110 protein-coding genes and 2 tRNA genes (1 of these 112 running past the window's edge) are annotated in these 115343 nt (G+C 51.9%); 60 read left to right on the top strand and 52 right to left on the bottom strand.

What is annotated here, in order from left to right; translation table 11 throughout:
- Positions 1-571, bottom strand: partial view of a LysR substrate-binding domain-containing protein gene (locus AC2FNV_RS05050; protein ID WP_170606675.1) — the 5' portion only. It extends 332 nt beyond the left edge of the window; 571 of the gene's 903 nt are visible here — the first part of the coding sequence; it begins with the start codon at positions 569-571; its stop codon lies beyond the left edge, outside the window.
- A gap of 164 nt (positions 572-735) precedes the next feature.
- On the opposite strand from AC2FNV_RS05050, the gene cuyA reads away from it, so the two are divergent.
- From cuyA to AC2FNV_RS05010, 8 genes are all read left to right on the top strand, one after another.
- Positions 736-1779 (top strand): D-cysteate sulfo-lyase, encoded by a 1044-nt coding sequence (gene cuyA, locus AC2FNV_RS05045; RefSeq protein WP_170607003.1) that lies wholly within the window; start codon positions 736-738, stop codon positions 1777-1779.
- A 43-nt stretch (positions 1780-1822) separates the two neighbouring features.
- Complete coding sequence (locus tag AC2FNV_RS05040) at positions 1823-2782, top strand: ABC transporter substrate-binding protein (RefSeq protein ID WP_170480190.1); 960 nt, start codon at positions 1823-1825, stop codon at positions 2780-2782.
- Positions 2783-2897: 115 nt separating this feature from the next.
- Positions 2898-3953 carry a quaternary amine ABC transporter ATP-binding protein gene (locus AC2FNV_RS05035; RefSeq protein WP_170606677.1) on the top strand — a complete coding sequence of 352 codons (1056 nt, stop codon included), beginning with the start codon at positions 2898-2900 and terminating at the stop codon, positions 3951-3953.
- Positions 3950-5491 carry an ABC transporter permease gene (locus tag AC2FNV_RS05030; RefSeq protein WP_170480194.1) on the top strand — a complete coding sequence of 514 codons (1542 nt, stop codon included), beginning with the start codon at positions 3950-3952 and terminating at the stop codon, positions 5489-5491. The genes AC2FNV_RS05035 and AC2FNV_RS05030 overlap by 4 nt, the downstream gene beginning before the upstream one ends.
- Positions 5488-6210 carry an alpha/beta fold hydrolase gene (locus AC2FNV_RS05025; protein WP_170606679.1) on the top strand — a complete coding sequence of 241 codons (723 nt, stop codon included), beginning with the start codon at positions 5488-5490 and terminating at the stop codon, positions 6208-6210. The genes AC2FNV_RS05030 and AC2FNV_RS05025 overlap by 4 nt, the downstream gene beginning before the upstream one ends.
- Positions 6211-6532: 322 nt before the next feature.
- Entirely contained in the window at positions 6533-7870 is a 1338-nt protein-coding gene (locus tag AC2FNV_RS05020; RefSeq protein WP_496772588.1) for an MATE family efflux transporter, read from the top strand.
- 91 nt (positions 7871-7961) lie between these two features.
- On the top strand, positions 7962-8327 hold the full coding sequence (locus AC2FNV_RS05015) for a hypothetical protein (protein ID WP_170610811.1): 366 nt from the start codon (positions 7962-7964) through the stop codon (positions 8325-8327).
- 69 nt (positions 8328-8396) lie between these two features.
- The gene (locus AC2FNV_RS05010; protein WP_170610814.1) at positions 8397-9782 is read left to right on the top strand and encodes a PepSY-associated TM helix domain-containing protein; all 1386 of its coding nucleotides are present in this window, start codon (positions 8397-8399) and stop codon (positions 9780-9782) included.
- Between the two features lie 35 nt (positions 9783-9817).
- Here AC2FNV_RS05010 and AC2FNV_RS05005 read toward each other — a convergent pair whose 3' ends face one another.
- Positions 9818-11521, bottom strand: a complete 1704-nt coding sequence (locus AC2FNV_RS05005) for a SulP family inorganic anion transporter (protein WP_496772586.1) — start codon at positions 11519-11521, stop codon at positions 9818-9820.
- Between the two features lie 148 nt (positions 11522-11669).
- Positions 11670-12869 (bottom strand): cytochrome-c peroxidase, encoded by a 1200-nt coding sequence (locus AC2FNV_RS05000; RefSeq protein WP_170606690.1) that lies wholly within the window; start codon positions 12867-12869, stop codon positions 11670-11672.
- Positions 12870-12956: 87 nt separating this feature from the next.
- Between AC2FNV_RS05000 and AC2FNV_RS04995 the strand changes: the two genes are divergently transcribed.
- Positions 12957-13427 (top strand): tetratricopeptide repeat protein, encoded by a 471-nt coding sequence (locus tag AC2FNV_RS04995; RefSeq protein WP_170480204.1) that lies wholly within the window; start codon positions 12957-12959, stop codon positions 13425-13427.
- A 34-nt stretch (positions 13428-13461) separates the two neighbouring features.
- On the opposite strand, the gene AC2FNV_RS04990 is transcribed toward AC2FNV_RS04995, so the two are convergent.
- From AC2FNV_RS04990 to AC2FNV_RS04965, 6 genes are read right to left on the bottom strand one after another with little or no spacing between them, the layout of a single operon-like run.
- On the bottom strand, positions 13462-14523 hold the full coding sequence (locus AC2FNV_RS04990) for a TRAP transporter substrate-binding protein (RefSeq protein WP_170480206.1): 1062 nt from the start codon (positions 14521-14523) through the stop codon (positions 13462-13464).
- Positions 14524-14547: 24 nt separating this feature from the next.
- Positions 14548-15837 carry a TRAP transporter large permease gene (locus AC2FNV_RS04985; protein ID WP_170606692.1) on the bottom strand — a complete coding sequence of 430 codons (1290 nt, stop codon included), beginning with the start codon at positions 15835-15837 and terminating at the stop codon, positions 14548-14550.
- On the bottom strand, positions 15838-16425 hold the full coding sequence (locus AC2FNV_RS04980) for a TRAP transporter small permease (protein WP_170606694.1): 588 nt from the start codon (positions 16423-16425) through the stop codon (positions 15838-15840).
- A 52-nt stretch (positions 16426-16477) separates the two neighbouring features.
- Positions 16478-16993, bottom strand: coding sequence for a flavin reductase family protein (locus tag AC2FNV_RS04975; protein WP_437436821.1), 516 nt, complete (start codon positions 16991-16993; stop codon positions 16478-16480).
- Positions 16993-17883, bottom strand: a complete 891-nt coding sequence (locus AC2FNV_RS04970; protein WP_170606698.1) for an aldo/keto reductase — start codon at positions 17881-17883, stop codon at positions 16993-16995. The genes AC2FNV_RS04975 and AC2FNV_RS04970 overlap by 1 nt, the downstream gene beginning before the upstream one ends.
- Positions 17883-19037 carry an LLM class flavin-dependent oxidoreductase gene (locus tag AC2FNV_RS04965; protein ID WP_170606700.1) on the bottom strand — a complete coding sequence of 385 codons (1155 nt, stop codon included), beginning with the start codon at positions 19035-19037 and terminating at the stop codon, positions 17883-17885. The genes AC2FNV_RS04970 and AC2FNV_RS04965 overlap by 1 nt, the downstream gene beginning before the upstream one ends.
- Positions 19038-19143: 106 nt before the next feature.
- Here AC2FNV_RS04965 and AC2FNV_RS04960 point away from each other — a divergent pair, with 106 nt between their 5' ends.
- The 4 genes from AC2FNV_RS04960 (at position 19144) to AC2FNV_RS04945 (ending at position 22570) form a co-directional block, all read left to right on the top strand.
- Complete coding sequence (locus tag AC2FNV_RS04960; protein WP_170606702.1) at positions 19144-19854, top strand: GntR family transcriptional regulator; 711 nt, start codon at positions 19144-19146, stop codon at positions 19852-19854.
- 19 nt (positions 19855-19873) lie between these two features.
- Entirely contained in the window at positions 19874-20974 is a 1101-nt protein-coding gene (locus AC2FNV_RS04955) for a Gfo/Idh/MocA family protein (protein ID WP_170480218.1), read from the top strand.
- Positions 20975-21146: 172 nt separating this feature from the next.
- Positions 21147-21515, top strand: coding sequence for a group I truncated hemoglobin (locus AC2FNV_RS04950; protein WP_170480220.1), 369 nt, complete (start codon positions 21147-21149; stop codon positions 21513-21515).
- Positions 21512-22570, top strand: coding sequence for an adenylate/guanylate cyclase domain-containing protein (locus AC2FNV_RS04945; RefSeq protein ID WP_170480222.1), 1059 nt, complete (start codon positions 21512-21514; stop codon positions 22568-22570). The genes AC2FNV_RS04950 and AC2FNV_RS04945 overlap by 4 nt, the downstream gene beginning before the upstream one ends.
- 5 nt (positions 22571-22575) lie before the next feature.
- On the opposite strand, the gene AC2FNV_RS04940 is transcribed toward AC2FNV_RS04945, so the two are convergent.
- The 9 genes from AC2FNV_RS04940 to guaA form a co-directional block, all read right to left on the bottom strand.
- Complete coding sequence (locus AC2FNV_RS04940; RefSeq protein WP_170606703.1) at positions 22576-23190, bottom strand: TetR/AcrR family transcriptional regulator; 615 nt, start codon at positions 23188-23190, stop codon at positions 22576-22578.
- A gap of 696 nt (positions 23191-23886) precedes the next feature.
- A complete protein-coding gene (gene ppk2, locus AC2FNV_RS04935) occupies positions 23887-24756 on the bottom strand; it encodes a polyphosphate kinase 2 (RefSeq protein WP_170480226.1) in 870 nt (289 codons plus the stop codon).
- A 49-nt stretch (positions 24757-24805) separates the two neighbouring features.
- On the bottom strand, positions 24806-25759 hold the full coding sequence (locus tag AC2FNV_RS04930; protein ID WP_496772578.1) for an alpha/beta fold hydrolase: 954 nt from the start codon (positions 25757-25759) through the stop codon (positions 24806-24808).
- Positions 25749-26666 (bottom strand): homoserine O-acetyltransferase MetA, encoded by a 918-nt coding sequence (metA, locus tag AC2FNV_RS04925; protein WP_170606705.1) that lies wholly within the window; start codon positions 26664-26666, stop codon positions 25749-25751. Before metA ends, AC2FNV_RS04930 begins: the two co-directional genes overlap by 11 nt.
- Positions 26667-26710: 44 nt before the next feature.
- A complete protein-coding gene (locus AC2FNV_RS04920; protein ID WP_496772576.1) occupies positions 26711-27577 on the bottom strand; it encodes an ATPase in 867 nt (288 codons plus the stop codon).
- A gap of 49 nt (positions 27578-27626) precedes the next feature.
- The gene (locus AC2FNV_RS04915; RefSeq protein ID WP_367648160.1) at positions 27627-28511 is read right to left on the bottom strand and encodes a DMT family transporter; all 885 of its coding nucleotides are present in this window, start codon (positions 28509-28511) and stop codon (positions 27627-27629) included.
- A gap of 115 nt (positions 28512-28626) precedes the next feature.
- Positions 28627-29844, bottom strand: coding sequence for an OmpP1/FadL family transporter (locus AC2FNV_RS04910; RefSeq protein WP_170606709.1), 1218 nt, complete (start codon positions 29842-29844; stop codon positions 28627-28629).
- A gap of 119 nt (positions 29845-29963) precedes the next feature.
- Positions 29964-30866, bottom strand: coding sequence for a DMT family transporter (locus AC2FNV_RS04905; RefSeq protein ID WP_170606711.1), 903 nt, complete (start codon positions 30864-30866; stop codon positions 29964-29966).
- A 94-nt stretch (positions 30867-30960) separates the two neighbouring features.
- The gene (guaA, locus tag AC2FNV_RS04900; RefSeq protein WP_170606712.1) at positions 30961-32520 is read right to left on the bottom strand and encodes a glutamine-hydrolyzing GMP synthase; all 1560 of its coding nucleotides are present in this window, start codon (positions 32518-32520) and stop codon (positions 30961-30963) included.
- A 93-nt stretch (positions 32521-32613) separates the two neighbouring features.
- Here guaA and AC2FNV_RS04895 point away from each other — a divergent pair, with 93 nt between their 5' ends.
- Together AC2FNV_RS04895 and AC2FNV_RS04890 are read left to right on the top strand one after the other, a co-directional pair.
- Complete coding sequence (locus AC2FNV_RS04895) at positions 32614-33072, top strand: GNAT family N-acetyltransferase (RefSeq protein WP_170606714.1); 459 nt, start codon at positions 32614-32616, stop codon at positions 33070-33072.
- A gap of 116 nt (positions 33073-33188) precedes the next feature.
- Positions 33189-34733 (top strand): trimethylamine methyltransferase family protein, encoded by a 1545-nt coding sequence (locus AC2FNV_RS04890; protein ID WP_170606716.1) that lies wholly within the window; start codon positions 33189-33191, stop codon positions 34731-34733.
- Here AC2FNV_RS04890 and AC2FNV_RS04885 read toward each other — a convergent pair whose 3' ends face one another.
- Positions 34734-35126, bottom strand: a complete 393-nt coding sequence (locus tag AC2FNV_RS04885; RefSeq protein WP_496772572.1) for a DUF6477 family protein — start codon at positions 35124-35126, stop codon at positions 34734-34736.
- Between the two features lie 145 nt (positions 35127-35271).
- On the opposite strand from AC2FNV_RS04885, the gene AC2FNV_RS04880 reads away from it, so the two are divergent.
- The 4 genes from AC2FNV_RS04880 to AC2FNV_RS04865 all read left to right on the top strand — a co-directional run bounded on the left by AC2FNV_RS04880 (position 35272) and on the right by AC2FNV_RS04865 (position 39917).
- Positions 35272-36378, top strand: coding sequence for a DUF6456 domain-containing protein (locus AC2FNV_RS04880; protein ID WP_170606718.1), 1107 nt, complete (start codon positions 35272-35274; stop codon positions 36376-36378).
- Positions 36379-36438: 60 nt separating this feature from the next.
- Complete coding sequence (locus AC2FNV_RS04875; protein WP_496772569.1) at positions 36439-37362, top strand: hydrogen peroxide-inducible genes activator; 924 nt, start codon at positions 36439-36441, stop codon at positions 37360-37362.
- 456 nt (positions 37363-37818) lie between these two features.
- Positions 37819-38769 (top strand): lipoyl synthase, encoded by a 951-nt coding sequence (gene lipA / locus AC2FNV_RS04870; RefSeq protein ID WP_170606720.1) that lies wholly within the window; start codon positions 37819-37821, stop codon positions 38767-38769.
- Entirely contained in the window at positions 38766-39917 is a 1152-nt protein-coding gene (locus tag AC2FNV_RS04865) for an amidohydrolase (protein WP_496772567.1), read from the top strand. The genes lipA and AC2FNV_RS04865 overlap by 4 nt, the downstream gene beginning before the upstream one ends.
- Positions 39918-39989: 72 nt before the next feature.
- On the opposite strand, the gene hpt is transcribed toward AC2FNV_RS04865, so the two are convergent.
- Entirely contained in the window at positions 39990-40532 is a 543-nt protein-coding gene (gene hpt / locus AC2FNV_RS04860; RefSeq protein ID WP_170606724.1) for a hypoxanthine phosphoribosyltransferase, read from the bottom strand.
- Between the two features lie 72 nt (positions 40533-40604).
- Here hpt and AC2FNV_RS04855 point away from each other — a divergent pair, with 72 nt between their 5' ends.
- Together AC2FNV_RS04855 and AC2FNV_RS04850 are read left to right on the top strand one after the other, a co-directional pair.
- Positions 40605-41051 carry a type II toxin-antitoxin system RatA family toxin gene (locus tag AC2FNV_RS04855; RefSeq protein WP_170607011.1) on the top strand — a complete coding sequence of 149 codons (447 nt, stop codon included), beginning with the start codon at positions 40605-40607 and terminating at the stop codon, positions 41049-41051.
- A 38-nt stretch (positions 41052-41089) separates the two neighbouring features.
- Positions 41090-42385, top strand: a complete 1296-nt coding sequence (locus tag AC2FNV_RS04850) for an MmgE/PrpD family protein (RefSeq protein ID WP_496772564.1) — start codon at positions 41090-41092, stop codon at positions 42383-42385.
- Here AC2FNV_RS04850 and pyrC read toward each other — a convergent pair.
- Complete coding sequence (gene pyrC / locus AC2FNV_RS04845; RefSeq protein ID WP_170606729.1) at positions 42382-43419, bottom strand: dihydroorotase; 1038 nt, start codon at positions 43417-43419, stop codon at positions 42382-42384. The genes AC2FNV_RS04850 and pyrC overlap by 4 nt on opposite strands.
- Before the next feature lie 167 nt (positions 43420-43586).
- Between pyrC and AC2FNV_RS04840 the strand changes: the two genes are divergently transcribed.
- Together AC2FNV_RS04840 and AC2FNV_RS04835 are read left to right on the top strand one after the other, a co-directional pair.
- On the top strand, positions 43587-44495 hold the full coding sequence (locus tag AC2FNV_RS04840) for an AAA family ATPase (protein WP_170606731.1): 909 nt from the start codon (positions 43587-43589) through the stop codon (positions 44493-44495).
- A 5-nt stretch (positions 44496-44500) separates the two neighbouring features.
- Positions 44501-45760, top strand: a complete 1260-nt coding sequence (locus tag AC2FNV_RS04835) for a vWA domain-containing protein (RefSeq protein WP_170606733.1) — start codon at positions 44501-44503, stop codon at positions 45758-45760.
- Between the two features lie 3 nt (positions 45761-45763).
- Here the strand turns inward: AC2FNV_RS04835 and AC2FNV_RS04830 are convergent, their stop codons facing one another.
- Positions 45764-46264: a hypothetical protein gene (locus AC2FNV_RS04830; protein WP_170480262.1), complete on the bottom strand. Its 501-nt coding sequence runs from the start codon at positions 46262-46264 to the stop codon at positions 45764-45766.
- A 326-nt stretch (positions 46265-46590) separates the two neighbouring features.
- Between AC2FNV_RS04830 and AC2FNV_RS04825 the strand changes: the two genes are divergently transcribed.
- The 5 genes from AC2FNV_RS04825 (at position 46591) to AC2FNV_RS04805 (ending at position 52498) form a co-directional block, all read left to right on the top strand.
- The gene (locus tag AC2FNV_RS04825; RefSeq protein ID WP_496772560.1) at positions 46591-47559 is read left to right on the top strand and encodes an XdhC family protein; all 969 of its coding nucleotides are present in this window, start codon (positions 46591-46593) and stop codon (positions 47557-47559) included.
- Positions 47556-48557 carry a molybdopterin-binding protein gene (locus tag AC2FNV_RS04820; RefSeq protein ID WP_170606737.1) on the top strand — a complete coding sequence of 334 codons (1002 nt, stop codon included), beginning with the start codon at positions 47556-47558 and terminating at the stop codon, positions 48555-48557. Before AC2FNV_RS04825 ends, AC2FNV_RS04820 begins: the two co-directional genes overlap by 4 nt.
- A gap of 152 nt (positions 48558-48709) precedes the next feature.
- Positions 48710-49195: a (2Fe-2S)-binding protein gene (locus AC2FNV_RS04815; RefSeq protein WP_170480267.1), complete on the top strand. Its 486-nt coding sequence runs from the start codon at positions 48710-48712 to the stop codon at positions 49193-49195.
- Positions 49196-49250: 55 nt separating this feature from the next.
- Positions 49251-51611 (top strand): xanthine dehydrogenase family protein molybdopterin-binding subunit, encoded by a 2361-nt coding sequence (locus AC2FNV_RS04810; protein WP_170606739.1) that lies wholly within the window; start codon positions 49251-49253, stop codon positions 51609-51611.
- A gap of 95 nt (positions 51612-51706) precedes the next feature.
- Positions 51707-52498, top strand: coding sequence for an FAD binding domain-containing protein (locus AC2FNV_RS04805; protein WP_170606741.1), 792 nt, complete (start codon positions 51707-51709; stop codon positions 52496-52498).
- Positions 52499-52527: 29 nt separating this feature from the next.
- Here the strand turns inward: AC2FNV_RS04805 and AC2FNV_RS04800 are convergent, their stop codons facing one another.
- The gene (locus AC2FNV_RS04800) at positions 52528-53409 is read right to left on the bottom strand and encodes a MurR/RpiR family transcriptional regulator (protein WP_496772558.1); all 882 of its coding nucleotides are present in this window, start codon (positions 53407-53409) and stop codon (positions 52528-52530) included.
- 150 nt (positions 53410-53559) lie between these two features.
- Here AC2FNV_RS04800 and AC2FNV_RS04795 point away from each other — a divergent pair, with 150 nt between their 5' ends.
- Both AC2FNV_RS04795 and AC2FNV_RS04790 read left to right on the top strand, forming a co-directional pair.
- Positions 53560-54324: a beta-keto acid cleavage family enzyme gene (locus tag AC2FNV_RS04795; RefSeq protein ID WP_367648163.1), complete on the top strand. Its 765-nt coding sequence runs from the start codon at positions 53560-53562 to the stop codon at positions 54322-54324.
- Positions 54321-55637 carry an aspartate aminotransferase family protein gene (locus AC2FNV_RS04790; protein ID WP_170606747.1) on the top strand — a complete coding sequence of 439 codons (1317 nt, stop codon included), beginning with the start codon at positions 54321-54323 and terminating at the stop codon, positions 55635-55637. Before AC2FNV_RS04795 ends, AC2FNV_RS04790 begins: the two co-directional genes overlap by 4 nt.
- Before the next feature lie 52 nt (positions 55638-55689).
- On the opposite strand, the gene infC is transcribed toward AC2FNV_RS04790, so the two are convergent.
- The 7 genes from infC to cobA form a co-directional block, all read right to left on the bottom strand.
- The gene (gene infC, locus AC2FNV_RS04785) at positions 55690-56151 is read right to left on the bottom strand and encodes a translation initiation factor IF-3 (protein ID WP_496772607.1); all 462 of its coding nucleotides are present in this window, start codon (positions 56149-56151) and stop codon (positions 55690-55692) included.
- Positions 56152-56397: 246 nt separating this feature from the next.
- Positions 56398-57231 (bottom strand): ferredoxin--NADP reductase, encoded by an 834-nt coding sequence (locus tag AC2FNV_RS04780; RefSeq protein ID WP_170480278.1) that lies wholly within the window; start codon positions 57229-57231, stop codon positions 56398-56400.
- A gap of 108 nt (positions 57232-57339) precedes the next feature.
- Positions 57340-57747, bottom strand: a complete 408-nt coding sequence (locus tag AC2FNV_RS04775) for a DUF934 domain-containing protein (RefSeq protein WP_170606749.1) — start codon at positions 57745-57747, stop codon at positions 57340-57342.
- Entirely contained in the window at positions 57744-58505 is a 762-nt protein-coding gene (locus AC2FNV_RS04770) for a phosphoadenylyl-sulfate reductase (protein WP_170606751.1), read from the bottom strand. Before AC2FNV_RS04770 ends, AC2FNV_RS04775 begins: the two co-directional genes overlap by 4 nt.
- Positions 58495-60159, bottom strand: coding sequence for a nitrite/sulfite reductase (locus tag AC2FNV_RS04765; RefSeq protein WP_170606753.1), 1665 nt, complete (start codon positions 60157-60159; stop codon positions 58495-58497). Before AC2FNV_RS04765 ends, AC2FNV_RS04770 begins: the two co-directional genes overlap by 11 nt.
- Positions 60160-60223: 64 nt before the next feature.
- Positions 60224-60538, bottom strand: a complete 315-nt coding sequence (locus AC2FNV_RS04760; protein ID WP_170480285.1) for a DUF2849 domain-containing protein — start codon at positions 60536-60538, stop codon at positions 60224-60226.
- Positions 60538-61314 (bottom strand): uroporphyrinogen-III C-methyltransferase, encoded by a 777-nt coding sequence (cobA, locus tag AC2FNV_RS04755; RefSeq protein ID WP_170606755.1) that lies wholly within the window; start codon positions 61312-61314, stop codon positions 60538-60540. Before cobA ends, AC2FNV_RS04760 begins: the two co-directional genes overlap by 1 nt.
- 143 nt (positions 61315-61457) lie before the next feature.
- Here cobA and AC2FNV_RS04750 point away from each other — a divergent pair, with 143 nt between their 5' ends.
- Positions 61458-61937: an Lrp/AsnC family transcriptional regulator gene (locus tag AC2FNV_RS04750; protein WP_170480289.1), complete on the top strand. Its 480-nt coding sequence runs from the start codon at positions 61458-61460 to the stop codon at positions 61935-61937.
- A gap of 10 nt (positions 61938-61947) precedes the next feature.
- On the opposite strand, the gene AC2FNV_RS04745 is transcribed toward AC2FNV_RS04750, so the two are convergent.
- Positions 61948-63129, bottom strand: coding sequence for a cytochrome P450 (locus AC2FNV_RS04745; RefSeq protein WP_496772551.1), 1182 nt, complete (start codon positions 63127-63129; stop codon positions 61948-61950).
- A 47-nt stretch (positions 63130-63176) separates the two neighbouring features.
- Between AC2FNV_RS04745 and AC2FNV_RS04740 the strand changes: the two genes are divergently transcribed.
- The 5 genes from AC2FNV_RS04740 (at position 63177) to AC2FNV_RS04720 (ending at position 69596) form a co-directional block, all read left to right on the top strand.
- Complete coding sequence (locus AC2FNV_RS04740) at positions 63177-64910, top strand: sensor histidine kinase (RefSeq protein ID WP_170480294.1); 1734 nt, start codon at positions 63177-63179, stop codon at positions 64908-64910.
- A complete protein-coding gene (locus AC2FNV_RS04735) occupies positions 64907-66136 on the top strand; it encodes a sigma-54-dependent transcriptional regulator (RefSeq protein WP_170607013.1) in 1230 nt (409 codons plus the stop codon). Before AC2FNV_RS04740 ends, AC2FNV_RS04735 begins: the two co-directional genes overlap by 4 nt.
- Positions 66137-66425: 289 nt before the next feature.
- On the top strand, positions 66426-67427 hold the full coding sequence (locus tag AC2FNV_RS04730; RefSeq protein WP_170480296.1) for a DctP family TRAP transporter solute-binding subunit: 1002 nt from the start codon (positions 66426-66428) through the stop codon (positions 67425-67427).
- Between the two features lie 115 nt (positions 67428-67542).
- Positions 67543-68220, top strand: a complete 678-nt coding sequence (locus tag AC2FNV_RS04725) for a TRAP transporter small permease (RefSeq protein ID WP_170606759.1) — start codon at positions 67543-67545, stop codon at positions 68218-68220.
- Positions 68220-69596, top strand: a complete 1377-nt coding sequence (locus tag AC2FNV_RS04720; RefSeq protein WP_170606761.1) for a TRAP transporter large permease — start codon at positions 68220-68222, stop codon at positions 69594-69596. Before AC2FNV_RS04725 ends, AC2FNV_RS04720 begins: the two co-directional genes overlap by 1 nt.
- Positions 69597-69667: 71 nt before the next feature.
- Here AC2FNV_RS04720 and tpiA read toward each other — a convergent pair whose 3' ends face one another.
- Complete coding sequence (tpiA, locus tag AC2FNV_RS04715) at positions 69668-70417, bottom strand: triose-phosphate isomerase (RefSeq protein WP_170606762.1); 750 nt, start codon at positions 70415-70417, stop codon at positions 69668-69670.
- A 125-nt stretch (positions 70418-70542) separates the two neighbouring features.
- On the opposite strand from tpiA, the gene AC2FNV_RS04710 reads away from it, so the two are divergent.
- A complete protein-coding gene (locus AC2FNV_RS04710) occupies positions 70543-71457 on the top strand; it encodes an isopenicillin N synthase family dioxygenase (protein ID WP_170606765.1) in 915 nt (304 codons plus the stop codon).
- Here AC2FNV_RS04710 and AC2FNV_RS04705 read toward each other — a convergent pair.
- Complete coding sequence (locus tag AC2FNV_RS04705; RefSeq protein WP_170480306.1) at positions 71454-71819, bottom strand: HesB/IscA family protein; 366 nt, start codon at positions 71817-71819, stop codon at positions 71454-71456. The genes AC2FNV_RS04710 and AC2FNV_RS04705 overlap by 4 nt on opposite strands.
- A gap of 188 nt (positions 71820-72007) precedes the next feature.
- Between AC2FNV_RS04705 and AC2FNV_RS04700 the strand changes: the two genes are divergently transcribed.
- Positions 72008-72343, top strand: a complete 336-nt coding sequence (locus AC2FNV_RS04700) for a hypothetical protein (protein ID WP_170606767.1) — start codon at positions 72008-72010, stop codon at positions 72341-72343.
- A 244-nt stretch (positions 72344-72587) separates the two neighbouring features.
- Here the strand turns inward: AC2FNV_RS04700 and AC2FNV_RS04695 are convergent, their stop codons facing one another.
- From AC2FNV_RS04695 to AC2FNV_RS04685, 3 genes are all read right to left on the bottom strand, one after another.
- Positions 72588-72950, bottom strand: coding sequence for an SUF system Fe-S cluster assembly protein (locus AC2FNV_RS04695; RefSeq protein WP_170480310.1), 363 nt, complete (start codon positions 72948-72950; stop codon positions 72588-72590).
- 97 nt (positions 72951-73047) lie between these two features.
- Positions 73048-73326, bottom strand: a complete 279-nt coding sequence (locus AC2FNV_RS04690; protein WP_170480312.1) for an NfeD family protein — start codon at positions 73324-73326, stop codon at positions 73048-73050.
- On the bottom strand, positions 73326-74216 hold the full coding sequence (locus AC2FNV_RS04685) for an SPFH domain-containing protein (RefSeq protein ID WP_170480314.1): 891 nt from the start codon (positions 74214-74216) through the stop codon (positions 73326-73328). Before AC2FNV_RS04685 ends, AC2FNV_RS04690 begins: the two co-directional genes overlap by 1 nt.
- Before the next feature lie 174 nt (positions 74217-74390).
- Between AC2FNV_RS04685 and AC2FNV_RS04680 the strand changes: the two genes are divergently transcribed.
- From AC2FNV_RS04680 to uvrA, 6 genes are all read left to right on the top strand, one after another.
- The gene (locus AC2FNV_RS04680; RefSeq protein ID WP_170606768.1) at positions 74391-75302 is read left to right on the top strand and encodes a nucleoside hydrolase; all 912 of its coding nucleotides are present in this window, start codon (positions 74391-74393) and stop codon (positions 75300-75302) included.
- Positions 75303-75363: 61 nt separating this feature from the next.
- Positions 75364-76494 (top strand): tRNA guanosine(34) transglycosylase Tgt, encoded by a 1131-nt coding sequence (tgt, locus tag AC2FNV_RS04675; RefSeq protein ID WP_170606770.1) that lies wholly within the window; start codon positions 75364-75366, stop codon positions 76492-76494.
- 203 nt (positions 76495-76697) lie between these two features.
- Positions 76698-79106 carry an endopeptidase La gene (lon, locus tag AC2FNV_RS04670; protein ID WP_170606772.1) on the top strand — a complete coding sequence of 803 codons (2409 nt, stop codon included), beginning with the start codon at positions 76698-76700 and terminating at the stop codon, positions 79104-79106.
- Positions 79107-79525: 419 nt separating this feature from the next.
- A tRNA-Asp gene (locus AC2FNV_RS04665) sits at positions 79526-79602 on the top strand.
- A 52-nt stretch (positions 79603-79654) separates the two neighbouring features.
- Positions 79655-79731, top strand: a tRNA-Asp gene (locus tag AC2FNV_RS04660).
- A 171-nt stretch (positions 79732-79902) separates the two neighbouring features.
- Positions 79903-82761 carry an excinuclease ABC subunit UvrA gene (gene uvrA, locus AC2FNV_RS04655; RefSeq protein WP_170606774.1) on the top strand — a complete coding sequence of 953 codons (2859 nt, stop codon included), beginning with the start codon at positions 79903-79905 and terminating at the stop codon, positions 82759-82761.
- Positions 82762-82767: 6 nt separating this feature from the next.
- Here uvrA and AC2FNV_RS04650 read toward each other — a convergent pair whose 3' ends face one another.
- The 4 genes from AC2FNV_RS04650 to AC2FNV_RS04635 form a co-directional block, all read right to left on the bottom strand.
- The gene (locus tag AC2FNV_RS04650; RefSeq protein ID WP_170606776.1) at positions 82768-83154 is read right to left on the bottom strand and encodes a hypothetical protein; all 387 of its coding nucleotides are present in this window, start codon (positions 83152-83154) and stop codon (positions 82768-82770) included.
- A gap of 99 nt (positions 83155-83253) precedes the next feature.
- Positions 83254-84126, bottom strand: a complete 873-nt coding sequence (mmsB, locus tag AC2FNV_RS04645) for a 3-hydroxyisobutyrate dehydrogenase (protein ID WP_170606778.1) — start codon at positions 84124-84126, stop codon at positions 83254-83256.
- A 3-nt stretch (positions 84127-84129) separates the two neighbouring features.
- Positions 84130-85170 carry an enoyl-CoA hydratase/isomerase family protein gene (locus AC2FNV_RS04640; protein ID WP_170606780.1) on the bottom strand — a complete coding sequence of 347 codons (1041 nt, stop codon included), beginning with the start codon at positions 85168-85170 and terminating at the stop codon, positions 84130-84132.
- A gap of 7 nt (positions 85171-85177) precedes the next feature.
- Entirely contained in the window at positions 85178-86320 is a 1143-nt protein-coding gene (locus AC2FNV_RS04635) for an acyl-CoA dehydrogenase family protein (protein WP_496772538.1), read from the bottom strand.
- A gap of 159 nt (positions 86321-86479) precedes the next feature.
- On the opposite strand from AC2FNV_RS04635, the gene AC2FNV_RS04630 reads away from it, so the two are divergent.
- Positions 86480-86848, top strand: a complete 369-nt coding sequence (locus AC2FNV_RS04630) for a hypothetical protein (RefSeq protein ID WP_496772537.1) — start codon at positions 86480-86482, stop codon at positions 86846-86848.
- Between the two features lie 54 nt (positions 86849-86902).
- Entirely contained in the window at positions 86903-87340 is a 438-nt protein-coding gene (locus AC2FNV_RS04625; RefSeq protein WP_496772536.1) for a hypothetical protein, read from the top strand.
- Between the two features lie 2 nt (positions 87341-87342).
- Here AC2FNV_RS04625 and AC2FNV_RS04620 read toward each other — a convergent pair whose 3' ends face one another.
- Positions 87343-88458: a carboxylate-amine ligase gene (locus AC2FNV_RS04620; protein ID WP_170480333.1), complete on the bottom strand. Its 1116-nt coding sequence runs from the start codon at positions 88456-88458 to the stop codon at positions 87343-87345.
- A gap of 139 nt (positions 88459-88597) precedes the next feature.
- On the opposite strand from AC2FNV_RS04620, the gene AC2FNV_RS04615 reads away from it, so the two are divergent.
- Both AC2FNV_RS04615 and AC2FNV_RS04610 read left to right on the top strand, forming a co-directional pair.
- Positions 88598-89449 (top strand): class I SAM-dependent methyltransferase, encoded by an 852-nt coding sequence (locus AC2FNV_RS04615; protein ID WP_170606785.1) that lies wholly within the window; start codon positions 88598-88600, stop codon positions 89447-89449.
- Positions 89450-89520: 71 nt separating this feature from the next.
- Positions 89521-89997, top strand: a complete 477-nt coding sequence (locus AC2FNV_RS04610; protein ID WP_170606787.1) for a fasciclin domain-containing protein — start codon at positions 89521-89523, stop codon at positions 89995-89997.
- Positions 89998-90072: 75 nt separating this feature from the next.
- On the opposite strand, the gene AC2FNV_RS04605 is transcribed toward AC2FNV_RS04610, so the two are convergent.
- Together AC2FNV_RS04605 and AC2FNV_RS04600 are read right to left on the bottom strand one after the other, a co-directional pair.
- Positions 90073-90672, bottom strand: a complete 600-nt coding sequence (locus AC2FNV_RS04605; protein ID WP_170480339.1) for a L,D-transpeptidase — start codon at positions 90670-90672, stop codon at positions 90073-90075.
- A 208-nt stretch (positions 90673-90880) separates the two neighbouring features.
- Complete coding sequence (locus AC2FNV_RS04600; RefSeq protein ID WP_170606789.1) at positions 90881-92380, bottom strand: CoA-acylating methylmalonate-semialdehyde dehydrogenase; 1500 nt, start codon at positions 92378-92380, stop codon at positions 90881-90883.
- Between the two features lie 104 nt (positions 92381-92484).
- Between AC2FNV_RS04600 and AC2FNV_RS04595 the strand changes: the two genes are divergently transcribed.
- From AC2FNV_RS04595 to coaD, 3 genes are all read left to right on the top strand, one after another.
- Positions 92485-93387, top strand: coding sequence for a LysR family transcriptional regulator (locus AC2FNV_RS04595; protein WP_170480343.1), 903 nt, complete (start codon positions 92485-92487; stop codon positions 93385-93387).
- Between the two features lie 60 nt (positions 93388-93447).
- Positions 93448-93885 carry a CBS domain-containing protein gene (locus tag AC2FNV_RS04590; RefSeq protein WP_170480345.1) on the top strand — a complete coding sequence of 146 codons (438 nt, stop codon included), beginning with the start codon at positions 93448-93450 and terminating at the stop codon, positions 93883-93885.
- An 85-nt stretch (positions 93886-93970) separates the two neighbouring features.
- Positions 93971-94462, top strand: coding sequence for a pantetheine-phosphate adenylyltransferase (coaD, locus tag AC2FNV_RS04585; protein ID WP_170480347.1), 492 nt, complete (start codon positions 93971-93973; stop codon positions 94460-94462).
- A gap of 49 nt (positions 94463-94511) precedes the next feature.
- Here coaD and AC2FNV_RS04580 read toward each other — a convergent pair whose 3' ends face one another.
- Positions 94512-94655, bottom strand: a complete 144-nt coding sequence (locus AC2FNV_RS04580; RefSeq protein WP_170480349.1) for a hypothetical protein — start codon at positions 94653-94655, stop codon at positions 94512-94514.
- Positions 94656-94726: 71 nt separating this feature from the next.
- Positions 94727-95728 carry a type I glyceraldehyde-3-phosphate dehydrogenase gene (gene gap, locus AC2FNV_RS04575; protein WP_170606791.1) on the bottom strand — a complete coding sequence of 334 codons (1002 nt, stop codon included), beginning with the start codon at positions 95726-95728 and terminating at the stop codon, positions 94727-94729.
- Between the two features lie 181 nt (positions 95729-95909).
- Between gap and AC2FNV_RS04570 the strand changes: the two genes are divergently transcribed.
- Complete coding sequence (locus AC2FNV_RS04570) at positions 95910-96872, top strand: DUF808 domain-containing protein (RefSeq protein WP_170606793.1); 963 nt, start codon at positions 95910-95912, stop codon at positions 96870-96872.
- 50 nt (positions 96873-96922) lie between these two features.
- Here the strand turns inward: AC2FNV_RS04570 and tkt are convergent, their stop codons facing one another.
- On the bottom strand, positions 96923-98947 hold the full coding sequence (gene tkt / locus AC2FNV_RS04565) for a transketolase (protein ID WP_170606795.1): 2025 nt from the start codon (positions 98945-98947) through the stop codon (positions 96923-96925).
- A gap of 235 nt (positions 98948-99182) precedes the next feature.
- On the opposite strand from tkt, the gene AC2FNV_RS04560 reads away from it, so the two are divergent.
- Genes AC2FNV_RS04560 through AC2FNV_RS04550 form a run of 3 tightly spaced genes read left to right on the top strand, consistent with a single transcriptional unit; the run spans position 99183 to position 100782 of the window.
- Entirely contained in the window at positions 99183-100040 is an 858-nt protein-coding gene (locus AC2FNV_RS04560) for a hypothetical protein (protein ID WP_496772528.1), read from the top strand.
- Positions 100040-100435, top strand: a complete 396-nt coding sequence (locus tag AC2FNV_RS04555; protein WP_170606799.1) for a cell division protein ZapA — start codon at positions 100040-100042, stop codon at positions 100433-100435. Before AC2FNV_RS04560 ends, AC2FNV_RS04555 begins: the two co-directional genes overlap by 1 nt.
- The gene (locus AC2FNV_RS04550) at positions 100432-100782 is read left to right on the top strand and encodes an MliC family protein (RefSeq protein WP_170606801.1); all 351 of its coding nucleotides are present in this window, start codon (positions 100432-100434) and stop codon (positions 100780-100782) included. Before AC2FNV_RS04555 ends, AC2FNV_RS04550 begins: the two co-directional genes overlap by 4 nt.
- Before the next feature lie 7 nt (positions 100783-100789).
- Here AC2FNV_RS04550 and grxD read toward each other — a convergent pair whose 3' ends face one another.
- The 6 genes from grxD to AC2FNV_RS04520 form a co-directional block, all read right to left on the bottom strand.
- Positions 100790-101152: a Grx4 family monothiol glutaredoxin gene (grxD, locus tag AC2FNV_RS04545; protein ID WP_170606803.1), complete on the bottom strand. Its 363-nt coding sequence runs from the start codon at positions 101150-101152 to the stop codon at positions 100790-100792.
- A gap of 161 nt (positions 101153-101313) precedes the next feature.
- A complete protein-coding gene (locus AC2FNV_RS04540) occupies positions 101314-101550 on the bottom strand; it encodes a BolA/IbaG family iron-sulfur metabolism protein (RefSeq protein WP_152457878.1) in 237 nt (78 codons plus the stop codon).
- Positions 101551-101695: 145 nt separating this feature from the next.
- Positions 101696-103855 carry a phosphoribosylformylglycinamidine synthase subunit PurL gene (purL, locus tag AC2FNV_RS04535; RefSeq protein ID WP_170480364.1) on the bottom strand — a complete coding sequence of 720 codons (2160 nt, stop codon included), beginning with the start codon at positions 103853-103855 and terminating at the stop codon, positions 101696-101698.
- 87 nt (positions 103856-103942) lie between these two features.
- Positions 103943-105055, bottom strand: a complete 1113-nt coding sequence (locus AC2FNV_RS04530) for a BamA/TamA family outer membrane protein (protein WP_170610817.1) — start codon at positions 105053-105055, stop codon at positions 103943-103945.
- A gap of 57 nt (positions 105056-105112) precedes the next feature.
- Entirely contained in the window at positions 105113-107356 is a 2244-nt protein-coding gene (locus AC2FNV_RS04525; RefSeq protein WP_170606806.1) for a mechanosensitive ion channel family protein, read from the bottom strand.
- A gap of 266 nt (positions 107357-107622) precedes the next feature.
- The gene (locus AC2FNV_RS04520) at positions 107623-108531 is read right to left on the bottom strand and encodes a LysR family transcriptional regulator (protein ID WP_170480372.1); all 909 of its coding nucleotides are present in this window, start codon (positions 108529-108531) and stop codon (positions 107623-107625) included.
- A 168-nt stretch (positions 108532-108699) separates the two neighbouring features.
- On the opposite strand from AC2FNV_RS04520, the gene AC2FNV_RS04515 reads away from it, so the two are divergent.
- The 5 genes from AC2FNV_RS04515 to AC2FNV_RS04495 all read left to right on the top strand — a co-directional run.
- Positions 108700-112119, top strand: coding sequence for an indolepyruvate ferredoxin oxidoreductase family protein (locus AC2FNV_RS04515; RefSeq protein ID WP_170606808.1), 3420 nt, complete (start codon positions 108700-108702; stop codon positions 112117-112119).
- A 78-nt stretch (positions 112120-112197) separates the two neighbouring features.
- Positions 112198-113076 carry a lysophospholipid acyltransferase family protein gene (locus AC2FNV_RS04510; RefSeq protein ID WP_170606810.1) on the top strand — a complete coding sequence of 293 codons (879 nt, stop codon included), beginning with the start codon at positions 112198-112200 and terminating at the stop codon, positions 113074-113076.
- 8 nt (positions 113077-113084) lie between these two features.
- Complete coding sequence (locus tag AC2FNV_RS04505; RefSeq protein ID WP_170606812.1) at positions 113085-113894, top strand: glutamate racemase; 810 nt, start codon at positions 113085-113087, stop codon at positions 113892-113894.
- A 93-nt stretch (positions 113895-113987) separates the two neighbouring features.
- Positions 113988-115016 (top strand): N-acetyl-gamma-glutamyl-phosphate reductase, encoded by a 1029-nt coding sequence (gene argC / locus AC2FNV_RS04500; RefSeq protein ID WP_496772521.1) that lies wholly within the window; start codon positions 113988-113990, stop codon positions 115014-115016.
- A gap of 7 nt (positions 115017-115023) precedes the next feature.
- The coding region (locus AC2FNV_RS04495; RefSeq protein WP_496772519.1) for a cytochrome c maturation protein CcmE at positions 115024-115343 on the top strand (320 nt) is incomplete at its 3' end.

Here is a 115343-nt window from a genome sequence, read left to right as displayed (position 1 = left end):
CCAGTGGGACGTCATGATTATCCCTCACGGCATAACGCAATACGCCTCCAACAACCGGGATGAGGTAATCATGCCCCCAAAGCTCACGGCGCACTCCGGACCCAAATTGCATCGAGCCTACACTGCTCGCCTCGTAGCATAACAAGATGTCTGTATCGCCGCGCAAAAAGAGTGACACACAATCGCTCAGGTTCGCCGCCCGAACGCGAAACCGGATTCCTTTAAAGGTTGAGCGTGCACGCAAAGCCATGTCCGGGAATGTCGAATAAATTGAAGCGTGCGGCGCAGCTATTCCAACCACAGATTCGGCGGGATCATGTTGCGAAATTTTTGTTCGTAACTCATTTAGGTGCGCGATCAGAGAACGAATTTCTTCTTCGTTGGTGGAGAGGGCGGGGCTGATCTCGATCCGATTGGCCTTTCGGTCCAAGACTTCGACGCCCAACCATTCCTCAAAACTGCGAATTCGCCTTGAAAAGGCAGGTTGTGTAATGTTCCGCCGGTCCGCAGCGCGGGTCATATTCCGCTCTTCTAAAAGTGTTAGTACGTCTTCAAACCACGACATATCCATTTTCTGACTCCCTTGGCTCAAACAAATAGTATGGGCAGGCCAAGAAATTAACACTGTTTTTCCACGATATACTTTGAAAAGGTTTGGCTGCACATTAAGAGGGGGGCTGCTCTGTGGCAGACATTGAACAAACCATCGATCGCGAAACGGCGGTCGGGACTGGAATGGCCTTGAGCCTGTGCAAAGAGTTATCTGTCACGTTAGCAAAATTCCCGCGAATTTCGCTGGGGCATCTTCCTACTCCTCTGGAACCTATGGACCGGCTCAGTGAGGTACTCGGTGGCCCGCGTCTATGGGTCAAGCGCGACGATTGTACTGGCCTTTCCTCAGGCGGAAACAAGACTCGCAAGCTGGAGTTTTTAATGGCAGATGCTGTCCAAAAAGGGGCAGACACCATCATCACTCAGGGCGCCACACAATCCAATCACGCCCGCCAGACCGCTGCGGCGGCTGCGAAATTGGGTATGGAATGCCATATTCTGTTGGAGGATCGCACAGGCTCCAATGACCGGAATTACATTCTGAACGGTAACGTGTTGTTGGATCGCCTGCACGGTGGCACGGTGTCTAAGCGCGTTGGTGGCGCCGATATGAATTCCGAAATGGAGAGCCTTGCCGCGCAGCTGCGAGATATTGGAAGGTCGCCTTATGTAATCCCAGGAGGGGGGTCGAACCCGATTGGAGCACTGGGGTACGCGAATTGCGCGCGTGAATTAACTGAACAAGCTGTCACAGCAGGATTGAAAGTCGATGCGCTTGTTCATGCGACAGGAAGCTCCGGCACCCAAGCGGGGCTTGTCGCTGGCCTTGCTGCGCTTCGTAGTGATATTCACCTGCTAGGAATAGGCGTGCGAGCGCCAAAAGAAAAACAGGAAGCCATGGTTTACGATCTGGCAGTTCGAACGGCAAAATTGATGGGTGCGGGTGATCAGATCGATCGCGAAGCTGTTCGGGCCAACTGTGAATATGTCGGTGCCGGCTATGGTCTTCCCACACCTGGTATGATTGAGGCACTAAAACTATTAGCGCGTACAGAGGGGTTGTTGTTTGACCCGGTGTATTCAGGAAAAGGTTTGGATGGCCTGATCGACCAGATCCGAAAGGGCTATTTCGATGGAATGGAAAATGTCGTCTTTCTTCATACCGGCGGTAGTGCGGCGTTGTTCGGCTATCCGGACACATTTGATCTAGCCGGATACACGACCTGAAATTTAACAAAGACAAAAAGCTACACAACAAGGAGACCTGCCCATGTCAATAAAAAACACACTAATTAGCGCTGCGGTACTCGGCCTTATCAGTGCACCCGCTTTCGCAGAAGACGTAAAAATTGGCGTGCCATCTTGGACCGGCGCGCAAGCTATTGCCCATGTCCTGGGCGAAATCGTTTCTTCGCGCATTGGGGGAACGGTCGAGTACGTGCCAGGTAACAACGCCACGATCTTCCAAGCCATGGACCAAGGCAAAGGTGATATAGACGTGCACCCAGATGTCTGGCTGCCCAATCAGGAAAGCTTTACCAAGAAATACGTTGATGAGGCCGGTACAGTCACCTTGTCCTCCAACCCCTACGAAGGAAACCAAGGCTTTTGCGTTTCCAAAGACTTCGGCGAGAAGATGAATATTACCGATATCGCTGATCTGGGCCGTCCGGATGTGGCAGCGGCCATGGACAGCGATAGCAACGGTAAGGGTGAGATGTGGATTGGCGCACCAGGTTGGGCGTCCGCCAATGTTAATGAAGTCAAGGTGCGCGACTATGGCCTACTGGACTTCATTGAACCCATCCGCGCAGAAGAGGCCGTGAAAACCGCGCGCATCAAAGACAGCATCGCAAAGGGCGAAGGATATGCCTTCTATTGTTACAAGCCCCATGCAGTATGGTTCATGTTCGATGTCGAGATGCTGACCGAGCCGACATTTGATCCGGCAAAATACGTTATGGTGCAGCCCTCTGACGATCCTGATTGGTACAACAAATCAATGGTGGCGACCAAGGACGCTTTGAAACAAGTTCAGATCGCGTGGTCTAACTCACTGGTAGATCGCTCGCCGGCTATTGCCGAGTTTTTTGACAACTTTGCTTTGACGGCAGACGACGTCAGCTCGCTGGCATTCGAGATCAGTGCAAACGGTAAAGATCCTGCCGATGTCGCCAAGTCGTGGGTGGAGGCGAATTCCGACCGCGTAGACAAGATGCTTGGCCTGTAAAGTACCACAGCGAGATACTCGCCCCCGACCTTGTCGGGGAATAAATTAACAGGACGTCGAGATCCGAGGTCAATCTTGGGTCTCGAAACTATAAGTTGCGAGTCGGGACGACGCCATGAACGCCGAAACAGTTATTGAAATCTCGAACGTTTGGAAGATTTTCGGCGGCAAGCCCGAGGCAGCCTTACAAGCGATCCGCGATCGAGGACTTACGAAGGCGGAAGTCCTGAGCGAGTTCAATGCCGTTGTGGGTGTCGCCGATGTATCTCTCTCTGTTAAGCGGGGTGAGATTTTCTGCGTTATGGGCCTTTCGGGTTCAGGAAAATCCACGCTTGTACGTCACTTCAATCGTTTGTTGGAGCCCACTGCGGGTAAGATCGAGATTGAAGGCATCGATGTAATGGCGCTTGGGCAAAAGGAGCTGCAACAGTTCCGCAATCAGAAGATTGGCATGGTCTTCCAGAATTTCGCGCTCATGCCGCATCGATCAGTGCTCGACAATGTAGCGATGCCACTGGAAATCCGGCGCGTGGCAAAGAACGAACGTATGCGTCAGGCGGCGGCTATTCTTGACATCGTCGAGCTTGGGGCGTGGGGTTCGAAATTCGCGCACGAACTATCGGGCGGTATGCAACAGCGGGTTGGATTGGCGCGGGCCTTGGCAGCGAATCCTGATGTGCTTTTAATGGATGAGCCATTCTCAGCACTCGATCCCCTTATCCGCCGCCAATTGCAAGATGAATTTATTCGTTTATCGAAGATCCTTAAGAAAACCACCGTTTTCATTACGCACGACCTTGATGAGGCCGTTCGGATCGGAGATCGAATAGCGATCATGCGCGACGGCAAGGTGGTTCAAGTGGGAACCGCTGAAGATATCGTGATGCATCCTGCCGATGACTACGTTGCGGACTTTGTTGCGGGGATTTCGCGGCTCAAAGTTGTTCATGCTCATGCAGTGATGCAGCCTTTAGAGGCTCATGTCGCTGCCCACGGGCCAATCCCGGCAGACCTTCCGCGTGTCAACGAAAGCGAAACGCTTAGCAATCTGATCAATCTCGCAATTGAAGGCGATAGTGCCATTCTTGTTGAGGACGGCGGTACTGATGTGGGCGTGATCACTCGGGCTGATCTGCTCCGCACCGTGATAGAAGGAACCGAAGTCTCATGAAGGAAGACACCACAAACCCACTAGAGGATACGACCTCGGCAGCTGCAAAGGCTTATGCCGAAGAGCGGCGGGAAAATATCCGCACCTTCGTAAGGACTTCACCAGAATATTACATCCGGAATTTTGATAAGATTGGCACCTCGGCCCGCTTTACACCCACCTTCAATGTGTTTGCTGGCCTATTTGGACCCATCTGGTTCGGAGCACGCGGCCTTTGGTCCTGGGCGTTACCGTTTTTAATCCTTGAAGCGCTGGCCTTTGTGCAAATAGCGCGAGGTCTGTTCGGTGATCTAGGGGCAGATGCCATGGCACGCATCACCTCCATCGAAGGTACGCTTGAATTGCGGCGCCAACAACTCGCTGCGGCTATTGAAAACAATTCCGATCGGGTGGATGCGTTTCGCCGTACTGTCGAGTCGCTTGAGGCCAATATCGAAGGGTTCAGGGCCGAGGCCGAAGCCGCTGCGGCCCAAGGGCCAACAATTGCGCTGACTGGTCTTGTGATTTTGCTTGTCGTTAAGCTGGTGCAAGCTGTGACGGCCAATACAGCGCTTGAAGCACGTTTTTCGGACTGGCTCAGCGACCGAACAATCCGCTCGGGAATGCCCGTTCAGCAGATAGTTTTTTCAGCCGTCTTCATGGGGTTAATCGTTGCCGCTGCCGTTGTGCACTACAGCTTTCCGGATCGATTTACGCTGCTGACTAATTTTCCGACCGACCCGGATATACGCCTTGTATCGATCGACGGCGTAGAAGCATTTTTTAACTGGGCCGTTCTAAACGGTGAGGCGTTGTTTGATGGAATTACTTATGTAATCCGACTTGTGCTTGACGCTTTGGAAACCATTTTCGTCAGTACACCCTGGATCGTAATTGCAGCGCTGATCATCTTGCTCACATGGCTGACAGCTGGCGTTCGGATGGCGATCTACTCCGGTGCTTTTCTCGCTTACATGGGCTTGCTGGGCTTCTGGGAGAAAGCCATGACAACACTGGCGCTGCTTGGAACTGCGGCTTGCCTTTCTATTGTTATCGGCATTCCGCTTGGTATGTTCGCCGCCCGCCGTCCACGATTTTACGCGTTTATTCAGCCCATCATGGACTTCATGCAGACAATGCCGGCCTTCGTGTTCATGATTCCTGTTATCGCGTTCTTTGGCACAGGAAAACCGGCCGCGGTCGTCACGACGATGATCTTTGGAGGAACGCCGGTTGTTCGTCTCACCGTCCTGGGGCTGCGCGGAGTACCCGAAAGTGTGCGCGAGGCGGCAATTAGCTTTGGAGCTAACAAATGGTATCTGCTAACCAAGGTTGATTTGCCTCTTGCAAGCCCCTCCATCCGGGCAGGTATAAATCAAACCATCATGCTTTCGCTTGCTATGGTCGTGGTTGCTTCGCTCATTGGAGCCAAGGGGCTTGGCGAAGATGTGTTGGAAGCGTTGCAATACGCCAATGTGGGACAAGGTATTCTGGCGGGTTTCTCTATCTTGTTCTGCGCTATGATCCTTGACCGGATCGTACAGGGTCAGCGTAAGTGAACGCGCTTGTCCTTATTCATGGGTTCATGGGCGGTGGCGCGCAATGGGAAGGGTATATAGATGGCTTGGCCGGGCAGTTCGATCTTATTACGACAGATCTGCCGGGTTTCGGCGCAAGGTCTCATCTATCGCCGATCGACAGCATCGATGGATATGCAGATTGGGTTATCGATAATCTAAGAAAAGCGGGTGTCGTTAGGTATCACCTCCTTGGTCATTCCATGGGCGGTATGATTGCCCAGGAAGTTGCCCTTAAAGACAATGATCGAATTGATCGCCTTGTGCTTTACGCTACTGGTGCAATCGGCGTTTTGCCTGGGCGGTTTGAGACAATAGAAGAAAGTAAAAGGCGGGCGCAAGAAGAGGGTTCTGCTGCTACCGCACGACGTATCGCGGCGACCTGGTTTGTTAAAAGAGAAGCGGCAGAAGGTTTCGAGCGTTGCGCGACGATTGCAGCGCAATCAAAATTGCCTGCAATAAATGCTGGGCTTGACGCTATGCAGTCTTGGTCGGGCAAACAAAACTTAAGCCAGATTGAAAAAGAAACTCTGGTCCTATGGGGTGATCGAGATCGAACTTACCCATGGACGCAAATCCAAAAGCTTTGGACAGATATCCCAAATTCTTCACTTGCCGTCGTGCCGGATTGCGCTCATGCCGTCCACGCTGAGAAGCCTGAATTATTCGGGCGTCTGATTGCTGATTTCTTGGCTCGTTGATACTTCAAACCCAACGACCGGTTCATGAATCCGGGTCCGGTAAGTTTGTTGCAAAGGCAAGGGAAGAAGTTGCGACATTGTGAGAACGGTTAGACTCGGCATATCCACCAGAATTTGGAAAAGGACATAGGCCGGGCGTCTCTCGAACAGAGAATGAACGAAGCAGTATTTTGATCCTTCGGCAAAAAATTCTTGCCGCGCAATTGGGAACACAGGCAGGGTGGTTCAGCGACTTTTGGTGAGGCTTTTTTAACGGATGGCAGCACAATCCGAAAACCAAGCAGTCTTCCTTTCTGGGGGACTGATGAGGCACGTAGTAAGAATGTCTCTGACCACCAGCATTGGGTTAATGGCAATCTTTGCCGTTGATTTCGTCGATATGGTCTTCATTTCGATGCTGGGTAACGACGCGCTGGCCGCGGCGGTTGGCTATGCTGGCACTTTGTTGTTTTTCACCAATGCTGTGAATATCGGTCTTTCTATTTCCGCCGGGGCTTTGGTTGCTCGGGAACTTGGGGCAGGTCGCCCGGATGATGCCCGAAAGTTTGGATCAAGCGTTGGTGTTTTGGGTGTATTAATTGGGGTTCTTGTATCCCTGATTGTTCTGATTAACGTTGAATTCTTGCTGTCTTTACTCGGCGCAAAGGGCGAGGTGCTGAGATTAGCGTCTAGATACGTGTCAATAATCCTTCCCACAATGTGGGTCATGTCGGCGGCAATGACTGCCATGGCAGTTTTGCGCGCGCATGGGGATGCACGAAGATCGATGATGGCGACTATTTACGGGGGTGTTGTAAATGCCGTGCTGGACCCAGTTCTAATTTTCGCTGTGGGTTTGGGATTGGACGGGGCCGCGATCGCCTCTGTTTTGGCGCGGATCACAATGTTGGTTGCGGCATTGCTGCCTGCGCTGCGCGTTCATAATGGGTTTGCGAGGCCTTCGATCCGGCAAGTCACGCGGGACTTTAGTGCTGTTCGAATGATTGCAGTACCAGCAATCCTCACAAATATTGCTACTCCGATTGGAAATGCGATCGTGGTGCGTGAGATCGCTGAATACGGTACCGACGCGGTCGCAGGAATGGCGGTCATAGGACGTTTGATGCCCGTTGCGTTTTCGGTAATTTTCGCGCTGTCCGGTGCGATAGGGCCAATCATCGGTCAGAACTTTGGTGCAGGACAGTACGATAGAGTCAGATCGGCTTTCATTGCTGGTGTAAAGTTTACCGCGACGTACGTGTTGATTATGGCGGCTGTTTTGTTCGTATTGCGTTCACCAATTGCTGATTTGTTTGATGCCCAGGGCGAAACACGTGCGCTAATCTATCTTTTTTGTGGGCCGCTGGCGCTGGCGGCGTTCTTCAATGGCGTAATCTTTGTTACAAATGCCAGCTTTAATAACTTGGGCTATCCGATCTACTCAACTTGGATAAACTGGGGACGGCACACTGTCGGAACGTGGGTCTTCGTAATTATTGGTTCGAAAATAGCCGGTGCGCCGGGCGTGTTGCTTGGGCAGGCTTTTGGTGGTGTTTTATTCGCCGTGATCGGTTGGGTGATGGTCAATCGAGTTATTTCGCACTTGTCGAGGCCCGGCCCAACTGACCCGTTCGCCGATCAAAGGCGCATACATTCACTATTTGGGCGCCGAGGGTGGTAGTTAACGCAACGGCTTAATCTGTCGGAGTCGGCTCAAATCGAGACAGGAATTCCTCTGGCGTTGGTGTTAGACTTTGGTTAAGTCAAGGAAAATGCTACACCAATTGAACATATGCATTCGATTTTTTGCCACAGCCACGGTGATCCTTTCATTGGTTTCGCTGGGGGTAGCTCATAAATCTGCTAACGAAGAATCTTCTCCCGACTTGGCAGCTTTCATGGCAGCAGGCGGATCGCTGTCAGACCTCTGTGGATTGCCAATCGGCGACGGTCCTTTAACTTTGGTAGACTGCGACGCCTGCCGAATAGCCGACAGCTGTGTGGTCCTTCGTGGCAGCAGCAACGCAGCAATAGCCACCCTTGAATATACCCGAACTTTTACTTTTGTCGCAAAACGGATTGCCCGAACTGCGCCACTCGACGCCACTCGGCTGACCCGAGCACCTCCAAGCGTCTGAATTCATCCATTCAGACAATTACCCCGCCGCCGCCGTGGTGTCGGGCCAAAAGGCTTGGAGGAGCCATCAATGCAGACTGAACCTAATTCTGCGCAGCCCAATGGCGGCGCCAATAAACTCTATTTCGCGGCTTGGCGTTGGCATTTTTTTGCTGGCTTGTTCGTGATCCCATTTTTGATGACCCATGCGATCACTGGCATGATGATGCTGTGGATATCTTGGATCGATGGTCGCGATGGAGAACGTACGCAAGTTGCTCCACAAATCACACCAGCGGCCATTTCAGCACTAGCTGAGGCGGCAACCGCCGCCGTGCCGGAAGGTGTTCTTAAGCAGTATGTGGCCCCGCGTCGTGAAGACCTGGCAGCCCTGTTTCGCGTTGACTCAAATGGCGATGCAACCATGGTCGCGGTTGATCCTTATACAGCAAAGGTAATTGAGACTTTTCCTCGTCGAAGTGGTTGGTACGATTTTTTCGACAATATCCATAGTGATCTAAAATTGGGTACAGTCGGAGATCGCATTCTCGAAACCGCGGCCTCGATTTCACTCGTGTTAATAGCGACTGGAATATTTATGTGGTGGCCCCGCGGAACCAGCTTGCGAAGTGTTCTGGTCCCAAGTCTCACACGCGGTCGTGCATTGTGGAAATCTTTGCATGGCGCAGTGGGAATTTGGATTTCGCTTGTGCTGTTTTTCTTCCTTGTTTCGGGACTATCTTGGGCGGGTATCTGGGGTGGCAAAATAGTTCAGGCCTGGAGCCAATTTCCTGCAGAGAAATGGGAAAACATTCCCTTATCGGATGAAACCCATGCCAGCATGAACCATGAGCGACGCGAAGTACCTTGGGCCTTGGAGAAAACACCTATGCCAGCATCAGGGGGTAGTTCCGGCCTCGTGGGAATTTTGGGACCTGTCACAATGGACTCTGTAGACCGGTTCGCGCGCGAAATCGGGTTTGATGCGCGGTATCAGTTGAACTTGCCGCAGGGTGAAAACGGGGTTTGGACACTAAGCCGCGACTCTATGAGTACTGATAGTAATTCCCCAACTACAGATAGAACCGTGCACATTGATCAGTACACAGGCAAAATTCTGGTCGATGTGCGATACGAAGATTATTCCTTGGCGGGTAAGGCCATGGCTGTTGGTATCGCACTGCACATGGGCACACTAGGTTTATGGAGCGTTTTGGCGAACACGATTTTCTGCCTGTGTGTTTTGTTCATGTGCGTCACTTCCATCGTGTTGTGGGTAAAGCGTCGTCCGGTAAACGCAAGACGACTTGCTGCGCCCCCAATGCCCAGCGAATTGCATGTTTGGCAAGGTGCAGTAACGGTGGGCCTGGCACTTTCCTTGGCTTTTCCGATGGCGGGTGTCGCCATTTTGACGGTACTTTTGTTTGATGCCTTTGTGTTGACCTATTTGCCAAGAGTACGTCGCTGTTTAACTTAAAGTTATAGGCGCAGCGTTTTCGCGTGCTGCGCCTTTCAACTGCCAGTGGCCTTGTTTTGATAGGCGGATATCAAACTTTCACCAGTATCGAAGAACGACTCGGCACCTATCAAATCGCTGACACCAAATTTGTCGAGCTGGGCTTTGACATCAGGTTCCAGCATCAGGAAAACAAGCTGTATTTTGTTCCTTTTCAAGAACTTGAAAATTGATTTCAATGTATAGCCAGCAGTGAAGTCAACTGTATCTATTGCAGACGCGTCTATGCAGAACCAATTAATCTTGTTCGAAGTTGATTGCACGATGCTTGTAACTTCTTCCGTCAGGCGCTGAGTGTTGGCATAGTACATCCCGTGAGAAAATCGGTAGATAACAAGACCCGGTAAAATCTGATTGGGCTCAGCCAGAGATTTGGTGTGCCACCCTATTTTCTTTCCCTGCACAATCACTGAATTCTTGGGCCGATAACCATGTCTTGTATGATCAATTAGGGACAGTACCATCGCGAAAATGATGCCTTGCTCGACGCCGACGATCACCACCACGCCGGTTGTCGATACGGCAATCCAAAACTCGGATCGCGCCTGTTTATAGATTTTCACCAATCCACGAAGGTCGATCAGGTTAACGCCAATTAAAAATACAATAGCAGACAGGGCGGCGTTTGGCAGGTAAGCAAGTGGCGCAGTCAGAAATAGGATGACGACCAGAACAATAAGTACCGTCGTTAACTGTGCGATCTGGCTTTTTCCCCCAACACTAGCGACCATTTCAGTCTTTGTTGGACTGCCGTTGACAACGAATGTACCGGAAAAAGCCGCCCCAAGGTTAGCTGCGCTCAATCCGATTAGATCGTTGTTTTCGCTGAACTTGTCATCGTAACGCGCGGCGTAGGCACGCGATGTAGCTGCACTTTGCGCAAGAATGACCACGAAAATTGCCAAAGCTGTCGGCAATAACTGCTTAATCAGCGCCCAGCTCCAATTCACCTCTGGGATCGCAAGGGCAGGCAGACCACTGGGAACGGGACCAAGTACAGCAATTCCCGAAGCATCGAAATCCAAGAACCAGCTTAAACAGATAACCCCGACTACGGCTATCAAAGGGCCAGGTACTTTACGGGATAGTTGCCTTCCAACTAACACGACCAAAAGCACCGCAATAGAAATCGCCACTGTTGGCCAGTGAAATTGATCAAAGTTCTGAACGAAACTCCACAGTTTGTGCAGTGTTCCATGCTCTGATGCTTCAATCCCCATCATTGGTGGGATTTCGGTCGATGCCACTTGGATTCCTACTCCTGTCAAAAATCCGACCAGCACTGTTCGGGAAAGAAAGTCGGCCAAAAACCCAAGGCCAATAATTCGAGCTGTGATCAAAAGAACACCTGCCAATAGTGCCAGCAGCGATGCCAGCGCCAGATATTCGGACGAGCCAGCAACAGCCATTCCCGCCAGTGCGGAAGCCGTAATCGCCGCAGTTGCGGAATCCGCACCGACAACCAAATGCCTCGACGACCCAAAGATCGAAAACAACGCCATCGGTATCAGGATTGTATAGAGGCCGGTAATTACCGCTGTCCCAACTATCTTCGTGTAGCCCATGACTTCGGGGATCGCGAGGCTCGCAAATGTGATTCCAGCAAGAATTTCAGTCGGCAGAGCAGGGCGATCAAATGGTAGAACACCTTGCAGAACGGGCAGCCGAAATCGATTTAGATCAGATCCCCGTTTTCTCATGTGTTCACCCTTACTGCTTGATATCCAGATTAGCCGATTCAGATGATAGAAAAATCTTTGGCAATGAGCGAATTGAGTTTCCCATTCGATACTGAGTCAATGGTGAGCCCATTTAACAGTGTGCGAGCAACGGGTCTTTTAACTTAAGCTACGGCTGAAACCCGTCCGGAACTCCAAATGGCGGTTCTTCGACACTGGTACCAGTCAATGCGTACAAAAAGGCCACTAAATTGCCGATTTCTTCGTCTGACAAGGTTACTGGACGAATGTCGACTGTCGATCGAACACGCTGCATTTCTAACTTGTCCTGCCAAATTATGAAATCTGCGCCTTGCAACCAAGGCACGGGCGGCAGGTTAGCGTCGTATTCAGCCCAATTTTCAAAGCTGACTGCTGGATCGAGATGGTGCCTGACGACGCTCTCCAAGTCGGGGAAGGCACCGTTGTGACCGTAAGGTGCGGTTAAAGCTACATTGCGAAGCATCGGTGTGCGAAAGCGATAGGCATCTTCCAACCTGTTGCTTTCCCCCATGCGACCAACATCGCGGGCGTATGGATCCCATTGCCGCGTCCTACCCGGACCGAAAGGTGGAATGCTTAACGCATGAAACTTTTGGTCCGACATTAAGGGGCCGGAGTGGCAGGTTGCGCACTTGGCTTTACTATAAAACAGGTCCATCCCTTTTTTTTGCTTTGGCGACAAAGCTGTGGTGTCACCGGAAAGGTACTGATCCAAGGGGCTGTCGGTGCTGCGCCATTCGAGCGCCATAAAAGCAGCAAGTGCGTTCACAACCTGAACAATCGTTATTTCATTGGGTGTGTCTACATCATCAAACGCTTCAACGATGGCTTTCCCGTAAAGCGGATCCGTTCGAACGCGTTTTGCAATGATAGGCCAGCCTTTGTCGATTCTGTCATGAACAGCACCTGTAACTTCGTTTTCAGCAACATTTCCGGCCATTTCAAACTGTGCAGTCAGAGGAAACAAAGCCTGTGCTGCGAGCAGCGAATTCAGTCCTTCCGGCAGCCATTCTTGCGCAGGTGAGTTGAAGCCGTTTCCGTAAACATCAGAATGGCTGAGGCGTCCGTCATGAAACAGAGTATGAATTTCCTTTGCGCCAAGGTTCCATAAACCAGGCGAGTTTCGCGGTATGCGTTTGCGAATTTTATGCCGGCCTTTTCCAGGTGTGCGTTCCGGTCCAAGTCCTTCGCCGCCCTCTCCGATGCCAAGAGATAACCCGTCGGAAGTGCCAAAGTCGGGGTGATGGCAATGGGCGCAGGAGATATTTTGATTTCCAGATAAAACCGGATCGTAAAAAAGCTGATGACCGACGGCAGCCTGTTTCATATCAAAGGGGATGAAATCTTCATCTGTCAGCGGCCGAGGTAGCTCTTGTGACGTTGCTGGTACAGCGAACAGGAAAGCAAAACACAAATGCGTCAGTACATTTTTGCCTTTTGTCTTATTGCAACGCCGACGCTGGCTGAACTTGAGGGCGCGCGTGACTTGATGGAAGCCGGAGAGTTTGAAGCCGCCCGAGACGAACTGATGCCAGCTGCGCGCTCGGGTAATGCCGAAGCGGAAGAATTGATTGGCGTGATGTATGGTTTGGGGCTTGGAGTGGAACAGGACTATGAACGAGCTTTTGAATGGTATTTGCGGGCTTCTATGAAAGGACATCCGGGTGCGCAATCGGGCATCGGCTGGTATTACGAGTTGGGGCTCGGTATGCCCGCGCCAGATCTTGTACGCGCCTACATGTGGTACACGCTCAGCGCTATCGGTGGCGATCCCGACGCAGCGATCAGCCTTGAAGAAATAGTCAAGAAAATGACGCCAGAGCAGATCGAACGAGCTCATATTCTAGTAAACGACTACAAAGGGTGGATGTACCCGTTTCGATAGCGGGGCCGGACTGTAACAGCCCGACCCCGGTAGGTCAGTTCAGGTCTGCATCGCGCGATGCGTTGACCTCCGCCTCGGCTGCAGCCACAGCCTCGGTCAGAGCTGAAAACACCTCATCTCCGCGGCCCACGTTAGACTGGAACCATTCGTAGACGGGCGTAGCCGCCTCTTTGAAGGCTGCTTTCTGCTCAGGGGTCGGAACGTACAGATCACCTCCGCCAGCTACGAAATCCTCGTATGCTTGAATGGATTTACGTTTTGGCGATGCAAAAGTAGCCTGCTGCAACGCATAAAATCCATCAACTACGACGCGTCGCATGTCTTCTGGAAGTTCCTGGAACTTCGCGTTGTTCATCCACCAGAGAGCGCCCATATAGGCATGACCATCAAGCGTGACGTATTGAAGCCCTGCATCAGGGAACTTCATTCCCATGATGTCAGTAATACCGTTCTTGGAACCTTCGACGACACCTGTTTGAAAGCTGGTGAACAGCTCTGGCCACGGGATAGGTGTTGGTGAAGCGCCCAAAGCCTTTACCAGCTCCTGCGGAAGGTCCGCTACCACGGTGCGGATCTTCAGACCTTCCATATCTGCTGGCTCTGCGATCCGGCGCTGAGTGTTGGCAAAGTTGCGCCAGCCGCCAGTATTTCCGATTGTCATCAAGCGGATCGCGCCGCCGGAGTCTTCCAATGCCATATCGCGCATTTTGCGGGTGAAATCACCAGATAGAACGTGTTCGGCAATCCGGTCATCGGCCATCAGATAGGGCAAGTCCAGAACCTGAACGTACGGGAAAATACCGGATGCACCACCAGACGTCGAAATGTATATATCGATTGTTCCGTCAGCGACACCTTGCAGACATTCCGCGCCATTCGAACAAAGCTGAGTACCAATGAAGAGTTCGACTTCGATCGCACCGTTCGAGGCGGCCTCAACATAGTTTTTGAAAACGATCAATCCGTCATAGTCTTCATCGTTTTCATTTGAATTCGCCGTCGCGCGCAGTGTGTAATCTGCAGCCGCAGCTGCAATGGCGGATGCTGCAACCAGCGAAGTGGCCACCGCGGCCGATTTAATGAATCTTCTGAGCATGCGTTTCCTCCCTGTGATACTCAGTTAGTTAGCAAATCCCGTTATTCTCGGGATCGTCATTGAGATTGCCGGAACATAAGTAATCAAAAAGATCACTATGATTTCAACAGCCAGAAACGGCAGAATGGCCTTTGCGATGGTTTCGACTTTTTCGCGCGAAACAGCGGCAGCGACGAAAAGGACTAAACCCATGGGTGGCGTAGCCAGACCGACGGTCAAGTTAACGCTCATGATAATGGCAAAGTGGATAGGGTCTACACCGAGACTGGTAAAAATTGGTGCCAAGATCGGGCCGAGAATAATAATCGCTGGACCAGCGTCCAAAAACATACCCACGATGAACAACAATAGGTTGATCAGGAACAGCAGAATAAGCGGGTTTTCCGACAGGCTGAGGATAAGCTGGGCCAATTGTTCTGGTGCATGGCTTAGGCTCACTACGGTTTTGAAAGCCATCGCCGCACCAACAAGCAACAATACAACAGCGGAAGTCAGACCCGCATTGCTAAGGATTTCGGGGACTTCTTTGAGCGTAAGGGTGCGTAAAACGAAAAAACCGATCAAAAATGCATAACCAACGGCAACAGCGGCGGCCTCCGTCGGGGTAAATATGCCGCCCAAGATACCGCCAAGAATGATTACTGGAGTCAACAAAGGGAAAAACGCTTTAAGGCTTGCCTGACGACGCTCGCCCCATGTGTATTTGCGGCTTGCAACTGGGAAGTCATAACGGTCGGCCATTACCTTGATCATCAGCATCAAACCGACACCCACCATTACGCCAGGTACGATTCCTGCTAAGAAAAGGGCGGCAACACTTTCGCCCATGACATACGCGTAGATGATCATGATGCCCGAAGGCGGAATAATCGGTCCGATTACTGAGCTGGCCGCTGTAATTGCAGCAGCAAAACGGCGGGTATACCCCTGTTTTTCCATAGCGGGAATCAGCATTGATCCCAGCGCCGAGGTATCTGCGACGGCCGACCCAGAAAGACCTGCAAAAAGAATGGAACTGAGAACGTTTACATGCGCCAGTCCACCACGTAGATGCCCCATCAGTGCTTGACTGAATTCAACGAGGCGTATGGTGATCCCACCTCGATTCATAAGCTCTCCGGCGAGCATAAAGAAAGGGATCGCCATAAGGGGAAAGCTGTCCATACCGTTGTAAACATTTCGATACAGCAGCGTGATGTCGTTGGTTTGGCCGTTTAACCACAACAAAATTCCCGGCGCAGCCAGAAGGGCAAAAAAGACCGGCAGACCGATCATCAAAAAGACCAAGAATGTCGGAAGGAACCAGATAAGCATTTATTCAGCTCCTACTGGGGCGTCGGCGATTTCAGGCAACATGTCACCGCCACCCAACAGTGTGATTACCGCCCGCAGGATAAGTTCAATGTTGACTGCGATCAGAAGGATAACACCAACCAACAGTGAGGCCATCATCCAGCTGCGTGGAATTCGGTACCATTCGTCAAATCCAATTGACGTCGGAAGATACAGTGCTGCGGTCGCGAATTTGCCACCAAAACCGGTGACTTCGGACCATCCTATATTTACGGCAACCAGCAAGACTACCAGGGAAACGACAAGCAAGAAGATGTTCAGCAATTGTCCGAAAACTCGAGGCAGCATTTGCGGAACCATGTCGATCGCTACAAATCCGCCACGACGGAACGCAGTTGGCGCCATCAGACCTGTCATCCACAGCATGCAAAATCGCGCAGCTTCATCCGGCCAGGGCAGGGCGTTACCTAGAACGTATCGAAAAAACACCTGAATCAGAATTGCTATGACCATAACGGCCATCGCAACGACCCCAACCGCACGGCCCAATCGCAGCGCGGTTTCATTTACATACGCGATCGGTGCAAGGACCGATGTTAATCCGCTCATGCGGATCCTCCCTTATTTGGTCACAGGTTAAACCCCGCAACACTTACCGCGCTTATTGGTGCGCGAATTGGCCGAGTTTCCCGGCGTAGAAGGTCAGGGCGTCTCCGTCCGCCATGCTGGCCCTAAGAACCTTCCCTATTACAATAACGTGGTCACCCGCGTCGTGATACGCATGCCGTTCGCATTCGAATCTTGCCAGACAACCTGTCAGTAAAGGTGTGCCATTTTCACAGCGATTGTGTTCAATCGCTTTCAATGCAAACGCATCTTTAGAGCAGCCATAGCACAGCTCTGCCTGTTTCGACGATAAAACGTGAACGCTGAAGTGTTGCGCTTTACGAAAATACCGAAACCTTCGTGAGTTTCTGTCTCCCGCCCACATGATTAAAGCCGGGTCCAATGATAGTGAGGAAAAGCTATTGGCCGTGATGCAAATCGGCCCGTCATCGCTGTCGCAGGTGACAACGGTTACTCCGGTTGCAAATCGACCAAATGCGTCCCGTAGGGTTCGGGTATCATCCTTCCGGGGAACAAAAGTGTGCGCCATGTTCGGGGTGATTGCGTTCATCATGGTACCTCATGGCCCAGCGCCGCCTCATACAGGCGGAACCAGGTTTCCCGATCCAGATCGACCTTAAGCGCGTCAGATATGCGCTTTATCCGATCCAGATTGTTGGTGCCGAGAACCGGCAGTATCTTTGCAGGATGGGCAAGCAAAAACGCAACCGCTACAGCAGCGCGGTCTACGTCGAACTCTTTCGCAATCTCGTCGGCAACGACCCCGACCGGCGGGTTGCCGGACATTAGCATGCCTCCACCCAGCGGCGACCAAGCCATGACAGGATGGCTATTTTGTTGATGAAATGCCAAATCCCCATTGGTGAACGGAGCGATTTCGCCCAAAGAAATCTCGATCTGGTTTGTGACCAGTTGCGATTTCATTGCGGATTGCAATAGGTTCCAATCCCAAGGCCGAAAATTCGACACACCAACTGCGCCGACCTTGCCACTGTTCACAACTTCGTCCAAAGCCGCCCCGGTTTCGTTGTGGTCCATAAAGGGGTCGGGGCGATGAATCAAAAGAAGATCGATATGGTCGGTGGCCATTTCCGAAAGAGAATTATCCACCGACTTCAGAATATGCTGCCTTGACGTGTCATAGTATTTGACTTTGACATCTGAATACCGCCCGCACGGAGCAACGATATCGCACTTGGTCACAATCTCCATTTGCTGACGTAGGCGAGGGTTGGCGCGTAAAGCGTTCCCCAAAACGGCCTCGGCACCATAATCGCCATAAATATCCGCTTGGTCGAAAGTCGTGATGCCTTGATCCAGACAGGACTGAATCTTGGCTTCGACGTGAGAGGCAGAGGTGTCATTATCATCACCCAGCCGCCACATGCCGTAGACAAGACGGCTCATCTCAAGCGTTTCGGATAATTTAACGCGTTGCATTAGCGACGGACTCCATTGCCTAACGGGGTAGCAGGGGTTTCAGTAGGAACTCTTCCATAAGCTTCTGGAAGAGAGCAGGTTTTGAGGTTTGGCATAACGCGGGTGCCAAAATGCCGCGCCTCATCCAAATGAGGATACCCCGAAAAGATAAAGGCGCGGATCCCCATCTTTTGGTATTCCTCGATCTTTGTCATCACCTGATCGGTGGATCCTACCAGAGCAGCACCGCAGCCTGAGCGTGCCCGGCCAACGCCGGTCCACAGGCCAGGTTCAATATAGCCATATTGGTCCGCCAGATCACGGTTTTTGGATTGATGTGAGACGCCCAGCGAAGTCGCATCCAATGCCCGCTCACGAATGGCACGGCCATATTCGTCGTCAAGTTTCGACACGATAAATTCGGCGTATTCCTGAGCCTCTGCTTCTGAATCGCGAACAATCATGTGAACACGCAGGCCGTAATCCAGTGTGCGACCGCACTCATCGGCCACGGCATGAACCGCTTTCATCCGCTCAGCCAATTGATCTTTGGTCTCTGGCCACATCAGGTACACATCGCAATGTTCACCGCACAACTGCAAAGCAGGAGGCGAATAGCCGCCAAAGTACAGCAGTGGCCCATCGATTTGGTAGGGGCGTGCTGGATCAGTGGTCAGTCCGGAAAAATTATAAACCTCGCCCTGATGATTGATCTCGTCTCGCGTCCAGGCCTGCTTAAGTATTTCGACTACCTCGCGTGACCGCTGATAGCGATAGGCGCTTTCAGCTTTTTCGCCCGGAAAGTCAGAGGAGATAATGTTGACGGTCAATCGTCCTTTGAGCATGTGATCAAGTGTTGCAACCGTTCGCGCAAGCATTATCGGCTGCATCTCACCACAACGTACAGCCGCTAAAAGGTTGATCCGATCAGTTATGGGCGCGCAGCCCGCAACAAAACTCAACGTGTCTTGGCCGACTTGATAGGATGACGGGCACAGAATATTTCGGAAGCCTTGAGCTTCTGCCTCTTTCACAATGCTCGAGCAATGTTCCCAACTTGACCGCAAATTACCGTCGGGTACGCCGAGAAATTGATAGTCATCTGAACATAGCGCAGCAAACCATGATACCTCAGCCGCATCCAGATCAGGGGATGTGATTGGGACGATTGTCATTTGGTTGGGCTCCGAGATGTTTTTTGCATTTACTCTTGCGTAGCAATCACTTTGATGTAGATCAATAGTGTATCAATTTTTCCTGCGACCGAGTGAAGCGCCCCTCGTGACACAAGCTGACAGAAATCCGAATGCCCTTCCGATTTATATCCAGATCGCAGAACTGCTGATCAGGGATATAACTGCTGGGCGTTTGATAAAAGGAGAGCGTCTACCGCCGGAACGCGATATGGCTGCGGATATGAATGTATCGGTAGGTACATTGCGAAAATCGCTGGCCGAGCTTGAAAAAAAAGGCATGTTGGAGCGTATTCAGGGCTCCGGAAACTATGTATGCGAGACCGGAACACATAACAGCGTCTACGCGATGTTCCGCTTGGAGCTGCCCGAGGGCGGAGGGTTGCCAAGTGCCGATATTCTTTCCGTCGATCATCTTGTAAAGCCTGCCGATCTAGGAGATTTCGGGGAATCGGACCGTGGCTCACGAGTACGCAGGATTCGCTATCTCAATGACACAATTATTGCTCTCGAGGAGATCTGGCTGGACGAATCAGTTGGACTCATTGATGAGCAGCTGCTGTCAGACTCGCTCTACCGTTACTATCAACACCAACTTGGGTTCTGGATTGCCCGGGCTGAGGATCGAGTGACGATTGGATCGCTGCCTGATTGGACGCCAGCCGAATTCACAAAGCCTGCTGGACACATTGTGGGTTACATCGAACGGTTCAGTTGGTCTGAAAAGGCCGAACCTGTCGAGTTCTCAAAAACTTGGTTTGACCCAGATCGAGCAGCATACGTGCAACGTCTTAAGTAAATAGAATGAGGGATATCGCATGACCCGGACCATAAATTACGGGCTGATCGGATGCGGAATGATGGGGCAAGAGCACCTACACAATATAGCATTGCTTGAGGGTACGCGCGTGTCGGCCATATATGAGCCTGACACTGACATGGCTGATATTGCGCGGCGGATTTCGCCGGGCTCAAGGTTGGTGGCATCGATAACCGATTTGTTGTCAGTAGAGGATTTGGATTGCCTTGTGATAGCAAGCCCAAACCACTTGCACGTTCACCAGATTGTTGAAATCGCCAAAGTCCGCCCTTTACCGTTGCTGGTTGAGAAACCTTTGTTCACAAACCCTGCGGACGCTGATCGATTGCTGGAGATCGAAAAAACATATCCGCATCCGATTTGGGTAGCGATGGAGTATCGGTACATGCCGCCCATTTCAGCCCTAATCGCCGAAGCCAAGGATGCTTTGGGCGGGATCAAAATGCTATCGATCCGAGAACACCGCTTTCCGTTTTTGGACAAAATCGCCAACTGGAACCGATTCAACCGCAATACGGGGGGTACATTTGTCGAAAAATGTTGCCATTTCTTCGACCTCATGCGGCTAATTCTAAATTCTGACCCCGTTCGAATTTATGCCAGCGGAGGGCAGGCAGTTAATCATTTAGATGAAGAGTATGACGGTGAAACGCCCGATATTTTAGACCACGGTTACGTAATCGTCGATTTTTCCTCGGGTGCCCGCGCTATGCTTGAATTATGCATGTTCGCGGAAGGATCTGAATACCAAGAGGAAATCGCCGCTGTAAGCGCCCAAGGAAAGATTGAGGCGTTGGTTCCCGGTCCGGCTAGATTTTGGCCCGATCATCTTGGTGTGCCGCCAGTTCCAAAACTTGTCGTCAGCCCGCGAAAGCCAAAGGGACCAATTTCCAAGGATATACCTGTGGATCCGCGCCTCTTGGCTGCGGGGGATCACAATGGCTCAACTTATTTTCAGCATCAGGGCTTTCTTGAGTTGGTGCGCGGGCACCGGACCGTTCCGGATGTTACTTTGAACGATGGTATCTGGGCAGTTCAAATGGGAATTGCCGCGCAAGAAGCACTTCAAGAAGGCAAAGCCATACATTTCAATCGTTAAGAGCTACTGACGTGTTTTAGAACGGTCGACAACGGTAAATTCGTTCAGTGTTTCGACGCTTGTCTGCGGTCGCCTGCAACAGCAAAGGCCTAGTGTTCGTAAAACCGTTAACAAAACTGTCAAGTTGATATAACCTCAAGTTGTTGTTGAAACTTGTGAACCGGTTAGCGTTGTGAGTCAGTCGATCTATGAAAAATACGGCGGGTTCAAAGCCATAAGCCGTATAGTGATAACTTTCTACGAAATGGCCCTGGACTCCGAAGAGATTGGGTTTCATTTCGAAAATATTGATTTGCCAAGACTAATCGACCACCAAACGAAGTTTGTATCTTCGCTGGTAGGAGGACCAGCGTCGTTCAGCGATGACCGGATCGAGGCGGTACACCGACATCTCAATATCTCGCACGCGCATTTCGACGAAATGTCTGCGTTGTTCAGAGAAGCCCTAGAAATGCATGGTATGGCCGAAGAGGATGTTAATCTTGCCATAGACGCAATTGAGGAAAAGCGCTCCATCATCGTTACGCGGAACGCCGCATGAGTATACTAGCCATAAATGAGCAGTTGCTGCGAGCTATTGGAGTGGGCGTCGCTGTTGTTCGCGCCTCGGACCTAAGTTTTGTTTTTCACAATGGCCCCTTTGCAGAGTGGTTTGGCTCGCCGGAACCAGGCCAGTCTCTGCTGGACGTGCTACCGGGTCTTGACCCCAAGGAATTGGACGATGTCAAACAATCCGGGCTTCGTTACTCTGTCGAGTTGCAGATCAAACCGCGACGCCGAACGTTGATTTTTGCAACCGCGGTCTCATTGGCAAACGGTCTGGAAGAACAAGTGCTTGTCGTAGAATGTCAAAATATCACGAGGATACGTGAGTTGGAGAGCATGATTGACAGCTATTCAACTATGGTCGAGCGCAATACTCGTGAACTGGAGCGTGAAAAGGAAAGGGTTGAGCGCCTTCTACTGAATTTGATGCCCCGCGCCGTTTACGAAGAGTTCAAGACATTTGGCGTAGTTACGCCACAGTTGTTCGATCAGGTTTCGGTCGTAATGCTGGACTTCGTTGGGTTCACGGATTTTGCTGCCAAAACCGATCCCACTGTCACGCTAAGCGAATTGAACGATATATTCACTGCATTCGACCGTATCGTTGAGCAGTTCGGCTGCGAAAGGATAAAGACCATCGGCGACGCCTATCTGGCAGTGTCGGGAATGCCTGATGAAACACCAGATCACGCCACGGCAGTCGCCCACTGTGCGGTCAGATTTCTGCGGTACTTAGAACGGCGAAATGAAAGCCATCCGCACAAGTGGCAGGCCCGTATCGGGTTGGGTATGGGCGCCGCCGTAGGCTCGGTCGTAGGAATTCAGAAATACGTTTATGACGTTTTTGGCCCTGCAGTGAACATAGCTTCCAGATTGCAAGTATTCGCAAACCCGATGAACATCGTTGCGCCCGCAGAAATGAAATACGCATTGATTGATGAGTTTCAAATAACAGATTTGGGCCCTGTAAATATAAAAGGTATGGGGCAGATGGATTTGATTAATGTCACGTCTCGTCTATCAACACCAAAACCCAGCCGGGCATTCTGAGATTTTTAGTCATCAGGGGCGACCAGACCCAATCCCCGAAGATAAATACCAATTCCAGATTCCAGCAAATCTTCTGGGGGAAAGGGCGATGTTGCTCCTGTGTTTCGGGCGTAAAGTTCAACCACTCCGTGGCTCATCGCCCAAATGTGTGCGCTAAACATAGAGGCGGGGGGGCGCTTTTCCGGCGGGATATGCTGCGATAGATCCTCGGCGGCTTTTTCTAATACGCTCTTTGCTCGGTTGGCGGCCAAAGCCAATTCCGGCGTACGGTTCAGTGATATGCCGCTTTCGAACATCGCGATATAGTGTCCTGGATGCTTTCGAGCGAACGCCAGATAGGCGCGTCCGGTTGCCTCAAAAGCTGCTAAAGCCGATGGCTGACCCTTGTCATAAGCAAACTGCATAAGGTCCGCGAACATCTCGAAGCCTTGTCGTGCAGCCTCGGCAATCAAATCTTCTCGCCCGTGGAAATGCCGATAAACCGCAGCAGGGGTCACGCCGGCAGTCTTCGCAGCCTCAGATAAGGTGAACCCGGTCGGTCCTTTTTCCTCAATCAGAGAGAGAGCAGCCTCGATCAAAGCCTGTTTGAGGTTTCCGTGGTGATAGCCGCGTTTCGTCATCCCTGCCTCAGGCGAGTTTTCATTTATTATAATCAGAGGAAAACGAATAGAGTATCAAGACCGCTTCGTCCAACCGAGAGTGGGCAGTCGACGCGCCGCTGTTAAAGGCACTAAGACTTCAGCTGAATAATGAACTTTGTGAAATCCCCAAAGAAATTGAATTTTATGAAAGATTTAGTGGCCAATCTACAACGCAACGCCAAAAGCCAGTATGATCAACGATTATGTAAACGGCAATAATCGCTGACTAAGAGCGTTCAGGACCAACCTGGCGGCTATGCGAAGGTTTTTCGCTGTGTGATACCAGAACGGCACTTGGATTAGGGGCAAAGTGCAAATCGCAATGATCAAAGATTTATTTATGAAAACAAAACGTAATCGGATTTAGCTAATCAGCGAGCAATCATATTGGCAGGCAGAATTCAATCAATTATTCCCTTGAATCGATGCTACTTGGAACGTTCGCAACTGAGTATGGAAATGCAAATCGCTGTAATCAAAGCGGCAATCTGAATAAACAATGACAACCGCTTACTAGGTCAAAAAAAGATCGATTAGGCTCCGAAAAGCTTCAATGACTTGTTCAAGTGTCTGTCGAATTCGCGAAAGTTCAAAAAGCCACTTTTTAGAAACAATAGGCAATCTGCGGGCAGGTTGGGGCAAGGATTGGAAGTTTATCTGCGCACATTAGGTGTTTCATGCTTCCCAAATCTCCGGTCCACCACAGATTTTGGGGTCCGGAGAGCCAACGACGGCAGGATCTTTTTCATCGTAGTCCAGCGCCTGCAAAACCGTGCGGATAGCTGCAAGTCTGGCACGCTTTTTGTCGTCGGAACGTACAATGGTCCACGGGCAGAATTTACTGTGACTTCGAGTCAGGGTTTCCGATATCGATTCGGTATATTCCTCCCACTTGCTTAAACCTTCAATGTCAATTGGGCTCAGTTTCCATTGCTTTAAAGGGTCGGTTTCGCGCGCTAAAAAACGGTTTAACTGCTCGGCCCGGCCGACGTTTAGCCAAAACTTAAATAGAACAATACCGTCTGTTATTAACCCAGTTTCCAAAGGCAAAACCTGCCGAAAAAACCGTTCTCGTTGCTGTGAAGTACAGAAGCCGAAGACGTTTTCTACAACCCCGCGATTGTACCAGCTGCGATCAAAAAACACGATTTCCCCGCCTGAGGGCAGATGGGGAATATACCGTTGAAAGTACCATTGAGTACGTTCGGCATCCGAAGGTTTTCCGAGCGCCACGTTTCGCGCCCCTCGTGGGTTGAGATTTTCCCGGAACCTTTTGATTGTTCCGCCTTTCCCTGCTGCATCGCGACCTTCAAATATTATTGCGACACGTTGTTCGGTTTCTTTGACCCACGACTGCATTTTGACCAACTCGATCTGCAGTGCCTCCATCTGCTGATCGTAATCCTTGGTCTTCATTTTGTCTTCGTAGGGGTAGGTGGGGTTAACGATTTCGCCTTTCTTCGACGCTTCAATGGCTTTCCGAATGTCTTTTGGGGCGTCGTCGCGAAAGTACTTTTCGATAGCGCCTTTTTTGGCACGGGTCATGGGCCACCTCGCAATAATATCCATACTCCACTATGGATTAGGGAGCGTTCTAACGCAAACCTGCCCGGTCTGCCGCTCTATCTATAGCCGCTGCAACTTCAGGGGCTGCAACGACTTGAGGCATGTGACCAATTCCCTCTAATTCAATTAACTCTGCCCCGGGTATCTGTTCGATCAGGCGGTCGGAATGCCAGCCTAGCCCAACAGTAGCGTCCGCAGTGCCGTGGACAATTTCAGTTGGCACATTGATCTCTTTGTAGCGGGGTTGAAGTTCTGTCACCTCAGCCAGCAAGTTTGCGCGTTGTTTGGCATTTGCGTGCATAGACGCACGTCGCGAAGTTAGACCCGGGCCGAAATGATCTGCATAACCATCTGGTGCAATTTGAGGGGCAAAAACCTTGTCCAATGCCTGAGCCACATACCAATCAGGCACGAAAGCTGTAATCAGCGGGAGGACTAATGTGCGACCTGCAGCCGTCGCTCCGATAGTGTTGAAAGCATCCAGCGGCGTCTCCCACGGAATGGCCGCTGGCGCTATCAATACAAGCCCGGAGAGATTGTTGGGACGTGTGACCGCCCACGCCAAGGCCACTGATCCACCATAACTTTGCCCCGCGACTATTGGCTTCTCTGCCCCAAGTAATTCCGCAGCCTTTTGAAGGATTTTCGCTTGTTCAACAATGGTTTCCCCGTCGGGATTAAAGCTTTCAGAGTACCCCAATCCGGGACGATCAAAAACAATTACTCGATAAGAACCGGCCAGTATCGGCGCAAGCGCAAACGTCATGTCACGGGTGTTTCCACTGGAACCGTGGATCAACACGACATCAGGACCTTTACCTGAGACGACGGCGTGGATCGCATTTCCATCAACGTCCAGAATTTGCCCTTCCGGTGGATAGGTTGCTTCGGCAATCGCTTCGCGTGAGGCAGATCGCCAAACAACAGCCCCAGCCACTAACGAAAGGGCAAGGCACAAGGTTATCAGAAACTTAGCGACCAATCTTTTCCAAATCAAAAGGTGTGGACTGGTATATTTCGTTGATCCAATTACCGTACAACAAGTGTGCGTGACTTCGCCACCGATTTTGTGGAGTCTGGTGCGTGTCGTCATTCGGATAATAGTTAATCGGAACGTTTATTGGCGTACCGTTGGCGATGTCCCGGTCATATTCTTGCTTGAGCGTATCGCTGTCATATTCAAAATGGTTGAAAATATAGAGCGCGCGATGCGCTGTATCCTCAACCAAGCAAGGACCCACCTCGTCGCTTCCCAGTAGGGTTCTTAGACCTTTGGCAGCGTCGATTTCGTCTTGCTTCATTTCCGTCCAACGGCTCACTGGAATCACACAATCATCAGAAAAGCCTCGTAAAAACGGCGAAGCAGGGTCCAGGTTGCGGTGCCGAAAGCAGCCAAAGGCTTTGTCGTTCAGCAAATGTTTTTTGACATCGTGAAAATGATTAATCATCGCCATGCCGCCCCAACACACGCCAAAGGTCGAGTGAACATTTGACTGCGTCCATTCGAATACTTCACCCAGTTCATTCCAATACGTCACATCTTGAAATTCAAGGTGTTCTATGGGGGCGCCAGTGATGATCAGGCCGTCAAACTTTTGGCTCTTTACGTCCTGAAAAGGTTGATAGAACTCCGCCATGTGTTCGGCTGCAGTGGTCTTTGTTTGGTGTTCAGTCATCCGGATCAAAGACAATTCGATCTGCAAGGGTGTGGCTCCAATTAGACGAGCGAATTGGTTCTCGGTTTGAATTTTTTTGGGCATAAGGTTCAGTAACCCAATGCGAAGTGGGCGAATATCCTGTCGCGCTGCGAGATCCTCGGACATGACCATTACGCCCTCTTTGGTGAGGACATCGAAAGCGGGCAAGTCTGATGGTATCTTTATAGGCATGAGATAACGCTATTTGTGCTCAATACGAAATCTGAAACTTAGGCTCAGGAGTTGATGTTCTCAAGGGTGCGTTCAATCAACTCGTCGAAGTCGCTCCCATCGCGAATTTTGTTCACGTCGTCTGCAGTAACCGTGATGCCCCAGTTTGCAGCCATAGCCTCGTATCTAGGCTGCCGATGAGCCAAAGCTTGTGCATAGGTCCAGCGAATAAACTCATTTGGGTTCACGTTATTATCTCTGAGATCGTATTGCTGAAGGTATTCCGCCCAAACCCGGGCTAGGAACTCGGCTTGATAAGACATTGGTTTTGGCGCCTTGTCGAACCGTTTGATTAACTCAGCGGTGTGTGCCTCGTCGCCCTGAATCCAAATCATCAATGTGTGTCGCGAAAGTTCGGATAAAATTTGGTCATTCGGGTCGTTTGGGTCCACCCATTCGCAAATCGAACCACCGGTATCGCAAATGAAATTTGGGTATTGATACAGTCGCTTCGCGCGATCGATGAAGTATTCAGTATCCAGCAAAGCGTGTATTTCAGCCAGACGGAATTGTTCTTGCCGCCGACGATACTCGTCGATTCCGAGGCCACCAAGATCGGGATTGCCAGGTTTTCCCAGATATGTCGACACCGGGGTCAGATTGTTGAATGAAATGTTGGATCCAATAAAAATGGAGTCTGATAAAAGCAGTTCCCGTAGAAACGGGACCTTCATCGCCTCGGCCTTGGCGTTGTCAGTTATATATTCTCCCATGTAGCGGGTTCCGATACGGTAGTCGATCGAGTAGTGAAACCAATCACCTTCATCCCTTAGGATGTTCGAAACATGGGTTTTTCCCAATCCGGACATGCCGAAAAACAGCACTTTCTTTCGCGCTGCATTACGCCATTCCCTCGCTGAGTTGTAAATCATGTGTCGTCATCCGTTGTTTAGACCTAGCTAAATCGGGCAGGGGATGGCGTCAATCTCGTCTGCCGGATCGGTTCAAAATTAACAAGCCAACGGCCAGTACCGCGAAACCAATATAGGCGCTTGTCGGCGTGCGTTCATCGCGAACAATGGCGCCAAGTATTATTGCTATTGGCGGGATGATAAGCGTCACAAGCATCAGGTTTCCGCTGCCTGCCATCGCAAGGACGCGATAATATAAAAGATACGCACCAGCCGTCGCCACTATAGAATAGTAGGCAATTGCTGCCAATGTTTGCCACGGCAAAATCATCGAGGGCATTCCATCCACGGCCAATGTAATCGGAAACATGATCAGAGCAGAGGCTGTCAACATCCCCGCCGCCGCAACTTGCGGTTCCAGATGGCCAAGGTTTAGGCGTGCCCAGACGGAGGCCAATGCATAACAGAGTGTTCCGGCGAGAATAGCGAACTGCCCTAGGTTGTTGGCACTCAGTGAATCAAAGTTTCGCAAGCCTACAGCGATCGAGACACCAAAAAAGCCAATACTTATTCCGATAATACGGGATTTACTTAAACGCTCGTCAGAAAAGAACAAAGCAGCCAGCAACACGCCAAAGATCGCAGTGGCAGCGTTCAGGATCGAGGTCAAACCGGTTTCGACGTACAGCTGTCCCCACGACATAAGCGAAAATGGCAAGACATTGTTTAAAAGTCCCATGACGAAAAATGCCCCCCACAAGCGCGGGTCGCGAGGGACGGGCAGGCGCTTGAACACAATATACGCCCATAAAACCAAGGTTGCCCAAAATACCCGATGAAACACTGAAGTCATCACTGGGATCGTGTCCAACGCAATACGAATTGCTAGAAACGAAGCACCCCAAATCAAACCTAGGAGAGCTAGTTCTGACCACGCGCGTGGCGAAAGGGACATTTGATTGGTCATAACCTTGTTTGACACGCTAGAACCGATCAAGCGATCCGTTTCTTGCGGCAAAATTCAAGCCCCGCCGATCCGGCGAGGCTTACAAACTTTTCAGGGCTTCAGATTAATTCAAGGCATAGGTTACTTGCAGTCCGACACTCCACGCGCTGTTGCCTTCGAAAGTAGCCCGGTTGCCGGGGCCTGTGCCGTTTGCAGTTGCATCTCCAATATCTGTGTAGCGAACGCCACCCGAGATTTTTGCATTTTCGATGGAGTATGTGCCACCCAAACCGATGCTCCAGAACCCATCAGTCGGACCGAGGTTCGAAACCGAGTTCCCCTGAGACGACTCGTATCCAAGAGTTACCGCACCCGAGAATTCATTGGTAAACTGATAACCCAGTCCCAGAGAGTAGGTCCAAGTAGCATCTTCGTAATCTACCAAATTAATTCCGGTCAGACTTGTGTAAACTGGCGGCGCATAGACAGTCTGCGGCCAGTCAACCCACCGAATAGAGCCGAAAAGCAGAGTCTTTGGAGCAACGCCAGTCTGGAAGTCCAAATTTACCGACTGCGGTGTCACGACCTCTGAAGAAGTGTCCGCACTGATCCTGCTGGCTGCAGGACCAAGCGGAGTAAGGCCAATTACGTCTCGCGCTTCAGTTTGAGACAGATCATGGGTAATCTTCGAGTTATACGTCAAGGCGACCCGCGCCGCGATTTCAGGTTTCTCCCAAGCAACTCCAAGAACGTAGCCGAAATCAATTTCCGCGTCGGTTTCAGTTCGATATCCGCCTTGGGGGGGCGTAACACCTGCGCCGGCAATGGGTACAGAAACACTTGCCTTCAAGCGCTGTGCTCGGACACCACCGATAACGCTGAAGCCACCGTCAAATTTGTATCTTAACAAAGCTGTTATTGCGTCGGTATCAGCTTCTGCCCGTAGGACATCGGTTGTCGCTCCTGGAATTCCAACCAAACCCAAAACATTCTGAGATAAGGGGTAGTCTGACGAATAGTCGATATCCGCGCCAAATGGCTGGTCGTAGATCAGAGCAAAATCCAGTTCTTCGGTCAGGGCAGTTTTATACGCCAAATGCGGCGACCAAAAACTATTGGACACGTTGCCAGAGTCGATCGTTTGACCAAATGTTGGGCTGGCTGGGATCAGATCTTGCATCGATCCAGATACGTCTGGTTTGGTGTAGCCTAGACGAAGCTGCACAGCTGACCCTTCCTCAAAAAGGATGTTCACACCCTGACCGCTTCGATCAAGACCGCCGGCCTGTACAGTGGTCGCGCCAACACATACCGCGCACGCTTGAAACAGCGTCTTCTTCATTATTCTCTCCCTTGCACTGTCTGCTCGCCTACGATGTGCACCTTTTTGCGCACACCCGGCTTTGTTACCGGGATGTTACTTTCTTAAACCTTAATTAGTCGTCAACTGATGACCGAACGTTACTTTGTTGGAGTACCACTCCGAACTGTTGCCGTTTGGCTACGATTTTCGGAGTGAACATTCAAAAAGATGCCTGCGAATATGACCATGGCCCCTAAAAGCGTCCAATAGTCCAAAGGTTCCCTATACAGAATCATCCCTACGATCGCGATCGTAGGCAGGCGAGCAAAATCAAACGGCACAACGACCGTCGCAGGGGCAATCGCGAGAGCATTTGTGATACAATAATGTGCAAGCAAACCGGCCAGGCCAACTAAAAGCAAAAATGGCGCAGTACCAGCGTTGGGCATGGTGATCTGACCATCAATTCCAGCTGCCAATAACCCCAGTCCGGCTTGCATCACCGTCAGCCAGAACATGATGCACCCTATACTTGCGAAACGGGTTAAATACTTCGTGGAAATAGTTGTAAGAGCAAAGAAAATAGCAGACATCGCTGCAGCGATCATACCAACATTTATGGGTACAGCACCGGGGCGCGTAACAATCAGAATCCCGGTAAACCCGATGAGTGCGGAGATCACTCGCAATGTTGTCAGCCTCTCTTTCAACAGAAGCGGAGAAAGAAGAATGACCCAAATCGGTTGCGTGAACTCCAGCGCAAATACCTGCGCCAATGGGACTACGCTCACTGCGTAAAACCAAAGGTTCTGACCGGTGAAGTGCACTACGTTTCGAATGCCATGCAGCCCAATTCGATGGGTCGAAACCTGGTGCCATTTACGGGTCAATGTCAGGATTGCCGCCACCACGCAGATGCCAACAAGGCTGCGGTAGAACATTATTTCAAACGTATCATGCGTAGTGCTCAACTCGCGACCTGCAACGGCCATCGACGAGAAGGAAGCGATGGCGCCCGTCATCCATAGGGCAGCCTTACCGACCTGCACCTTTTCGTTCATAAAGCTTCTCGCGAACTTAGTTCTTTAACAATCGGAAACTATTAAGGTTTCTCCGGAGCGTCAAATAACAAGCGAAGGTAAATTTCCAAATACTTCACTCCCACTCAATTGTGCCGGGAGGTTTAGAAGTAATGTCATACGTGCAACGATTGATGCCCTTAACTTCATTGATGATGCGAGTTGCAGTCTCGCCAAGAAATTCATGGCTAAAAGGATAATAATCGGCGGTCATCCCATCAACTGACGTCACGGCACGAAGCGCGCACGCGTAATCGTATGTCCGTCCATCACCCATTACCCCAACGGTTCGCACAGGCAGAATCGCCACAAAAGCTTGCCAGATATCGTCATATAGCCCGTGTTTGCGAATCTGCTCGATAAAAACAGCGTCCGCTTCACGAAGGATATCCAATTTTTCGCGCGTAATCTCACCGGGGCAACGGATCGCAAGGCCCGGACCCGGAAAAGGGTGACGACCGATAAAGCTGGGCGGCAATCCCAACTCACGCCCCAAAGCCCTCACTTCGTCCTTGAATAGTTCGCGAAGAGGTTCGACCAACTTCAGACCCATTTTTTCTGGAAGGCCCCCGACATTGTGGTGCGACTTTATAGTAACCGAGGGCCCGCCAGAGAAGGATACAGATTCGATCACATCAGGATAAAGCGTGCCTTGGGCAAGGAACTCAGCACCTTCTATGGTATCTGCATGTTTCTGAAATACGTCGATAAATAGCTTGCCGATGATTTTACGTTTGGTTTCTGGGTCGCTTTGGCCGTCCAGCTCACCAAGGAAAAGCTCACTTTCATCGGCGTGGATCAGTTGAATGTTATAATTGTCCCGAAACATTCCGACGACCTCGGTAGCTTCGTTTTTCCGCAGCAAACCGTGATCAACGAAAACACAGGTCAACTGATCCCCGATAGCTTCGTGAATCAATATGGCTGCGACGGAACTGTCGACGCCGCCGGACAGGCCGCAAATGACCTTTTTATCTCCGACCTGCTGGCGGATCTTGTCGATCATCTGTTCACGATACGCGCCCATCGTCCAGTCGCCAGTAAACCCCGCCAGCTTTACAAAGTTCTCGTAAAGCTTTGCGCCTTTTGGTGTGTGGTGAACTTCGGGGTGGAACTGCACCGCGTAAAAATGCCTGTCGGTGTCGGCAGTTATCGCGAAGGGAGCATTCGGTGACGTGCCAAAAACTTGGAACCCCGGCGCGATTTCGCTGACATGATCGCCGTGACTCATCCAGACCTGTTCATCACCGCCCGCAAACCAGCCGGTTAGAATATCCAGCTTACCTTTTGGGGTGACAAAAGCCCGACCGAATTCGGCGGTTCCATGGCCACTTTCGACGCTGCCGCCCAATTGGTGCATCATCACTTGTTGGCCGTAGCAAATTCCCAAAATTGGAACGCCAAAGTCAAAAATTTCTTCTGGAACTCTTGGAGAACCCGCCCGGGTGACGCTGTCGGGCCCTCCCGAAAAGATAATCGCACGAGGCGCCATTTCACGTACGAATTCCATCGTGACGTTTTGGTAAGGGTGAATCTCGCAATAAACGTTCAGTTCGCGCAGACGACGAGCGATCAACTGCGTTACCTGGCTGCCGAAGTCGATGATCAGAAGGCGGTCATGAGTGTCTTGGGTCATGCTTGGCTATTAGGTCGCATACCTTGCTTGTGCAAGCGCAATGACGTCAAATGCCTTGCACCCTTGGTTTGGCAACGACAGGAGAACGAAAAAATGGCCGCTATCGAGTACCGGGCAGCTGTTCCTTCCGATTCTGGCGCTATACGTCTTTGCGTTGCCCGTGCCTACGCATCAGCGCTTGGCGCCATAGCCGATTTGCCGGACGTGACCAGCGGAATCGAGCAAGATATCAACAAGCACAACGTGACTGTCGCGGAAGTGGACGAACAAATCCTTGGGGTAATTATCTTCGATGAAGTTTCTGACGCCATAATGATATTCAACCTTGCCGTTGCTCCCGAGGGGCAGGGCCGTGGTATAGCGCGTCGCCTATTGGAAGTTGCTGAAACTACAGCACGCGATTGTAGTTTTTCATTGCTGAGACTTCGTACGCACAAGCTTATGCGAGACACGAGATCGATATACCGTCACCTTGGCTGGTTCGAAGTCGCCCAAACAGAGAATTCGGTACTACTGGAAAAACCAGTTGCAACGTTAGTTGCTGAGCAGTGATTTGCTGGGTCCTTACATGTCGCTTTTTCCCCGATTACGCCGTTATGAACCTTCGGCGTCGTGCAGTGATCTTGTAACAAACCAGGCAACAGTTACCAAATAGACGGGATAATCTCATGGCAGAGGCAAACACCCGCCGCAGGGCGAGAGGGGGCGGAGGCGCGGCCCGTCGAGCTGAACGGACCGCGGTTGTCATCGAAACCGCTAAGTACATTGAGCGCAACATACCCAATTTTGAAGTCCTAAACGATGAAGCGCTGGAAATAATCGAAAACAACGCGGAAACCGTACTAGAGGAAATCGGGGTAAATTTCGTTGACAACCCCGCTGCGTTGGATCGTTGGAGCGAGGCGGGTGCGGACATTGACGGCGAACGTGTCCGTATTCCGCGCGGGTTGGCGCGTCAGTTGATAAAGACAGCGCCCTCGCAATTCACTCAGCATGCCCGAAATCCAGAAAAATCTGTGGTGATCGGTGGGCGAAATTTGGTTCTTGCCCCGGTTTATGGGCCTCCGTTTGTGCGGGATGCGCAAGGTGGGCGGCGTTACGCGACCATGGACGATTTCAACAAGTTCGTGAAACTGGCCTACATGTCGAAATGGCTGCACCACTCCGGGGGGACAGTATGTGAGCCGACGGATGTGCCCGTGAACAAGCGCCATTTGGATATGCTGATGGCTCATATGACTTTGTCAGACAAACCCTTCATGGGATCAGTTACAGAGCCGAGCCGCGCGCAAGATTCGGTGGACATGTGCGAAATTCTGTTTGGAAAGGATTTTGTGCAGGAAAACACCGTGATGACGTCTCTTATTAACATCAATTCGCCAATGACTTTTGACGATGTGATGATGGGCGCGCTGGAGGTTTATGCCAAAAACAATCAGGCGTGCATCGTCTCTCCGTTTATTGTCGGAGGTGCAATGGCACCGGTTTCTGTGGCGGGAACCCTGACACAAGTTCTGGCCGAAGTTTTGGCAGGCGTTGCGTATAGTCAGCTTATCCGACCCGGAGCCCCGGTAATTTTTGGCGCTTTCGTTTCTTCAATCGACATGAACTCCGGTGCTCCGACATTCGGCACTCCGGAAGCGTCACTTGTGACATATGGGGCCGGCCAATTGGCAAGGCGGTTGGGCTTGCCGTATCGCTCTGCGGGTTCGTTCTGTGGGTCGAAATTGCCTGACGCGCAGGCTGCATATGAGACAGCTAACTCGTTGAACATGGGGCTGATGGCGGGCGTGAATTTTATGTTGCATTCCTGCGGTTGGCTGGAAGGCGGTTTGGTAGCTGACTTTGAAAAATTCGTGATGGACGCGGATCAACTGGGTGTGTTGCACGGTTTGGCTAAAGGCGTTGCCTATGACGATAACGCACTGGGTCTGGATGCCATACGCGAGGTAGGCCCGGGTGGTCACTATCTCGGCTGCGCCCACACGCAAGCCAACTTCCGCGATGCTTTCTGGAAATCCGAACTGCTGGACTACAAGCCGTTTGAAACCTGGGAAGAAGAAGGCAGCCGCGACACCCGCGTTTTGGCCTCGGCGCGTGTCGAGCATTTGTTAGCGAACTACAAACAACCGCAGCTTGATCCGGACATCAATTCCGCTTTGCAAGACTATGTGGGCGAAAAAAAGGCATCAATGCCGGATGCCTTTACCTAACTACTGAAGGCGATAGGCGCGGCTTGCTTGAAATAGTCGCGCCTCTCCAACTATTGCGATCATCAGATCTAAATGACGAACCAGTGAATAAGCTGAGTCATCCTTAAGGCGTTGTGCATTAACGTCACGCTCCAATTCCATAAGACGCATCAAAGCTGCCCCTGATCCAGGTAAGCTGCCGTAACCAAGAATGCGCTGCAGGTGCCGCTCACGCACGTATTCCTGAGCGCCCTCTTTTGCCGCTCGGGCCAGCAGGCGAGGGCGGTGGAGTGTCGAGATCGTTGTCATCAAGTCCTGCACTGTGTGTTCCTTTGCATTTGAGGTTGCACGGTGTTTGTACACAACCTGAGCAAGTGTTGCCTTGGACCCCGTCACGCCGGACGATGGTTTCACGAGTGTTTATCTTTTTAATTGAATTCTATCGTTCCCCGTCTGCGGTTAACGAACAAGTAACAAAAACGTACATATTTATAATTGGTTAACCATGAATCCAGCGGCGAGCAGTGGCAGTTTGTTAAATCGACAAAGGCTTAAATCTATGGAAAACACTCTGGCTTTCACCGTTCCAGCGTGGGTCCCTGAAGGGGCTCAACGTTATCTCGATCACACTGAGTCCGGCCGATCCATTCGTGATATTGCGCGGTCGGCAGGGTGCCATGCCTCGACCATTCTCAGGCAAATTCGTCGTATAGAAATGCGCCGGGATGATCCGTTGGTTGATGCGGCATTGCAATCGTTGGCTCGGACGCACTTTCCGCACGTTGATGGGGGTGACCAAATGGCCGGAAACGCTACGCGTCAAGCGGACTTTGAAGCTCCAGGAGATGATGAGTTTGAGCGAGAAGTGCTGCGAGTGCTGCGCAGGTTATGCGAGACAGGAGCGGTGCTTGCCGTGGCAGAGGACATGGAAAAGGCGGTCGTCGTGCGCGATGGAGGCTTCAGAAGTGCGACTAAAACCACGGTTGTCGACTGCAAAATCGCCCAAGCAATGGCCCTTAAAGATTGGATTTCATGCGATAAACCGGGGCGAATTTCGCGCTACAGAATCTCCACGTCAGGCCGTGCGGCGCTTAGCCACCTTATTGCCAAAACTGAAAACACAGCCCGAACCCGAAATGAATACGGAATGGGCGAGGCTCAATCTGCTTTCCAGCCATGTGCAGTGGATGAAAAAGATCGGATTAGTGAACGGACGCGACGAATACGCTACAACGCCGCCGAAAGTCCGTTGGTGGCATTGTCACGCAGACGCGATCGGAATGGCAAACCATTTCTTGATGAAACGTTAGTTGCTGCCGGAGAACGTCTGCGCGAGGATTTCGAGCTTTCGCAGATCGGTCCGCAGGTGGCCCAAAATTGGGACCGATATTTAACTGGAGGCGGGCGAGGCGGCTTCCAGCCTGACACTTTTTCCGGGCAAGGCGCATCTGCCGCGCGAGACCGGGTGGGTCGGGCCCTGTCGGATCTTGGGCCTGGCCTAAGTGACGTGGCTTTGCGCTGTTGCTGCTATTTGGAAGGGTTGGAACTTGCCGAAAAGCGAATGGGTTGGTCAGCACGGTCTGGCAAAATTGTCCTACGTATCGCACTGCAGCGACTTAAGCGACACTACGATGATCAAGCCGAACGGGACCGTCTAATCGGATAAAATCCCGCCATAAAAATAAGGCCTTCTTGCGAAAATGCCGAAAATTGATAGTCAGAGGTTATGAATTTTACTCTTAGGCAGTTGCTATATTTCCAAGCCGTCGCTGAACAGCGAAACTTTGGCAGAGCGGCGCAAGTCTGTAATGTTTCGCAACCGGCTTTATCCGTTCAGATCAAAGCACTGGAGGAGGCAATGGGCGGATCTCTGTTGGAGCGGCAGGCCCGCGACATCCTGCTTACCCCTCTAGGCCGAGATGTCCTTGAACGGGTACGTTCAATTCTTGAGGCGGCGGACCATTTGGAAAAGTTTGCTCATGATCACTCGGGCGGACACCGTTCTTTGTCGCTGGGTATAATACCGACGGTAGCCCCCTATTTGCTTCCGGGTGTACTGGCGGGGCTACGCGCGGGTGATGTCTCGTTGCGGGTGCAAATTCGAGAGGCCAGAACCGATGGATTAATATCAATGTTGCGTAACGGCGAGATTGACGCGGCTGTTCTGGCTCTGCCGTCAGGCGGCGTTGATTTGTACGAACAACCACTGTTCGAGGATCGGTTCCTATTGGCAGGCAGCGGCGAACGCGTACGCCGACTTGGCGTCAACCCAGATGCTGTACGACCGGTCGATCTCAAAGCTGCGCAGTTGATGTTACTTGAAGACGGTCATTGTTTAACCGATCAGGCGTTAGAGGTTTGCGGGCAGGATCGATCCAGCGGTCAAATCAATATGGGCGCGTCTTCACTGGCGACTTTATCACGGTTGGTAGCAGAGGGATTCGGGCTTACGCTGATGCCCGAGCTGGCGGCGCGATCTGAGACGGAAGCGGTTCCGGGCCTGCAACTACTCAGATTTGGATCTCCACAACCATCCAGAACAATTGGATTGGTCCGGCGCAACTCGACCGCCTCGGAAGAATGGTTTGATGGGCTGTCACACGTGGTGCAGCAGGTCTGTGAGAGGATTGTGAAGAACACACGTATATAGTTTCACGCCACACCCTCAATTATCACGCTGGAAATCCTTTGCATTGATCGCGTTCAACGCTTGATCTGTTCAGTTCTTCTCCGGAATACGTCTATACGCTGAAACCATGATTGCGTAATTGGAAATTCACAGAAACTATTGACGCCAAAAATCTGATTTTATTGGTTAACCTAATTTTGAGTGTGCTTCATTGTGATGCTTTATTTTCCGTTAGAGATAAAAGGTATTTCCGACTGATACAGTCAGGTGTGCGTGTCGAAAACAAATTCCTGGTGAATGCGCCGCGGCAGTGCGATGATAGTCGTGACTGTATAAAAGATTTCGAATGTGCATTCAGCGACTTAAGTTCCGAATCCACGCCCAAATTCGCATAGCGGATATGCTCTGATGGTCTAGAGGCCGTTCGCAAACTATGTTAGGCAATGGAAAATTCACAAATAGCCAGGAATTACGTCAGTGCGTGATCTGAAAATACCCGAGCAAAGACATCCTGAAAAAGCCCATCGGCCTGACAACGCGCAGCCGAAAAAGCCAAAGTGGATTCGCGTGAAGGCCCCGGGTGGCAAGGGATACGCGGACACTCACAAGATCATGCGTGAAAATAATCTGGTAACTGTTTGTGAGGAGGCCGGATGCCCGAATGTTGGTGAGTGTTGGAGCCAAGGGCACGCAACCATGATGATCATGGGTGAGATTTGCACCCGAGGATGCACGTTTTGCAACATCGCTACCGGGCGCCCCGATGAACTTGACGTTTTCGAGCCCGGTCGCGTAGCTCACGCCGTTGAAAAGTTGGGCCTAAACCACGTTGTGATTACGTCTGTCGATCGGGATGATCTCGAAGACGGAGGGGCAGACCATTTCGCACAAACTATCCGAGCTGTTCGACACCGTTCGCCAAAAACAACGATCGAGATTTTGACGCCCGATTTCCTCAAATGTGATCCGTCAGTTCTGGAAACTGTGGTTGAGGCGCGACCTGACGTTTTTAATCACAATCTTGAAACTGTTCCCGGCCTTTATCCGCAAGTGCGTCCGGGCGCCCGGTATTTTCATTCGCTACGCCTTTTGCAACGTGTGAAAGAGATGGACCAATCGATTTTCACTAAATCGGGCATTATGGTCGGATTGGGCGAAGATGAACAACAGGTCCGTCAGGTTATGGATGACATGCGTGCAGCCAACATCGATTTTCTTACCATCGGTCAGTATCTGCAGCCGACCCCAAAACACCACCGTGTCGATCGCTTTGTCACACCCGAAGAATTCGCCGCATACGAAAAATCGGCCTTTGGTAAAGGTTTTCTGATGGTTTCTGCGACGCCTTTGACCCGCTCCTCATATCATGCAGGAGATGATTTTGTCCGGCTACGAAAAGCACGTGAGCAAAAGTTGACAAAAGGGTGACTCCTGAGGATCAGGCGTGGTTGACGCAAATTCGCCACGAGCTTCACAAGCGCCCGGAAATATCTGGGGAAGAACAAGAAACTGCGGCAGCAATCGTGGAAGTTTTAGCAGCCTGTTCCCCGGATAGAGTATTGACTGACTTAGGTGGCCACGGTGTCGCCGCCGTATATGAAAGCGGAAAAAAGGGCCCGATTGTAGCAATCCGGTGCGAGCTTGACGGGCTGCCGATTCAAGAGACCGCAGACTTAACCTATGTGTCCGAATATACCGGCAGAGGGCATCTGTGCGGTCACGATGGTCACATGGCCATGGTTTTGGGTGCGGCCAAGGCGCTGTCTAACTCTCGACTGGAAACCGGATCGGTCGTTTTAATCTTTCAGCCCGCAGAGGAAACAGGAAAAGGCGCAGTTGCTTTTCGTCATGATCCGAAATTTGCAGAAATCACTCCGGACTATGTACTCTCGCTCCACAATTTGCCGGGGCTTGACCTAGGGCAAGTTGAGTTATGTCCGGGTCCAGCAAATTGCGCGTCGCGCGGAATGCGAATAGTTTTGGTCGGCAAAACCTCTCACGCGGCTGCGCCACATGACGGCAAATCTCCCGCGCAGGCATTATCTCGGTTAATGTTTGAACTTGAAAAAATGGGGCCGGACGGCCCTATGGATGAAGCCTTTGCTTTAACCACTGTAACGCACGCCAATCTGGGCGCAGCCACATTTGGTGTGTCCCCGGGTCATGCTGAGCTGTGGGTGACATTACGTACAGTGACGGATGTCAGAATGGCGGAATTGATTGGGGCAGCCGAAAGCATGGTTCGTTCTTTGGCGGAAGCTGAAGGTCTGTCTGTAACCATTGAATACGATGATATTTTCGAAGCTTGCAGCAATGATTCCGAAGCTGTTCGAGTTGTTTCGGACGCATGTGCAGCGATGGGTCTATCTGTTCTAACATCGTCAAATCCACAGCGATTTTCCGAAGATTTCGGACAATTTGCCAAAGGTGCGAAAACGGCGATGTTTTGGCTCGGAGCAGGCAAGCACCATCCGCAATTACACAACCCTGACTATGATTTTCCAGATGCCTTGATTCCGGTCGGAACCGGCGTTTTTCTGGCCGCTATAAACCGTCTTTTGGGTTTTGAATCCTGATGTCGACTGGTTAGCTTCGGGCACAAATACACGTTCGTTTCATGTGGTGCATGACAGTGTGTGAGATCCCCTTTAGTCGCCAATAAAGCGTACTTTACCGATAAAAGGCAAATTCCTGTTTCTTTGTGCGTAGTCGATTCCGTAACCCACCACAAATTCATCCGGAATCTCAAATCCGATCCAATCGGATCGGAAATCCACTTCTCGGCGGCTTGGTTTGTCCAGCAAGGCAATGGATTTTAACCGCTTGGGTGATCGGCTATTCAACAGTTGCGTGACATGGTTTAGCGTGTGCCCAGTGTCGACGATATCCTCGACAACCAGAACGTCACGACCTTCAATAGCACCCCGCAAGTCTTTGAGAATACGAACTTCTCTACTACTTTCCATCGCGTCTCCGTATGAGGACGCTTCGAGAAAATCCACCTCGATTGGTAAATCGAGTTCCCGCACCAAGTCTGCGATGAATACAAAACTGCCACGCAGCAGGCCGACAACAATCAGCTTGTCGGTATCACCGAACTCTGCCGTGATTTCCCTACAAAGCTCTTCAATCCTGGCGGCGATCGCTTTGGCCGAGATCATCTCATCTATCGCATATGCGCGGTCGCTCATCAGTGCCCCCTTGATCTTTGGCGCGCAACATACGACATGACGCGCCATTGTCACCTGCTAATACCGAAAGCCATGCCGACCCATTCCGAAACGCGAACTCTGCCATACACTGCCCAGCAAATGTACGAATTGGTGGGTGATGTGTCGCGATACCCAGAGTTTTTACCATGGTGCGCTGCTGCGCGTATCAGGCGAACTTATTCCAAAGACGAGGGAAAAGTGATGGACGCGGATCTGGTGATTTCGTTTAAGGTGTTCCGAGAGCGGTTTGGCAGTCGCGTAACGCTCTTTGATGCGCGAAAAAAAATCGACACCGAATACCTGGACGGCCCATTTAAATACATGAGGTCCGACTGGCAGTTCGAGGATGCACCAGATGGTGGATGCAACGTTTCATTTCATGTGGATTTTGAGTTTAAGAACGCGGTGTTGCAGGGCATTATTGGTGTCGTATTCAACGAAGCGATGCACCGTATTGTCCGCGCCTTTGAACAACGTGCGGCAGATCTTTACGGCTGAGGCTTTACCCGCCCAATACGGACGCTAGACTGTTTTTCATGACGGTTTTGACCAACGCTCTTGCTAATTTTGCGGCCCGACCTGTATCGACTACGGCTCAGGCGCGCATTGTGACTTCTCTTTCAGCATTGGATTGGCTGGCCGTGGGTCGTGCGGGTGCAGATGAGCCCGTCTCGCAAATCGTTCGCAATATGGTACTGGCCGAAGGCGGGGCAGAGCAGGCCAAGCTATTCGGAGGCGGCGCGGCTCCTTTGCGTGCGGCCTCTTTAGTCAACGGAACAGTTTCGCATGCGTTGGACTATGACGATACCCATTTTGCCCATATCGGCCACCCATCCGTGGCTGTTTTTCCGGCAGCACTCGCAGTCGCCCAGGCCTTAGACAAGCCGATAGTCGATCTGCTTGAAGCGGCTTTGGTTGGGATGGAAACATCGATACGCATTGGCCTTTGGCTTGGACGAGGGCACTATCAGGCTGGCTTTCATCAGACCGCGACATCGGGGGCATTCGGGGCAGCGGTGGCCTCAGGTCGTTTGATGGCTTTCGATATGGAGCAGATGAAAAAGGTTTTGGGCCTGACGGCAACTCGTGCCGCTGGACAGAAAACGCAATTTGGAACGATGGGAAAACCTTATAACGCAGGTCTTGCATCGTCCAACGGGGTTGAGGCGGCTTTGCTTATCCAAAGCGGCTTCGAAACCAATCCTGATGCGGTCGAAGCAACCAATGGGTTTGGAGCGACTCACCTTGGGGCGGATGATACAGCAAGCGCTCTGGAGGGTCTTGGTGAGGAATGGCTGTTCAAAAATGTCAGCCACAAATTTCACGCCTGCTGCCACGGCTTACACGCGGCCCTTGAAGCAGCGCGAGAGTTGGACATTGCTGAACCCGAGGTCGCCGAACTTAAGGTCAAAACTCAACCCAGATGGATGAGTGTGTGCAATCAATTGGCGCCGACAACGGGGCTTGGTGCAAAGTTTTCTTACCGGACGGTTATTGCAATGCAGGCTCTTGGCCATGATACGGCCTTGCCCGAGAGTTTTTCGGATGAAGTTTGCACTGATCCGCGTCTGATATCCCTACGAGACCGAATTTCGGTCGAAGCCGATGAAAATTTGTCTGAAACACAGGCGTTTCTGTCTTTGTTGAGAAGGGACGGAGCGCGGCGCGAGGCAGTTCACGATCTGTTGACTCCTCTTTCATTGTCCGATCGTGAGGACCGAGTGAGGGAAAAAGCGTCAAAGCTAATTGGCGGTGAAACGGTCGACGAAATTTGGTCCATGTTGCGTACGGGTGGGCGCGCGGCAGAGTTGGCCGCGCGATTGGGCGGCTAGGAAACGCGCCAATGCAATGGAAACCCTGGCTCGAATACGGTCACTGGGCCGTCGTCAGTTTCTATCTTCGCCGGATACTCAACTGGGCTGCCTTTGGTAAGGGTGATCGTTTCCTCATTGACAGGTAGACCATAAAAACTGGGCCCGTGGATCGAGGTAAACCCTTCCAGCTTGTCGAGCGCTCGTTTGCTTTCGAACATTTCAGCCAGCAATGACATGGTATTGCTGGCGGTGAAACATCCGGCACATCCGCAAGCCATCTCTTTATTGGCATCAGTATGTGGCGCACTGTCAGTGCCCAGAAAAAACCGTTCGTCGCCTGAAGTGGCGGCGACCAAAAGTGCTTGACGGTGCTCTTCTCGTTTGGCGACCGGCAAACAGTAGTAGTGCGGCTTTATCCCACCCGCCAGTATATGGTTTCGATTGATAATCAGATGATGCGTGGTGATTGTGGCTCCCAGACCGACTTCACTCGAAACGACATACTCGACGGCGTGCGAGGTAGTAACATGCTCCATCACAACGCGTAATTCCGGCGTGGACATGCGGACAGGGTCCAGTACTCGATCAATGAAAACCGCCTCACGGTCAAAAATGTCGATCTCGGCATCCGTGACTTCGCCATGCACGCACAACGGCAGGCCAATTTCCGCCATCCTTTCCAGCACCGGACGCACCTTGTCAAAATCACGCACACCCGAGGCTGAATTGGTTGTAGCGCCTGCGGGGTACAGTTTGACTGCTTTGATCAGTCCGCTTTGATGGGCGGCGGCCACATCATCAGGGTCGGTATCCTCCGTCAGATATAATGTCATCAAAGGCTCGAAGCTCATACCGTCGGGCAATGCAGCCAAGATTCGGTCACGGTAAGCGGCTGCCTGTTCGCCTCGTACAACCGGTGGTACCAAGTTGGGCATGATTATTGCGCGCGCAAAATGACGGGCAGATTCGGGTAATACGGCGTGAAGCATTGCGCCATCGCGCAGATGCAGATGCCAGTCGTCGGGGCGGCGGATCGTCAGCGTGTCTGTCATTATATCCCGCTACCACAGCCTTAATCGCTGTAAAAGGCCATAGGGTCGAAGTCTTAATCTATAAAAAGTTTGCCATTGGATCGCAGCGTTGTAACTCCTCCGATGAAGACAGCCTTGACGAGCGGTTTTGGTCGTGACCTGTTGGGCGGAACACAAGTGAGGGCAACATGAAGCATCCAAATTCCATAGATGCCGTGCAGCAAGTTTTAAAAGAACAGGGTTACGTTTGCGGCAGGGCGCTGGCGACGGTCGTTTTCCTTTCGCTGAAATTGGGAAGACCATTGTTTCTGGAAGGTGAAGCCGGTGTCGGCAAAACAGAGATTGCCAAAGCGATTGCCGCGGGGTTGGGACGTCGACTAATTCGACTGCAATGTTACGAAGGGTTGGACGCGTCTTCGGCTGTCTATGAATGGAACTTTCCGGCTCAGATGGTTGCGATTAGGACGGCTGAGGCCGCGGGCGGTGCTGATCGGGGTGCGCTGCAAACCGAGCTTTTTTCGGATGAATACTTGGTAGAACGTCCTTTGCTGCAAGCGATGCGGCCCGACGAACAGGGCGCTCCTGTCTTGCTGATCGACGAACTCGACCGAACAGACGAACCTTTCGAAGCTTTTCTTCTAGAGGCGCTCAGCGATTTTCAGGTTACAATTCCTGAACTGGGAACAGTCAAAGCCCCAGAACCACCGATCGTGATCGTAACGTCGAACCGAACGCGCGAAGTGCATGATGCGTTGAAGCGTCGCTGTCTTTATCACTGGGTCGATTACCCCGACTTTGAACGTGAGATTGAAATCCTTCACGCCCGTGCACCAGAGGTTGCGGATGCACTTAGCCGTGAGGTCGTGGCGTTTGTTCAGCGTCTGCGCACCGAGGATTTGTTCAAGAAGCCGGGCGTGGCCGAAACCATCGACTGGGCAAAATGCCTGCTGGCCCTGGACGTGATGAACCTAAGCCCTGAAGTGATTGGTGATACGCTGGGGGCCATACTCAAGTATCAGGACGATATCCAAAAACTACAGGGGTCCGAAGCCAAACGGATTTTGGATGAAGCCAAAGCGACGCTTGAACCTGCCTGATTGTTATGGCTGAACAACTCCCGCTGGACATACCGGACAATCCAAAGCTGGCGCATAATATCACTCATTTTGCGCGGGCGCTGCGCAAGGCTGGGTTGCCGATTGGACCCGGTCGTGTGATCGATGCTATCCGCGCCGTACAGGCAGCGGGTTTTACCAAAAAACAGGATTTTTACTGGACGCTTCATGCCTGCTTCGTCAACCGACCAGAACACCGTACAGTTTTTGCGCAGGTTTTCCGAATGTATTGGCGCGATCCGCGATACATGGAACACATGATGGCGATGATGCTGCCTGCTATTCGCGGTGTGCAGGAGGAACGTAAGGCCGACGCTGGTGAAAAACGCGCGGCCGAGGCGCTGCTGGATGGAGTGGAACGCGACGCACCCGAATCGGTTGATCAACAGGAAGAAGAAACCGAGATCGAGATTGATGCGACACAGACCGCGTCATCTGAGGAACGGCTACGTAATCTTGATTTTGAGCAAATGAGTACGGCCGAAATTGCCCAGACAAAACGGATTTTGGCGCGTATGACATTGCCGGTTAAGCCCATCCAGTCGCGTAGGGGTAAAGCCAGCCATCTTGGACACCGCATTGACCGGGCACGAACGTTACGTGCAGCTATGAGGCAAGGGGGCGAGATGCGAGACATCGCACTGTTACAGCGCAAACCGCGTTGGCCCAACCTTGTGGCGCTTTGCGATATCTCTGGTTCGATGAGTCAATACAGCCGTATTATTCTACACTTCCTGCACACAGTATCGAATGCTAAAGGCGCGGGTTGGGCCAAGGTCTACGCTTTTACGTTTGGCACTCGGCTTACCAACATAACTCGCCATCTTCATCAACGTGACGTCGATGCAGCGCTGGCCGCGGCTGGTGCCGAAGCACAGGATTGGGAAGGAGGAACCCGCATCGGCGATTGCCTTCATCAGTTCAATCGCGACTGGTCAAGACGTGTCATGGGGCAGGGGGCGGTGGTTTTACTGATAACCGATGGTTTGGAGCGTGGCGATCCGGACCGCCTTGAAGCAGAGATGGAACGCCTCCATCTGTCATCCCGCCACCTGATATGGCTAAATCCATTATTGCGATGGGACGGGTTCACTCCTAAGGCGCAGGGTATTCTTGCAATGCTGCCGCATGTCGACAGTTTCAGAGCAGGCCATTCAATTGCTTCTCTGGAAGAATTGGCCGCCGTGATCTCGCAACCCGACGACCAGGGACAGAAAGCTCGGCTAATGGCCTCGCTCACCTCATAGTGTTTACGACAGTTGTTCTTCGTTACATTTTCGCGCCATTTCCATGGCTTTGTATGTGCCTGTAAGATCGACTGAAAAGGCAAACTCCTTTTCAGGGAAAACGATCATGACCTTTTGTCTGGCAATATCATCGGCGAACTGCGGATCATCGGATAAAACATAGCCGCCAGAGTACCCTTTGGTTATGTTGCCCTTCATTCCGGTGGCTTCGCCGACGTAGATATTTTCACCCAAAAGAATGGCAACGGCTTCTGTCTCACCTCGTTTTATATCAGTCTCTGCCTTGGTGAAAACGCCGACGTAACCTACGCCTCTATCTTCGGTAAGACCCATTTGCACGACGTTTTCAGAATCGTCGACTGCTTCGATCAGGCAGGACTTTTTATCTTGGTCAATAAAGACCTTCCAACCTTCAACCTCGCCATATTTCAGAAATGTGTCTGCTGACACAGCTGAGGCAGCGGTTAGCCCGATTATTGTGGCCATTGAGGTAATGATTTTCAATTTTCTGTCTCCTTTTTTAGAAATTTGGCGGGGACTGCGCTGAAACAAAGATGCTGCGCTTAGTTCAAGCTAAATCTCGTACCTTACATAATCAACGCTTTGTGTATTCGTATACTTGTGGCACGAGGATATCCACTCATCCAAAGAATAAAGAATTCTGGCTGTGCAGTCCTAGTAAGGGTAGTTATGCCCGCCATTACCTTGGAAGGTTTGAACAATCCGCGAAGCGATTGTCGACAGAGGGGAAGTGGCGTGCAGTATGCACAGACAGCTTTTCATTGCGCTAAACCTCCCTATGTTGGATCGCAATACCGTCGGAGGTTAGGATGGACAGATTCGACAACAGTCCTGAAACAGCACTGAACTGGTACCGTAGTGGCAAGGGTGCTGCGCTAGCGACAGTCGTGCAAACATGGGGTAGCGCGCCAAGGCGTGTTGGATCACAATTGGTAATAGGAGGCGATGGTCAAATTGAAGGATCGGTGTCGGGTGGTTGTGTCGAAGGGGCGGTAATTGTCGAAGCCCTTGACGCTATCGAAGAAGGCGAAGCCCGCCTTTTGGAGTTCGGCGTCAGCAACGAGGACGCCTTTGCCGTCGGTCTTGCCTGTGGTGGAACGATCAGAGTGTTGGTCGAGCCGATCGGCAGGGTTTTCCCCGAATCAATGCTTGAGGAATTGGTGGCAGCCCGCGCTAATCGGGAAGCGATTGCTTACGAGGTAAATGTCGAAACCGGGCAACGTGCCTTACGTCACAACGCCTACCCGGATCGATTGCGAATGGACCGTTCGGGTTTCGAAGAGGACGGTCAGACGTTTGTCGCAGTCCACAACCCTCCGTTGCGCCTAATCGTTGTCGGGGCGGTTCACATCGCGCAAGCACTTGTTCCCATGGCAAGAATTGCAGGCTATGATCCGGCCATTGTCGATCCAAGGGAAGCTTTCGCCTCTAACGCCCGGTTTCCCAGAGAGAAAATCCTAACGGATTGGCCGGACGAGGCGGTAAAACAGCTTGGGCTAGACTCGCGAACTGCAATTGTTTTGCTTTCACATGATCCGAAACTGGATGACCCCGCGCTGCAAGCCGCTTTACAAGCGAACGTTTTTTATATCGGAGCCTTGGGATCCACCCGTACACACGCCAAGCGCATTGATCGGATGAAACAGGCCGGTTTCACGGATGATCAGATTGCGCAAATTCATGGTCCAATTGGGCTTGATATCGGTGCCGCGGACCCATCTGAAATCGCCGTTGCAATTCTTGCGCAAATGACTGCGGTTCTACGAGGTAAGGCGTGAAGTTCGGACCGATCCCGGTTTCGCGAGCTAGCGGAACGATTCTCGCGCATTCTGTTAAGGTCGGGGATCGAAAGCTCCGCAAAGGTGTTCGGCTGACACCCGAACATATCGCTCAGATGGATCGGGCGGGTTTAACAAATGTCACAGTTGCACGGATGGAACCAGGCGATTGTCACGAGGACGAAGCCGCGCGAACTCTGGCAACTGCGCTTGCTCCTGATCCATCTTTGGCCAATCTAAGATTGACCGAAGCATTCACCGGGCGTGTCAATTTGGTTGCTGAAAGCCCCGGGGTCGCTGTATTGAGTACAGACGCGCTGCATCGGTTCAATCAAGTTAACGCGATGATTACCGTTGCAACGGTACCCCAATATCAGCAGATGAATGCTGGCGGCATGGTGGCAACCATCAAAATCATCTCTTATGCCGTCCCTAAGGCCGATGTTATTTACGCTGCAAACCTTGCTCATGGCGCGATACGGGTTGCGAAACCAGTTTTGCATACTGCAGGTCTTGTCGTAACGGATATTCCAGGCGGCCCGCCCAATGAAAAAGGCATCGCCGCTATCCGAGGCCGGGTGGAAGAGCTAGGGATGGAGTTGTCGGACGTTCGAATCGTTCCCCACCAAACACAGGCGATCTCAAACGCGATTCTGGATACTCACGGCGACGTAGTGATGATTCTGACGGCTTCGGCGACCTCGGACGAAAATGATGTTGCACCCGAGGCGGTTCGCGCTGCGGGTGGAACCGTGGATCGGTTTGGTATGCCAGTAGATCCTGGCAATTTGCTATTTCTTGGGTCCTTGCATGGCCGTGCCGTAATCGGTCTGCCGGGTTGCGCACGCTCGCCTGCATTGAATGGGGCAGATTGGGTTCTGTCCCGAGTAGCTTGCGGGATCGAAACGACAGGCAACGACATTGCCGCCATGGGTGTCGGCGGCCTTCTCAAAGAGATACCAACAAGACCGCAACCCCGCGCCGCAAAAAGCAAGTGACGCAACGGCACTTTTGCCGAATTGCTGTGTTGATCCACTATCACAGACTCGAGAAAGTTCATCTTGGGAAAACACGCAAATATTTTTGTTCTCAAACAAAAATTCCCGTGTTTAACTCGGGCCAAGGAAAAACACTAAATAGGGAGGATCTCATGACACAGGTCTCAATGACCGTGAACGGTAAGGCCGTTAGCGGTGACGTCGAAGGCCGGACCCTGTTGTCCAGCTTTTTGCGGGAACACCTGTCACTGACCGGTACCCATGTTGGTTGCGACACCGCACAATGCGGGGCTTGCGTCGTACACGTGAACGGAGAAGCCGTTAAGTCGTGCAACATGCTTGCGCTGGAAGCAGACGGATCGGAAGTTGGCACGATCGAAGGTCAGGCAAACCCGGACGGGTCGTTGAACGTGATTCAACAGGCTTTCCAAGATCATCACGGTCTACAATGCGGTTTCTGCACGCCGGGAATGGTAATGAGCGCGGCAGCACTACTGAAGGAAAACCCGCGCCCAACTGAGGCCGAGGTGCGTAAGTACCTTGAAGGAAACCTGTGCCGTTGCACAGGCTATCACAATATCGTCAAAGCGATCATGGCCGCGTCCGGCCAAGACGTCAGCAGCATAGCCGCCGAGTAACGCGGCCAAAAAAGAATTTTCCAGGGAAGTTCTTTTTCAGGGAGGAGAACAAGCAATGCCCAAAGACAGTGGCATCGGAGCCAGTTCCAAGCGGCGCGAAGACGTGCGCTTTCTGACCGGAGCAGGCAATTACACCGACGACATCAACGTGCATGGCCAAGCTTATGTGCATTTTCTAAGATCCGACATCGCGCACGGCAGAATTAAGTCCGTGGACACCTCTGCGGCAGAAAACATGCCCGGAGTTGTGAAAGTTTTTACCGGTAAAGATTTCGAGGGCGTAGGCGGGATGCCCTGCGGGTGGGAAGTGACCGATCGTCATGGCGCTCCTATGCAGGAGCCACCGCATCCAATTCTGGCGCAGGGAAAGGTTCGCCATGTAGGGGATCCGATAGCAGCGGTAGTCGCGGATTCGCTGGAACAGGCGCGTGATGCGGCCGAAGCAATTGCTTTGGATATCGAAGAGTTACCCGCGGTTCTTGACATGAAAGCTGCTGCGCAGGACGGCGCCACTCTGGTTCACGATGATCTGAAAAATAATATCTGTTATGACTGGCATCTTGGTGAAGCTGATAATGCAAAGGTAGATGAGGTCTTTGCCAATGCGGCGCATGTGACCACGCTGGATTTGGTCAACAACCGTTTGGTTGCAAACCCGATGGAGCCTCGCGTTGCCGTTGCTGAATACAAGCGCGGTACTGACGAGTACACGTTGTACACCACGTCGCAGAACCCGCACGTTATCCGTTTGCTGATGTGCGCTTTTGTTCTGGGCCTTCCGGAGCACAAGGTTCGCGTCGTCGCACCCGACGTCGGCGGTGGATTTGGCACCAAAATCTTCCACTATGCGGAAGAGGCTTTTTGTACCTTTGCGGCGAAAGCTTGTGGGCGACCCGTCAAGTGGACCGCAAGCCGATCCGAGGCGTTTATGTCTGACGCACAGGGCCGTGATCACGTCAGCAGAATCGAATTGGCGCTTGACGCGGACAACAATTTCGTCGGCTTGCGTACTGACACATATGCCAACTTGGGCGCATATCTTTCGACTTTCTCTAGTTCAGTTCCGACTTGGCTGCACGGTACTTTGATGGCGGGCAACTACAAGACGCCGGTCATTCAGGTGAACGTGAAGGCTATGTTTACCAACACGGTGCCGGTGGATGCCTATCGCGGGGCAGGTCGCCCCGAGGCCACGTTCCAGTTAGAGCGTGTGATCGACAAAGCCGCCCGTGAATTGGGTGTGGATCCGATTGCTCTCAGACGGCAGAACTTTATCACCGAGTTCCCATACGACACTCCCGTGGCGTTGACCTACGACACTGGGAATTACAATGGGACAATGGACAAGCTTGAAGCAGCTGCCGATCTGTCTGGCTTTGCGGCGCGCCGCGCGGAAAGTGAGGCCAATGGCAAACTACGCGGCTTGGGTATAAATTGTTACATCGAGGCGTGTGGAATTGCCCCATCTAACATTGTTGGCATGTTAGGGGCTCGTGCGGGTCTTTATGATGCTGCGACGGTGCGGGTAAACGCCACTGGCTCAATCAGCGTCATGGTCGGCGCACACAGCCATGGCCAGGGCCACGAAACGGCTTTCCCGCAAGTCGTAGCGGACATGATCGGTATCGACGAGTCGATGGTCGAGATCGTGCATGGTGATACTTCCAAAATTCCGTTTGGAATGGGAACGTATGGTTCGCGTTCGCTGGCCGTCTGTGGCTCGGCCATGGTAAAGGCAACAGAAAAAGTGATCGATAAAGCGAAAAAGATCGCTGCGCATCTGTTGGAAGCGTCAGAAGCTGATATCGAATTGAAGGATGGTCAGTTCACTGTTGCTGGCACGGATAAATCCGTGGCGTGGGGCGATGTGACGTTGACGGCTTACGTTCCTCACAACTTCCCTCTGGAAGTGGAGCCTGGGCTGGAAGAGACGGCGTTCTATGATCCAGCCAATTTCACGTTCCCTGCGGGAGCCTACGCTTGTGAGGTCGAAGTCGATCCAGAGACTGGACAGGTCACAATTGAAACTTTCACGGCGGCAGATGACTTTGGCAATATCATCAACCCGATGATTGTGGACGGTCAGGTGCACGGTGGAATTGGTCAGGGAATTGGTCAAGCATTGCTTGAAAATTGTGCCTATGACGAAAATGGCCAACTCCTAAGCGCCTCATTCATGGATTATGCGATGCCGCGTGCGGACGACCTTCCGTTTTATGGTGTGGATCATTCCAGCCAGACGCCGTGTACGCACAATCCGCTAGGCGTGAAAGGCTGCGGAGAGGCTGGCGCAATCGGGTCGCCTCCTGCAGTGGTCAACGCGGTTCTGGACGCTTTAAACTCGGGTGGCAAAACCGTCGATCACATCGACATGCCGGTAAGCCCCTCACGCGTCTGGGCAGCTTTGAACAGCTAAGTTGTTGTGTGGGTGCGAGGGGCAATCCTTCGCACCCCAAGGATTTTAATTGCCAGAAGAAGGGCGGTTCCGCGCCTTTTTGAAAGGAAAACGAAATGTACAATTTCGAGTTCGAAAAACCCTCAACCATCGCCGATGCAGTTGCAGCGATGGGAGGAGAAGAAGCTCAGGCATTGGGGGGCGGGCAAACCTTGATCCCTACGCTAAAGCAGCGATTGGCCGCACCATCGTCTTTGGTATCTTTGACAGGCATCCCAGAGATGCGCGGTGTTTGCGTCGAGGATGATGGGTCAGTTTCTATTGGTGGCGCTACGACGCACGCTGCCGTGGCCGCTGATGCGGCTGGCAGCTATCCCGCGTTGGCGGCCCTGGCCGGTCAGATCGGCGATCCTGCCGTTCGAAACCGTGGTACCATTGGTGGCTCGATTGCTAACAACGATCCTGCAGCCTGCTATCCAGCGGGTGCGCTCGGCTCAGGAGCAACGATCGTTACCAATAATCGCCAAATTTCTGCAGATGACTTCTTTGAGGGTATGTTTAGCACCGCCCTGGAAGAAGGCGAGATCATCACGTCGGTCCGCTTTCCAGTGCCTCAGGCGGCAAGCTATCAGAAGTTCTTGCAACCAGCCTCCCGTTTCGCGTTAGTCGGGGTATTTCTGGCACGGTTCGCCGACGGCGTTCGAGTCGCGGTAACTGGTGCAAGCGAAGATGGGGTGTTCCGCTGGTCCGAAGCAGAACAGGCGTTGAGCAAAGAATTCCGCCCAGACGCTCTGATGGATCTCAGGATCAATGCAATGAATATGATTGCCGACTTGCATGGAAGCAAAGCATATCGTGCACATCTTGTCAGTGTTATGACAAAGCGCGCCGTCGAAGCGTGTATGTAACTAGAGACGAAAAAACAAAAAAGCCTCGGCTAATAACCGGGGCTTTTTATTTTCTTTACGCGGGGCAGTCGTGATGGTTGCCAATATGCCCCCGTATCTTCGCGGGCTTTTAAGTGAAGTTCGACCCGGTCACGCGCGGCGTCACCGCCCGCAGAAACGAGATGCCCCAACAAACACTCCAAAACAGCCATCGCCCCCGAAAAGCTGGAGAAATGGTGCAATGATCGTGTGCTTACTGGTAAAACCACGTCTGCCGAGATACCTGGCGCGATTACATCGCTATCGGACATCATTATCAGTTTGAGTCCTTGTTTTTTTGCAAATCGCATCGCTTGGATCGTATCGGAAGAATAGGGTTGAACAGTTACAGCAAACAGACAATCCCGTTCATCAGCACCAAGCAAATCATCGATTGCCGAGCCAACATGCCGAGGCGCTAATTTAAGCCCAGGATGCGCCATTCGCCCTGCATAATGAAAATAATATGCCAGGGCATAACTGGCGCGAGTTGCTGTGACATAACAACGATTAGACTGCATAATCAATTGTGTCGCCGCGCCTATCGTTTCAGGTTCCAGCAACCTTAGGGAGCGTGACACAACATTCAATTCGTTCCTGGCGAATTCCGCCTGCGCAGTTCCGTAATTCCCGGATTTATCTGATTGGTCCAGCCAATCCTGACCTAGTTTTTCTTCGGCATCCGTAACCAATGCAGACCGAAATGGTTGGCGGAACGCGTTGAAACCGTCAAATCCCATTTTATCGGCCAAGCGGACTAGTACGTTTGGGCTTACTCCGATCTTTTGAGATGTGACCCGAATTGGGTCGATCCCAAAATCACCCGGGTGATCAATAATATATTTTGCAGCTGCCTTTAGTTGCGTTGGCAAATCGTCGATGTCGCGACGCAATCGATTTGTCAGTTGTGTTACATGGAGTTCCATATCAAGAAAAAAACATATGTTTTGGAAATTACAAGTGTGAAACGTTTGGACTGAACGTAGATCGCAACTATAGCGCCTAAAAAGAGGGCTATGGGTAGATTAATCAGGAAGAACATCGTGTCGCAATTAGATGCAACTGGGCCTTACATTCTGGTTGCTCCAAACGGAGCAAGACGCCGGCTTACGGATCATCCGGCGATACCGATTTCAATGGACCAGATCGTTTCAACGGCGAAGGCGTGTTATGATGCTGGTGCGCGTGGCTTACATTTACACGTTAGGGACGACTATGGCCGGCATTCTTTGGACGCTGGCAGGTACCTCGAAACGATTTCGGAACTGCAACAAAATGTACCTGCGATGGATGTTCAAATCACGACTGAAGCAGGTGGTATGTATGACGTTGAAGCGCAATATCTCTGCCTGTCAGAAGTTAAGCCCAAATGGGCTTCGATTTCAGTCAGAGAGGTTGCAAAAAACCCTGAACTTGCGGCACGTATATACAGCCTTTGCGAGGATCAAGGAACCCGCGTACAGCATATCCTGTACGATGCGGCAGATGCAGATTTATTGATCAAGTGGCAAACTGAGTGTGTGGTTAAACCGTCGCAAGTGGAAAGACTTTTGGTGTTGGGACGCTATTCATTAGACCGAAATTCAGCGCCTGAGGATATCGATCAATTTCCCATAGACACTTCTCCGTGGATGGTGTGTGCCTTTGGATCGCAGGAGCATACTTGTTTGGTTAACGCCGCATTGCGCGGAGCTGATGTTCGGGTTGGGTTCGAAAACAGCTTGACCATGGAAACTGGTCAACAATGGGTCGACAATGCCGCATCAGTCGCAGCATTAGTGGCGCAGATAAAAGGTAGATCAAGATGAGTCATGTTTTCCCACGTCACACAAAATCTGAATTGCCGACCGCAATAAGCGGGGAGGGTTGTTATCTGATCGACAGTCAAGGGCGGCGATATTTGGATTGCGGCGACGCTGCGGTTTCGTGCTTGGGGCATTCGAACAAGGCAGTCATCCAAGCTGTTCAACAACAAGTGGAACAGATTGCCTTTGCTCACACCGGATTTATGACTTCGGAACCAGCTGAGGCTCTTGCTGACCTGCTCATAAAATACGCTCCGGGAGAACTGGATAGAGTCTATTTTGTGTCCGGTGGATCAGAGGCAACGGAGGCAGCGATCAAGCTGGCTCGGCAGTACTTCCTTGAGATTGGACAGCCCACTCGAAGTCACGTCATCGCACGTCGTCAGAGTTATCACGGCAATACATTAGGCGCATTGTCGGCAGGTGGGAATGAGTGGCGCCGGGCACAGTTCTCTCCGATGTTGATAGAAATGAGCCACATAGCACCCTGCTACGAATATGCCGAAAAACCCGACGCTGAGAGCAGTTTTGAATATGGGCAACGAGTGGCCAATGAACTGGAGACAGAAATTCTACGTCTTGGACCAGAGTCGGTCATGGCATTTATGGCCGAACCTGTAGTGGGCGCGACATTGGGAGCAGTTCCTGCCGTTGATGGATACTTCAAACGGATCAGAGAGATTTGTGATCAATACGGAGTGTTATTGATTTTGGATGAGGTCATGTGCGGCATGGGACGGACCGGGCATCTGTTTGCGTGCAACCATGACGGCGTGGTGCCAGACATTCTGTGTATCGCAAAGGGACTGGGCGCCGGATATCAACCAATCGGCGCCATGATGTGTACCGGAAAAATATATGACGCTATTCGCGACGGATCGGGTTTTTTTCAGCACGGCCATACTTATGTCGGACATCCAGTTGCCACTGCTGCAGCTTTGGCGGTTGTGACAGAATTGACCGAAAGAAACCTGCCGGAACGGGCGGGCGTCAAAGGTGAAAACCTGCAATCGGCATTAGAAGCGACGTTTGGCCAACACCCGAATGTCGGCGACATTCGGGGAAGGGGACTTTTCCGAGGAATCGAATTAGTTTCCGAAAGAAACAGTAAGACCCCATTTGATCCCAACAACGGAATCGCAGGTAAGGTCAAAAAAGCAGCCTTGGCCGAAGGGCTGATTTGCTACCCGATGTCAGGTACCCGCGACGGCCGAACAGGAGATCACATATTGTTGGCGCCGCCGTTTATAATCCAAGACTCTGAGGTCGACGAGTTGGTGGTAAAGCTGAAACGCGCTCTAAATAACGTATTATGAAAAGGGCTCCACCCACTTTTGAAGGAGCCCTTAGAATAAGAAATACTCAATCTTACTTTTGTGGTAGCGGCCCAATCATCATGATCATTTGACGGCCTTCCATCTTCGGCATGTTTTCTATCTTGCCGATTTCCTGAATGTCTTCAGCGACGCGTTCGAGCAACTCGCGCCCGAGATTTTGGTGCGCCATCTCACGGCCACGAAAGCGTAGAGTTATTTTGACCTTGTCGCCCTTTTCAAGGAACTTTACGACGTTTTTCATTTTGACGTCATAGTCATGCGTGTCGGTGTTCGGACGGAATTTGATTTCCTTCACCTCGATGACTTTTTGTTTCTTTCGGGCTTCGCTTTCGCGTTTTTGCTGTTCGTATTTAAACTTGCCAAAATCCATGATCTTGCAGACCGGTGGGTTCGCGTTGGGCGATATCTCGACCAGATCGAGGCCAGCTTCGGCGGCAAGTTGCATGGCTTTCGCGGGATGAACCACCCCGACATTTTCGCCATCAGCGCCTATCAGGCGAATTTCGGGGGCACGGATTCTGTCATTTACGCGCGGTCCGGTTTCTCTCTGCGGTGGCGCGTTGTGAGGTCTGCGAGCTATGGGTTCATTCCTTTGATGATTTCAGAAATTCGAGCCCGGAATTTAGACGTCTCCGGGCATCGTTTCAAGCGGCATAACGGGGTATTACACCGAAAAATCTAAGTTTTGTCTGGGGTTTTTAGCAGGCAGGGTAAGTTTTAGCCCTGCCTTTGAATTGTGTCAGCCCACAAAGGCCTTTTCGACCACGAATTCTTTGGGTTCGGAATTAGCGCCTTCGCGCAAGCCGAAACCTTCCAGAATAGCTTTAATGTCGTGGTTAAAGGCGAGACTTCCGCAAACCATAGCACGATCTGTCTCGGGCCTTATTCCACCTTCGACACCCAAATCAGCGAATACAGTTCCGTCCTGCAACAAGGTGGTGATACGTCCCATCTTTGGACTCTCTTCTCTTGTTGTTGTCGGATAATACCGAATCTTGTCGGCGAAGTCTTCGCCGATGAGTTCGGCCAGTAACTCGTCCTGCCGAATGTTGTCGATCAATTCCTGGCCATAGTTCAACTCGGCCACGTCGCGACAAGTGTGAGTGATGATGATCTCGTCATAATCTTCATAAGTCTGTGGTTCGCGCAGCAAGGAAGCAAAAGGAGCGAACCCAGTTCCTGTGGCAAAAAACCAAATACGCTTGCCCGGCAAGAGCGCGTCGTGCACCAGGGTGCCAACTGGTTTGGGTCTTAGAATGATCTGATCGCCAGGTTTGATATGCTGCAGCTTGGACGTAAGCGGGCCATCCTGAACCTTGATCGAGTAAAACTCCAATTCTTCGTCCCAAGAAGGGGAGGCGATAGAGTAGGCACGCAACAGCGGTTTACCGTTATCACCTAACAGTCCGATCATAACAAATTCACCTGAACGGAACCGTAAAGAGGCCGGGCGCGTGACTTTGAACGAGAACAAACGATCCGTCCAATGTTTGACGTCGGTCACAGTTTGGGCGTCTGGCAAGACGGGAGCCTTAACGGCGGTTGCTTCGGTCACGGATTTCATCTCTGTCATCGTTTCGCTGCCGATCTGCTAAACCGACATCTCCGTTTAATCTTTGATCCAAGTCAGGAAAAGGGGCAGATTGTCCCTTTCGGCGTCTTACGTTGAAGCGTCGGTCGATCAGCCGCGAAGACGCGCCTGATAGTTGTGCTCCTGCCAATCGGCTCTGCTCAGCCATTGGTCTTCGGGTTGGCGGGCAGCCAACGCGTGATCAATCTCAATCTCATCAAATCCACTTCTTCGGGCCATTGCATATTGATCAGCCAACACATGGCCCTTGGCCCTCAATCGGCCTCTATAGCCTTTCAGGCGCAATGTCCGCGCGATGGTAAAGCCGCGACCGTCAGCAAAGGACGGGAAGTCCACGCGAACCATTCGGGAGCTGCCCAAGCGTTCCATTAACTCGTCAGGATCTGCGTCTGAATTCACATCCAGCGCGACAACATCATTAGCCGCATCATCAAGTGTGACGAAACCGTCTGTCCAGTCATCAGGGGAAAACCCCCCGTCGGTAACAATTACGTTCATGTTTTTTCTCCGGTACGGACCATTTTTCCATCAATGAAATGGATGCCGCATTCTTCTTTGTTCTGATTGCGCCAACGTCCGGCGCGCGGGTCTTCGCCCTCTTTGACCGGCGATGTGCAGGGGGCGCAACCGATCGAAGGGTATCCTTTTGCCACCAGTGGATGTCGTGGTAAGCGATTTTCGTCCATATAGGCAGGTACGTCTTCTGGTGCCCAATGTGCCAACGGGTTGACCTTGATCCGACCTGTTCCGTCTTCGACTTCGAAGAACTCCAGAGTGGCCCGAGTGCCCGACTGAAAGCGCTTTCGCCCTGAAATCCAGCCGCTGTAGCCAGAAAGTGCCTGTTGCAAGGGAAAGGTTTTCCGCAGATTGCAACAGGCGTCTGTATCATGAACGTGAAGGGCGCCATATGGGTCGTCACGCTGTACATCTTCGTCATTCGCTCGGATAATACGGACGTTGCTCAGCCCCAGTCTATCACTGACTTCATGCTGATGCTCCAAGGTCTCAGTAAACAGCATCTGCGTATCAATGAACAACACTGGTGTAGCCTTATCGACTACTGCCACCATGTGCAGCAAGACGACTGATTCCGCTCCAAAGCTGGAAACCAGGGCAAGATCTTCGATTTCTGCCAGCGCGCCATGCATCACGTCATGAGCACTGTGGTGCCGGAACCGATTATTCAGCGCACCGACTTGCTGTGTCAGCGCGCGACGATCCCGGCCAAGTTCCGTTTGTATCAGGTCAAGCGGCATTCGCTCGAGCCTCTGGATAGAGAGCAGCCTTGAACGGCGCCATTCCAACGCGACGGTAAGTTTCCAGGAAAGTCTCTTCGGTGCCGTCTCGCTGCTCCAAATAGGTTTCTACGATACGTTCCACGGCAGGCACGATTTCGTCGTAAGCAAAACCAGGTCCGGTGCGATCACCAACCGCGGCGGCTTCGGTTGCGTCGCCACCCAATGTAATTTGATAGTTTTCGACGCCAGCACGATCCAAGCCAAGAATACCAATATGGCCTACGTGGTGGTGGCCACACGCGTTAATGCAGCCCGAAATCTTGATCTTCAGGTGGCCGATATCATGCTCAAGCTTCAGCTCGTCGAAGCGGGTCGCAATCTCTTGTGCAACCGGGATTGAACGGGCGGTCGCCAGCGCGCAGTAATCCATGCCGGGGCAGGCAATGATGTCGCTGATCAGGCCGATATTGGCTGTGGCCAGCTCATACTCTTGCAGCTTGGCATGGATCACCGGCAGGTCCAACTTGTGGACATGCGGCAGAATCACGTTCTGCTCATGGCTGATGCGCAGTTCGTCATAGGCGAACTCTTGGGCCAGATCCGCCATCACGCGCATCTGCTCGGCAGTCGCATCACCCGGTGTCTGACCGTGCTTCTTGATCGAGATCGTGACGATCGCGTGGTCCGCGTTCTTGTGCGGTGCGATGTTGGTATCGACCCACGAACGGAAGACCGGATCGTTGGTATAGGCGCCTTCGAACGACGCAACCGAACCTTTGCGGAAGGCCGGAGGTGCAAAGTGGCCTTTGATCTCATCCAGCAGAGCCATATCGGCGCCCTTGAACTGCGGGCGAACCTGTAGGAAGCGCTCATTCACCTTGGCGCGGATGGCGTCGATGCCATGTTCGTGCACAGTGATCTTAATGCGCGCTTTGTACTTGTTGTCGCGGCGGCCGATCTGGTTCCACACGGACACCGTGGCTTCCAAATAGGCCAGCAAATCGTCAAATGCGACGAACTCGGACAGCTCCTTGCCGATCATCGGAGTACGGCCAAGACCGCCACCCACGATAACACGGGCACCAAGAACGCCGTCACGTTCAACCAGTTGCAGGCCGATATCGTGCGCCTTTATCACTGCGCGATCGTTTTCCGATCCGGTAATAGCGATCTTGAACTTTCGCGGCATGAACTGGAATTCCGGATGGTCGGTGGACCATTGACGCAGAAGTTCAGCGTAGGGGCGGGGGTCCGCAATTTCATCTGCCGCGGCACCCGCAAAATGGTCGGCAGTAACGTTGCGAATGGTGTTGCCCGAGGTCTGGATGGCGTGCATGCCAACCTCGGCCAGCGCATCCAGCATATCCGGCACGTCATTCAGTTTGGGCCAGTTGTACTGGATGTTTTGACGGGTGGTGAAGTGACCGTACCCTTTATCCCACTTCTCGGCTAGCAGGGCCAACTGGCGCATCTGCGCGCTGGACAGCGTACCATAGGGAATAGCTACTCGCAGCATGTAGGCGTGCAACTGCAGATAAAGGCCATTCATCAAACGAAGTGGTTTGAATTCATCTTCGGTCAAAGAGCCGTCAATTCGACGTTCAACTTGAGCGCGGAACTGCGCGTTGCGCTCTGACAAAAATGCTGCGTCAAACTCAGAGTAACGATACATGATTAGTTGTCCTTAAATGCAGCCCCGAACCTTGGGGGCCTTTACGGGGAGAGAGGGCCGGAGGTCAGGCCCGGGGCTGCGGGGAAGTTTCCTGTTTGCCATGGGCATAATTGGACGGGCCAGTCCGTCGGAAATCTTCCCGAAAATGGGTAGGTTCAGGACCTGAGTCACCCGCCACAGCATCAGCGAGATAGGCGCCGACAATCTTGCTGTACTGGCGTTCGGCATCTAGCAATCGAACTTGCGCGTGTGCTTCGTCGGTGATCAGTTCCGCATCAGAAAAATCGCGAGACCAACGGTCATCTTCTGTCAGGTAAACCACATCTCCTTCCAACAGATCGTTGGCGGTGACAACTTTGGGTGTAAAAGCGCGGGCCATCAGGCAAGCTCCTTGTTGAAATCTTTCTGTGCGGCGAATGCGTCTCGCGGCGACAAACCGTAAAATGTCAGCGCAGGTCCGTTCATCTCAGCGGCGGTCAGATCGGCTGACAAACGATCCAGTGTCGTGTGCACCACGCACTGATCAGAACGCGACGCGTTTTCGACAATGGTAACGGGTGTATCGCGATCTGCCCCATGCATGATCAGACGGCCCTGGATGAATCTGGCGGATTTTTTGCCCATATAGATTGCGGCCACAGAGCCAGGGCGCGCCAAAGCAGCCCAATCGTGATCAGCAAACCCGTTCACATCGTGGCCCGTTAGAAATCGAACGGATGAGTTACGTTCTCGCCGAGTGAGGCTTTGACCAATTGTCGCTACTGCTGCCGACGCTGCAGTAACACCGGGCACAATGCGCCATGAAATACCTGCGGCCTCAACGGCATCTATTTCTTCATCAAGGCGGCCAAAAACGGTCGGGTCGCCAGACTTCAAACGAACGACACGCTGATACTTGGTTGCGTATTCGACCAGCAATGCGTTTATGTCACTTTGTTTCCATGACGGGCCAAAACCGGCTTTACCTACATCCACTAGGGGCGCTTTTTTGCCGGCCAGCTCGAGCACTTCAGAACTTATTAAGCGGTCATGCAGAACAACGTCCGCCGATTCAAATGACCTTATCGCCTTAACGGTAAGCAGTTCTGCATCGCCGGGGCCAGCGCCGACAAAATCGACGTGACCGGGTTGAACTATGTCTTGATGATGCTGCATTTGGCGATCCGGGCGTGGTTTGACTTACCTCACAATATAGGAAATATTTCTTCCACGACGCCATAATGTGTGAAAAAAAAGAACATTTGTTCCAAATTTTACAGCCGGAGGAACAAGAGTTTCGAAACGAGAGGAAAACAAGAATGTCGGTGCGAATAGACGCCACAGACCAGAAAATTCTGTTCGAGCTGCAAAGAGACGCTAGCCAATCTCTGGATGAGATCGCAGCTCGTGTTGGTAGTTCGAAGACACCAGTTTGGAATCGCATACGAAAGCTGAAGGGTGCTGGTGTTATAGGTCAGCAAACTGTCTTGCTGGATGCCGAGGCGTTAGGTTTCGAGGCGACATTCTTTGTCCTGATCCGAACTTCGGAGCATGAGGCTGAATGGCAGCGTAAATTTCTCAACGCATTGCGAAATCGCCCCGAAGTTCAAGAAGCGCATCGGCTAGCAGGCGACATCGACTACATTCTGAAGGTTCGGGTCAAAAATGCCCGCGCATACGATGCGTTTTATCAAAACCTGATTTCCGAGGTTCGGGTTCACAACGTCACGGCCTTACTATCGATGGAAGAAATTAAGTCCACAACCATGTTGCCGTTGAATGCGATTTCCCTGGACTAACACGCGAAATTCAAGCTTGGACCATTAAGTTTGACAGGCCGTGAAAGTGATAGGTGTCAGCGTACCGCGCCTTTTCAATGAGGTGCAAATTTGGACATCTATCGAACAAAACGCGCAACGCAATGCGCATCTCAAGTCGCGCAAGAGGAGCTCCGACGCAGAAATGCAGCCCTCCGCCAAAACTAACATTAGCAATTGCTTTGCGGCTGGGATCGAATAAGTCTGGCTGCGGCCAAACCTCGGGGTCTCGGTTTGCTGCCGCTAGCAGTAAGGCGATTTGCTCACCTCTACTGAAGGTATTTCCAAAAACTTCGACATCTTCATAAGCGTATCGCGTGAACATGTGCAAAGGTGGGTCGTACCTTAAGACTTCCTCGACCAATTGGTCTAAGGGGCTGGAAAATAAGTCCTGAGAAAAGGCTCCATCAGTCAGTACAGCATTTAAGCCATTTCCAAGGGTGTGCACGGTTGCTTCATGTCCCGCGTTCAGCAAAAGTATGCAGATTGCAATTAACTCATCTCTGTTTAGCTTTTCACCATCTTCTTCCGCTTGAATCAAACGTGTGATGAGGTCGTCTTTCGGATCGTTACGGCGGTGTTCGATGTATTCGTTTAAGAACGCACTGAATTCGCTTGAAGATTGGGCAGCCGCGTCTTCGGTTTGCCTTGTCCTGCCTGCCTGATACATAGCGACCATATCGTGCGACCAAGCCAGAAGTTGTGGGGCTATATCCTCAGGCACCCCGAGCAAGCGACAAATAGTGATGACGGGAACTTGATTGCAGTATGCTGGCAAAAGATCGAACGGTTCTTTGGGAAATTCGTCGATCAGACTATTGCATAGCTCTTCAATGCCCGTTGACATCGCTGAGATAGCCCGGGAAGTGAACGCGCGCAAAACCAATGCCCGCAACCTTGTGTGACGAGGCGGTTCAAGCTCAAGCATTGAGTTGATCTCGACCGACAACCAAGGGGCTAGATGCGAGGGTCCCGGCGAAGCCATTTCAGGCGGAACCTCGCGGCCAAAGCGACGATCACGCAACAGGGACAGGACAGCCCGATTAGATACAGCCGCAACCATCCCGTAATCGTGCCAAAAAAACAGGTCGCCATATTGTCGAGCTTCAGCATAAAAGGAATAGGGGTTCTGTACGAAGGACGGGTCAGTAGGAGATTGTGTCAACGTCTTCATGAACCGCACACTTGCCATGGCGCCCGTCGAATGCAAGACCCTAAAGCATGCATCGGTTATGGATCATACTAGGGTTTCTCTCAGCGGTCGGGCTATTGTCTGTGGGCGTTTGGACCTATGCCTATCGTCAAGCTCTCTCGCAACTAAGTGAAAAGGCAGAGGCGGACCTCGAACTTGCGGCCGACAGGTTGAGCACACAGATGCAGGTGTACCAAGAATTGGCCGTGTTGATGGCAGACCACCCGGGCCTGCGTACGCTCGAAGACGCATCGCAGAAACGGGCAGCGCGGTTATTGTTGTTGGACGTGGCGGACAAAACTGCTGCAGTCAACATTATGTATTTGGATCGCAAAGGGCAGGTTCTGGCGGCAGCACAACCGACGCCACAACCAAGTTTAGCGAAACACCCGGCATTTAAACGGGCAATGCAAGGCGCCTTGGGCACTGCGCATGGAGTCATGCCGAACAGCGATGATCGTACATATTCATATGCTGCGCCTTCTTTCGGTCCTTTTGGGGAAATTGAAGGCGTCTTGATGGTCGTCGCAGACGTTCAGGATGTGGAACAAACCTGGCGTGGTAGCACCGAGGCGGTATTCTTCGTCGATTCCGATGGGATCGTCTTTATCTCCAATCGGTCTGATCTTTTGTTTTGGCAAAGGTCCGAAGGGCAACCCGGACTGGTCCCTCCCAACGGTGGGTCCGTTGATTTCGCCTCAATTCACGTTGGGGTTCACGAGGTTTGGAAACTGAACTGGGGCCGTTATCTGCCTAACCGCGCACTGCATCTTACGCTTGATCTTCCAGTGATCGACATGACGGCGGAGGTGTTGGTGGACGTCGCACCCGCACGGCGCTTAGCTATTTTACAGGCCGCTGCCGTTGCTGCGATTTGTTTGGCATTTGGTGCATTTTTGTTTCTTGCGACCGAGCGTCGACGTGCGCTGTCCGAAGCTAATGCGGTATTGGAAAGCCGCGTTGCGCAGCGAACACGCGCCCTCACTGCCGCAAATACTGCTCTGCGCCACGAGGTTTCAGAAAGACAAGAGGCGGAAGCGGCCCTTCGACAAGCACAGGCTGAGCTTGTGCAAGCTGGTAAGCTGAGTGCGTTAGGGAAAATGTCAGCAGGGATCAGTCACGAACTGAACCAACCACTGATGGCAATTCGGCAATTTGCTGACAATGGCTCTGCGTTTCTTGATCGTGGAAACGAGTCGCGCGCTGGGGAAAACTTGGGGCGGATTTCCGAAATGGCGGCTCGTATGGCGCGGATCATCAAGAACTTGAGGGCATTCGCCCGAAACGAAAGCGAACCCATGGGTAGGGTTGATCTCGTTCAGGTCCTCAACACAGCTGTGGAACTGACCGAAACTCGTTTGCGCACTGATGGAGTCGATTATGACTGGGAACCTCCAACTACACCGGTATGGGTTTGGGGCGGCGAAGTTCGTTTAGTTCAGGTTTTTGTTAACCTTATCACCAATGCCGCGGATGCTATGGAGGGATCCCAAAACGCAAGAGTCAAAATAACACTACACACTGATAGACGGCCAAGGGTCTCGGTTCGAGACACCGGGCCAGGCATCGAGGACCCGGATCGTATGTTCGAACCTTTCTACACCACTAAATCAGTCGGCAGCTCGGAAGGTATGGGGTTAGGCTTGTCAATATCGTATGGGCTTGTTCAGAGTTTCGGGGGCGACATACGGGGCAGGAACACACCAGAAGGAGCTGAATTTACTGTCGAGCTTGACCCCTATACCAAGGAAAAGGCGGCATAATGCGCAAAGTTCTTTTGGTCGACGATGATCCTGCTGTTCGCGAAGCTCTGGCACAGACACTAGAACTTGCGGACTATGAACCGGTTTCCACAGGTTCGTTTGTCGCTGCCAAGGATCATATTCGAAGGGATTTCGCAGGAGTAATTGTATCTGACATTCGTATGCCGGGTCGCGATGGTTTTCATCTGCTTACATACGCCCGAGACATCGATCCAGAGTTACCGGTTATTTTGCTTACCGGAGAAGGCGACATACCAATGGCGGTTCAAGCTATGGGGAAGGGCGCCTTCGACTTTCTGGAAAAACCTTGTGCCGCCGACGATTTAGTGTCGGTGCTGAAAAGAGCGTTCGCCGCCCGTGACGAAATACTCGATCAGCGAAAACAAAAACGGGAACTAGAGAAGGGTGACCCTGCGGCGCGCATGTTATTTGGGTTGTCGGATCAAGCGGAGGCGCTGCGGGCCAGGGTTAGGACAGTAGCCGCAACCAGGGCTGAGGTTTTAATTAAGGGTCCGACCGGTAGTGGTATTTCCAAAGTCGCGGAAGTCGTGCACTTGATATCCGCCAACGGACAGGGGGCTTTTGTAAAACGCCCTGCGTCGGGCTTGTCGAGCCAAGAGTTGATACAAAGCTGTGAGGACGCAGCCGGTGGCTCGTTGTTTCTGGATGAAATTTCGGCAATGCCCACCGCGACTCAATACGCGGCACTGGACATTATGGAAAAGGGTTCCCTTGCACGGATCATCGCCGGATCGACAGCTGATCTGGAGAAATTGTCTGCAGAGGGGCAGTTCAACGCAGATCTTTTCTATCGATTGGACGTAATGCGTGTAAGGATCCCATCGTTGGCTGAACGGCCCGAGGATATTCCCGTTCTTTTCCGGCAATACGTCGACCAGGCCGCAGAGCAAGCGGGATTGACGGCACCCGACGTATCCTCGGAACACCTTGCGGCACTGATGGCGCAGGATTGGCCGGGTAATGCCAGATCTTTAATGTCAGCGGCGATGCGTTTTGTGCTTGGTATGCCAGAGGAGGCCGCAAAAGCTGCGGATCAGGGTTTGAATGAACAGATGGCCAGCGTAGAGCGTTCGCTGTTGATCGCGGCTTTGGGGCGACACAACGGTAAGGCTTCGGAGGCGGCAAAAGCGCTAAAGCTGCCGCGTAAAACATTTTACGACAAACTCGCTCGTCACCAAATACGGCCCGAGGATTATCGAAGATAACATCTGTTGCCGCGTCTTCGAAACATAAGTGCGCCTCGACCTGTTGATTCGATGTGTGCGGATTTTCGCACAACCAAGGAGACCGGTGTGCGGGAATTCGCACAATGAATTCTGGATCATCGCTCAAACTTTTAGCTGAGGGTCATAACACAATGTTTTTGTGGCAAAAACTGTTTGGCGGAGAGCTTGGAAACAAATCGTTGAGGTCCAAGCGGCGATTCGCTTCACTTCGCGCAGCGATCGCTGGCACAGCGTTCAGCAGTGAATTGAAGTCTGGGAGGAAAGACAAATGAAGTTTTTGACAACAGCTGCCACGGCTCTGGCCCTGTCCGTCACGGCCACGGCAGGTTTTGCCGCATGCGAAGAAGGCGAAATCGTCGTCAAATTTGCGCATGTGACAAACACGGATAAGCACCCCAAGGGGATTGCGGCATCACTTCTCGAGCAGCGCGTAAATGACGAGATGCAGGGCGTGATGTGCATGGAAGTTTACCCGAACTCCACGCTTTACAACGACGACAAAGTGCTTGAGGCGATGTTGCAGGGTGATGTGCAGCTAGCGGCTCCGTCGCTATCGAAGTTCGAAAAATTCACCAAGCAGTTCCGGCTGTTTGACCTGCCGTTCATGTTCAAGAACATTGACGCTGTGGATGCTTTCCAGGCGTCTGCTGACGGCCAGGCTATGAAAGACAGTATGCAGCGCCGCGGACTGCAAGGACTGGCATTCTGGCACAATGGCATGAAGCAGATGTCGGCTAACAAGCCTCTTATGGATCCGTCAGATGCTGACGGCCTGAAGTTCAGAGTTCAGTCGTCAGACGTTCTGGTTGCCCAGATGGAGGCAATTGGCGGCAGCCCGCAAAAAATGGCGTTCTCAGAGGTTTATGGTGCGCTGCAGCAAGGCGTTGTGGACGGACAAGAGAACACTTGGTCGAACATTTATGGCAAAAAATTCTTCGAGGTTCAGGACGGTATCACAGAAACCAATCACGGCATTATTGACTACCTTGTTGTGACGTCCGTTGACTGGCTGGACAGCCTTGACCCCGAAGTAAGAGAGCAGTTCCTAACCATTTTATCCGAGGTCACCGAGCAACGTAACAAAGAAGCTTTCGCCGTAAACGAAGCTGCAAAAGCCTCGATAACAGACGCCGGTGGCATTATTCGCGATCTCAACCCAGAACAGCGTCAGGCTTGGGTCGATGCGATGAAGCCTGTGTGGGACAAGTTCGCAGATGACGTAGGTCAGGACAAAATCGACGCCGCTCAGGCGATCAACGCAGGGTTCTGATCCCTGATCGGGTCGCGCGTCAGACGACTGGGGAGTGATCGACGCGCTGGCCGGGCGGGCCACATTTGGCCCGCCGCACTTTACTCTCGTTACAAAAAAATGCGGGGACAGATAAATGTCTGGTTCAAAAACCGGCCAAGGCGGGTTGGTTGACCAAATCGAAGAAACCATGATTGCGTTGCTGTTGGGTCTTATGACAGTTGTGACTTTCGCCAACGTGATCGCGCGGTTTGTGTTCAACTCCAATATTCTTTGGGCTCTTGAACTAACGGTCTTCACTTTTGGCTGGTTAGTTCTTTTGGGTGCATCATACGCCGTTAAAAAACACGCCCACCTGGGAGTGGACGCGATCCTTAATATGCTTGCGCCTGCACCTCGTCGCATTCTAGCCTTGATAGCCGTTGCGTGCTGCCTTGTTTTCTCGTTGCTGCTGTTGAAAGGGTCCTACGACTATTGGGCCGTCTTCGCGGACTTGCCACCAACATCTGGTCGCTGGTTTCCAACTGGGTTCGATACCGGCGCGCGTAGCCAAAGTTTTTATGAAGTAGATGACATTCCAATGGTTGCACCGTTGCGCTTTCTGGAAGACCTCATCAACTACGGCGAAGGCTATGAAAAACTTCCCAAGGTGGTGCCGTATCTTGTTCTGCCTGTTTCCATGCTGCTGCTTGTGATCCGATTTTCACAGGTCGCCGTGCAGATCTGGCGCGGTGAGACTGATCGCCTTGTTGCCAGCCACGAAGTTGAAGACGAGATCGAAGAAGTTCGGGCTCAGCAGGGAGAGCACGACTAATGGACGTAATACTTCTATTTTCGATGGTCATCGGCCTGCTGTTGATCGGGGTTCCGATCGCCGTAGCTTTGGGCCTAAGCTCAACCCTCTTTCTGTTGATCTACTCCGACAGCTCGCTGGCCTCTGTCGCCGGCACGCTCTTTGAGGCGTTCGAGGGTCACTTTACTCTGCTTGCGATTCCTTTCTTCATATTGGCCTCGTCCTTCATGACGACCGGTGGTGTCGCGCGAAGGATCATTCGCTTTTCAATTGCCTGCGTCGGTCACTTGCCAGGAGGTTTGGCGATTGCCGGTGTCTTCGCCTGTATGTTGTTTGCGGCTTTGTCCGGATCCTCTCCGGCCACGGTCGTTGCAATCGGTTCCATCGTCATCGCGGGAATGCGCCAAGTCGGTTATTCCAAGGAGTTTGCCGCCGGTGTGATCTGTAATGCTGGGACATTGGGTATCCTGATCCCGCCATCAATTGTGATGGTTGTCTATGCTGCAGCTGTCGAAGTTTCAGTTGGGCGAATGTTCCTTGCCGGAGTTATTCCGGGCCTGCTTGCAGGTTTAATGCTTATGGTCACCATCTATGTCATGGCAAAGGTGAAGAACCTGCCAAAAGGCGATTGGAAAGGGTGGGGCGAAATAGTCGTTTCGGCCAGAGAGGCCGGTTGGGGTCTGTTTCTTATTGTCATCATTCTGGGCGGAATCTATGGCGGTATTTTCACCCCGACGGAGGCAGCGGCCGTGGCTGCGGTTTACGCCTTCCTGATTGCGAGCTTTGTCTACAAAGATATGGGCCCGTTAAGCACTGAAGGCGAGGCATCAAATGTTTCTCTGCTGAAGAAACCTCAGGCACTGATTACGGCGTTTTTTCACCCAGATACAAAGCACACGTTGTTTGAGGCCGGAAAACTGACTGTTACGCTGCTGTTTGTGATCGCCAACGCCTTAATCCTGAAACATGTACTGACAGACGAACAGGTGCCGCAACATATTGCCAGCGCAATGCTTTCCGCGGGTTTGGGTCCGGTAACTTTTCTGATTGTGGTCAATGTAATTCTGTTGATCGGTGGTCAGTTCATGGAACCATCCGGCCTTTTGGTGATCGTTGCGCCATTGGTATTTCCAATCGCGATCGAACTGGGAATCGATCCGATTCACTTGGGCATCATAATGGTCGTAAACATGGAAATCGGAATGATAACGCCCCCGGTGGGATTGAACCTGTTTGTGACTTCGGGTGTCGCGGGGATGCCAATGATGGGCGTGGTGAGGGCCGCGCTGCCCTTCTTGGCAGTGTTGTTCGTGTTCTTAATATTGGTCACTTATGTCCCTTGGATATCGACCTATTTACCAAACACGTTTATGGGGCCGGAAATCGTCACGAATTAGAATATCTACAATGAAAGGGGGCGGACCCTTTGCGGGCCCGACCTCTCTTTTTTGAACATAATCAAGTAATGTCAGGCGTTTTCCAACGCTTGAATAATGCCTGAGAAGTCTTCTGCCTTAAGGCTGGCGCCGCCTACCAACGCGCCATCGACGTTTGAAACGGAAAAAATTTCGGAAGCATTTTGCGGCTTTACCGACCCACCGTACAGTAACCGGATCGAGCTTGCTGAGTCCGCGCCAAAGCGGTCTGCAAGTTTTGTCCGCATAAAGTCGTGAACTTCGCAAATCTGATCCAGAGTGGGTATTTTGCCTGTTCCAATTGCCCAGATAGGTTCATATGCCACGACTAGGTTCTCTCCGATTGGTTGGTCCGGAATAGAACCCGAAATCTGTTCACCTATAACATCCAGTGTTTCCGCAGCCTCGCGCTGCTCTATGCTTTCCCCCACACAGACGATGGCAATTAGTCCGGCATCCTTCGCTGCGATGGCCTTAGCTCTTACGAGTTCATCGGATTCGCCATGATCCTGCCGCCTCTCAGAGTGGCCCAGGATCACGTATTCGGCGCCTGCATCTTTTAGCATCTCGGCGCTCAGATCACCGGTGTGTGCACCGGCAACTAGTGCGTGGCAATCCTGTCCACCCACGATGACGCTGTTGGCCTGAACAGCCTGAGCTGCCCGATGCAAAAGCGTCGCGGGTGGGCAAATCAGGATGTCGATATCTGGATTTGGGTACAAACTAGAGAGTTTCTCTAATTCCGCGAGAGAGGTAGCCGTACCGTTCATTTTCCAATTGCCCGCTGCAAGTTTGCGCCGCATCTCCAACTCTCCGTTGTGAAAATTTCGTAGCATTTCAGTTAGCACCCCTATCGAAAGCTTACAATTCCGCTTGCGGTCAGTTGCATTGCAGGGCAGGAGTTTCGCGCGAATAAATCTGGTGCGAAATGATAGACAACCTAAATCTTGAAAAATTGGATCAACGCGACCCCGCAGAACTAGCCCGACTAGCGCGAGGGGTACGCGAGCTTGGCTTTCTTACAGTTTCCGAAACCGGACTGAACGAGCAACAACTTAAGGACGTTTTCGACGCCTATCGTAATTTTTTTCACTTGCCCGAATCTGAAAAACAAACGGTCAACATGGCTGCCACCGGATCGAACCGGGGATGGGGTGCGCCAAAGTCAGAGCAATCCAACCCTGATGCTAATCCCGATTTCAAAGAAGTTTTCGACTGTGGATATGAGCTTCCACCCGGAGACCCTTATAGCATCCGAAATCTCAGCGTTTATGCACCCAACCTGTGGCCAGAAAATCCGCCTGGATTTCGTCCGACAATCGAATCTTACTACAGCACCGCCTGCAATGTCGCGATGAGGGTGCTTCGGGCTATCGCCGTAGCCGTCGGTCGTGATGAAGCCAGTTTTGACAACGCATTCGACACCCCGATGGCGCTGCTACGTGGAAACTATTATCCGCAGCGCCCTCGATGGGCCGGAGAAAAAGACTTCGGAATTGCCGAACACACTGACTATGGCTGCCTGACCTTGCTGGCAACCGATGGAACACCTGGGCTTGAGGTGAAATTGCCTGATGGAAGCTGGCAACTGGTTCAAGCTGGACCCGGTCAATTCATAATAAATTTCGGAGAAATGTTGGAACTCTGGACTTCCGGAGAGGTCAAAGCGACGTTGCACCGTGTGAAAGGAGGGGGACAGGAACGGATTTCGATCCCACTATTCTTCAACCCGTCATTCGACACAAATGTCGCCCCGCCGCGTTCGGGTGAAACCATAACCGCAGGCGAACATTTGACGCGGCGGTTCAACGAGACCTATGTACATCTGCAAAAAGCGTCCTAGGACTGGGGCGCGATGTTTTCGTCGAATTTGATGGACTCACCGCAGCCACAGGCATCAACTACGTTGGGGTTGCGAAACTTGAATCCTGATTCAAGCAACGACACCTCATAGTCGATTTCGGTTCCAAAGAGGAACATCTGGGCCATCGGAGCAATAATAACGCGGGCGCCGTCCTGTTCGACGACTTCATCGTTTGGATCTGCCTGATCGACGTAGTCCATGGTGTATTCCATCCCGGCGCACCCGCCCTTTTTCACACCGATGCGCAGCCCGGCATGACCACCCGACTGCATCAGGCGAACAATCTGCTCGGCGGCTTTAGGCGTCATAGTAACGGCCTGTTTGCCCGGAATACCAAACATAGAAAACTCCAACTTCCACGTGCTGACACCAATTTAGGATGGACAGAAGCCGGGCTCAAGAGACGTCAAACAAAGACATGCAACAATTCTACCGACGTTTCGTCAATTTGAGACGGGTTGCGTGTGATTGGTGGATGGAGTTAGCCTGCCTGAAATATAGAATTAGTTGAATTGGAAGGCATCGAGCAATGGCTCAACTAAGCAAATTCTACAACAAAAATCTGACGCTGATGGCTGCCTTAGGATTGATGTGTATTGGACACGCGCAATTGGCAGTCGCTGACACAAAACGCCACCCAGTCGGTTGCGCCACAGCCGAAGGCGATTTACGTGCAATAGCGGCAGAGAAAAAACATGCCCAAGATCAACAGGTTGAAAGTGTTGTTTCCATCACTCCGGCCGGCGCACTTTTGGGTTTAGTTACCGGAACCGAAGACAAAAGGCTCGAAATGCTGTCCGGTGAGTATGTCAAGCAACTGGACGAACGAGCCGCGGAAATAAGAGCGAAGTGTAACGTTAAGTAATTAAACAGATCGTTCTTTGGCGACTGCGGTCCGCAGCGGACCAAAATTGTAGGGATGGCAGGTACCAAAGGCCCGTGCAGTTCGCGCAATACGTTTCGGCAGCTGGCCAGTTGGAAAAGACGCCCTTAACCTTCATGTCCCGCGCAGGACACAACCAGCAACAATATGACATTCCGGAAACAGTTATTTACCAACCTACACATCGCCTTGTATCGGCCAAGCATTTGTTCAGGATATACCGGAGTTACATAAAGCCCAGTTCAAGACGTGCTTCGTCGGACATCATTTCCATGCCCCACGGGGGTTCCCAAGTGAGCTCTACATCGACTTCCTTAACACCGGCAACCGGTTCGATCGCCTCAACGATCCAACCCGGCATTTCGCCAGCTACCGGGCATCCCGGTGCCGTTAAGGTCATGATGACCTTGACGACATTTTCGTCACTGATGTCAATCGTGTAGATCAAGCCCAAGTCGTAGATATTGACCGGAATTTCAGGGTCATAGACCGTTCTACAGGCGTCAACCACAGGCTCGTACAAAGGATGCTCGATAGTAGATGGAGCAATCAAAGGACTGCCTTCAAACTGTTCGCTTGGGTGGTTCATCTATGCCTCGGGTCTGTTACCTGACGAATTATATAGGGAAAGACCTCGGCACCGTCCAGAGGCGGTATTGTGCCCGAGATGCGGGCACCGTACCGGTTCATTCGTTAATGTCGTGATCAAAGGTTTTTACTTGCCCGTGCGGCATTGCGAACATACGGCGCAATACCAACCAAACGATCAGTGACAAGGCAGCAAAAATTAGAAGCAACACAGGCAATGTTGGCGTCATTCCAGAGATAAGCAACAAAATTCCGGTTGCCGCTCCGCCGACGGCAAATCCCAAAAAGATAAAACCGGGCAGGAACACTTCGAGAATGGCCAGTGAAATGGCGGCCGCTATCCAGATCCACCATGTCAACCAAAATGGATCAGCCATTACTTATTTCCTTTCAGCATGTTAAACGCATTTCCGAATGCTTCTAGCGCGTTTGCAGGGACAACAATAGTCTGAGTTCCGCTGCCGTTACCGAGCGCGTTCAGAGACTCAACCTGTTTCAGCGCGACCTGATATTGCGCGGCCTCCAGCCCGTTTTCTTGGATTGCTTTGGCAACGACACCAGTGGCATAAGCCTCTGCCTCGGCCTGAATACGTCGCGCTTTGGCGCTTTGCTCGGCTGCATAAAGCTCAGCTTCAGCCTGAAGCTCGACAGCACGCTTTTGACCTTCGGCCTCGGTCACTTGCGCGCGACGCGCGCGTTCGGCGTTCAATTGCTGCAACATTGCGTCACGGGTGGCCTGGTCCAGATTCACGTCTAGGATTTCAGCCCGGGTTACTTCGATTCCCCAATCGTCAACTGCAGTTTCAACACTCTCTTGAATGCGTGTTATCAGTTGCGCGCGGTTAGATTGCACTTCATCTAGGTCCATTTTACCGATTTCCGCGCGAACTATTCCCGCCACAGTCGTGGCTATCGCTCCGTCGACATCGCGAATACGATAGACCGTCTTTTCAGGTTCAAGGATACGGTAAAACACCGAAGTGTCGATTTGAACAAGTACATTATCCTTGGTGATCGCATCCTGTGTGGCGTTGGGCAACTGACGCTCTAGAATGGATATCTTATGCCTTGCAACATCTAGAAAAGGAACAATAAAATTAATTCCAGGACCAAGAACAGAGTGCAGACGCCCAAATCTTTCGACAACATATTTTTCGGATTGCGGAACTATTTTTATGCCTTTGAATATAACGGCAATTATGAACGCCGCCGCCAGTAAGTAGATTATGTTTGAAGAAATCAGGCCTATTATCTGGTCTTCGGTCATGTCTGTCCTCTATTATTGTGTACGATAGTATACATTTGGGGATTGAGTCAGCAGATATCAACTCTGGTTGGAATTGAGGTCGCAACGTTGAAAGTTACTAAGCTGATCATGTCAAACGAAATACCCGTGAAGTGATTGCTTTGCATCCTGTTCTGACTGCGATATCGGACGGTAATGAAGCTGATTATTGATACAGACCCCGGAATTGACGACGCAATGGCAATTGCATACGCAGCAGCCGCGCCAGAAATTGACTTGATCGGTCTTACAACCGTATTCGGAAATACTCTGATCGACCAGTCCAGCCGAAATGCCAGGTTTCTGTTGGATAAACTCAATCTAACCGTACCTGTTTCTCAAGGTGCGTCTTGGGCTTGGGGTAGGGACAGCCATCGCGCTTCGGTACATGTTCATGGCCCAGAGGGATTTGGGGACGTTACAGACATTCCCGACCTTGGCAAAAACCACCACATGCCTGCAGCCGAGTATCTGGTCGAGATGGCCCGACGCCACAAAGGTCAATTGACAGTTTGCGCCGTGGGTCCATTGACCAATATCGCCGACGCAATCGCGCTTGATCCTGCGTTCTCGTCCAATTTGGCGAGATTGGTGATTATGGGAGGTGCGGTATTTTGCCGAGGCAATGTCACGCAACACGCCGAGGCCAATATACACAATGACCCCATTGCTGCGCAGGCTGTTTTTGACAGGCCTCCTGAGACGGTTTTGGTCGGTCTGGATGTCACAATGCAAACCCTTTACCAAGGTTCGGATTTCGATGCTTTAGCCAAGCAGTCCCCGGATTTCGGAGGGTTTTTGCGCGATATTTCGGACTTCTACCTTAGGTTTTATCAGGACATAGCTGATCAGGATGGCTGTGGATTGCATGACTCGACCGCAGTAATTGCCTGTAGTCACGAGGATATGTTCGAGACTGTCGAAACGGGCATGAGAGTTGTTCAGGACGGTCCAAGCGTCGGTCAGACCGTACCCGACCCCAATCGGCCAGCGATAAAAGTGTGTCAAGATCTCGACGCTGTGGGAGTGGTTAATCTGTTCACAGAGCGGTTAGGTTCACTTCCCTGACGGGTTGCAATGCCTCGACAGATGAGGCAAAGCCTGCCCGTTCTGGACCCGAGGCATAACGATGACTGACCGTTTCTCATTTGATTTGAAAGCAACAGATGGAAAGGCCAGAACCGGCGTAATTCATACGCCAAGGGGTGAGGTTCGGACACCTGCTTTCATGCCTGTTGGCACTGCCGGTACTGTGAAAGCGATGATGCCAGAAAGCGTGCGCGCAACCGGGGCTGACATTCTATTGGGAAATACGTACCACCTGATGTTGCGCCCTACAGCGGAACGTATAGATCGTCTTGGCGGATTACATAAGTTCATGAATTGGGACTTACCGATCTTAACAGACTCGGGCGGATTTCAAGTAATGTCTTTGGCCGGGCTGCGCAAACTTACAGAAAAAGGTGTCACCTTCAAATCTCACATCGATGGTTCGAAACATGAGCTTACCCCGGAACGTTCGATGGAGATTCAACGTTTGTTGGGTTCTGACATCGTTATGTGTTTCGATGAATGCCCAGCGTTGCCAGCGGACCGCCATCGCATCGCGGAATCGATGCGCCTGTCTATGCGATGGGCAGAAAGGTCGCGTGACGCATTTGGAGAAAGACCAGGCCACGCTCTGTTCGGCATAATGCAGGGTGGTTTGGAACAGGATCTAAGACAGGAGAGCGCCGAAGCACTGACGTCTATCGGCTTTGAGGGTTACGCTGTAGGCGGTCTGGCGGTTGGGGAAGGGCAACAAGCCATGTTTGGCTGTCTTGATTATGCGCCCGGTTTTCTGCCTGTCGATAAACCACGTTATTTGATGGGAGTGGGGAAGCCAGACGACATCGTCGGCGCTGTTGCCCGTGGAATTGATATGATGGATTGCGTACTTCCATCTCGCTCTGGCCGTACCGGACAAGCGTTTACACGTTTTGGTGTCGTGAATATTAAAAATGCGCGTCATGCTGACGACCCGCGACCGCTGGATGAAGAATGTAGCTGCCCTGCTTGCTCAAACTATTCACGGGCGTATTTGCACCACGTGTTTCGCGCAAATGAAATGATCTCGGGAATGTTGCTGACATGGCATAATTTGCATTATTTTCAGAAGATTATGCATGGAATGAGGAATGCGATCGGAAATGGTACGTTTTTGTCTTGGCAAGAAGAATTCTATTCCAAAAGAGAACAAGGCGATATCGAGCCGTTGTGACCCATTAATCGAAGAAAATTGCCGGATATGTGCGCTTGATGCCTTGCAGTCGGTTCGACCTCGGGTCATTCTTAAGCCCAACAGGTGATGGTAAGGTTGAAATGTGGCGCGAACCGCCCCACCTTTACCGTCCAAGACAGGAGACGGCCGGGAGTTGCCTCGATGAGGGACCAGAGCCGTCTTGCCAACGATAAGGATAGAGCATGCAAGAGCCTCTGAACTCCTCATACCCAGTACTGCCACTGCGCGATATTGTTGTGTTTCCACACATGATCGTCCCACTTTTCGTGGGCCGAGACAAATCTGTCCGCGCCCTGGAAGAGGTTATGCAGGATGACAAGCAAATACTATTGTCCAGCCAAGTAGACCCGGGCGAAGACGACCCGGATACAGACGGCATTTACCGTTCAGGAGTGCTGGCCAACGTACTGCAATTACTGAAATTACCGGATGGTACAGTCAAAGTTCTGGTCGAAGGTCAGGCTCGGGTTCAAATCACAGAATTTCTCGAAAATGAGGATTTCTTTGAGGCTCGTGCGGAATATCTGACGGAGATTCCGGGTGACGTGACTACCACGGAAGCGTTATTACGGACCGTCGCAGATGAATTCGAGCGTTACGCCAAAGTTCGCAAGAACATCCCCGAAGAAGCGTTGACAGCAGTTGGCGAAACGACGGAGCCAGCCAAATTGGCTGACTTGGTATCAGGTCATTTGGGTATCGAGGTTGAGCAAAAGCAAGAATTGCTGGAAACGCTATCTGTAAGTGAGCGGCTCGAAAAGGTTTATGGCCTGATGCAGGGCGAAATGTCTGTTTTGCAGGTCGAGAAAAAGATCAAAACACGCGTCAAATCACAGATGGAGAAAACACAGCGCGAGTACTATCTGAATGAGCAAATGAAGGCGATTCAGAAAGAGCTTGGCGATGGCGAGGATGGAAGTAACGAAGTCGCCGAACTGGAAGCTAAGATCGCAGAAACCAAGCTGTCTAAAGAAGCCCGGGAAAAGGCCGAAGGTGAGTTGAAAAAACTCCGCAATATGAGCCCGATGTCGGCCGAAGCTACTGTAGTTCGGAACTATCTAGATTGGATTCTTTCTCTGCCGTGGGGCACCAAGTCTCGCGTTAAAAAGGATTTGGGTCGTGCGCAGGATATTCTCGATGCTGATCACTATGGCCTCGAAAAGGTCAAGGAACGGATTGTCGAATATCTGGCAGTTCAACAGCGTTCGAAAAAGCTGAAGGGGCCGATCTTGTGCCTTGTGGGTCCCCCGGGTGTTGGTAAAACCTCTCTCGGTAAATCAGTTGCCAAAGCTACAGGTCGTGAGTTCATTCGCATCTCGTTGGGTGGTGTGCGTGATGAATCTGAGATTCGTGGGCACCGCCGCACCTATATTGGTTCGATGCCTGGCAAGATTATCCAGGCGCTGAAAAAGGCGAAAACTACAAACCCGCTCGTCTTATTGGACGAAATTGATAAGATGGGTCAGGATTTCAGAGGTGACCCAGCCTCGGCCATGTTGGAAGTTTTGGACCCGGAACAGAATAATACGTTTATGGATCACTACTTGGAGGTCGAATATGATCTTTCCAATGTAATGTTCCTGACCACTTCGAACAGTTACAACATGCCTGGGCCTTTGTTGGACAGGATGGAAATTATCCCGCTTGCTGGTTACACTGAGGATGAAAAAAGCGAGATCGCCAAACAGCACTTGATCAGCAAGCAGATCAAAAACCACGGGCTGAAAGCAAAGGAATTTGATCTGACTGACGAGGCGCTGCAGTCGATTATCCGTACCTACACGCGGGAAGCAGGAGTGCGGAACCTTGAACGTGAGATCGCCAAAGTAGCGCGAAAATCACTGACCAAGATCATCAAGAAAGAAGCGGAAACCGTGACGGTTACGCCTGACAATCTTGATGAATTCCTTGGCGTGCCCAAATATCGCTACGGCTTGGCGGAGCAAGACGATCAGGTTGGTGTGGTGACTGGCTTGGCGTGGACCTCGGTTGGAGGCGACCTGCTGCATATTGAGGCTCTTAAACTGCCCGGTAAGGGCCGGATGAAGACCACCGGTAAGCTGGGTGATGTGATGAAGGAGTCCATCGACGCGGCTTCGTCTTATGTTAGGTCCGTTGCGCCTGAAATAGGGGTGAAACCGCCGAAGTTCGACAAGATTGATATCCACGTGCACGTGCCTGACGGAGCGACCCCCAAGGACGGTCCAAGCGCAGGACTGGCTATGGTAACGTCAATTGTTTCGGTTCTGACGGGCATCCCAGTACGTAAAGACATTGCCATGACGGGCGAAGTGTCCTTGCGTGGGAACGCAATGCCGATAGGCGGATTGAAAGAAAAACTGTTGGCGGCGCTGCGCGGTGGAATAAAGACTGTGCTGATACCGGAGGAAAATGCAAAGGATTTGGCTGAAATCCCGGATAACGTTAAGGACGGGCTTGATATTATTCCGGTAAAACATGTTTCGGAAGTTCTAGAGCATTCGTTAGTCCGCAAGCCCGAACCTGTAGAATGGGACGAGGCGGCAGAAGAGGCGGCTGCGGCTGCGACCAAGTCCGCAGACACAGGTGGGCAGACGGCGACTGCTCACTAATATTCGCAACATAGTACTTTCAAAGGCGGGCTTAATGCCCGCCTTTTTTGACTGCCCAAAGGTTGCAACTCTAAACCACGGCCCCTCAGAATCTATGTATAACGCTCCGTGGTGTTTGACTGGCATGACGTTAATCCTGCCGATCATGAAGTTGATATGATATCAATGCGTTGCGGACAAATTTTCACTCGCTCATAATTCTAGAAGAATCTTTGAGAAACCATCAAAAGTAATTTCTCGATAAAACATCCACTCGTCGCCAGACAAAAGGAATTTGCTCAAAAAGATTAATCTAATCGTTCTGAAATGTCTCGCGGTCCAGAAAACCTCGAAAACAGGAAAAAACTTTAAAACGCCGCTTGACGATACCGGGGTTGAGCCATAATACACCCCAACGTTCAGCAATGAACGGGCAGTGGGCGGTTGTAGCTCAGTTGGTTAGAGTACCGGCCTGTCACGCCGGGGGTCGCGGGTTCGAGCCCCGTCAACCGCGCCATCGCTGCCAGCCTTAGATCCGGGCAAATGGATCGGACATAGACCCAAAATGCGCGGTTGTAGCTCAGTTGGTTAGAGTACCGGCCTGTCACGCCGGGGGTCGCGGGTTCGAGCCCCGTCAACCGCGCCATCATTAATTCAAACTGAATTACAAATTGTGCGCACCCGAAGTATGGGGCCGTGGTGGCAATGTGAATTGGTGTCGGCAATAAATCGTTAGTTCACACTTTGTTCTAAATTTTTTGTTGGAGACTCAGTGCCGCTCGCCTATTTCTAAGACACTTATGTTTTGGGGGCCGAAATGGCTGAACTAAAGAATATTGAGGTGCGTGGCGCACGCGAGCATAACCTCAAAAGCATTGATGTTGATATTCCACGTGACCAGCTTGTCGTGATTACAGGGCTTTCTGGTTCGGGTAAGTCTTCATTGGCCTTCGACACCATTTATGCCGAGGGCCAACGCCGCTATGTCGAAAGCCTTTCGGCTTATGCGCGGCAATTTTTGGATATGATGGAAAAACCAGATGTGGATCACATCAGCGGTCTTTCACCTGCTATTTCCATTGAACAGAAAACGACTTCGAAGAACCCTCGCTCGACGGTGGGCACTGTAACGGAAATTTACGATTACATGCGCCTGCTGTTTGCACGTGCCGGGACTCCCTTTAGCCCGGCAACGGGGCTGCCAATCGAAGCGCAGCAGGTGCAAGATATGGTGGATCGAATAATGACGATGGAGGAGGGGACACGCGGCTACCTTCTTGCTCCAATCGTCCGTGATCGGAAGGGAGAGTATCGAAAAGAGTTTCTAGAGCTTAGAAAACAAGGATTCCAACGCGTTAAGGTCGACGGCGCGTTTTACGAGTTGGATGAACCACCGACGCTGGACAAGAAGTTTCGCCATGATATCGACGTGGTGGTAGACAGACTTGTGGTGCGCGAGGGCATGGAAACCCGATTGGCCGACAGTTTGCGAACCGCGCTGGACTTGGCCGATGGCATCGCGATTCTTGAAACGGCTCCGCGCGAGGGCGATCCGGAACGTATCACATTCAGCGAAAATTTTGCTTGTCCGGTCAGTGGTTTTACGATCCCGGAAATCGAACCTCGGTTATTTTCTTTCAATGCGCCATTTGGGGCCTGCCCGGACTGTGATGGTTTGGGAGTCGAATTGTTTTTTGACGAACGGCTGGTGGTTCCGGATCAAACCCTACAGCTTTTTGATGGTGCGCTGGCGCCGTGGCGAAAGGGAAAATCACCCTATTTCCTGCAGACAATCGAAGCAATAGCGCGCCATTATGAATTTGATAAGAACACACCTTGGAAGGACTTACCTGCCAAAGTTCAGCAGGTTTTCTTGCGAGGATCAGGCGAAGAAGAAATCCAGTTTCGGTACGACGAAGGCGGGAGAGTGTATCAGGTCACGCGCAGCTTTGAAGGCGTCATTCCAAATATGGAACGCCGCTATCGCGAGACAGACAGTGCCTGGATCCGCGAGGAATTCGAGCGTTACCAAAACAATCGGCCCTGCGGGACCTGCAACGGATATCGGCTTCGGGCCGAGGCTCTTGCGGTCAAATTAGCGGGCCTGCATGTTGGGCAAGTGGTCGAGATGTCAATCCGCGAAGCGCTGGATTGGATAGAGGACGCTCCAAATCATCTCAGTAGCCAGAAAAACGAAATTGCTCGTGCGATCTTGAAAGAAATACGTGAAAGGCTTGGGTTTCTGAATAACGTAGGTCTGGAATACCTTACGCTTTCACGTTCAAGTGGCACATTGTCAGGTGGTGAAAGCCAGCGCATCCGTTTGGCCAGCCAGATCGGCTCGGGGCTGACTGGTGTGTTGTACGTTTTGGATGAACCTTCGATCGGGTTGCATCAACGTGATAATGACCGCCTTTTGGGGACACTCAAGAACCTTCGAGATCAAGGTAATACGGTGATTGTTGTCGAGCATGACGAAGAAGCAATCCGTGAAGCCGACTATGTTTTTGATATCGGCCCAGGAGCTGGAGTGCATGGAGGCCAGGTCGTGAGCCATGGCACGCCTGATCGCATCGCGGGGGATGCAGCTTCTATAACTGGGCAGTATTTGTCGGGAACGCGAGAGATTGCCGTGCCGGCCGAAAGACGCAACGGCAAGAAACACAAGGTTACGGTGGTTAAGGCGACCGGGAACAACCTTAAAAACGTGACTGCGGAATTTCCACTTGGCAAATTTGTGTGCGTGACGGGTGTCTCTGGTGGAGGTAAATCTACCTTAACAATCGAAACCTTGTTCAAGACGGCCTCGATGCGCCTTAATGGTGCACGTCAAACACCAGCCCCCTGCGAAACGATAAAAGGTCTTGAATATCTGGACAAGGTTATCGACATCGACCAGCGTCCCATCGGGCGGACTCCTCGTTCAAATCCAGCCACTTATACCGGGGCTTTTACCCCAATCCGCGATTGGTTCGCAGGCCTGCCCGAGGCGAAGGCGCGTGGGTACAAGCCAGGTCGGTTCAGCTTTAATGTCAAAGGTGGTAGGTGCGAGGCTTGTCAAGGTGATGGTGTAATTAAGATCGAGATGCACTTTTTGCCAGACGTGTACGTGACGTGCGAGACCTGCAAAGGAGCGCGCTACAATCGAGAGACACTGGAAATTAAGTTCAAGGGTAAATCCATCGCGGATGTGCTTGATATGACGGTGGAAGACGCTCAGGAGTTTTTCAAAGCCGTTCCGTCGATCCGAGATAAGATGGATGCTCTGGCGCGGGTTGGGCTTGGATATATCAAGGTCGGGCAACAGGCGACCACGCTTTCGGGCGGTGAAGCTCAACGAGTGAAACTTTCAAAGGAGTTGTCTAAACGTTCGACTGGCAGGACGTTGTATATCCTGGACGAACCAACAACTGGTCTGCATTTTGAAGATGTTCGCAAGCTTTTGGAAGTACTGCATGAACTGGTCGATCAAGGCAACACTGTCGTCGTAATCGAACACAATCTGGACGTGGTTAAGACTGCGGACTGGATCATCGACATCGGCCCCGAAGGCGGAGATGGGGGCGGCCAGATCGTAGCCGTGGGAACACCCGAAGATGTGGCTGATTGCGAACGCAGCCACACGGGTCGATATCTTAAACCAATGCTGGAAGGTCGTGCAGTTGCGGCAGAATAATTCGGATTAGTACAAGATATCCGCGACAGCGCCGATCAAATTAAGCACCTTTTGTGTGTCGGGATCGACACGATAGACATAATTGCCTGCGCGCACGTAATTTCCACGACGGTCCAGACCGTAGCGGAAAGGATCCTCAATCCAAGTATAGTCGCTACCTATCTGGTCTCCGACACGATACCGGTTCTTGACTTGACCAGGTGGAACACACGGTACGGCCTTTTTGGCAAGGCCGGGCGGACAATGCTTCGACTTTGCCACAATAACACCATCTTGCGGTACCGCTCGGTGGACTTCAAAACCCTTGCTCTTACTCTTTCCATTTCCAGCTAACCCAATGGTTGGGCTAATGGCCATCAGCGCGATCGATACTAAAAAGGCGTTAGGTTTCATTTACGCGGTCTCCAACAAGGAATTGTGGATCATATAGCCACTAAAGTTGCTGGATTCCCGCGAATTCTACCCCTTGAGCGGGTTTTCGCCTTGATGCGATCAACTGCGATTGCGTTTTTCATAACGTGGAAGCATCGCACTGAAGTCCATACCCATACCATTCTCGTTTTCTACGAACTGCTCATATAAATTTGTTGCGATGTATCCCATTGGGGTGTCTGCATCCACGCTTTCTGCTGCCTGCTGACTAAGGCGCAAGTCTTTGAGCATGAGTTCGGCGGCGAACCCGGGTTTATAGTCATTGTCGGAGGGGCTTTGAGGGCCGACACCCGGAGCGGGGCAATAGGCGTTCATGGTCCAGCTATAACCAGATGAAGTGCTGACGACATCGAACATTTTTTGCCGGTCCAGTCCTAGCTTGTCTGCCAAGGCAAAAGCTTCGCACGTAGCGATCATTGTCACGCCCAAGATCATGTTATTGCAAATCTTTGCTGCTTGCCCTGCGCCGGATTCTCCGCAGTGAACGGCCTTCTGTCCCATAATATCGAATAACGGGGCAGCTTGGGCAAACGCCGCTTCACTGCCGCCAGCCATAAACGTCAGAGTTCCAGCCGCTGCTCCGCCAATTCCACCCGAAACCGGAGCATCGACAGGAAGAAGCCCAACAGTCTGAGCCTGATTTGCGACAGCACGCGCACTTTCCACGTCAACTGTCGAACAATCCACGAACCCAGCACCCGCTTGCATCACTGGTATGATGTCGTCAGCAACTGCGCGCAAGATTTCGCCATTTGGCAACATAGTGATCACCACGTCCGCGTCCGATGCAGCCTCTGCGCTCGATCCGGCCATCACTACGCCCTCGACGCTTACGCTTGCCATATCAAACCCTACGACTAAGTGCCCCGCCTTTGCCAAATTGGCGGCCATCGGTGCGCCCATATTTCCAAGCCCAATAAACCCAATTTTCATTGCCTACTCCTCCGGAAAACTTAATGCATCCGATCCAAGCGGCTGCAGCATTTTTGAAACCGCTACCGCCGGGACGTTCATGTCGGCAAATTGCCATTGCGGATTGCGGTCTTTGTCGATGATTTGGGCGCGAATTCCCTCTAGGATGTCTCCGTGTTCCATAGCTCTGAAGGTGAACCGGTACTCCAATTCCAGCGCCTTTCGTATGGTCAAACTCGTTCCTCGCAGCCGGTGAAGCATCTCTATCGTGCAGGCAACTGAAAGAGGCGAATTGCGTCGAAGGGCGGTCATCGCCTTGTTCGAAAACTCGGATTCAATGTTGCGTAAATTGTTCAAAATGTCTGACAGGGTCTCTCCATCAAAACACTGATCGATTTCTGCCTGTAGATAGTTAAGAGTCCCAATGGGTGGCGTATGCGCGTGATCGTCTATTATTTCGGCGCGTCCTGAAGCCTCAAGCAACTCGATCAGGTCGGGCCAGTTTATTTGCGGGATAAAGTAGTCCGCGAAACCAACAAGGATCGCGTCTGCCGGACCCATGCGATACCCGGTAGTGCCCAGGTATTCTCCTAGTCTTCCTGGCGCAAGTGCAAGCATGAGCGATCCGCCAACGTCGGGCACCAAACCAATCGAGCATTCGGGCATCGCAATCTGAGAACTTTCTCCTACCACTCTGTGGCTTCCGTGGCATCCGATCCCAACGCCACCGCCCATGGTGAAGCCCTGCAAAAAACTGATTACGGGCTTGGGGTACTCAAATATCAGCGCATTCAATCGATACTCATCGCGCCAAAAAGTCTGACCAAAAGAAAAATCTTCTTTAGTGCCAGTTTCGTAAAGTTCCGCGATATCACCACCGGCGCAAAAGGCCTTTTCCCCTTCTGCATCCAGAATAACCAGATCCACATCGTCGTCCTCGCGCCAGTTGCGCAGGGCGCTATCGATAGCCATACACATATCATAGCTGAGGGCATTCAGCGCCTTATGACGGGTCAAAGTAATACGCCCGGCGCGTCCTGTCGTTCGAATATCGATGTCCGGCATTGAGTCCTCAGCGATTTTTCAACATCTGCCGCGCGACGATGACGCGCATTATTTCATTGGTGCCTTCCAAAATCTGATGCACGCGCAAGTCACGTACAAGTTTTTCGATCCCGTAGTCGGCAAGGTAACCATACCCGCCGTGAAGTTGCAGACACTGATCGACAATTTTCGAGCCCGTCTCGGTAACGAACTTTTTGGCCATGGCGCAGAACTTGGTGGCGTCCGGTGCACCCTGATCCAGCTTCCATGCTGCATGACGCAGAAACGTGCGGGCTGCTTGCAAATCGATTTCCATATCTGCAAGGCGGAATTGCAAGGCCTGAAACTGATCAATTGATTGACCGAATGCTTTTCGTTCCGACATGTACTGAAACGTCATGTCCAAACCGTTTTGCGCCGCCCCCAGGGAACAGGATGCGATATTCAACCGGCCGCCATCCAGCCCCATCATCGCGTATTTAAATCCATCGCCCTCAGATCCAATAAGATTTCCCGAGGGAATTTTGCAATCGTCGAACTGAACTTGAGCCGTCGGCTGGCTCTTCCAACCCATCTTTTGTTCAAGGGCTCCAAAGCTTAGGCCGGGTGTTCCATCTTCCACGTAAACAGAAGATATCCCCTTGGGCCCGTTCTCACCGGTACGAACCATGCAAACATATGCGTCAGAGTAGCCACCCCCTGAAATGAAGGCTTTGGTACCATTCAATGTATAGCCTTCGTTTGTTCGTTCTGCGCGCGTTTTCAAAGCAGCTGCGTCGGACCCTGAACCGGGTTCCGTCAAGCAATAGCTGAGAACGGTGTTGAGACTAAGAACATCCGGCATTATCCGCGACTTCAACTCATCATTGGCGAAGCTGTCTAGCATTTTGGCGCACATGTTGTGGATCGACAGAAACGCCGCCACGGAAGGGCACGCCATGGAAAGGGCTTCGAAAACAAGCGTCGCATCTAGTCGCGTTAACCCAGAACCCCCGGCTTGTTCCGAGACATAGAGTCCGCCGAAACCGAGTTCACCAATCTGTGGCCAAAGCTCTTTAGGGATCGTGCCGTCGGCTTCCCACTGTCGAGCAAATGGCGCGATGTGCTCTTGCCCAAATGCGTGTGCCATGTCGAATATGGCTGTCTGTTCCTCGGTCAGCGCGAAATCCATGGCGGAAAATCCCTGTTGCTGGTGGAATTGAACAAGTGTTTTATTATTCAATCCTTACAGAACTTTTGCAATGACAGCAAACCATCCAGTCAAGTTTCGGGAACTCCCATGATGCGCTATAATGCAGGCATTGTTGCAAACAAATTTACGGAGGCATTGATGTCCAATTTCAAAATGGCAGTAGTCGCCATTCACGGCATGGGAAGCCAGCATAATCCGCAGAACCAACCTCCGTCGTCCACGCCCACATTTTCAAAGGATCTACGGAAGAAAGTTGCTAGAGAAGTTGGCTCGGACATGGACAAAGTGAACTGGCAAGAAGTTGTTTGGGCTCAGATTTTGCAGGGACGACAAAAGGGATACCTACGTAAGATCAATCGGAGCCTGGGCTATGACAAGTTGCGCGAATTTGTTGTCTGCAACTTGTCGGATGCGGCGTCTTATCGTCCTACTCCTGATGGAGGTGACAAGATTTACGCCGCAATTCACGAAAAAATAGAGCTCGTGATGCGGGTCATCCGGCATTAGATCGGGGACCACGCCCCGATTTTAATCGTAGCCCACTCACTGGGCGGTCACATAATGTCGAATTATATTTATGACAAACAACGACACTTGAGGCACGGTGGACCGCCAACAGAACCCACGCCAGTTGAAAACATGCAAACAGTGGCCGGCATCGTGACATTTGGCTGCAACATCCCAATTTTCCTGTTTGCCTATCCCGAAAACGAAATTTATCCGATCATGGCACCAAACCGGGATCTGCCGCCTGCGCTGCGGTTTCGGACCTGGTGGTACAACTACTATGATCGTCACGATGTTTTGGGCTTTCCATTAGGCAAAAGTGCTCCGAGTTACGAACAATTGGCCAGAGACAGGGCGCTGAGAGATAAGCCAATAAATGCTGGTAAGATTTTCACATCTTGGAACCCGTTTTCGCACAACGGCTACTGGAAAGATCGGGATTTGTACGAGCCGGTAGCGGACCGCATCAAAGACATTCTTGCGCGGGTCTGACTTTAGAGGTCAGCGTGGAATTCCTGGATCAAGTGCTCGACTACCGCTTTGCCCGGATCGGCCCCGCTGGCGGCAGCCTCGGCATGTACGCGGCGTTGACGGGTTGCCGAGGTTCCGTTTTCCGCGATTTGACGCAATCGGGCAAGTTCAGACATGGTGCCCAAAGCTTCGGCATCTTCTGCCAGCATGCCCATCAATTCACCCATAAGCTCGGCCATTGGTTTAATCGAACGGTCCCCAAAATCAATCAAACCTTCGCCAACGCCGTAACGCTGGGCGCGCCACCGATTTTCTCCAATTAAGAAACGGTCATACTGCCGCCACCTAAGGTTTCGTGCCTTCAGGCGGCATAGCATTCGGGTAAGAGCCTGATTGAGTGCGGCCAATGACAAGGTATGTTCCAGTCTGGGTTGAACATCCATGATACGAGTTTCAAGGGTTGGAAACCGATGTGAGGGTCGCAAATCCCACCAAATTTTGGTGGTATCTTCGATCACTCCCAGTTCGACAAGTGCACCGGTGGTCCGTTCATATTCAGCCCAACTTCCAAAGATAGGCGGCAGACCCGTACGCGGTAGATTGTCAAATACGGTTAATCGGTAAGAAGACAAACCAGTATCTTCGCCGCTCCAGTAGGGAGAGGAGGTGGATAGCGCCAACAAATGAGGCAGGAAATATGAAAGCTGAGGCATTAGATCAGCCCGCAGGGCCGGGTCCTCGATGCCGACATGCACATGCATCCCGCAAATCAGCATACGGCGCGCGACGCCGCCCAAAGCATGTTGCAACGCGTCGTATCGTTCCTTGCGGGTGTGGTGCTGGTCCTTCCAATTGGCAAATGGGTGACAGGAAACAGCAATAGGTGCCAGATTATATTCCGCAGCCCGTTTGGAGACACAAGAGCGCAGGCGCTTTAAGTCTTCTCGCGCGCTCTTAATCGTTACATGAGGTCGCGTCCCAACTTCGATTTGGCACTGCAGAAATTCAGGGCTTACTTGACCTTCAAAATCAGCCTGACATGCGTCCATCAACGCTTCTGGGGCTTCAGCAAGTTGCAAGCTGTCGCGGTCGACCAGCAGGTATTCTTCTTCAATACCAAGAGTAAATTCTTGCTGCATCGCGCTCCCCCGTCGTTCAGGTTAAACCAGTGAATACGGAATTAACCGGTTTGCCAAGGGATTGACGCAGTGCGGCTTGCGAACACCCGGCTCCCACGGGTAAGGAGCATCAATCAGATCATTGCTTGGAGTCACCTGCGTGAAACCCAGAAAATTTCCCCGAATAAATTCTGTCCTTGATCGGATTAGCGTAAAGCTTATCGACAAAGTGACCGAGCGGGAGGAACAAGCGCGTTTGGAGACTTTTGAGCGCGCTGGCGGGTTGGCCAAACCTGCATATGCCCTGTCTCCGGGAATGGAGGGGTTTGATGTAACGCAGCTTCTCGAAGAGTTTTCGACCCATTCACAAGCGCTGGAAGCTTTGAAAGACCCCGCTAAAAATCAAACCGGCTATCGTTCCGGAAATGGCTACTATGACAGTCCGGACGCCGATGCGCTTTATCTGATGATCCGGCGTTTTCGACCAAAGAATGTTGTCGAGGTGGGTTGTGGGAACTCAACCCGGGTGACAAGGCAGGCGATCATTGATGGCGGACTGGAGACGAAAATCACTGCAATAGATCCCTTTCCAAGGGCCGACATAGCGCACGTGGTAGATTCATTTGAACAAAAACGGTTGGAGGAAGTCGATCCTGCGCTTTTCGAAAGACTGGAAGCAGGCGATGTCTTGTTTATAGATTCTAGCCATGTCGTGAGAGTCAGTAACGACGTCGCGCATCTGTTTTGCAGGATCATCCCATCCCTGAAACCAGGTGTTGTTGTTCACGTGCACGATGTTTTTTTACCTTTCGAATACCCCAAGCGCTTTTTCTACGATTGCCCCGGCTGGGGGGAGCAGTACATGCTGCACGCAATTCTTCAATCTGGTTCATTTTCAATGCTTTGGCCGGGTTACTTTCTACAGCAGATGCGGCCAGATGTGGTTGAGGCACTGCCTTTCTTAAAGGACGGTCGAGCGCAAAGTATCTGGGTTCAAATTAAAGAAAATTGAAACCAAAGTGATCCGCTAGCGCAAACCTGCCGTATCCGTCCTCATAACAAGCTGGAGAGGAGAAGACAGCCATGTTCCGCCGTACATTTATGGGCGCAGCCGCCGCACTAGCCTTTGCTATGCCTTTAAAAGCCGAAGCAGCAGACATCGTTGATACCGCTGTATCAGCAGGTTCGTTCAACACCTTGGTCGCTGCCGTCCAAGCTGCTGGTTTAGTAGATACGTTGAAAGGCGATGGTCCATTTACAGTGTTTGCTCCGACGGACGAAGCGTTCGCGGCACTACCAGAAGGTACAGTCGAGTCTTTGTTGTTGCCCGAAAATAAGGATCAGCTCGTCTCGATCCTGACCTACCACGTAGTACCAGCGAAAGTGATGTCAGGCGACATAGCAGGAAAGCGTGCGAAGGTACTTACAGTGCAGGGTGATCGGCTCAGCGTAAACGCGAAAAACGGTGTCAAAGTCAACGATGCTAAAGTCGTAAAGGCTGACATTGAAGCCAGCAATGGTGTCATACACGTCGTAGACGCGGTAATTCTGCCAGAATAATTACTGGTATCCTCTAAAAGGTAAGCCCCGGTCCAGAACGGCCGGGGCTTTCCATTTTGAAAATCCAGCCTGCAGTTAGACCAGTCGTACCTTTGTGCCAACCTTAACCAGCGGATACAGTTCTTCAACGTGCTGGTTGTAGAGGCCAATACACCCAGACGAGCTTTGACGCCCGATCTTGCGAGTATCATGCGTGCCGTGAACCAAGTAAGCCGGCCAAGACAGGTACATTGCGCGGGTTCCTAGCGGATTACCAGGGGCGCCCCCTTCGATACTCACGGGCAGGGATGGATCCCTTTCACGCATGGACGCGGTCGGCGTCCAGCTTGGATTTTCTCGCTTTCTTACAACTTCAGTGTAACCGCGCTTAGTAAGTTCCTCGCTCATTGGAACAGAACTTGGATACAGTTTATAAGTGCCGTCCGGCCCCCAATAATGGACTGCGCGACTGGTGATATCGGCCAACAAACATCCAACTCCGATCTGATCAAAATGATCTTGCCAGCTCTGTTGCGAAAACGACGAAGTGTTGCGACGCACAGGTAATTGCGTGCTGATCGCTTCCTCGTCCTGCGGAAACGCGTCCAGGCTTTGAGCGCGTAAAAGGGTGGGGGTCGCCAAAAGGGACGACACGCCCAGCAAAGCGGAACGACGGGTAATACGGGATTGGGACAATGCTGCCTCCGAGGATAAAATCTGCACAATCGTCAACTTGGCGGCAAACTATTCGCACAAACACTAATTTTCCAGAGTTGTGGTTCTGAATTTCTCGTGATTGCGGCACTTGGGCATTATGCTATCAGTTTTTTGAAAAACTCGGCCAATTTATTTGGCCGAGTTTCGTTTCTTAGGTGAGTGAGAGTGAGTGGTGGTGCTGTCTGGATCAGTCCATGGCTTTGAAGTTGAACTCGCCACCTTCCTTGATCCCGGACGGCCAGCGTGACGTCACAGTCTTAGTACGGGTATAAAACTTAAAGCTGTCGGGGCCATGCTGGTTCAGATCCCCAAACATGGATTTCTTCCATCCACCGAAGGTGTGGTAGGCCAACGGCACTGGAATTGGGACGTTGACGCCAACCATGCCGATGTTGATGCGGCTGGCAAAGTCACGCGCAGTATCACCGTCGCGGGTAAAGATAGCTGTGCCGTTGCCGTATTCGTGATCCATGGCAAGTTTCAGCGCCTCTTCGTAGGATCCCGCACGAACGGTGGAAAGTACCGGGCCAAAGATTTCCTGTTTGTAGATATCCATGTCAGGGGTGACATGGTCGAACAGATGAGGGCCAACAAAGAAGCCGTCCTCATATCCCTGCAAACTAAAGTCGCGGTTATCAACAACCAATTTCGCGCCTTGTTCCACGCCCGAGTTGATCAGCCCAAGAATACGCTGCTTTGCGGCACCTGTAACGACCGGCCCCATGTCCACATCATCACCAGCGGTATATGGTCCAACCTTAAGCTTTTCGACACGTGGTATCAGTTTTTCTATTAGTGCGTCGGCTGTTTCCTCGCCTACCGGAACCGCGACTGAAATTGCCATGCAGCGTTCGCCCGCTGCACCGAAACCAGCACCAACTAACGCGTCTGCCGCTTGGTCCATATCAGCGTCTGGCATAACGATCATGTGGTTTTTTGCACCACCGAAACATTGCGCGCGCTTACCGTTCGCAGTTGCACGTGAATAGATATATTGTGCAATCGGCGTGGATCCGACGAAAGACACACCCTGAATTATTTCGCTATCTAGAAGAGTATCGACGGCTTCTTTGTCGCCATTAACGACTTGGAACAAGCCCTTTGGCAAACCAGCTTCTACAAACAGTTCAGCCAGCATCAGTGGGACAGAAGGGTCGCGCTCGGATGGCTTCAACACCACGGCGTTGCCGCAGGCCAAAGCTGGACCAACATGCCACAACGGCATCATGGCCGGGAAATTGAAAGGCATGATCGAGGCAACAACACCAAGCGGTTGACGCATCGAATACATGTCGATGCCTGGGCCCGCGCTGTCAGTAAATTCTCCCTTAAGCATCTGTGGGGCGCCGATGCAATATTCGATCACTTCCAGACCACGTTGCAGGTCGCCCTTGGCGTCGGGAATGGTTTTACCGTGTTCGCGGCTTAGCGCTTCGGCCAGTTTGTCCATGTCTCGGTTTATCAGGCCGACCATAGCCATCATAACACGTGCGCGTTTTTGCGGGTTCGTTGCACCCCATGCAGGCTGGGCGGCCGCTGCCTGTTCGATGGCCATAGTTGTCTCGTCAGCACTCGCCATTGGGCATTTGTACTGAACTTCACCCGTCGCAGGGTTGAATACATCGTCGAAACGACCAGACGTGCCCGGTACCATCTCGCCGTTAAAAAAATGAGTCAGGTCGTTCATTGCAAACTCCTCAGATAAATTTAGCCGCACAATAGACTTGCAAAAATCCCCCGAACAGAGGCAATGTCTCAAAAGAGCTTTGCAAAAATGCAAAGAGGACAGGAATGACACCAAACTGGGACGACATGCGGATATTCCTGGCGATTGCGCGCGAGGAAAGTCTTTCGGCGGCGGGGCGTATCCTTAAAATTGATCCAGCAACCGTAGGGCGCAGGATTGCCCGCCTCGAGGCGTCTTTGGACACGGTGCTATTCACCAAATCGCAGCAGGGTTACGTATTGACTGCCGCTGGTGAAAGACTGATGGATCATGGGCTTCAAGCGGAAGAGGCGATGCGGAGTGCAGCCGGAGCCGTCGCTGGATCTACAAAGTCTCTGAGTGGTCAAATCAGAATCGGCGCGCCAGACGGATGCGCCAATTACTTACTTCCACAAGTTTGTTCGCGTATCTGCGACGCCAACCCAGACCTCGACATACAAATTCTAGCCTTGCCGCGGATCATCAACCTTTCCCGGCGAGAGGCCGACATGGCGGTAACCGTTAGTGCGCCTACGGCAGGCAGGTTGTTGGTCCAAAAGATAACAGACTACCGGTTGCATGTGGTGGCCAGTCAAAATTACTTGCAACGAAACGCACCCATAATGTCAGGCGATGACCTAAAGCGGCATCGAATGATCGGATACATTCCAGACATGATATTTGATCGTGAGCTGGATTACTTGAATGACCTTGGAATTGACAGGGTTGCCCTGGCATCAAATTCCGTCTCAGTACAGTTGCGGCAGGTGTCGCTGGGATCAGGCCTTTGTGTTGCACATGACTTCACCCTTCCGTTTCATCCCGGACTGCAAAAAATTGTAACGGATCAAGTTAGTTTGACCCGGAGTTTCTATCTGGTTCGGCATCAGGGGGATCAGCGCAACGAACGGCTGAACCGCTTCGCTGGTGAGCTGACGCAAGGCTTGCGCGATGAGGTTACGCGACTTGAGGCAGAAGCTTCACCTTGACAGGTTCATTCATTCCGGCAACGCTTTGTAAAACGGCAAATTATTTCGGAGGTTTTGCATATGCTGGTTCAGGCCATTCTCACATCAAAGGCTACCGATGGGGTGGTGACGATTGAGCCGTCGGCAACAATTTCCGAAGCCGCCAAAATTCTCGCTGAAAAGAGGATTGGCACGGTCGTAGTCTCAGAAGACGGCGGACAAACGGCAATCGGAATTTTATCCGAACGGGATATAGTACGGGAATTGGCTGCAAGCGGCAGTGGCTGTCTGAATAAAACTGTCAGCACCTACATGACCAAGAAGCTTGTGACAGCCAGTCGTCAAGATTCGGTTCAGGATGTCCTCGCGCAAATGACCGAGGGTCGGTTCCGCCACATGCCAATCGTTGAGGACGGTCAACTCCTGGGCATCGTTACCCTTGGCGACGCCGTTAAGGCGCAATTAACCGAGTTGGCCATGGAGAAAGATGCGCTCGAAGGCATGATAATGGGTCACTGACGCTCGCCCGGCTCATGCCGAACCCTTGCACCTATGACAAAGTTGTGTTTGCTTGCGCCGAAATTTTGCTGCGCTGGAGTGTTTGATGCGCGTTGGATTATACCCCGGAACTTTCGACCCGATCACGTTGGGGCATATTGACATAATTCGGCGCGCAACAGCGTTGGTTGATAAATTGGTGATCGGGGTCGCGATCAACCGAGACAAAGGACCTTTGTTTTCTCTGGAAGAACGCGTAGCGATGATCGAGGCTGAATGCGCATTTCTAACAGAACAGACCGGCACCGAAATTGTTGCATATCCGTTTGAAAACCTTCTGATCGACTGTGCGCGGGACGTTGGAGCACAGATCATCGTACGTGGTTTGCGCGCCGTGGCGGATTTTGAGTATGAGTTTCAGATGGTTGGTATGAACCGGGCATTGGATAACTCGATTGAGACTGTCTTTCTAATGGCTGAGGCCCGGCATCAGGCGATTGCATCAAAGCTGGTTAAGGAAATCGCAAGGCTGGACGGTGACGTTTCAAAGTTCGTTACCCCGCGAGTGAATGATGCATTGCGCGAACGGCTTGGCTAAAACTCCGATCGAGCGTGTGAACGTGGGTGAAAGGTCCGTTAGGTTTTTCTCAGCGCCAAAAGGCTAGCCAATCAAGAAAGTCGTACAGTTTTTTGCCCAGAAACAACAAATGTTCGGTTCCTACCAGGGCCACATCCACTACGACGCCCCCAAGAATGAGAACACCTAGCCAGATGGCGATTTGATTGGTCATAGCGGCCCCGAACGAAAACGCCCGCCCAGATAACCTGAGCGGGCAAATAGGTTCAAGCAAAGTCCTTAATTTCAGTTAAGGCGTCCCATTGTAACAGCGACGTCGGCCATCCTTACGGAGAATCCCCACTCATTATCGTACCAAGCCAACACGCGCACCATGCGGTTGTCGACGACACGAGTCTGGTCCGGGGCAAAAATCGAGCTTTCCTCGGTGTGATTGAAATCCGTCGAAACAAGCGGCGCTGGTTCAAAACCTAATACGCGCTGCATGGGCCCTTTGGCGGCTTCTTCGACGATCGCGTTCACTTCTTCAACCGTCACATCGCGCGCGGCGCGAAAGCTGAGGTCGACCGCCGAAACATTTGGTGTAGGGACGCGAATTGCGGAACCGTCCAAGCGCCCTTTGAGATTGGGGAGAACTTCACCCAGCGCCTTCGCGGCACCTGTACTCGTAGGGATCATTGACATCGCTGCAGCACGCGCGCGGTAAAGGTCGCTGTGTCTACGGTCCAGCGTCGGTTGGTCACCGGTATAGGCGTGGATCGTGGTCATAATACCGTGTTCGATGCCTATTCCCTCGTCCAGAACCTTGGCAAGCGGAGCAAGGCAATTCGTGGTGCAGGATCCGTTGGACACCATTCTGTCCTTTGTAGAAAGGCTATTGTGATTGACGCCAAACACTATTGTCTTGTCGACATTCTTTCCGGGGGCTGACAGCAAAACCCTTTGAGCGCCCCGCTCAAGATGCGTCTTGGCCTTATGGCCATCGTTGAATTGGCCAGTGCATTCCAGAACGACGTCACAGCCTTCCCAGTCCAGTTCGTTCAGTTCGTATGTCGAAAACATCTCCATAGGGCCGCGGCCAAGGTCCATGGTGCTACCGCTGATGGAAATGTCACGAGGAAAGCGCCCGTGTATGCTGTCGTATTTCAAGAGGTGCGCAGATGTTTCAAGGGGGCCGGTTGCGTTGACCTTGATCACTTCAATGTCGTTGCGGGCCGAAGCCGCGATGTGGGAGAGAGTACAACGGCCAATCCGGCCAAAACCATTTATACCGACCTTAATGGTCATACGACGCCTCCAAATTCGCTTGCGTTAATGGCCATATAGCGACGAAACCAATTTCCCAAAAGAGTAAAAACGTCATATTTCTAAGGTGTTAGCGCAAACTTGCGCCGATTGCGCTAACGCTTGCGCTAATCTTTGAATCAGTTAGGGTCCAGGTGCGACGGATGAGACGAAGGAAAGCGCAATGAGTGGTCTTTTGGCCCTGTTAGACGACGTGGCGGGAATTGCAAAAGTAGCCGCGTCTTCGGTCGACGACGTAGTAGCGGCGGCAGGTAAGGCAGGGGCCAAGACTGCAGGTGTCATTATTGACGACGCGGCTGTTACACCAAAGTACGTTCAGGGATTTGCTCCGGCTCGGGAATTACCGATCATCTGGCGTATCGCTCGGGGCTCGGTCTTCAACAAAATAGTTCTCTTGCTTCCGGTCGCTTTGTTACTTGCTAATTTTGCTCCTTGGATGATCACGCCATTGCTGATGATAGGGGGGTCATATCTATGTTTCGAAGGCGCGGAAAAGATATTCCACGTCCTATTTCCACATGGCAGCCATGAAATTGACGAAGATATGAAAGTCCGCGACCCAGGACATCTTGAAGAGCAAAAGGTCAAAGGAGCCATCAAAACAGATTTTATTCTGTCTGCTGAAATTATGACGATAGCACTGGCAGCTATCGAAGCGCCGAATCTATGGATGCAAGCAGCCACCCTCGCGGTAGTGGGAATTGGTGTCACGGTTGCCGTTTATGGATCCGTCGCGCTGATCGTGAAGATGGATGATGTGGGGCTGTTTTTGGCAAAGTCCGCGCATACACCAATTGGCCGCGGCATGGGGCGCGGACTTGTCAAGGCGATGCCTGTCGTAATGAAGGTTCTTTCGGTCGTTGGGACCGCCGCCATGCTATGGGTTGGCGGGTCAATAATAATCCATGGGCTTGAGGTTTTGGGTTTTGGGTGGCTGGGCCACCACATCCATGACTGGGCTCATGCAATTGGCCATTCGGTCACGGATCAGTGGACCGGGGTTGTCGAGTGGGTTTCCAAGGCGACAATGGACGGTATTTTTGGCCTAGCTTGGGGTTTTGTCCTGATCCCAATCGCGACCAAAGTGGTCGGACCCATGCTGTCCAAGAGGTCCGAGACGCATTGAAAACGGGCGGTCAAAGCCGCCCGTGACCAGTTGAAACTGCTCGTCACAACTTACAGTCCTAGAAGACCCTTTACTTTGGCAACCGCAGACGCAGCTATAATGTCGAAATGTTTGTATAAATCCCCGGCAGGGGCGGAGGCTCCGAAACTTGACATACCGATGAAGCCTGCTTTGGCCTCTCGTCCGCGCTCTCCAAGCAGCCATCGGTCCCAGCCTCCGGCCCGAACAGCCGCTTCGATGCCTACTCGCACTGGGCCACCGGGCAGAACGCGCTTTCGATAGGCTTCCTCCTGCTGAGCGAACAGCTCCATGCATGGCATAGAAACAACGCGGGTGCCGATACCTTCGGCTTCAAGCATCGCCTTAGCTTCTATCGCCAGCGAAACTTCGGAACCAGTGGCGATAAGAATTGCCTGCCGTTTACCTTCGGCTTCAGCCAGAACATAAGCGCCTTGCGCGGTCAGGTTCTTGGCCTTGTGCTGGGTTCTTACCGTTGGAACACCTTGACGCGTCAGTGAAAGAACCGACGGACTTGTTTTGAAGGTTAGCGCCAACTCCCAAGCTTCGGCAGTTTCAACAGTATCCGCTGGCCGGAAAACGTAAGTATTCGGTGTCGCGCGGGAAATTGCCAGATGTTCGACCGGTTGGTGGGTAGGACCGTCCTCGCCCAAACCAATCGAGTCATGCGTCATGACAAAAACAGTGGGCACTTTCATAAGCGCCGCAAGTCTCATTGATGGGCGAGCATAGTCAGTGAACGCCATAAATGTACCGCCGTAGGGGCGTATTCCACCATGCAAGGCCATTCCGTTCATCGCGGCGGCCATGCCGTGTTCGCGTATTCCGTAGTGGATATATCGACCCTTACGGTTTTCCGGCAGGAAAACGCTCATATCAGCAGACTTAGTGTTATTGGATCCTGTCAGGTCTGCAGACCCACCGATGGTTTCAGGCATGATAGGGTTTACGACATTCAGAACCTTTTCAGAGGATGCTCTTGTGGCCAGTTTAGGCTGTTCCTCAGAAATCTGTTTTTTGAAAGACCGAATAGCCGCAGACAGCTTTTTCGGTGCTTCGAAACTGTAGGCCCGATTAAACTCTTCCTGCTTACGTTCTGACAAAGTGGCAAATCGTTCTTCCCACGCTGCACGTTCAGTCGCGCCCCGGGCTCCAATTGCTTCCCACGCGGTTTTGACGCTTGCCGGAATGTCGAAAGCATCGTGAGGCCAGCCATAGCCCTCTTTCGCAGCTTTCAACTGATCTTGATCCGTCAGCGCGCCGTGGCCTTTTGACGTATCTTGCGCAGCGTGGCCTAAGGCGATGTGACTTTCGCACGCAATCATGGTGGGCTTGCTTGATTTTTTCGCCGCGACGATGGCTGCGTCGATCGCTTGAGGATCGTGACCATCAATTTCGATTACATGCCAACCTGAAGCCTCAAAGCGTTTAACCTGGTCCGTGCGGTCCGCCATATCCACAGTACCGTCGATGGTGATATTGTTGTTATCCCAAAACACAATAAGCTTGCTCAGCTCATGCCTACCAGCCAGAGTAATGGCTTCTTGGCTAACGCCCTCCATCAGGCAGCCGTCCCCGGCGATCACGTAGGTGTAGTGATCCACAACCTTTTTTCCGTAATGCGCGCGCTGAATTTCTTCGGCCATGGCAAACCCAACAGCGTTCGCAATCCCCTGACCAAGTGGTCCGGTTGTCGTCTCGACGCCATCGATCAGAAAATTTTCAGGATGACCGGCGGTTTTGGCGCCCAACTGCCGAAAGTTTTTAATTTCTTCTATCGTCACATCCGCATGACCGGTGAGATACAGCAGAGAGTATACCAGCATCGATCCGTGCCCCGCGGACAGAATGAAACGGTCGCGATCGGGCCAGTTCGGCACCGACGCATCAAATTTCAAGTGCTTTTCAAACAGTACAGTTGCTACGTCGGCCATGCCCATGGGCATACCGGAATGGCCTGAATTGGCAGCAGCGACGGCATCAAGGGTTAAGGTGCGAATAGCCGCAGCTTTGTTCCAATGTTCGGGGTTGGCATTTCGCAGCGCAGTAAGGTCCACGGGCGTTGTTCCTTTGGATTACAAGCAGATCGGGCGCTGAATACCACTCACCCTCCAAAGTGCAAGTGGAACTGGTCGTTCCAAACTGCGAACGCTTGAAGAGTGCAATCCAAACCCTTGAAAGCAAACAGTAGGTATTTTCCAACACATTCAGTTAGACTAGGTCAAATTATCGCCACCCGTGATTCGGTCTGGCGCTAAACAGAACGAACCTTGGTTAAGAGGTGACAGGCGCATGAGCCAAATTGAGGAACTACAACGACGTATCATGGCGGCAATGGAGCGCATTGGCTCTGGGGTTGAGGCGTTGGACAAACCGATCTCACCCAGCGGTGATTATGATCAGGAACTAAAGTCTGCATTGGAGGAAGAGCGTCTCGCTAATGCGCAGTTGGAAGAGCGGTTAAAAGCTCTCAAGGATCGTCACGATCAAGAAACTGACGCTATGCGTGCTGATATCGAAAAGTTACGCGGTCAATCCAACTTAGATGGTGAGAACGCTCAATTGCGTGCTCAACTCGAGGAAGCCACATCCAAGCTGGCAACTGTTGAAGCCGCTCGCGAAGACTTGGCCGAAGCCAAAGCAGCACTGGAAAATACAACAAAAATAGAAGAGTTGACGGCCGAAATTGAATCTTTGCGTTCTCTGAAAGGCGCAGCAGAGGAGGCGGCGGCGCTGAGAAACGAACTTGAAGAACTGACCCCGCTAGCAGATCGCGCTGAAGAGTTGCAGGCCGAAGTGAAAGCCTTACGTGCGTCTACGGCTGACACGGAGCGGTTAGGCGATTTGAACGCCGAGCTTGAGATGTTGCGCGCAGAACGCACAAGCCATGGCGCCGCCATGTCCCGTTTGGACGACGACCTGCAGCGGCTGCGCAAGGCAAATGAGGAGTTACGAGGCACTGTGGAAGAGTTGCGGTCTGCTGCTCAACAGGGTGTTACAGACGCGGCGCTTTTGAATCGTGCGACGGCTGCGGAGTTGGAAGCGACCAGAGCTGCCCGCGCGTCGGACGCAGCTGAGGCCCATGCTGTTCTGGCGCGACTTGAACCGCTGCTGAACCAGGCCAACTTGGCGGAAGGAGAAGTTGAGTGATGCCCGAAGTGACAATTCATATCGGCGGCCGAGGTTTTGAGGTGTCTTGTAGGGACGGCGAAGAAGCGTTTTTACAAGCGGCAGCAAAGTTGCTGGATGACGAAGCTCAAGTTCTGTCGGACCAAATTGGGCGTATGCCTGAATCGCGCATGTTGCTAATGGCAGGTCTTATGCTTGCCGACAAATCGGCCAGTCAGGAAGATCGCGTCAAAGCGGCTGAAGCCAAGTTGACCGAAGTAGAGGCGGAACTGAACAAAATGCGTAATGTGCCCAAGCCGGAACCCGAACGCATCGAGGTGGCAGTTGTACCACCATCTGTCACTGATACGTTGGCCGAAATGGCGGCACGTGCTGAAGCTTTGGCAGCCGTCATAGAAGAAAAATCTAAAGTATGACGCTCGTGCGCTCGATCGCGGCAAGCTTGATTTTGGCTTCGCTCGGATTTGCGGCCACGGCCCAAATCGACATCTTGTCAGTCACGTTTTCCTGTGAAGACAACACAGAAATCCCAGTTTCATACTTCAATGCCACCGACGGATCTGGTGCTGCTGCCATGGTGATTGACGGTGAACTAATAGCAATGCGCCAAGCCGAAAGCGGCTCTGGCGTTCGCTATATCTCGGAAGGTGCAGAGGGCACCTATACCCTACGTTCGAAAGGCTGGGACGCTTTGATCTCGTATCAGGCGTCCGGCAACACTGCACCAGAACAGCTGTTACTGGGGAACTGCACAAGCCGATAAAGACGTATCAGGCGTTGGCCTCGCGAATTTTGTCAGCGGCGTCCTTGTTGTAGCTAACGCCATTGTCATCAAACAATGTGTCCAACTCACCCGACAGGGTCATCTCTGTGATGATATCACAGCCACCGACGAATTCGCCCTTTACATAAAGCTGGGGAACGGTCGGCCAGTCGGAATAGTCCTTGATGCCTTGACGTACCTCTTCATCAGCCAGGACGTTAACGTCCGTGTATGCCACACCCATATAGTTCAGCACGCCAGCAACACGTGAGGAAAACCCGCATTGCGGCATTTCTTTAGTGCCTTTCATATAAAGGACAACGTCGTTGGCTTTGACGGTTTCGTCGATCTGGTTTTTCACGTCGGTCATGTCGCGTTTCCTTCATGTCTCGCGTCTGGCGTTGGTGTTTCTAAAATCCCGCCAAGTGTTTTTTCGTTTGGGTTCTTTAATAAGGTCAAGCTTGGGCGCCTACATTCCTAACTGCGGGTTCCATCTGTCCCAACGCTTTGCGACCTCATTGGAAAACTTCTTCATTCCGGCACTTTCGTCGTCAGCGCCAATGCATGCAGCTCACCATCTGGGCCATCCATTTTGCCTTTCAAGGCTGCATAGACGGCACGTTGTTGCTGAACCCTGTTCTTGCCGCGAAAGCTTTCATCCACGACCATAGCAGACATATGCACGCCATCATTGCCACCAACCTGAATTTCCGCATCAGGAAAAGCTTCGCGCAGCAGGTGTTCGATTTCGTGGGCGCTCATCGGCATGTAGGTGTCTCCTGAAAAATCTTTTCAAAGATGTAGAGCGATGTGCATGGGCGTGCAAGGTGCGGTTAATGTTCTGAAACAACAGGAGCCGCGACGTGAGAAAGCGCGCGGTCCACTTTCAAACGAGAAACCTATATGCCTTAGATCAAGCTACCGCTGCAGCAAAACTGGAGCGAAATGTCTGTGCCAGCTCGGACAGCGGTGCCTCGGACGACCCTATCTTCACGCTGTCGCCTGTAAAACGTCCAACTGAAACCATCGGTACACCAGCTTGTCCTGCTGCGATCATTAACGCCTCAGCCTGATCGAAATTGCAGGCGATAAGATAACGAGCCTGATCTTCGCCGAAAAGGAACTCGGCCGGCGCATCGTCCAAGTTTACACCTACACCAGAATTTTCCGCCAATTCAAAGGCCGCTAAGGCAAGGCCTCCGTCGCTTAGATCTGTGCACGCTTTGATCATCTCGCGGTTGGCTCGGATGAAATCGCCATTACGTTTTTCGGCTTCCAAGTCGACGTGCGGGGCGTCACCGTCCTCGCGGTTGAAAACCTCGACCAAAAGGGCTGATTGGCCGAGATGGCCTTCAGTTTCGCCGACGACCAGCGCAACATGACCGTCACGTACTTCGTTGCCAATGATATCATCTGCGTGGTCAAGCAACCCAACTGCACCGATCGTGGGCGTCGGTAAGATCGCCTGACCATCGGTTTCGTTGTAAAGCGACACGTTCCCCGAGACGACCGGCATGTCCAGAGCCGCTACAGCTTCTCCAATTCCTTGAATCGCGCCGACGAATTGACCCATAATTTCAGGTTTTTCAGGATTGCCGAAGTTCAGGTTATCTGTGGTAGCCAATGGTTTTGCGCCGACGGCTGTTAAATTGCGATATGCTTCGGCTACAGCTTGTTTTCCGCCTTCAATTGGATTTGCGCGCACGTATCTAGGTGTCACATCACTGGTAAATGCCAACACTTTGTTTGTGCCATGAACGCGTACCATTCCAGCGCCCAATCCAGGCGTCCGCGAAGAGTCTGCCATTACCATCGTGTCATATTGCTCATAGACCCATTGTTTGGCGGCATAATTTGGCGAGTTGAGCAGGGCGCGAAGCCCATCGATCGGATCAATCTGCGGGACTTCGGCGAGTTCTTCCGCCTTAGGTGTAGGTTGCCATGGGCGGTCATATTCAGGCGCCGTAGAAGCCAGCTTAGATAGGGGTAAATCTGCTTTGATCTCGTCGTTGTGCATGATCAAAAAACGATCTTGGGATATAGTCTCTCCGACGATTGCAAAGTCCAAGTCCCACTTTTCGAACACCGCCCGGGCTTCGGTCTCAAGTTCGGGTTTAAGAACCATCAACATGCGTTCTTGCGACTCAGAGAGCATCATTTCATACGCAGTCATGTTTTCTTCGCGCTGGGGAACGGTTTCGAGGTTCAGACGAACGCCGAGTCCCCCCTTGTCGCCCATTTCGACGGCAGAACAAGTCAGACCAGCGGCTCCCATATCTTGAATCGAGATCACGGCGCCTGTTTGCATCAGTTCCAGCGTTGCCTCCATCAGACGCTTTTCTGTGAAAGGGTCGCCGACTTGAACGGTTGGGCGCTTTTCTTCGATAGTGTCATCGAATTCGGCCGAAGCCATAGTAGCACCACCGACACCGTCGCGACCTGTTTTTGCGCCCAAATAGACGACAGGCATACCGACGCCGGAGGCCGCGGAATAAAATATCTTGTCACTATCGGCCAAACCAGCAGCGAAAGCGTTCACAAGACAGTTGCCATTGTATGCCGGATGAAACCGGACCTCTCCACCAACGCAAGGAACACCGAAACAGTTGCCATAGCCGCCGATTCCTTCAACGACCCCGTTGACCAGTTGGCGCGTCTTGTGATGATCAGGCTCGCCGAAAGACAGAGCATTCATTGAGGCGATAGGCCGAGCACCCATAGTGAATACGTCACGGAGGATCCCACCCACACCTGTCGCGGCCCCTTGGTATGGTTCGATATATGAAGGGTGATTGTGGCTTTCCATTTTGAAAACCACTGCCTGACCGTCACCAATGTCAACGACGCCGGCATTTTCACCTGGTCCACAAATCACTTGCGGACCCGAAGTCGGCAGGGTGCGCAACCATTTTTTTGAAGATTTGTAAGAGCAATGCTCATTCCACATTGCCGAAAATATCCCAAGCTCTGTAAAGGTTGGCTCACGCCCGATAATTTCGAGGATCATGTCGTATTCTTCGGGTTTTAACCCGTGTGCGGCGATCAGATCCGGGGTAATGGCGGGCTCGTGCATCGTATGTCCTTATCCAGAGTGGCCGGGATTGCGCGCCTTTTAAGCCAAGGGCGCGTCGGTGGAAAGGGTATTGAAGACACGGTCAGTTCAGAACCGTTGACCGACATAAATATACAGCTGATCTTCGTCCAGATCGTTTCGCGCCCAATCAACTGAAAAGTCCACCGGGAACTTTTTCGAAACACGATAACGCGCACCAAGACCAACTGCTGAGTGGGTGCCCCCGTCGGATAGATCGGAAAAGCTGTCTCCGGTTTGGCCGACACCTCCAAAGGCAACAGCGCCAATCCTTTTTGTGAATTGATGGCGGTATTCAATTTGAAGGGAAGCCGACCTGAAGTCTAAAAACTGGGTTACAGGAAAACCACGGAACGCGTCGGTCCCGCCAAGAGAGCATTGATCGAAAAATGGTGTATCCTGCGAAGCCCCACAGATCGACGCACGAGCAGCAATTACACCCTTTGCTGTAGGGTTCAGGTAATGCGTGTAATTGACAAACGCTTTCGAGTAGTCCCCGGTTACTCCTTTGAGCGTGTAGCTATGTGAAATTTCGGCCTGAAGGTTCGATCCTCTGGTAGGGTAAATCGTGTCATCCCGCCGATCCCATGCGGCTACCAAAGCTGGAGTAATAATGCGCATGTTCAAAAACTGGTCAAACGGAGGTGGGATTGGCGGCAGCCCAAGACCATCCAAACTGACCGAGGTATCCAGGTATCGAACCGAAAGTCCCGCAGAAATTTCCGGCGTAATTCCGTAAGAAAACTCAATCCGAGCCAAGTCGCCGTCCTGTGTCACAGGCAGTTGCCCGGTTGTAGTAAACAGGTCGTAGTTGATCGTGGCCTTGGCATACAAAGTCTCGATTTGCCATCGGTTGCTGTCAAAGGCAAAATTAGCAGCACCGCCATAAGCCCGTGTACCGTTACTGGAGCCAAGAACGGCTATACCGAACAATGACGGCTTGGACTCTTCGTCCATTTGATAAAGATACCCAGCACCGAGCGTCAGACCCGATCCAATAGTGGGATTGGAAAACGGGATGGGTACCGCGATGAAGGAACCGTTACGAAATCCGATAGACGCCTCGGACTGTGCTTGGTCGAAACCGTCCACATTTGTTTCCACCGTCACGGAACCCGAAAAGGCAGTGTTCGGCAAGACGCTTAATAATAGTGTTTTTAACGTGATTCCGGATAGTCTCACGACAACAATCTCATGAACTGTAGAACCGGATTTTACCCGGTTCTATTAATGTCAAAGTCAGGCTGGTCCTTGCTCTTTGTTTACCGCATCGCTCGCCGCCGCGCCAATGGCCGCTTTTTGTGGTTCCGAAAGGTGTTCGGCCTCATCCAGTCCTGGGATCGCAACACGGACTTCGCGGCGCGCAAAATCAATTCCGTTTTCTTTGAAAGCGGCTTTTACCCGATTGAAAATTTCCTTACGCAAGGTGAATTGCTTGCCCGGTTTGGCCATGAACTTGCCGCGGATAATCATGCCCACATCGTCAAAGTCAAAAACACCTTGGGATTTGAATGGTTGGAGGAAACCATCCTTGTGAGTCTCGTCCTCCATCATCTCGGCACCGATCTTCTTAAAAATCTTTTTCACTTTGTTGGGGTCCGTGTCGAATGGCACAGTGAATTTAAGCTTCATTATTACCCAGTCGCGGCTGTAGTTGGTCAGCTTTTGGATTTCGCCGTAAGGAATGGTGTGAACTGGCCCTCGGTGATGGCGCAATTGCATCGACCGGATCGATATCTTTTCGACTGTCCCGGTCGTGCCTCCAACATCCACATATTCACCTACACGGAACGCGTCATCGATCAGGAAGAATATTCCACCAACGATGTCCGAAACCAGTTTCTGGGCACCAAATCCGATAGCAAGACCAAGAATACCGGCACCTGCCAGCAATGGCGTGATATCAAGCCCCAGAGCGCCTAACGCCAACAGCGCGAAGATTACGGCTATCGCGACCTGCGCTGTCACTCGCAATAATGGCAATACGGTCGCTAAACGCGAGCCTCCGGTACCGCCACCTTCGCCAGCTTCTTCGTCAGGGCTTTGTTCGGCAGCGGTTTGTTCTTTGGCCAGACGTCGGTTGATCCACAAAGACACAACCTCGTTTAGGATATAGCCGACAGCGATTATGATGAAAAATTGTATTACTTCACTGCCAGAATCAGATGAGCCACCAGCAATTTCCTGAAGGTCTAAGTCCCAGGCACCTGCAATCATCAGAATCACAAGAATGCCTGCCAAAACGCGCCCGATGCGGATGTAACTGCGCTTGGTGGATTTATAAGCTCTTTCCGCCACTGGACCGTCTCCGATCATTGGTGGCTGCAGATGCCGCACCAATCCTCTGATCAAGGTGTCCAAAGCTGGCGCGATAAGCAGCCAGAACATGGTGGTGAAGTGGGCACCATGGGCAAGTAGGGCAAAGACTGTTGGGTTTCTCTGTGATGCCAGATACTCCACGAGCAGCCAGATACCCGCCGAAACTCCGATTGCGAAATAGGGGTATATCCGCGCTACGTCTTCATCGAACTTTGTACGGTCAGGATCTGTACCGAGCATCATGTCCGACAAACCATCGCGAGCTGTCCATGCGATAACGCCAATGTAGATGTGGATCGCAGTATTGAGCCAGAACCCCAAACGGGATTCACCCGGAGGAACACCATTGGTTGAGTTGAAGTCCAGGATGAACATTGTGAAACCGATCAGTAGGAACAGACCGATCAGGTTGCGATGCAGATATTTGGCCCAATGGTCATCTACGTTTACCAAGCGCAAGTTGTGCTGTTTAGGGGCCAGAATAAAACGCGAAATAGCCGCGCCCAAGCGGGGAAACCAGATCAAATAAAAGACAAACGGACCCGCCTGAGCGATCTGCTGTTCGTCCAACAATTGCCTGCCCACAAAGACCAGCGTGTAGTAAAAGACGAGAAGGCCCAGAAATTCGAAACAGAAACGCTTGAACAGAAAGGTGACTGCACCGAGCAGGTCGGTCGAGGAGTCGCCATCTACGACCTTCATCCAGCGCCGTGTCCACAAACCAACGATGTTTTCAGCCGCGTAGCCAACGGCCAGGGCAAGGAAAGTAAATCCAAAAAGCGTCATTAAACCACTGGCGCCAAATGAGTTGCCAAAGTTGGAAAATGCCTCGATCTGGGCTGTAATTAGCAATGGAATTTTTCGAATGACGTCCAACCATGAAGCGGTCATGCTGCTGACGGTATCCGATATGGCCTGTACCACGCTACGACTGGTCGGAGCGGCTTCTTCCTGTTTCGCAGCCACAGCGTCCAGCCGTTCTAGCAAAATCGCGCGTACCTGATCGTCAGACATCCTTGCAACGAGGTCGTCGACCTGATCCGGTGTCAGATCTTCGGGGATGGTGGCAGGTGCGGTGGAGGTCGTACTTTCCTGAGCCAAGACTGGCAGTGACAGAAAGATTACCGATATGAACGCCAGCAAAAGGCGGAGTGGGTGGAACATTAAATTACCCTCGAAGCCGAATTTTTGGTCTGTTTTTCCGGATCATAGGGGTAGGTGGCTCAATTTGACAGCATGTTGTGATGTAAACGGTGAAAAACCAAAAAAAAGGCCGAGCACTAAGCTCGGCCGTAGTCCAACAGGGAGGTATGAAGATGATGAGCGTTTCAGCATCACCGCCTTCGAATGCTCATTTAGGGATCACATTGTTGACTATCAAGGGATTTTCCCTTTCTTTGGATCATGTCCGCTATGACGTTACTGCATAGCTAGAGTTTTCCCATTTGTCTCAATTGCTTACGATGCGAAATGATTTCGTCCTGAACAAAGTCGCGGAAGGCAGAAATCCTCTTGGAATGGCGCAGTTCCTCGGGGTAGGCAAGGTAAACAGGTACTTCGGCCCCTTGTATATCAGCTGGAACATGCACCAAATCGGGAAAATCTTGCGTGACATAGTCTGGCAAAACGCCAATTCCCAGATCATTTAAAACGCCTTGTAAAACACCAAAGTAGTTGTTGACCGTCAGTAATGAGCCCGGATTGTGGGTCATTAATTGACGAACCATCGCTGCACTCGCGCCGACTTGCGGGGCCGCTGGTGTCTGACAAATCAACCTGTGTTTTGAAATATCCTCGACTTTTTGGGGTGGCCCGCCATGGGAATCCAGATATCTGCGTGTAGCATACAGTTGCATCTGAACAGTCATTAGACGCTTTCGCACGAGATCCGCCTGGCTAGGTTCCTTCATTCGAATGGCGACATCAGCTTCACGCATGGGCAGATCCAAAACACGCTCTTCCAACATCAAGTCGACATTGAGGTCTGGATATTGTTCGTAGAGTTTTGGTAACCGTGGCGCCAACCATAAAGTGCCAAACCCAAAGGTGGTCGTGACCCGCAAGACGCCAAACACTTCGTCTTCGCTATCGCGGATACGGGCGGCTGTGGCATCCAGGCGTTTGGACATCGCCGACGTAGCGTCGAATAGCAGTTCACCTTGTTCGGTGAGAATCAACCCACGAGCGTGACGGTGGAAAAGGGTGGCATCCAGCGATTCCTCAAGAGCGCGAATCTGTCGACTAACAGCGGATTGAGACAAATTTAGCTTGTCTCCCGCATGAGTAAGGCTGCCTGCGTCGGCGACCGCGTGAAATATTCTAAGCTTGTCCCAATCCATCGACGCAACTTTCGTTATTCAAGCGCACGCCTATATGAAAGACGTAACAAATTCCACAATCAAACGGGGAAATCGTTACATCTAAGGGGAATTTCACTATGCAGGTCAGTAATTATGACCTAATATAACAGATATTGGAGCACACTAATCGGACCTGGGAGGCGTCAGATGAGTCAGCCAAAAGTTTCGCTTAATGACAGGTTCGATCTGTCGAAATCACCAGTTTTACTGAACGGGACTCAAGCGCTTGTCCGTCTAATGCTAATGCAAAAAGCCCGCGACGTTGCCGCAGGTTTGAACACAGCTGGCCTGGTAACCGGGTATCGGGGTTCTCCACTTGGCGCAGTAGATCAGCAAATGAGCCGAGCCCAAAAACAGTTGGCCGAAAACGACGTCACATTCCAATACGGCCTAAACGAGGATTTAGCTGCAACGGCGCTGTGGGGAAGCCAGCAAGCCGGCCTGCGAGGAGACGGCAAGTTTGATGGCGTTTTTGGCCTTTGGTACGGGAAAGGCCCCGGTGTTGATCGTTCGGGCGACGTTATGCGCCATTCCAACATGGCGGGAACGGCAAAGTATGGCGGCGTGTTGATGGCCATGGGGGACGATCACACGGGCGAAAGTTCGACCGTTCTACACCAGTCCGAATGGTCGTTGGTCGATATGTATATGCCAGTTGTTAGCCCGGCCGGTGTGCAAGAGATACTAGATTACGGAATTTATGGATTTGCTCTCAGCCGGTTTGCGGGTGTGTGGGTGGGCTTGAAAACCATGAAAGACACGATCGAAGTCACGTCAGTAGTTGATGGATCGCCCGACCGGATGCAACTGGTTACGCCCGAATTCGACATGCCAGAAGGCGGCCTGAACATTCGATTGGGAGACACACCGCACCTGCAGGAGGCTCGGGTAATCGACTATAAACGGTTTGCAGCTGAAACCTTTTCCCATGCTAACAAATTGGACAAAAGGGTCTGGGGCAAACCCGGAGCGAAGATTGGCATCGTCGCTGCTGGCAAGAATTGGCTCGATTTAGTTCATGCAATGTCTTTGCTGAATATCGATGCCAATGAAGCCGAACGGCTGGGCATTACAACTTACAAAGTTGGCCAGACATTTCCATTAGATATGAAAGGCTTTCACGACTGGGCGGAAGGGCTGGATCTGATCATAATCATTGAGGAAAAGCGCAAGCTTATCGAAGTGCAGGTCAAGGAGGCGATATTCGATGACCGCCGAGGACGGCGCGTTTACGGATGGTACAAAGGCGGTGCGGGTACTTTGCATCGCGAAGAACTATTCCCGACCCGAGGGGCCTTGGACCCAATCATGATTGCTGAAAAACTTGGCGGCATCCTGGTCGAAGAAGGTCGAGATACTGACGGAGTCCAAGCCGGGCTTGCTGCTTTGTCCGAAGCCCGCCGCGCAGACAACGCCCAAGAAATCGCTGCACGCCTTCCATATTTTTGTTCAGGATGTCCTCATAACAGCTCAACAAAACTGCCCGAAGGCAGCCGGGCTTATGCAGGCATCGGGTGTCATTACATGGTTCAGTGGATGGATCGTGAAACAACGGGTTTTACACAGATGGGCGGTGAAGGCGCCAACTGGATTGGTGAGGCACCATTTTCTACGACTAAACATGTTTTCCAAAATCTCGGCGACGGAACCTACAACCATTCCGGTGTTCAGGCCATACGGGCCGCTTTGGCCGCTGGAACGAATATTACTTTCAAAATCCTATTTAATGATGCGGTTGCCATGACGGGCGGACAGGATAATGAGGGCGGACTGAACGCGGAACGTATTGTTGCTGAAGTGAAAGCGATGGGCGTTGAACATGTGGCAGTCGTATACGACGAGAAAGAAGACTTAGATATTAAGTCGTTACCAGCCAACGTTGAAACTCATGAACGAGCCGAATTGATCAATGTTCAGGAAAAGTTTAGGGAAATTGAAGGTGTCTCTGTCATTGTGTATGTGCAAACTTGCGCTGCCGAAAAACGCCGACGCCGGAAACGCGGCACCTTTCCTGACCCTGACAAACGAGTTTTCATCAACACCGATATTTGCGAAGGCTGCGGAGACTGCGGCGTCCAATCAAACTGCGTTTCAATCGTACCAAAAGATACCGAATTGGGGCGCAAACGCGCGATTGATCAATCAAGTTGCAACAAGGATTTCTCTTGCCTTAACGGGTTTTGCCCGTCTTTTGTCACGTTAGAAGGTGCCATGATCCGCAAAGAAGCGACGACAGACGTTGATTTGCCGGATTTGCCTGACCCCGAATTACCGCAGATCCAAGGTACTCATAACATCGTGATAACAGGTGTTGGAGGCACCGGTGTCGTGACAATAGGTGCAGTGCTTGCACAGGCAGCCCAGATTGATGGTAAGGGGGCTGGTATGATGGAAATGGCTGGCTTAGCGCAGAAAGGCGGCGCGGTACACATCCATTGCCGCCTGGCTAACGCACCCGAGGACATTAGTGCGATTCGAGTGGCAACGGGCGAGGCCCACGCGTTAATCGGTGGCGATCTGGTTGTATCAGCCGGCGCCAAGGCTCTCGGGTTAACCCGGGCGGACCATACTGGAGCGGTAGTCAACAACCACGAAATAATTACTGGTGACTTCACCCGCGACACAGAATTCAAGATCCCAAGCGACCAGTTGGAGTTGGCCTTGCAGGCTCGACTAAAAGAACGGGTCGACCTGTTTGATGCAAGTGAACTTTCTCGTGCAGTAATGGGTGACTCCATCTATTCAAACATGATGGTTTTTGGAGCGGCTTGGCAACGCGGGCTTGTACCAATTCACCTCTCTTCGATTTTTCAAGCTATCGAGTTAAATGGAACTGCTATCGAACGCAACAAACGGGCGTTTCAGGTCGGGCGTTGGGCTGTGCTGTACCCTGAGGTTGTCTCGGGAATCCTTGGCCAGAATGTGACCGAAATTCCCAAAACATTGGAACAAACTATCGACTTCCGGGCCAGTCACCTGGTTCAGTATCAAGGGAAAGGGTTGGCTAATCGATACCGAAAACTGGTTGATTCGATTTCGGATGAAACAGTTCGCGAATCTGTGGCCAAGGGGTATCATAAGGTTCTGTCTTACAAAGACGAATACGAAGTCGCCCGTTTGCTGCTGCAGACACGGGAAAATGCCGTGGCCGAGTTTGACGGCGATTTCAAAATGACTTTCCATCTGGCACCTCCGATACTAGGAGGGAAATCCGCCAGCGGACGACCTAAAAAGCGGGCTTTCAGCGAAAAACTAATAGGACTGCTTAGACTTCTAGCGCGGTTCAAGTCATTGCGTGGTACGCCTTTGGACCCATTTGGTTATAGCAGCGAACGCAGGATGGAGCGCGCGTTGATACGGCAATATGAAAAAGACATGAAAGAGGTGTTACCGAAACTGACACCCGAAACGCGGGAAGCGATTGCAGCGTTGGCAAGGTTGCCCTTAGATATTCGTGGTTTTGGTCCTGTCCTTTCGGAAAACGAGGCAAAGGCGGCCAAACGCCGCGAGGAATTGCTGTCCGTGATCCGCGATGGAGGCCCTGATATTCGGGCTGCGGCAGAGTAAATCGTCACGAGACTGTCATGTTGCCTCGGCAAAATCGTTACCTGCATTACAATGGCAGGTCATAGTCCGGAGTTCCCAATGCCCTCGCACCGTCATGTCGCTCGTGACATTTCATATTCCTATTCCGCTGAGACAAGAGGCGGTCGGATGATCATTAAGCTAATGGAAAACACGACGGGTCGACTGCGTTTGATAAAACGCGCCGACGGGTACGAGCAGGAGGTGGCAAACGGGCGGAACTTTTGGTCTGTAATGGTCGAACGATATGGTTTGTCATTGGATGTGGTTGGGGGATCCTTGGCCAACATTCCGAAGGAAGGACCGCTGGTTCTCATCGCGAACCACCCCTACGGTATTCTTGACGGGTTGATGATGGGACACATCCTGTCACAAACGCGTTGCGATTTTAGGATTTTGGCTCACAGAGTGTTTCGAAAAGCCGGCGACCTAAACAGCATCATTCTTCCAATTTCGTTTGACGAGACGAAAGACGCGATCAAGCTGAACCTCCAGACCCGAAAGGCATCACTCGATTATCTTGACCAAGGTGGTGCGATCGGAGTTTTTCCGGGTGGAACAGTCAGTACCGGGGTCAAACCATTCTCTCATCCGATGGACCCGGGTTGGCGCGGATTCACCGCTCGAATGGTTGCAAAATCAAACGCGACAGTCGTTCCGGTTTTTTTTGAAGGCCATACATCGCGCCTTTTCCAGATCGCCAGTCATATGCATTCGACGTTGCGTATGGGTCTATTGATCAAAGAGTTCAAAAAAAGGGTCGATACTCCCGTTGAAGTAGTCATAGGAGAACCGATCGGGCGCGATGTTCTGGACCCGTTGGGAAAGGATACGCGCAAGATGATGGATTTCCTGCGCAAAGCCACGTATGAGCTGTCCCCGAAGCCGCTTAAGTCTTATGACTACGGCTATGAATTCGAGGAACGGCATCGCGCCTGAAGGGGCAAATGGCAGTAGGAATATTTGATTCTGGATTGGGCGGGCTTACCGTCCTGGACGTCGCGCAGAAACGCCTGCCTGACGTTGATTTCCTTTATTTTGCCGACAGCGCGCACGCGCCGTATGGCGTTCGCGATGCCGACAACATCTATGACCTTACCCGTAACGCGGTGCACGACCTATGGGCGCGCGGCTGCGATTTGGTGATTCTCGCGTGTAACACTGCCAGCGCCGCCGCACTGCGCCGGATGCAAGAAGCTGGAGTTCCGGATGGCAAGCGTGTGCTCGGTGTATTCGTGCCTTTGATCGAGGCGCTGACGGAGCGGCAGTGGGGTGATAATTCTCCTCCCAGAGAAGTCGAAGTCCAACACGTGGCACTTTTTGCAACACCGGCAACAGTTTCCAGTCGCGCTTTTCAGCGGGAACTGGCGTTTCGCGCGATAGGCGTGGATGTCGAAGCGCAGGCATGTGGCGGTGTAGTGGATGCTATTGAAGACGGGGATATGATTCTTGCCGAGGCGTTGGTTCGGTCACATGTTGATGCGCTAAAGCGCAAAATGCCCACACCGCAGGCGGCTATTTTAGGATGTACCCATTATCCGTTGCTGTCTGATACATTTCAGCAAGCGCTTGGATCAGAAGTTAAAGTCTACAGCCAAGGTGATTTGGTTGCAGAAAGTCTTGCTGACTATCTAATCCGTCATCCCAACATGCTGGGCAAAGGCGAGGGCGGTTTCCTGACTACTGGAAAACCTAGCGTCGTCAGTGACCGCGCAACTCAATTTCTCCGACGAAAAATCAACTTTGAGGCGGCCTGACCTAGGTCAAGGAAGGCTCTGCGCGAACAATTAAATTATCGGCCGTCTCGTTGGTCCACAAAACACCTGACGTTTAAGTGAAAGAGGTCTGGCATGACCCACAAAATCGCAATTCTTGGTTCATCCGGCTATACCGGAGCGGAACTTGTACGGCTGATAGCCGAACACCCGAACATGCAAATCGTTGCCTTGTCGGCCGAACGCAAAGCCGGACAATCCATGGCACAAGTCTTTCCGCACCTCCGCCATTTGGATTTACCGGACTTGTGCAAAATCTCCGAAATCGATTTTTCGCAAGTTGATCTGTGTTTTTGCGCTCTGCCGCATAAAACGAGTCAGGCAGTCATTAGGAACTTACCCAAGACGCTAAAGATTATTGATCTGTCTGCGGACTTTCGGCTTCAAGACCCGCAGGAATACGAGAAGTGGTACGGTAATCCGCATTCCGCTCTTGAGCATCAGAAAGAGGCCATTTACGGCCTTACTGAGTTTTATCGTGACGAAATTCGCGCTGCGCGACTTGTTGCAGGTACAGGATGTAACGCTGCGACTGGCCAGTATGTTCTGCGGCCTTTGATCTCTGCCGGAGTTATCGATCTGGATGACATCATTTTGGACCTGAAATGTGCTGTGTCTGGAGCGGGTCGGGCGCTAAAGGAAAACCTTCTGCATGCGGAGCTTAGTGAAGGTTCCAACGCTTATGCGGTCGGTGGTTCGCATCGGCACCTTGGTGAGTTCGATCAGGAGTTGTCAAAGCTGGCGGGTCGTACGGTTCACGTTCAATTCACCCCGCATCTGATCCCCGCAAACCGCGGAATTCTTGCAACTTCTTACGTCAAAGGTGACCCACAGTCTGTTTACGAAACCCTGGCAGCCACCTATCAGCATGAAACCTTCATAAGGATGTTGCCTTATGGAGAAACGCCGTCAACGCATCATGTTCGCGGGTCCAACTTTTGCCATATCGGTGTTGTGGGCGACCGGATTGAGCGCCGTGTAATCGTAGTTGCAGCGTTGGACAACCTTACGAAAGGCAGCAGTGGCCAAGCCTTGCAGAATGCAAACCTGATGTTAGGAGAAGAAGAGACTACGGGCCTGATGATGGCTCCTTTGTTCCCATGAGGCACCAATGAAAACGCTAAAGAAACGCCGTCGTGTTCAGATCATTCTGGTAGCCATAGTGGCGCTTGCCTTGTCTACCGCGCTCATTGGATATGCGATGCGCGACGGAATTAATTACTTCCGCTCACCCAGTGAGGTGATTGCTGAACCGCCTCAACCTTCGGTCGTATTTCGCATCGGCGGTCTGGTAGAGGAAGGCTCGATTGAACGCGGACAGGGTGAAACTGTGCGCTTTGTCGTAACGGATGGTGGTGAAAGTGTTCCCGTCGCCTTTAAAGGAGTGCTGCCGGACCTGTTTGCTGAAAATCAAGGCATGGTCGGTACAGG

Source organism: Ruegeria sp. BHSA163 (genome assembly GCF_059613365.1).
Note: the sequence above shows the minus strand (reverse complement) of the source record. Positions and strands in the feature narration are given on the sequence as shown.

Bases quoted from the DNA above. Each gene is read 5' to 3' on its own strand.
- AC2FNV_RS04685 (WP_170480314.1), bottom strand. From the start codon at position 74,216: ATGACCGAAGACCAGATAATAGGCCTGATTTCTTCAAACATAATCTAC.
- AC2FNV_RS05040 (WP_170480190.1), top strand. From the start codon at position 1,823: ATGTCAATAAAAAACACACTAATTAGCGCTGCGGTACTCGGCCTTATC.
- AC2FNV_RS04620 (WP_170480333.1), bottom strand. From the start codon at position 88,458: ATGCAGCAAGAATTTACTCTTGGTATTGAAGAAGAATACCTGCTGGTC.
- AC2FNV_RS04940 (WP_170606703.1), bottom strand. From the start codon at position 23,190: ATGACGAAACGCGGCTATCACCACGGAAACCTCAAACAGGCTTTGATC.
- AC2FNV_RS04505 (WP_170606812.1), top strand. From the start codon at position 113,085: ATGGCAGTAGGAATATTTGATTCTGGATTGGGCGGGCTTACCGTCCTG.
- AC2FNV_RS04680 (WP_170606768.1), top strand. From the start codon at position 74,391: ATGAAGCTGATTATTGATACAGACCCCGGAATTGACGACGCAATGGCA.
- AC2FNV_RS04775 (WP_170606749.1), bottom strand. From the start codon at position 57,747: ATGAACGTAATTGTTACCGACGGGGGGTTTTCCCCTGATGACTGGACA.
- AC2FNV_RS04625 (WP_496772536.1), top strand. From the start codon at position 86,903: ATGTCGAATTATATTTATGACAAACAACGACACTTGAGGCACGGTGGA.
- ppk2 (WP_170480226.1), bottom strand. From the start codon at position 24,756: ATGACCCGTGCCAAAAAAGGCGCTATCGAAAAGTACTTTCGCGACGAC.
- AC2FNV_RS04730 (WP_170480296.1), top strand. From the start codon at position 66,426: ATGAAGTTTTTGACAACAGCTGCCACGGCTCTGGCCCTGTCCGTCACG.
- mmsB (WP_170606778.1), bottom strand. From the start codon at position 84,126: ATGAAAATTGGGTTTATTGGGCTTGGAAATATGGGCGCACCGATGGCC.
- AC2FNV_RS05010 (WP_170610814.1), top strand. From the start codon at position 8,397: ATGCAGACTGAACCTAATTCTGCGCAGCCCAATGGCGGCGCCAATAAA.
- AC2FNV_RS04600 (WP_170606789.1), bottom strand. From the start codon at position 92,380: ATGAACGACCTGACTCATTTTTTTAACGGCGAGATGGTACCGGGCACG.
- AC2FNV_RS04875 (WP_496772569.1), top strand. From the start codon at position 36,439: ATGAATTTTACTCTTAGGCAGTTGCTATATTTCCAAGCCGTCGCTGAA.
- pyrC (WP_170606729.1), bottom strand. From the start codon at position 43,419: ATGACAGACACGCTGACGATCCGCCGCCCCGACGACTGGCATCTGCAT.
- AC2FNV_RS04910 (WP_170606709.1), bottom strand. From the start codon at position 29,844: ATGAAGAAGACGCTGTTTCAAGCGTGCGCGGTATGTGTTGGCGCGACC.
- hpt (WP_170606724.1), bottom strand. From the start codon at position 40,532: ATGAGCGACCGCGCATATGCGATAGATGAGATGATCTCGGCCAAAGCG.
- AC2FNV_RS04590 (WP_170480345.1), top strand. From the start codon at position 93,448: ATGCTGGTTCAGGCCATTCTCACATCAAAGGCTACCGATGGGGTGGTG.
- AC2FNV_RS04515 (WP_170606808.1), top strand. From the start codon at position 108,700: ATGAGTCAGCCAAAAGTTTCGCTTAATGACAGGTTCGATCTGTCGAAA.
- gap (WP_170606791.1), bottom strand. From the start codon at position 95,728: ATGACCATTAAGGTCGGTATAAATGGTTTTGGCCGGATTGGCCGTTGT.
- grxD (WP_170606803.1), bottom strand. From the start codon at position 101,152: ATGACCGACGTGAAAAACCAGATCGACGAAACCGTCAAAGCCAACGAC.
- AC2FNV_RS04725 (WP_170606759.1), top strand. From the start codon at position 67,543: ATGTCTGGTTCAAAAACCGGCCAAGGCGGGTTGGTTGACCAAATCGAA.
- AC2FNV_RS04650 (WP_170606776.1), bottom strand. From the start codon at position 83,154: ATGAAACCTAACGCCTTTTTAGTATCGATCGCGCTGATGGCCATTAGC.
- AC2FNV_RS04745 (WP_496772551.1), bottom strand. From the start codon at position 63,129: ATGAAGACGTTGACACAATCTCCTACTGACCCGTCCTTCGTACAGAAC.
- cobA (WP_170606755.1), bottom strand. From the start codon at position 61,314: ATGCAGCATCATCAAGACATAGTTCAACCCGGTCACGTCGATTTTGTC.
- AC2FNV_RS05035 (WP_170606677.1), top strand. From the start codon at position 2,898: ATGAACGCCGAAACAGTTATTGAAATCTCGAACGTTTGGAAGATTTTC.
- AC2FNV_RS04915 (WP_367648160.1), bottom strand. From the start codon at position 28,511: ATGTCCCTTTCGCCACGCGCGTGGTCAGAACTAGCTCTCCTAGGTTTG.
- AC2FNV_RS05030 (WP_170480194.1), top strand. From the start codon at position 3,950: ATGAAGGAAGACACCACAAACCCACTAGAGGATACGACCTCGGCAGCT.
- AC2FNV_RS04905 (WP_170606711.1), bottom strand. From the start codon at position 30,866: ATGAACGAAAAGGTGCAGGTCGGTAAGGCTGCCCTATGGATGACGGGC.
- AC2FNV_RS04765 (WP_170606753.1), bottom strand. From the start codon at position 60,159: ATGTATCGTTACTCTGAGTTTGACGCAGCATTTTTGTCAGAGCGCAAC.
- AC2FNV_RS04920 (WP_496772576.1), bottom strand. From the start codon at position 27,577: ATGATTTACAACTCAGCGAGGGAATGGCGTAATGCAGCGCGAAAGAAA.
- AC2FNV_RS04840 (WP_170606731.1), top strand. From the start codon at position 43,587: ATGAAGCATCCAAATTCCATAGATGCCGTGCAGCAAGTTTTAAAAGAA.
- AC2FNV_RS04985 (WP_170606692.1), bottom strand. From the start codon at position 15,837: ATGCTTATCTGGTTCCTTCCGACATTCTTGGTCTTTTTGATGATCGGT.
- guaA (WP_170606712.1), bottom strand. From the start codon at position 32,520: ATGACCCAAGACACTCATGACCGCCTTCTGATCATCGACTTCGGCAGC.
- AC2FNV_RS04555 (WP_170606799.1), top strand. From the start codon at position 100,040: ATGCCCGAAGTGACAATTCATATCGGCGGCCGAGGTTTTGAGGTGTCT.
- AC2FNV_RS05015 (WP_170610811.1), top strand. From the start codon at position 7,962: ATGCTACACCAATTGAACATATGCATTCGATTTTTTGCCACAGCCACG.
- AC2FNV_RS04630 (WP_496772537.1), top strand. From the start codon at position 86,480: ATGTCCAATTTCAAAATGGCAGTAGTCGCCATTCACGGCATGGGAAGC.
- lon (WP_170606772.1), top strand. From the start codon at position 76,698: ATGCAAGAGCCTCTGAACTCCTCATACCCAGTACTGCCACTGCGCGAT.
- AC2FNV_RS04895 (WP_170606714.1), top strand. From the start codon at position 32,614: ATGGCCGCTATCGAGTACCGGGCAGCTGTTCCTTCCGATTCTGGCGCT.
- AC2FNV_RS04720 (WP_170606761.1), top strand. From the start codon at position 68,220: ATGGACGTAATACTTCTATTTTCGATGGTCATCGGCCTGCTGTTGATC.
- AC2FNV_RS04995 (WP_170480204.1), top strand. From the start codon at position 12,957: ATGCGTCAGTACATTTTTGCCTTTTGTCTTATTGCAACGCCGACGCTG.
- AC2FNV_RS04710 (WP_170606765.1), top strand. From the start codon at position 70,543: ATGATAGACAACCTAAATCTTGAAAAATTGGATCAACGCGACCCCGCA.
- AC2FNV_RS05000 (WP_170606690.1), bottom strand. From the start codon at position 12,869: ATGAAACAGGCTGCCGTCGGTCATCAGCTTTTTTACGATCCGGTTTTA.
- AC2FNV_RS04880 (WP_170606718.1), top strand. From the start codon at position 35,272: ATGGAAAACACTCTGGCTTTCACCGTTCCAGCGTGGGTCCCTGAAGGG.
- cuyA (WP_170607003.1), top strand. From the start codon at position 736: ATGGCCTTGAGCCTGTGCAAAGAGTTATCTGTCACGTTAGCAAAATTC.
- AC2FNV_RS04980 (WP_170606694.1), bottom strand. From the start codon at position 16,425: ATGAGCGGATTAACATCGGTCCTTGCACCGATCGCGTATGTAAATGAA.
- AC2FNV_RS04540 (WP_152457878.1), bottom strand. From the start codon at position 101,550: ATGCCGATGAGCGCCCACGAAATCGAACACCTGCTGCGCGAAGCTTTT.
- tgt (WP_170606770.1), top strand. From the start codon at position 75,364: ATGACTGACCGTTTCTCATTTGATTTGAAAGCAACAGATGGAAAGGCC.
- AC2FNV_RS05005 (WP_496772586.1), bottom strand. From the start codon at position 11,521: ATGAGAAAACGGGGATCTGATCTAAATCGATTTCGGCTGCCCGTTCTG.
- AC2FNV_RS04810 (WP_170606739.1), top strand. From the start codon at position 49,251: ATGCCCAAAGACAGTGGCATCGGAGCCAGTTCCAAGCGGCGCGAAGAC.
- AC2FNV_RS04550 (WP_170606801.1), top strand. From the start codon at position 100,432: ATGACGCTCGTGCGCTCGATCGCGGCAAGCTTGATTTTGGCTTCGCTC.
- purL (WP_170480364.1), bottom strand. From the start codon at position 103,855: ATGCACGAGCCCGCCATTACCCCGGATCTGATCGCCGCACACGGGTTA.
- AC2FNV_RS04640 (WP_170606780.1), bottom strand. From the start codon at position 85,170: ATGCCGGACATCGATATTCGAACGACAGGACGCGCCGGGCGTATTACT.
- AC2FNV_RS04695 (WP_170480310.1), bottom strand. From the start codon at position 72,950: ATGAACCACCCAAGCGAACAGTTTGAAGGCAGTCCTTTGATTGCTCCA.
- AC2FNV_RS04610 (WP_170606787.1), top strand. From the start codon at position 89,521: ATGTTCCGCCGTACATTTATGGGCGCAGCCGCCGCACTAGCCTTTGCT.
- AC2FNV_RS04580 (WP_170480349.1), bottom strand. From the start codon at position 94,655: ATGACCAATCAAATCGCCATCTGGCTAGGTGTTCTCATTCTTGGGGGC.
- AC2FNV_RS04955 (WP_170480218.1), top strand. From the start codon at position 19,874: ATGACCCGGACCATAAATTACGGGCTGATCGGATGCGGAATGATGGGG.
- AC2FNV_RS04705 (WP_170480306.1), bottom strand. From the start codon at position 71,819: ATGTTTGGTATTCCGGGCAAACAGGCCGTTACTATGACGCCTAAAGCC.
- AC2FNV_RS04965 (WP_170606700.1), bottom strand. From the start codon at position 19,037: ATGACAATCGTCCCAATCACATCCCCTGATCTGGATGCGGCTGAGGTA.
- AC2FNV_RS04760 (WP_170480285.1), bottom strand. From the start codon at position 60,538: ATGGCCCGCGCTTTTACACCCAAAGTTGTCACCGCCAACGATCTGTTG.
- AC2FNV_RS04970 (WP_170606698.1), bottom strand. From the start codon at position 17,883: ATGCAACGCGTTAAATTATCCGAAACGCTTGAGATGAGCCGTCTTGTC.
- AC2FNV_RS04780 (WP_170480278.1), bottom strand. From the start codon at position 57,231: ATGACAGAGATGAAATCCGTGACCGAAGCAACCGCCGTTAAGGCTCCC.
- AC2FNV_RS04855 (WP_170607011.1), top strand. From the start codon at position 40,605: ATGCCGACCCATTCCGAAACGCGAACTCTGCCATACACTGCCCAGCAA.
- AC2FNV_RS04850 (WP_496772564.1), top strand. From the start codon at position 41,090: ATGACGGTTTTGACCAACGCTCTTGCTAATTTTGCGGCCCGACCTGTA.
- uvrA (WP_170606774.1), top strand. From the start codon at position 79,903: ATGGCTGAACTAAAGAATATTGAGGTGCGTGGCGCACGCGAGCATAAC.
- metA (WP_170606705.1), bottom strand. From the start codon at position 26,666: ATGCCTATAAAGATACCATCAGACTTGCCCGCTTTCGATGTCCTCACC.
- AC2FNV_RS04990 (WP_170480206.1), bottom strand. From the start codon at position 14,523: ATGCTCAGAAGATTCATTAAATCGGCCGCGGTGGCCACTTCGCTGGTT.
- AC2FNV_RS04770 (WP_170606751.1), bottom strand. From the start codon at position 58,505: ATGCCGCTTGACCTGATACAAACGGAACTTGGCCGGGATCGTCGCGCG.
- coaD (WP_170480347.1), top strand. From the start codon at position 93,971: ATGCGCGTTGGATTATACCCCGGAACTTTCGACCCGATCACGTTGGGG.
- AC2FNV_RS04890 (WP_170606716.1), top strand. From the start codon at position 33,189: ATGGCAGAGGCAAACACCCGCCGCAGGGCGAGAGGGGGCGGAGGCGCG.
- AC2FNV_RS04525 (WP_170606806.1), bottom strand. From the start codon at position 107,356: ATGTTCCACCCACTCCGCCTTTTGCTGGCGTTCATATCGGTAATCTTT.
- AC2FNV_RS04570 (WP_170606793.1), top strand. From the start codon at position 95,910: ATGAGTGGTCTTTTGGCCCTGTTAGACGACGTGGCGGGAATTGCAAAA.
- AC2FNV_RS04825 (WP_496772560.1), top strand. From the start codon at position 46,591: ATGGACAGATTCGACAACAGTCCTGAAACAGCACTGAACTGGTACCGT.
- AC2FNV_RS04790 (WP_170606747.1), top strand. From the start codon at position 54,321: ATGAGTCATGTTTTCCCACGTCACACAAAATCTGAATTGCCGACCGCA.
- AC2FNV_RS04510 (WP_170606810.1), top strand. From the start codon at position 112,198: ATGCCCTCGCACCGTCATGTCGCTCGTGACATTTCATATTCCTATTCC.
- AC2FNV_RS04520 (WP_170480372.1), bottom strand. From the start codon at position 108,531: ATGGATTGGGACAAGCTTAGAATATTTCACGCGGTCGCCGACGCAGGC.
- AC2FNV_RS04975 (WP_437436821.1), bottom strand. From the start codon at position 16,993: ATGAACGCAATCACCCCGAACATGGCGCACACTTTTGTTCCCCGGAAG.
- AC2FNV_RS04815 (WP_170480267.1), top strand. From the start codon at position 48,710: ATGACACAGGTCTCAATGACCGTGAACGGTAAGGCCGTTAGCGGTGAC.
- AC2FNV_RS04835 (WP_170606733.1), top strand. From the start codon at position 44,501: ATGGCTGAACAACTCCCGCTGGACATACCGGACAATCCAAAGCTGGCG.
- argC (WP_496772521.1), top strand. From the start codon at position 113,988: ATGACCCACAAAATCGCAATTCTTGGTTCATCCGGCTATACCGGAGCG.
- AC2FNV_RS04740 (WP_170480294.1), top strand. From the start codon at position 63,177: ATGCATCGGTTATGGATCATACTAGGGTTTCTCTCAGCGGTCGGGCTA.
- AC2FNV_RS04690 (WP_170480312.1), bottom strand. From the start codon at position 73,326: ATGGCTGATCCATTTTGGTTGACATGGTGGATCTGGATAGCGGCCGCC.
- tpiA (WP_170606762.1), bottom strand. From the start codon at position 70,417: ATGCGGCGCAAACTTGCAGCGGGCAATTGGAAAATGAACGGTACGGCT.
- AC2FNV_RS04560 (WP_496772528.1), top strand. From the start codon at position 99,183: ATGAGCCAAATTGAGGAACTACAACGACGTATCATGGCGGCAATGGAG.
- AC2FNV_RS05020 (WP_496772588.1), top strand. From the start codon at position 6,533: ATGTCTCTGACCACCAGCATTGGGTTAATGGCAATCTTTGCCGTTGAT.
- AC2FNV_RS04700 (WP_170606767.1), top strand. From the start codon at position 72,008: ATGGCTCAACTAAGCAAATTCTACAACAAAAATCTGACGCTGATGGCT.
- AC2FNV_RS04805 (WP_170606741.1), top strand. From the start codon at position 51,707: ATGTACAATTTCGAGTTCGAAAAACCCTCAACCATCGCCGATGCAGTT.
- AC2FNV_RS04750 (WP_170480289.1), top strand. From the start codon at position 61,458: ATGTCGGTGCGAATAGACGCCACAGACCAGAAAATTCTGTTCGAGCTG.
- AC2FNV_RS04945 (WP_170480222.1), top strand. From the start codon at position 21,512: ATGAGTATACTAGCCATAAATGAGCAGTTGCTGCGAGCTATTGGAGTG.
- AC2FNV_RS04635 (WP_496772538.1), bottom strand. From the start codon at position 86,320: ATGGATTTCGCGCTGACCGAGGAACAGACAGCCATATTCGACATGGCA.
- AC2FNV_RS04595 (WP_170480343.1), top strand. From the start codon at position 92,485: ATGACACCAAACTGGGACGACATGCGGATATTCCTGGCGATTGCGCGC.